Annotated in this window: 108 protein-coding genes and 1 riboswitch (2 of these 109 only partly in view); of the genes, 48 read left to right on the top strand and 60 right to left on the bottom strand. The window is 65.1% G+C overall.

From position 1 onward, the window contains the following. Positions 1-620: the 5' portion of a transcriptional regulator GcvA gene (gcvA, locus tag AC6H0N_RS04005; RefSeq protein WP_497572765.1), read on the bottom strand. 295 nt of this gene lie to the left of the window's left edge; the window shows 620 of its 915 coding nt (coding positions 1-620); its start codon is at positions 618-620; its stop codon lies beyond the left edge, outside the window. A gap of 484 nt (positions 621-1,104) precedes the next feature. On the opposite strand from gcvA, the gene AC6H0N_RS04000 reads away from it, so the two are divergent. Continuing rightward, a complete protein-coding gene (locus AC6H0N_RS04000; protein WP_497572764.1) occupies positions 1,105-1,878 on the top strand; it encodes an SDR family NAD(P)-dependent oxidoreductase in 774 nt (257 codons plus the stop codon). 46 nt (positions 1,879-1,924) lie between these two features. On the opposite strand, the gene AC6H0N_RS03995 is transcribed toward AC6H0N_RS04000, so the two are convergent. Both AC6H0N_RS03995 and AC6H0N_RS03990 read right to left on the bottom strand, forming a co-directional pair. Next, positions 1,925-2,827, bottom strand: a complete 903-nt coding sequence (locus tag AC6H0N_RS03995; protein ID WP_497572763.1) for a VOC family protein — start codon at positions 2,825-2,827, stop codon at positions 1,925-1,927. Between the two features lie 263 nt (positions 2,828-3,090). Then, positions 3,091-3,453 carry a DUF1428 domain-containing protein gene (locus tag AC6H0N_RS03990; protein ID WP_497572762.1) on the bottom strand — a complete coding sequence of 121 codons (363 nt, stop codon included), beginning with the start codon at positions 3,451-3,453 and terminating at the stop codon, positions 3,091-3,093. 199 nt (positions 3,454-3,652) lie between these two features. On the opposite strand from AC6H0N_RS03990, the gene phnN reads away from it, so the two are divergent. Further along, entirely contained in the window at positions 3,653-4,219 is a 567-nt protein-coding gene (phnN, locus tag AC6H0N_RS03985; RefSeq protein ID WP_497572761.1) for a phosphonate metabolism protein/1,5-bisphosphokinase (PRPP-forming) PhnN, read from the top strand. Between the two features lie 20 nt (positions 4,220-4,239). Further along, entirely contained in the window at positions 4,240-5,088 is an 849-nt protein-coding gene (locus AC6H0N_RS03980; RefSeq protein ID WP_497572760.1) for an EamA family transporter, read from the top strand. Between the two features lie 7 nt (positions 5,089-5,095). On the opposite strand, the gene AC6H0N_RS03975 is transcribed toward AC6H0N_RS03980, so the two are convergent. Beyond that, on the bottom strand, positions 5,096-6,019 hold the full coding sequence (locus AC6H0N_RS03975) for a LysR family transcriptional regulator (RefSeq protein ID WP_497572759.1): 924 nt from the start codon (positions 6,017-6,019) through the stop codon (positions 5,096-5,098). A 140-nt stretch (positions 6,020-6,159) separates the two neighbouring features. Between AC6H0N_RS03975 and AC6H0N_RS03970 the strand changes: the two genes are divergently transcribed. After that, positions 6,160-6,939 carry a 3-oxoacyl-ACP reductase family protein gene (locus AC6H0N_RS03970; RefSeq protein ID WP_497572758.1) on the top strand — a complete coding sequence of 260 codons (780 nt, stop codon included), beginning with the start codon at positions 6,160-6,162 and terminating at the stop codon, positions 6,937-6,939. A 24-nt stretch (positions 6,940-6,963) separates the two neighbouring features. After that, a complete protein-coding gene (locus AC6H0N_RS03965) occupies positions 6,964-7,566 on the top strand; it encodes an NADPH-dependent F420 reductase (protein ID WP_497572757.1) in 603 nt (200 codons plus the stop codon). A gap of 11 nt (positions 7,567-7,577) precedes the next feature. Here AC6H0N_RS03965 and AC6H0N_RS03960 read toward each other — a convergent pair whose 3' ends face one another. From AC6H0N_RS03960 to AC6H0N_RS03945, 4 genes are all read right to left on the bottom strand, one after another. Continuing rightward, a complete protein-coding gene (locus tag AC6H0N_RS03960) occupies positions 7,578-8,258 on the bottom strand; it encodes a gamma-glutamyl-gamma-aminobutyrate hydrolase family protein (protein WP_497572756.1) in 681 nt (226 codons plus the stop codon). After that, the gene (locus tag AC6H0N_RS03955; RefSeq protein WP_497572755.1) at positions 8,243-9,220 is read right to left on the bottom strand and encodes an amidoligase family protein; all 978 of its coding nucleotides are present in this window, start codon (positions 9,218-9,220) and stop codon (positions 8,243-8,245) included. Before AC6H0N_RS03955 ends, AC6H0N_RS03960 begins: the two co-directional genes overlap by 16 nt. Positions 9,221-9,257: 37 nt before the next feature. Further along, positions 9,258-10,139, bottom strand: coding sequence for a protease HtpX (htpX, locus tag AC6H0N_RS03950; protein WP_497572754.1), 882 nt, complete (start codon positions 10,137-10,139; stop codon positions 9,258-9,260). A gap of 117 nt (positions 10,140-10,256) precedes the next feature. Next, a complete protein-coding gene (locus AC6H0N_RS03945; protein WP_497572753.1) occupies positions 10,257-11,831 on the bottom strand; it encodes an EAL domain-containing protein in 1,575 nt (524 codons plus the stop codon). Positions 11,832-11,925: 94 nt separating this feature from the next. On the opposite strand from AC6H0N_RS03945, the gene AC6H0N_RS03940 reads away from it, so the two are divergent. Beyond that, positions 11,926-12,756, top strand: a complete 831-nt coding sequence (locus AC6H0N_RS03940; protein ID WP_497572752.1) for an amidohydrolase family protein — start codon at positions 11,926-11,928, stop codon at positions 12,754-12,756. Here the strand turns inward: AC6H0N_RS03940 and AC6H0N_RS03935 are convergent. From AC6H0N_RS03935 to pgaA, 5 genes are all read right to left on the bottom strand, one after another. Next, complete coding sequence (locus AC6H0N_RS03935) at positions 12,740-13,210, bottom strand: FixH family protein (protein WP_497572751.1); 471 nt, start codon at positions 13,208-13,210, stop codon at positions 12,740-12,742. The genes AC6H0N_RS03940 and AC6H0N_RS03935 overlap by 17 nt on opposite strands. Before the next feature lie 92 nt (positions 13,211-13,302). After that, positions 13,303-13,779, bottom strand: coding sequence for a poly-beta-1,6-N-acetyl-D-glucosamine biosynthesis protein PgaD (pgaD, locus tag AC6H0N_RS03930; protein WP_497572750.1), 477 nt, complete (start codon positions 13,777-13,779; stop codon positions 13,303-13,305). After that, entirely contained in the window at positions 13,776-15,119 is a 1,344-nt protein-coding gene (gene pgaC, locus AC6H0N_RS03925) for a poly-beta-1,6-N-acetyl-D-glucosamine synthase (RefSeq protein ID WP_497572749.1), read from the bottom strand. Before pgaC ends, pgaD begins: the two co-directional genes overlap by 4 nt. Next, a complete protein-coding gene (gene pgaB / locus AC6H0N_RS03920) occupies positions 15,116-17,122 on the bottom strand; it encodes a poly-beta-1,6-N-acetyl-D-glucosamine N-deacetylase PgaB (RefSeq protein WP_497572748.1) in 2,007 nt (668 codons plus the stop codon). Before pgaB ends, pgaC begins: the two co-directional genes overlap by 4 nt. A gap of 8 nt (positions 17,123-17,130) precedes the next feature. Continuing rightward, positions 17,131-19,545, bottom strand: a complete 2,415-nt coding sequence (gene pgaA, locus AC6H0N_RS03915; protein ID WP_497572747.1) for a poly-beta-1,6 N-acetyl-D-glucosamine export porin PgaA — start codon at positions 19,543-19,545, stop codon at positions 17,131-17,133. Between the two features lie 233 nt (positions 19,546-19,778). On the opposite strand from pgaA, the gene AC6H0N_RS03910 reads away from it, so the two are divergent. Continuing rightward, entirely contained in the window at positions 19,779-21,332 is a 1,554-nt protein-coding gene (locus AC6H0N_RS03910; protein ID WP_497572746.1) for a bifunctional aminoglycoside phosphotransferase/ATP-binding protein, read from the top strand. Here the strand turns inward: AC6H0N_RS03910 and AC6H0N_RS03905 are convergent. From AC6H0N_RS03905 to AC6H0N_RS03895, 3 genes are read right to left on the bottom strand one after another with little or no spacing between them, the layout of a single operon-like run. Next, the gene (locus tag AC6H0N_RS03905) at positions 21,329-21,769 is read right to left on the bottom strand and encodes a PaaI family thioesterase (protein ID WP_497572745.1); all 441 of its coding nucleotides are present in this window, start codon (positions 21,767-21,769) and stop codon (positions 21,329-21,331) included. The genes AC6H0N_RS03910 and AC6H0N_RS03905 overlap by 4 nt on opposite strands. A gap of 34 nt (positions 21,770-21,803) precedes the next feature. Further along, positions 21,804-22,760: a hypothetical protein gene (locus AC6H0N_RS03900; protein ID WP_497572744.1), complete on the bottom strand. Its 957-nt coding sequence runs from the start codon at positions 22,758-22,760 to the stop codon at positions 21,804-21,806. 50 nt (positions 22,761-22,810) lie between these two features. Further along, complete coding sequence (locus AC6H0N_RS03895) at positions 22,811-23,392, bottom strand: LOG family protein (protein ID WP_497572743.1); 582 nt, start codon at positions 23,390-23,392, stop codon at positions 22,811-22,813. Between the two features lie 221 nt (positions 23,393-23,613). Between AC6H0N_RS03895 and AC6H0N_RS03890 the strand changes: the two genes are divergently transcribed. The 3 genes from AC6H0N_RS03890 (at position 23,614) to AC6H0N_RS03880 (ending at position 27,876) form a co-directional block, all read left to right on the top strand. Beyond that, the gene (locus AC6H0N_RS03890; protein ID WP_497572742.1) at positions 23,614-25,455 is read left to right on the top strand and encodes a putative bifunctional diguanylate cyclase/phosphodiesterase; all 1,842 of its coding nucleotides are present in this window, start codon (positions 23,614-23,616) and stop codon (positions 25,453-25,455) included. Between the two features lie 85 nt (positions 25,456-25,540). Beyond that, positions 25,541-26,581, top strand: coding sequence for a selenide, water dikinase SelD (selD, locus tag AC6H0N_RS03885; RefSeq protein ID WP_497572741.1), 1,041 nt, complete (start codon positions 25,541-25,543; stop codon positions 26,579-26,581). A gap of 83 nt (positions 26,582-26,664) precedes the next feature. After that, positions 26,665-27,876, top strand: a complete 1,212-nt coding sequence (locus tag AC6H0N_RS03880; protein ID WP_497572740.1) for an MFS transporter — start codon at positions 26,665-26,667, stop codon at positions 27,874-27,876. A 7-nt stretch (positions 27,877-27,883) separates the two neighbouring features. Here AC6H0N_RS03880 and AC6H0N_RS03875 read toward each other — a convergent pair whose 3' ends face one another. The 4 genes from AC6H0N_RS03875 to trxA all read right to left on the bottom strand — a co-directional run bounded on the left by AC6H0N_RS03875 (position 27,884) and on the right by trxA (position 29,826). Next, positions 27,884-28,465, bottom strand: coding sequence for a putative pterin-binding protein (locus AC6H0N_RS03875; RefSeq protein WP_497572739.1), 582 nt, complete (start codon positions 28,463-28,465; stop codon positions 27,884-27,886). Between the two features lie 70 nt (positions 28,466-28,535). Then, the gene (locus tag AC6H0N_RS03870) at positions 28,536-28,964 is read right to left on the bottom strand and encodes a cupin domain-containing protein (RefSeq protein WP_497572738.1); all 429 of its coding nucleotides are present in this window, start codon (positions 28,962-28,964) and stop codon (positions 28,536-28,538) included. 176 nt (positions 28,965-29,140) lie between these two features. Next, entirely contained in the window at positions 29,141-29,368 is a 228-nt protein-coding gene (locus AC6H0N_RS03865; RefSeq protein ID WP_497572737.1) for a hypothetical protein, read from the bottom strand. A 92-nt stretch (positions 29,369-29,460) separates the two neighbouring features. Next, a complete protein-coding gene (trxA, locus tag AC6H0N_RS03860) occupies positions 29,461-29,826 on the bottom strand; it encodes a thioredoxin (RefSeq protein ID WP_497572736.1) in 366 nt (121 codons plus the stop codon). Between the two features lie 133 nt (positions 29,827-29,959). Between trxA and AC6H0N_RS03855 the strand changes: the two genes are divergently transcribed. The 3 genes from AC6H0N_RS03855 (at position 29,960) to AC6H0N_RS03845 (ending at position 31,757) form a co-directional block, all read left to right on the top strand. Further along, entirely contained in the window at positions 29,960-30,499 is a 540-nt protein-coding gene (locus AC6H0N_RS03855; RefSeq protein WP_497572735.1) for a DUF924 family protein, read from the top strand. Further along, entirely contained in the window at positions 30,499-30,882 is a 384-nt protein-coding gene (locus AC6H0N_RS03850) for a cupin domain-containing protein (protein WP_497572734.1), read from the top strand. The genes AC6H0N_RS03855 and AC6H0N_RS03850 overlap by 1 nt, the downstream gene beginning before the upstream one ends. A gap of 95 nt (positions 30,883-30,977) precedes the next feature. Further along, on the top strand, positions 30,978-31,757 hold the full coding sequence (locus AC6H0N_RS03845) for an oxygen-binding di-iron domain-containing protein (RefSeq protein WP_497572733.1): 780 nt from the start codon (positions 30,978-30,980) through the stop codon (positions 31,755-31,757). Between the two features lies 1 nt (position 31,758). On the opposite strand, the gene AC6H0N_RS03840 is transcribed toward AC6H0N_RS03845, so the two are convergent. After that, complete coding sequence (locus AC6H0N_RS03840; RefSeq protein ID WP_497572732.1) at positions 31,759-32,211, bottom strand: methyltransferase family protein; 453 nt, start codon at positions 32,209-32,211, stop codon at positions 31,759-31,761. 68 nt (positions 32,212-32,279) lie between these two features. After that, on the bottom strand, positions 32,280-33,482 hold the full coding sequence (locus AC6H0N_RS03835; protein ID WP_497572731.1) for an ammonium transporter: 1,203 nt from the start codon (positions 33,480-33,482) through the stop codon (positions 32,280-32,282). Positions 33,483-33,768: 286 nt separating this feature from the next. Here AC6H0N_RS03835 and AC6H0N_RS03830 point away from each other — a divergent pair, with 286 nt between their 5' ends. From AC6H0N_RS03830 to AC6H0N_RS03815, 4 genes are all read left to right on the top strand, one after another. Beyond that, positions 33,769-35,175 (top strand): TonB-dependent receptor, encoded by a 1,407-nt coding sequence (locus AC6H0N_RS03830; protein ID WP_497572730.1) that lies wholly within the window; start codon positions 33,769-33,771, stop codon positions 35,173-35,175. A gap of 611 nt (positions 35,176-35,786) precedes the next feature. Then, positions 35,787-37,850 (top strand): DUF1631 family protein, encoded by a 2,064-nt coding sequence (locus AC6H0N_RS03825; RefSeq protein ID WP_497572729.1) that lies wholly within the window; start codon positions 35,787-35,789, stop codon positions 37,848-37,850. After that, positions 37,847-38,782 (top strand): HDOD domain-containing protein, encoded by a 936-nt coding sequence (locus AC6H0N_RS03820; RefSeq protein ID WP_497572728.1) that lies wholly within the window; start codon positions 37,847-37,849, stop codon positions 38,780-38,782. The genes AC6H0N_RS03825 and AC6H0N_RS03820 overlap by 4 nt, the downstream gene beginning before the upstream one ends. Positions 38,783-38,815: 33 nt before the next feature. Next, positions 38,816-39,547 carry a DUF4197 domain-containing protein gene (locus AC6H0N_RS03815; RefSeq protein WP_497572727.1) on the top strand — a complete coding sequence of 244 codons (732 nt, stop codon included), beginning with the start codon at positions 38,816-38,818 and terminating at the stop codon, positions 39,545-39,547. A gap of 55 nt (positions 39,548-39,602) precedes the next feature. Here AC6H0N_RS03815 and blaOXA read toward each other — a convergent pair whose 3' ends face one another. After that, on the bottom strand, positions 39,603-40,382 hold the full coding sequence (gene blaOXA / locus AC6H0N_RS03810; protein ID WP_497573242.1) for a class D beta-lactamase: 780 nt from the start codon (positions 40,380-40,382) through the stop codon (positions 39,603-39,605). Between the two features lie 233 nt (positions 40,383-40,615). Between blaOXA and AC6H0N_RS03805 the strand changes: the two genes are divergently transcribed. Next, positions 40,616-41,758, top strand: a complete 1,143-nt coding sequence (locus AC6H0N_RS03805) for a formyltransferase family protein (RefSeq protein WP_497572726.1) — start codon at positions 40,616-40,618, stop codon at positions 41,756-41,758. 72 nt (positions 41,759-41,830) lie between these two features. Here AC6H0N_RS03805 and AC6H0N_RS03800 read toward each other — a convergent pair whose 3' ends face one another. Continuing rightward, positions 41,831-42,790 carry an MBL fold metallo-hydrolase gene (locus AC6H0N_RS03800; RefSeq protein ID WP_497573241.1) on the bottom strand — a complete coding sequence of 320 codons (960 nt, stop codon included), beginning with the start codon at positions 42,788-42,790 and terminating at the stop codon, positions 41,831-41,833. Between the two features lie 360 nt (positions 42,791-43,150). Here AC6H0N_RS03800 and AC6H0N_RS03795 point away from each other — a divergent pair, with 360 nt between their 5' ends. Next, positions 43,151-44,287, top strand: coding sequence for a glycosyl hydrolase (locus AC6H0N_RS03795; RefSeq protein WP_497572725.1), 1,137 nt, complete (start codon positions 43,151-43,153; stop codon positions 44,285-44,287). 10 nt (positions 44,288-44,297) lie between these two features. Continuing rightward, positions 44,298-44,555 (top strand): MoaD/ThiS family protein, encoded by a 258-nt coding sequence (locus tag AC6H0N_RS03790; protein ID WP_497572724.1) that lies wholly within the window; start codon positions 44,298-44,300, stop codon positions 44,553-44,555. Between the two features lie 85 nt (positions 44,556-44,640). Here the strand turns inward: AC6H0N_RS03790 and AC6H0N_RS03785 are convergent, their stop codons facing one another. Together AC6H0N_RS03785 and AC6H0N_RS03780 are read right to left on the bottom strand one after the other, a co-directional pair. Next, a complete protein-coding gene (locus AC6H0N_RS03785) occupies positions 44,641-45,033 on the bottom strand; it encodes a hypothetical protein (protein WP_497572723.1) in 393 nt (130 codons plus the stop codon). A gap of 117 nt (positions 45,034-45,150) precedes the next feature. Next, positions 45,151-45,624: a hypothetical protein gene (locus tag AC6H0N_RS03780; protein WP_497572722.1), complete on the bottom strand. Its 474-nt coding sequence runs from the start codon at positions 45,622-45,624 to the stop codon at positions 45,151-45,153. A 295-nt stretch (positions 45,625-45,919) separates the two neighbouring features. Here AC6H0N_RS03780 and AC6H0N_RS03775 point away from each other — a divergent pair, with 295 nt between their 5' ends. Beyond that, positions 45,920-46,099: a DUF6435 family protein gene (locus tag AC6H0N_RS03775; RefSeq protein WP_497572721.1), complete on the top strand. Its 180-nt coding sequence runs from the start codon at positions 45,920-45,922 to the stop codon at positions 46,097-46,099. A 37-nt stretch (positions 46,100-46,136) separates the two neighbouring features. Beyond that, a complete protein-coding gene (locus AC6H0N_RS03770) occupies positions 46,137-47,504 on the top strand; it encodes an HTH domain-containing protein (protein ID WP_497572720.1) in 1,368 nt (455 codons plus the stop codon). 146 nt (positions 47,505-47,650) lie between these two features. On the opposite strand, the gene AC6H0N_RS03765 is transcribed toward AC6H0N_RS03770, so the two are convergent. The 13 genes from AC6H0N_RS03765 to pdxH form a co-directional block, all read right to left on the bottom strand. Further along, positions 47,651-47,833: a hypothetical protein gene (locus AC6H0N_RS03765; protein WP_497572719.1), complete on the bottom strand. Its 183-nt coding sequence runs from the start codon at positions 47,831-47,833 to the stop codon at positions 47,651-47,653. A gap of 84 nt (positions 47,834-47,917) precedes the next feature. Continuing rightward, positions 47,918-48,898 (bottom strand): extracellular catalytic domain type 1 short-chain-length polyhydroxyalkanoate depolymerase, encoded by a 981-nt coding sequence (locus AC6H0N_RS03760; protein ID WP_497572718.1) that lies wholly within the window; start codon positions 48,896-48,898, stop codon positions 47,918-47,920. A 154-nt stretch (positions 48,899-49,052) separates the two neighbouring features. Next, a complete protein-coding gene (locus tag AC6H0N_RS03755; protein ID WP_497572717.1) occupies positions 49,053-49,661 on the bottom strand; it encodes an HD domain-containing protein in 609 nt (202 codons plus the stop codon). 28 nt (positions 49,662-49,689) lie between these two features. Continuing rightward, complete coding sequence (locus AC6H0N_RS03750) at positions 49,690-50,544, bottom strand: diguanylate cyclase domain-containing protein (RefSeq protein WP_497572716.1); 855 nt, start codon at positions 50,542-50,544, stop codon at positions 49,690-49,692. A gap of 213 nt (positions 50,545-50,757) precedes the next feature. Then, positions 50,758-51,456, bottom strand: coding sequence for a class I SAM-dependent methyltransferase (locus AC6H0N_RS03745; RefSeq protein ID WP_497572715.1), 699 nt, complete (start codon positions 51,454-51,456; stop codon positions 50,758-50,760). Positions 51,457-51,490: 34 nt separating this feature from the next. Beyond that, entirely contained in the window at positions 51,491-52,057 is a 567-nt protein-coding gene (locus tag AC6H0N_RS03740) for a DUF1905 domain-containing protein (protein WP_497572714.1), read from the bottom strand. A 149-nt stretch (positions 52,058-52,206) separates the two neighbouring features. Beyond that, complete coding sequence (locus tag AC6H0N_RS03735) at positions 52,207-52,773, bottom strand: dihydrofolate reductase family protein (protein ID WP_497572713.1); 567 nt, start codon at positions 52,771-52,773, stop codon at positions 52,207-52,209. A gap of 99 nt (positions 52,774-52,872) precedes the next feature. Next, positions 52,873-53,766: a sensor domain-containing diguanylate cyclase gene (locus AC6H0N_RS03730; protein WP_497572712.1), complete on the bottom strand. Its 894-nt coding sequence runs from the start codon at positions 53,764-53,766 to the stop codon at positions 52,873-52,875. A gap of 446 nt (positions 53,767-54,212) precedes the next feature. Continuing rightward, complete coding sequence (locus tag AC6H0N_RS03725; RefSeq protein ID WP_497572711.1) at positions 54,213-54,641, bottom strand: hypothetical protein; 429 nt, start codon at positions 54,639-54,641, stop codon at positions 54,213-54,215. Positions 54,642-54,772: 131 nt separating this feature from the next. Beyond that, a complete protein-coding gene (locus AC6H0N_RS03720) occupies positions 54,773-55,111 on the bottom strand; it encodes a hypothetical protein (protein ID WP_497572710.1) in 339 nt (112 codons plus the stop codon). A gap of 369 nt (positions 55,112-55,480) precedes the next feature. Continuing rightward, positions 55,481-59,182, bottom strand: coding sequence for a methionine synthase (metH, locus tag AC6H0N_RS03715; RefSeq protein ID WP_497572709.1), 3,702 nt, complete (start codon positions 59,180-59,182; stop codon positions 55,481-55,483). 70 nt (positions 59,183-59,252) lie between these two features. Beyond that, a riboswitch (S-adenosyl-L-homocysteine riboswitch) is annotated at positions 59,253-59,335 on the bottom strand. A 44-nt stretch (positions 59,336-59,379) separates the two neighbouring features. Further along, positions 59,380-59,994, bottom strand: coding sequence for a hypothetical protein (locus AC6H0N_RS03710; protein ID WP_497572708.1), 615 nt, complete (start codon positions 59,992-59,994; stop codon positions 59,380-59,382). A 52-nt stretch (positions 59,995-60,046) separates the two neighbouring features. After that, positions 60,047-60,691 (bottom strand): pyridoxamine 5'-phosphate oxidase, encoded by a 645-nt coding sequence (gene pdxH / locus AC6H0N_RS03705; RefSeq protein ID WP_497572707.1) that lies wholly within the window; start codon positions 60,689-60,691, stop codon positions 60,047-60,049. 299 nt (positions 60,692-60,990) lie between these two features. On the opposite strand from pdxH, the gene phnD reads away from it, so the two are divergent. The 4 genes from phnD (at position 60,991) to AC6H0N_RS03685 (ending at position 65,092) form a co-directional block, all read left to right on the top strand. After that, positions 60,991-61,905, top strand: a complete 915-nt coding sequence (gene phnD / locus AC6H0N_RS03700) for a phosphate/phosphite/phosphonate ABC transporter substrate-binding protein (RefSeq protein ID WP_497572706.1) — start codon at positions 60,991-60,993, stop codon at positions 61,903-61,905. A gap of 135 nt (positions 61,906-62,040) precedes the next feature. Beyond that, complete coding sequence (locus AC6H0N_RS03695) at positions 62,041-62,829, top strand: phosphonate ABC transporter ATP-binding protein (protein WP_497572705.1); 789 nt, start codon at positions 62,041-62,043, stop codon at positions 62,827-62,829. Beyond that, the gene (locus AC6H0N_RS03690; protein WP_497572704.1) at positions 62,826-64,622 is read left to right on the top strand and encodes a PhnE/PtxC family ABC transporter permease; all 1,797 of its coding nucleotides are present in this window, start codon (positions 62,826-62,828) and stop codon (positions 64,620-64,622) included. The genes AC6H0N_RS03695 and AC6H0N_RS03690 overlap by 4 nt, the downstream gene beginning before the upstream one ends. A 77-nt stretch (positions 64,623-64,699) precedes the next feature. Next, complete coding sequence (locus AC6H0N_RS03685; protein WP_497572703.1) at positions 64,700-65,092, top strand: rhodanese-like domain-containing protein; 393 nt, start codon at positions 64,700-64,702, stop codon at positions 65,090-65,092. A gap of 18 nt (positions 65,093-65,110) precedes the next feature. Here AC6H0N_RS03685 and AC6H0N_RS03680 read toward each other — a convergent pair whose 3' ends face one another. Continuing rightward, positions 65,111-66,292, bottom strand: coding sequence for a multidrug effflux MFS transporter (locus AC6H0N_RS03680; RefSeq protein WP_497572702.1), 1,182 nt, complete (start codon positions 66,290-66,292; stop codon positions 65,111-65,113). 90 nt (positions 66,293-66,382) lie between these two features. Then, entirely contained in the window at positions 66,383-67,882 is a 1,500-nt protein-coding gene (locus AC6H0N_RS03675) for a YifB family Mg chelatase-like AAA ATPase (protein WP_497572701.1), read from the bottom strand. A gap of 164 nt (positions 67,883-68,046) precedes the next feature. Here AC6H0N_RS03675 and AC6H0N_RS03670 point away from each other — a divergent pair, with 164 nt between their 5' ends. The 7 genes from AC6H0N_RS03670 to AC6H0N_RS03640 all read left to right on the top strand — a co-directional run bounded on the left by AC6H0N_RS03670 (position 68,047) and on the right by AC6H0N_RS03640 (position 75,756). Then, positions 68,047-69,390 (top strand): YjgN family protein, encoded by a 1,344-nt coding sequence (locus AC6H0N_RS03670; RefSeq protein ID WP_497572700.1) that lies wholly within the window; start codon positions 68,047-68,049, stop codon positions 69,388-69,390. Next, complete coding sequence (locus AC6H0N_RS03665; protein WP_497572699.1) at positions 69,390-70,409, top strand: M48 family metallopeptidase; 1,020 nt, start codon at positions 69,390-69,392, stop codon at positions 70,407-70,409. Before AC6H0N_RS03670 ends, AC6H0N_RS03665 begins: the two co-directional genes overlap by 1 nt. A 135-nt stretch (positions 70,410-70,544) precedes the next feature. After that, on the top strand, positions 70,545-71,555 hold the full coding sequence (locus AC6H0N_RS03660) for a TRAP transporter substrate-binding protein (protein ID WP_497572698.1): 1,011 nt from the start codon (positions 70,545-70,547) through the stop codon (positions 71,553-71,555). A 64-nt stretch (positions 71,556-71,619) separates the two neighbouring features. Next, positions 71,620-72,123: a TRAP transporter small permease gene (locus tag AC6H0N_RS03655; protein ID WP_497572697.1), complete on the top strand. Its 504-nt coding sequence runs from the start codon at positions 71,620-71,622 to the stop codon at positions 72,121-72,123. A 4-nt stretch (positions 72,124-72,127) separates the two neighbouring features. Continuing rightward, positions 72,128-73,408: a TRAP transporter large permease gene (locus AC6H0N_RS03650; protein ID WP_497572696.1), complete on the top strand. Its 1,281-nt coding sequence runs from the start codon at positions 72,128-72,130 to the stop codon at positions 73,406-73,408. A 43-nt stretch (positions 73,409-73,451) separates the two neighbouring features. Then, entirely contained in the window at positions 73,452-75,047 is a 1,596-nt protein-coding gene (locus tag AC6H0N_RS03645) for a gamma-glutamyltransferase family protein (protein WP_497572695.1), read from the top strand. Between the two features lie 34 nt (positions 75,048-75,081). Continuing rightward, a complete protein-coding gene (locus AC6H0N_RS03640) occupies positions 75,082-75,756 on the top strand; it encodes a TetR/AcrR family transcriptional regulator (protein WP_497572694.1) in 675 nt (224 codons plus the stop codon). Positions 75,757-75,776: 20 nt separating this feature from the next. Here AC6H0N_RS03640 and AC6H0N_RS03635 read toward each other — a convergent pair whose 3' ends face one another. Then, positions 75,777-76,235, bottom strand: a complete 459-nt coding sequence (locus tag AC6H0N_RS03635; protein WP_497572693.1) for a DsrE family protein — start codon at positions 76,233-76,235, stop codon at positions 75,777-75,779. 111 nt (positions 76,236-76,346) lie between these two features. Then, entirely contained in the window at positions 76,347-76,604 is a 258-nt protein-coding gene (locus tag AC6H0N_RS03630) for an accessory factor UbiK family protein (RefSeq protein WP_497572692.1), read from the bottom strand. Positions 76,605-76,906: 302 nt separating this feature from the next. Here AC6H0N_RS03630 and glnK point away from each other — a divergent pair, with 302 nt between their 5' ends. From glnK to AC6H0N_RS03615, 3 genes are all read left to right on the top strand, one after another. After that, positions 76,907-77,245: a P-II family nitrogen regulator gene (gene glnK / locus AC6H0N_RS03625; RefSeq protein ID WP_497573240.1), complete on the top strand. Its 339-nt coding sequence runs from the start codon at positions 76,907-76,909 to the stop codon at positions 77,243-77,245. A gap of 16 nt (positions 77,246-77,261) precedes the next feature. After that, entirely contained in the window at positions 77,262-78,620 is a 1,359-nt protein-coding gene (locus AC6H0N_RS03620; protein WP_497572691.1) for an ammonium transporter, read from the top strand. A gap of 279 nt (positions 78,621-78,899) precedes the next feature. Beyond that, positions 78,900-79,622: a TorF family putative porin gene (locus AC6H0N_RS03615; RefSeq protein WP_497572690.1), complete on the top strand. Its 723-nt coding sequence runs from the start codon at positions 78,900-78,902 to the stop codon at positions 79,620-79,622. A gap of 139 nt (positions 79,623-79,761) precedes the next feature. On the opposite strand, the gene thrH is transcribed toward AC6H0N_RS03615, so the two are convergent. The 3 genes from thrH to AC6H0N_RS03600 form a co-directional block, all read right to left on the bottom strand. Next, positions 79,762-80,373, bottom strand: a complete 612-nt coding sequence (gene thrH, locus AC6H0N_RS03610) for a bifunctional phosphoserine phosphatase/homoserine phosphotransferase ThrH (protein WP_497572689.1) — start codon at positions 80,371-80,373, stop codon at positions 79,762-79,764. Positions 80,374-80,433: 60 nt separating this feature from the next. Then, entirely contained in the window at positions 80,434-81,714 is a 1,281-nt protein-coding gene (locus AC6H0N_RS03605) for a DUF2254 domain-containing protein (protein ID WP_497572688.1), read from the bottom strand. A gap of 66 nt (positions 81,715-81,780) precedes the next feature. Beyond that, the gene (locus tag AC6H0N_RS03600) at positions 81,781-83,712 is read right to left on the bottom strand and encodes an ATP-binding cassette domain-containing protein (protein WP_497572687.1); all 1,932 of its coding nucleotides are present in this window, start codon (positions 83,710-83,712) and stop codon (positions 81,781-81,783) included. Between the two features lie 107 nt (positions 83,713-83,819). Between AC6H0N_RS03600 and AC6H0N_RS03595 the strand changes: the two genes are divergently transcribed. Continuing rightward, on the top strand, positions 83,820-85,133 hold the full coding sequence (locus AC6H0N_RS03595) for a hypothetical protein (protein ID WP_497572686.1): 1,314 nt from the start codon (positions 83,820-83,822) through the stop codon (positions 85,131-85,133). A gap of 39 nt (positions 85,134-85,172) precedes the next feature. Here the strand turns inward: AC6H0N_RS03595 and AC6H0N_RS03590 are convergent, their stop codons facing one another. From AC6H0N_RS03590 to gshA, 3 genes are read right to left on the bottom strand one after another with little or no spacing between them, the layout of a single operon-like run. After that, positions 85,173-86,237, bottom strand: a complete 1,065-nt coding sequence (locus tag AC6H0N_RS03590) for an FAD:protein FMN transferase (protein ID WP_497572685.1) — start codon at positions 86,235-86,237, stop codon at positions 85,173-85,175. Beyond that, positions 86,234-87,181 carry a glutathione synthase gene (gene gshB, locus AC6H0N_RS03585; RefSeq protein WP_497572684.1) on the bottom strand — a complete coding sequence of 316 codons (948 nt, stop codon included), beginning with the start codon at positions 87,179-87,181 and terminating at the stop codon, positions 86,234-86,236. Before gshB ends, AC6H0N_RS03590 begins: the two co-directional genes overlap by 4 nt. 1 nt (position 87,182) lies before the next feature. Further along, positions 87,183-88,478 (bottom strand): glutamate--cysteine ligase, encoded by a 1,296-nt coding sequence (gene gshA / locus AC6H0N_RS03580; RefSeq protein ID WP_497572683.1) that lies wholly within the window; start codon positions 88,476-88,478, stop codon positions 87,183-87,185. 143 nt (positions 88,479-88,621) lie between these two features. Here gshA and AC6H0N_RS03575 point away from each other — a divergent pair, with 143 nt between their 5' ends. Further along, the gene (locus tag AC6H0N_RS03575; RefSeq protein WP_497572682.1) at positions 88,622-89,371 is read left to right on the top strand and encodes an SDR family NAD(P)-dependent oxidoreductase; all 750 of its coding nucleotides are present in this window, start codon (positions 88,622-88,624) and stop codon (positions 89,369-89,371) included. 3 nt (positions 89,372-89,374) lie between these two features. Here AC6H0N_RS03575 and AC6H0N_RS03570 read toward each other — a convergent pair whose 3' ends face one another. Beyond that, on the bottom strand, positions 89,375-90,586 hold the full coding sequence (locus tag AC6H0N_RS03570) for an exo-beta-N-acetylmuramidase NamZ family protein (RefSeq protein ID WP_497572681.1): 1,212 nt from the start codon (positions 90,584-90,586) through the stop codon (positions 89,375-89,377). A gap of 164 nt (positions 90,587-90,750) precedes the next feature. Here AC6H0N_RS03570 and AC6H0N_RS03565 point away from each other — a divergent pair, with 164 nt between their 5' ends. Continuing rightward, positions 90,751-90,966 carry a YMGG-like glycine zipper-containing protein gene (locus AC6H0N_RS03565; RefSeq protein ID WP_497572680.1) on the top strand — a complete coding sequence of 72 codons (216 nt, stop codon included), beginning with the start codon at positions 90,751-90,753 and terminating at the stop codon, positions 90,964-90,966. 73 nt (positions 90,967-91,039) lie between these two features. Here the strand turns inward: AC6H0N_RS03565 and AC6H0N_RS03560 are convergent, their stop codons facing one another. The 4 genes from AC6H0N_RS03560 to AC6H0N_RS03545 all read right to left on the bottom strand — a co-directional run bounded on the left by AC6H0N_RS03560 (position 91,040) and on the right by AC6H0N_RS03545 (position 94,533). Continuing rightward, a complete protein-coding gene (locus AC6H0N_RS03560) occupies positions 91,040-91,813 on the bottom strand; it encodes a LamB/YcsF family protein (protein ID WP_497572679.1) in 774 nt (257 codons plus the stop codon). 22 nt (positions 91,814-91,835) lie between these two features. Beyond that, entirely contained in the window at positions 91,836-92,825 is a 990-nt protein-coding gene (locus tag AC6H0N_RS03555; RefSeq protein ID WP_497572678.1) for a 5-oxoprolinase subunit C family protein, read from the bottom strand. Then, complete coding sequence (pxpB, locus tag AC6H0N_RS03550; RefSeq protein ID WP_497572677.1) at positions 92,822-93,553, bottom strand: 5-oxoprolinase subunit PxpB; 732 nt, start codon at positions 93,551-93,553, stop codon at positions 92,822-92,824. The genes AC6H0N_RS03555 and pxpB overlap by 4 nt, the downstream gene beginning before the upstream one ends. An 83-nt stretch (positions 93,554-93,636) precedes the next feature. Further along, on the bottom strand, positions 93,637-94,533 hold the full coding sequence (locus tag AC6H0N_RS03545; RefSeq protein WP_497572676.1) for a LysR family transcriptional regulator: 897 nt from the start codon (positions 94,531-94,533) through the stop codon (positions 93,637-93,639). 532 nt (positions 94,534-95,065) lie between these two features. Between AC6H0N_RS03545 and AC6H0N_RS03540 the strand changes: the two genes are divergently transcribed. The 6 genes from AC6H0N_RS03540 (at position 95,066) to AC6H0N_RS03515 (ending at position 100,809) form a co-directional block, all read left to right on the top strand. After that, positions 95,066-96,685, top strand: a complete 1,620-nt coding sequence (locus AC6H0N_RS03540; protein WP_497573239.1) for a peptide chain release factor 3 — start codon at positions 95,066-95,068, stop codon at positions 96,683-96,685. Positions 96,686-96,740: 55 nt separating this feature from the next. Further along, positions 96,741-97,256 (top strand): retropepsin-like aspartic protease family protein, encoded by a 516-nt coding sequence (locus tag AC6H0N_RS03535; protein WP_497572675.1) that lies wholly within the window; start codon positions 96,741-96,743, stop codon positions 97,254-97,256. Positions 97,257-97,295: 39 nt separating this feature from the next. Beyond that, positions 97,296-98,555, top strand: coding sequence for a cyclic di-GMP phosphodiesterase (locus AC6H0N_RS03530; protein ID WP_497572674.1), 1,260 nt, complete (start codon positions 97,296-97,298; stop codon positions 98,553-98,555). 171 nt (positions 98,556-98,726) lie between these two features. Further along, a complete protein-coding gene (locus AC6H0N_RS03525) occupies positions 98,727-99,905 on the top strand; it encodes a PAS domain-containing sensor histidine kinase (protein WP_497572673.1) in 1,179 nt (392 codons plus the stop codon). After that, on the top strand, positions 99,902-100,537 hold the full coding sequence (locus AC6H0N_RS03520) for a response regulator (RefSeq protein ID WP_497572672.1): 636 nt from the start codon (positions 99,902-99,904) through the stop codon (positions 100,535-100,537). Before AC6H0N_RS03525 ends, AC6H0N_RS03520 begins: the two co-directional genes overlap by 4 nt. 53 nt (positions 100,538-100,590) lie before the next feature. Then, positions 100,591-100,809 carry a hypothetical protein gene (locus tag AC6H0N_RS03515; RefSeq protein WP_497572671.1) on the top strand — a complete coding sequence of 73 codons (219 nt, stop codon included), beginning with the start codon at positions 100,591-100,593 and terminating at the stop codon, positions 100,807-100,809. 7 nt (positions 100,810-100,816) lie between these two features. Here the strand turns inward: AC6H0N_RS03515 and AC6H0N_RS03510 are convergent, their stop codons facing one another. After that, positions 100,817-101,518 (bottom strand): alpha/beta hydrolase, encoded by a 702-nt coding sequence (locus AC6H0N_RS03510; protein ID WP_497572670.1) that lies wholly within the window; start codon positions 101,516-101,518, stop codon positions 100,817-100,819. Between the two features lie 557 nt (positions 101,519-102,075). On the opposite strand from AC6H0N_RS03510, the gene AC6H0N_RS03505 reads away from it, so the two are divergent. The 3 genes from AC6H0N_RS03505 to AC6H0N_RS03495 are packed head-to-tail and all read left to right on the top strand — an operon-like array spanning position 102,076 to position 105,946. Then, positions 102,076-103,353 carry an aspartate aminotransferase family protein gene (locus AC6H0N_RS03505; RefSeq protein ID WP_497572669.1) on the top strand — a complete coding sequence of 426 codons (1,278 nt, stop codon included), beginning with the start codon at positions 102,076-102,078 and terminating at the stop codon, positions 103,351-103,353. Beyond that, positions 103,350-104,573 carry an ectoine hydrolase gene (doeA, locus tag AC6H0N_RS03500; RefSeq protein ID WP_497572668.1) on the top strand — a complete coding sequence of 408 codons (1,224 nt, stop codon included), beginning with the start codon at positions 103,350-103,352 and terminating at the stop codon, positions 104,571-104,573. The genes AC6H0N_RS03505 and doeA overlap by 4 nt, the downstream gene beginning before the upstream one ends. A 2-nt stretch (positions 104,574-104,575) precedes the next feature. Beyond that, positions 104,576-105,946: an NAD-dependent succinate-semialdehyde dehydrogenase gene (locus tag AC6H0N_RS03495; protein WP_497572667.1), complete on the top strand. Its 1,371-nt coding sequence runs from the start codon at positions 104,576-104,578 to the stop codon at positions 105,944-105,946. Between the two features lie 9 nt (positions 105,947-105,955). On the opposite strand, the gene AC6H0N_RS03490 is transcribed toward AC6H0N_RS03495, so the two are convergent. The 5 genes from AC6H0N_RS03490 to AC6H0N_RS03470 form a co-directional block, all read right to left on the bottom strand. After that, the gene (locus tag AC6H0N_RS03490) at positions 105,956-106,426 is read right to left on the bottom strand and encodes a PH domain-containing protein (protein WP_497572666.1); all 471 of its coding nucleotides are present in this window, start codon (positions 106,424-106,426) and stop codon (positions 105,956-105,958) included. 11 nt (positions 106,427-106,437) lie between these two features. Next, positions 106,438-107,769, bottom strand: coding sequence for an NAD(P)H-dependent oxidoreductase (locus AC6H0N_RS03485; RefSeq protein WP_497572665.1), 1,332 nt, complete (start codon positions 107,767-107,769; stop codon positions 106,438-106,440). A 153-nt stretch (positions 107,770-107,922) separates the two neighbouring features. Further along, a complete protein-coding gene (locus AC6H0N_RS03480) occupies positions 107,923-109,536 on the bottom strand; it encodes an AAA family ATPase (protein WP_497572664.1) in 1,614 nt (537 codons plus the stop codon). A 67-nt stretch (positions 109,537-109,603) separates the two neighbouring features. Further along, positions 109,604-110,482, bottom strand: a complete 879-nt coding sequence (locus AC6H0N_RS03475; RefSeq protein ID WP_497572663.1) for a DUF6999 family protein — start codon at positions 110,480-110,482, stop codon at positions 109,604-109,606. Next, a protein-coding gene (locus AC6H0N_RS03470; RefSeq protein WP_497572662.1) for an iron-containing redox enzyme family protein crosses the window boundary here: on the bottom strand, positions 110,479-111,245 show its 3' end. It continues 1,117 nt past the right edge of the window; the window shows 767 of its 1,884 coding nt (coding positions 1,118-1,884); its start codon lies off the right edge, out of view — the gene reads right to left on this strand; the stop codon is at positions 110,479-110,481. Before AC6H0N_RS03470 ends, AC6H0N_RS03475 begins: the two co-directional genes overlap by 4 nt.

Here is a 111,245-nt window from a genome sequence, read left to right as displayed (position 1 = left end):
GAGGGGAAGCCCGCGTGCCCATCCATCGACAAGTCGTGAAGCAAGGTCACGCGGGCGAGGTCGTTCGGTTCCCGGATGTCCCCCCGTTCGCTTAGCAATCTGGGCGAACACACGGGGTAGACCTCCTCCTCCATCAGCTTGTGCGTTGTCAGCCCGGGCCAGCTTCCGGTGCCATAGCGCACACCGATATCAATCCGCTGAGCGACAAAATCCACCGTCTTGAGGCTGGTTTCCAGGCGCACGTCCGTATCGGGCCAAGCGGTCTGGAAGCTGTCGATGCGTGGCAGTAACCACTTCGCGGCGAACGCGGGACTGACTGTCACGGTGAGTACGCCGTTGACCGATCCTTCCTTGAGTCGCTCCAGGCCGAGCATCAGCTTGTCGAAGCCAGCCCGAATTTCCGGTAACGCGCGTTCGGCCGCCTCGGTGGCGACGAGTCGGACCCGTCCGCTGGGAGCGCGGTGAAACAGAGGCGTGCCCAGCAATTCTTCCAGTGATCGCACAAGCTGGCCCACTGCAGCGGGGGTCACGTGGAGTTCGGCCGCAGCAGCAGAGAAGCTCTGGTGGCGGGCGCTGGCTTCGAATGCGCGTAAGGCGTTCAGATGAACAGGCGATTTCATTTCAGTAAAGTTTTTCTTTTAGTTTCGGACACTTTATATGGTTTGTGGGCCGAATGACATGAGCGAAGAATATCAGTCACGTTGGATGTCAGTGAGGCACGGAAGACGACCTGAGTCGGCAACCAGGTGATGGGTCTGGCCAGATACTTTTTCTTCTGTTCAGCGCTGAATTCGATGGAGATGCAGAAACGAACGACGCCGCAGTTCGCAGGGGCGCAGGAGTGGGTGTATGGCGTAGTTGTCCCTCCCCTTCAAGGGGGCGGGGCGGGGCGGGGTTTCGCGAAGCACTGCTTCGTGCCGCCCCGAGCGGGTCGGCTGTGCAAAGCCGGCACTGGACGGGCTGGGGTGGGGATGGGTTTGAGCTGGTCCGACGGTAACCCATCCCCCTCCTAGCCTCCCCCTTGAAGGGGGAGGGACAAGGCGCCAAAGCCGACCTCACGGGGTTTTTGCTGGATTAATCGCAGGTGTGACGGAGAGATCAAACATGAACAACCAATTCAAAGGCAAGAAACTGCTGGTCGTCGGTGGCACCAGCGGAATGGGGCTGCACACGGCCCGGATGGTGCTCGCAGAAGGCGGCAGCATCGTGATCGTGGGCAATCGTCCGGGGAAGACCGAAGAGGCGCGCAAGGAACTGGCCAAGTTGGGCCAGGTGTCGGCTGTGACGGCGGACCTCGCAAGTGACGAAGGGCTGGCCGCGCTGCTCAAGACCATCGACGAGCAGCATTCCGACATCGACCTGCTGGTCAACGCGGCTGGCGTGTTTTTCCCCAAGCCTTTCCTTGAGCATCAGGACGCGGATTACGACCAGTACATGAGGCTGAACAAGGCGTTCTTCTTCATCACGCAAAAAGTCGCCGCAGCCCTGGTCGCCAAGGGGCGCCCGGGTGCAATCGTCAATATCGGTTCGATGTGGGCCAGACAAGCCATCGCGGCTACGCCATCTTCGGCGTACTCCATGGCCAAGGCCGGTCTGCATTCGCTGACGCAGCATCTGGCGATGGAGCTGGCACCCAAGCAGATCCGCGTCAACGCGGTGTCACCGGCGGTGGTGCACACCCCGATCTACGAGGGCTTCATCCCTAAGTCCGATGTGGACAGCGTCCTGCAAGGCTTCAACAGCTTCCACCCGATCGGCCGTGTGGGCACGCCGCAGGACGTGGCCGAAGTCATTACCTTCCTGCTTTCGGACAAGGCGGGCTGGGTCACGGGCGCGATCTGGGATGTGGATGGTGGCGTGATGGCTGGCCGCAACTGATTGATGACGCCGCGGCGGCCTCCTTACGCAAGCGCCGTCGCAGCGATCATCGTCCCGCATGCGCCCGCTGCAGCGCCGCGATATCCAGCTTCTTCATCCCGAGCATCGCCTTCATTGCGCGGCCAGATCTCTCCGGGTCTGGGTCGCTCATCAGGGCCGGAAGGAAGCTCGGCACGATCTGCCATGACACCCCGAACTTGTCCTTTAGCCAGCCGCATTGCTCGGCTTGGGGCACGGCCGAGAGCGCGTTCCAGTAGTGGTCGATTTCGTCCTGGGTGTCGCAGTTCACGATGAATGACGTTGCTTCGGTGAAGCCGAAGTCGTGCGGGTGGGCGCTGTCCATGAGCATGAAGGTTTCGCCGCCGAGATAGCACTGGGCGTGCATGACGGTGCCGGCAGCGTCGGGGCCGGAGCCGTCGTGACGCAGGACGCCTTCGATGCGGGAGTCGGGGAAGACGGCGGTGTAGTGCTCAAGCGCTTCTTCGGCGCGACCGGCCTGCGGGCCGACGAACATCAATGCCGGGGCGATGGCCTGGCCGATGTCGCTGCGCTTGCCGAGCGCGATTTGCCACGAGACGCCGTGGCGGTCGTTGAGCCAGCCGTAGCGTGGGCTCCAGGGGTAGGCGTCGAGCGGCATCAGCACGCTGCCGTCTTCGCTGAGTGCGGCCCAAGCGGCCTCGACTTCGGCCTCGGTCTCGAACATGGCAAACAGCGAGATTGCGGGCGTGAAGCGGAACATCGGACTGCCGTTGAGTCCGAGCAGGTTATAGCCGTCGAGCGCGAATTCGACGGTCATCACCGAGCCAGGGGGCTTGCCGTGGATTTCGTGGCCTTCTTCGCCGTATTGGGCGATGCGCCCGCGGGACGAGTTGGGGAAGACGGAGGTGTAGAGGCGCGCCGCCTCTTCGGCTGCGGTGTCGAACCACAGGCAGGGCACGATACGGTTCATGGTGGTCTCCTGGGGGCTCGTTATCCGGGATGACGGGTATCGGAACGGCAATTGAATAGAAAATGCAATGGCACGGCGCAACTCCCTCCCTTTCAAGGGGAGGGCTGGGGTGGGGATGGGGCAAATGCCATAGGCGGAGAACCCATCCCCCTCCTGACCGGTAGTCTCGGCTGCGCCTCGCCGCTCTGCAGGCGGCGAGCGGTGCTCGCCGAAACCCCTGCTTCGCCCCCCTTGAAGGGGAGGGGGCGCACGGGGAGCGAGACTCAGGCCTCGACGATGGTCGTGAAGCCGCCCCACATCATGCGCATGCCGTCGAAGGGCAGGTTCTTCGGGTCGCACATGTTGGCGATGCGCGGGTCTTTCATGACGGCTTCGTTGATGCGGTCGCGCTCTTCGCGCGAGGGGTAGGTGATCCACGCGAAGACCACGGTCTCGTCTTCCTTGAGCAGCACGCTTTGCGGGAATGAGGTGACCTTGCCGGGCTCGACGTCATCGGCAACGCATTCCACATACTCAAGCGCACCGTGCTCGCGCCAGACTTCGGCGGCGGTTTGCGCCATGCGGCGGTAGGCCTCGATGTTGGCTTTGGGGACGGGCAGCAGGAATCCATCTACATAGCGGGGCATCTTCGTTCTCCTTCGGTGGGTGCCCGGCGCATCAGGCACCGGTTCACTCCCTTGTCGTTCGGCGGCGGGTGATTTCGACATTCTGGATCAGAGCAAATCGAAGCGATCCGCATATTTTGTTAAAGCTTGCGAGTGCGCCCGCGACTGTGGTTCCGATCGGCCCGTTGCTGTGAGGCATCTGAGGCGTAGACTTTGGCCGATGAACGCTGAAACACGCTTTTCTGGCCGGTTGTTCTATCTGATCGGCCCTTCCGGCTCAGGCAAGGACAGCCTGATTCAGTACGTCCATGCCCGCGTCGGGGATGCGCCGGTGCGCTTCGCCCGGCGCTACATCACCCGTCCGGCCGACGCGGGTGGAGAGCCGCACATCGCGGTTTCGCCGGCCGAGCTTGCGCGGCTGCGCGAGGATGGCGCCTTGGCGCTGCACTGGCGTGCCAATGGCCTGGAGTACGGTGTCGGCATTGAGGTGGAGGACTGGCTGCGGGCCGGGCTGGACGTGGTGGTGAACGGTTCGCGGGCGTACATGGACGAGGCCGCACGACGTTACCCCGAGTTGTGCCCGGTGCTGATCGACGTGGCCGAAGAGGTGCTGGCCGAGCGTCTCGCTGAGCGAGGGCGCGAAACGCCGGCCGAGATTCGTGCACGTATCGAGCGCGCGCGTGCCCTGCCGCCACCCGAGCACCCGGCACTGGTGGTGATCCGCAACAATGGCGAGTTGATCGACGCCGGTGATGCCTTGCTCGACCTACTCAAACGCCGCGCCTGACGCGAGGGCCCCGAATGCACATGGCGCTGCTCGCCATCGCTCTGGCCGTACTGATGCATGTCACATGGAATCTGCTGGCGCGGCAGGCTGACCCGCGCAGCGATTTTCTGTGGTGGGGGCTGGCCGGCCACCTGGTGCTGATCGGCCCGTGGTCGGTGTGGGTGCTGGTGCAGGACGCGGCGTGGTCACCGATGCTGGTCGTGGCGCTGGTGGTGACCATGTGTGCCAACAGTGCGTACTTCCTCGGCCTGCGGGCGGCGTACCGGCGTGCGCCCGTGGCGCTGGTATATCCACTTGCGCGTAGTTCGCCGCTGCTGATTGCAGTGTGGTCGGTGCTGTTTTTCGGTGAATCGATCTCACCGCTGGGCTGGACGGGGATTCTGGTTTCGGTGGCGGGCCTGGTGTGGCTGGCCAGCACCGCACGCAGTGGTGAGCCGCGCGCGGCTTTGCCTTGGGCGCTGTTGGCGGCAGTGGCCACGAGTGTGTACTCGCTGTCCAACAAAGCGGCTGTACCGGCCCTTCCGGGCTTTGCCAGCCTGCTTGGCTGGGTGTCGCTGGCGTTCGCGGCAAGCTGGTGCGCGCTGAGCGTGGCGAACCTGCGCGCCACTGGACACATCGTGCCACGCAGGCGGCCGCCCTGGCGGCCGGTGTTGGCCGCGAGCGTTTGCATTGGGCTGGGCTATGCGCCAGTGATCCACGCCCTCAAGTTTCTGCCGGCCGCCTATGTGCTGGCCTTCCTCAACATGGGGCTGGTGCTTGCAACGCTGCTCAGCATCTTCGCCTTCGGCGAGCGCGCGCACTGGCAGACCCGACTGGCCGCGGTGACGCTGATTGCGGCAGGAATCGTGTGCGTGGGGCTGGCGCGCTAGCCCACGGTCAGCGTGCCGAGAATCGCTTCGCCCACGCGTCATCCCGGCTGCGGGAGAGCACGAAATCCACAAACGCCCGCGTCTTGCCGGGCATCAGCCGCTGGCTCGTGAAATAGAGCGAGATCAGGCCGACATCCACATGCCATTCGGGCAGAAGTCGGATGAGTTCGCCGCGTTCCAAGTGGGGCAGCACATCGGGCATGGCGAGCAGCGCAACGCCCATGTCGAGCAGGGCGCAGCGGGTGATGGCTAGCGGGTCGGACAGCACCACCTGTGGTCGCAGTTCGACGTTCTCAGTGCGGCCGGAGCTGTGTCGCAGGGCCCATTGGTGGATGCGGCCCGTGCGGCGTGAGCGCATCGCGATGCCATTGAGTCCGGCGAGGTCGGCCGGGCATCTGGGCGCCCGTTTTCCGCGCAGGTACGCCGGGCTGGCAACGGCGACGAGATGAGCCGGCCCCAGCTCACGCGCGACGATGCCGGGAGTCAGTTCGATGCCGCCGCCAATGGCGGCGTCAAAGCCTTCGGCGATGAGGTCGACCTGCCGGTTGTCGATATCCCAGTCCAGCGTGATGGCGGGATGCAACGCGAGAAAGTCGGGCATCAGCGGCAGCAGCCAATCGAGCGCAAAGCCGGGCGCGGCCGATACGCGCAGGGTGCCAGCAGGCTGGCCGGCAGTGGTAGTGACGTCGGCAATGGCGGCCTGAAGATGGTCAAGGCTGTCGCGCACGCTGGCCAGAAAACGCTCACCCGATTCGGTCAGCGAGATGCCACGCGTGCTGCGCTGGAACAGGCGCACGCCCAGATTGCGTTCGAGCTGGGCGACGTTACGGCTGACGGCGGCGGGGGTGAGTGCCAGCTGGCGCGCCGCAGCGGAAAAGCTGCCGGATTCCGCGCTCCGTGCGAATGACTCCAGATTTGCAAGGGTTTCCATCCGTTCTTCGCGCCCCCAGCTTCAATGAACCGTTGAAACTGATTCTACCCAGTACCGGCTAACCAAGCATAAGTGATCAGCGCACAGTTCGTTCCACGCAACACCCCGAACGAACCGACCTCACTTCAAGGAGCAACACCATGGCCGTAATCAACACCCCTGCAGCACACGCCACCCGAGTCCAGCCGCTGGCCGGCAAGGTGGCGTTGGTCACTGGCGGATCGCGCAGCATCGGTGCCGCCATCGCCCGCCGCCTGGCGGCAGACGGCGCGGACGTAGCGATCACCTACAACGCCTCTCAGGCGCCCGCCGAAGAACTGGCGGCCGAAATTGTGGCCGCCGGCGGTCGCGCGATTGCGATCCAAGCCGACGCCGGCGATCCGCTGGCGGTGCGTGCAGCCGTTGGTGAAGTGGTGGCGCGCCTTAACCGTCTCGACATCCTCGTGAACAACGCGGGCATCAGCGTGCTGGGGCAGCCGGAGGAAATCGACTTCGAGGACTACCAACGCATGATCGCGGTGAACGTCACGGGCGTATTCGTGGCGACGCAGGAAGCACTGCACCACCTCGGCGAAGGCGGTCGCATCATCCACATCGGCAGTTCGATGGTGCGCTACGCGGCCTTCGGTACGGCGTCGCTGTACACGCTCACGAAGGGCGCGGTCACCGGCTTCACGCGTGGCCTGGTGCGCGACCTTGGGCCGCGCGGCATCACCATAAACACGGTACACCCCGGCCCGACCGACAGCGACATGAACCCGGCCGATGGCCCGGTGGCCGACTTCGTCAAGCCTGGTATTGCAGTGGGCCGCTACGGTCGTGGTGAAGACATCGCCGCAGCCGTGGCGTGGCTGGCCGGCCCGGATGCGTCGTTCGTGACCGGTGCCGAGTTGCTGGTCGATGGCGGTTTCACGGCCTGAACGCACGCCTTAAAGGAGAACGTGATGAAATCCATCGGGATCATCGGCGCTGGCCAGATCGGACAGGCCTTTGCCAAGGCGCTGGTCCGCGCTGGCTACCCAGCCACCATCGCCAACAGCCGCGGCCCTGCGTCCCTGGCGGAAATCGTGCGCGGCCTTGGGCCGGGTATGACCGCCGGCACGCGCGAGGATGCGGCGGCCAAGGACATCGTGCTGGTGGCGGTGAACTGGTCGCGGCTGCCGGCCGCGCTGGCCGATCTGCCGGACTTCGGCGGGCGCATCGTGATCGACGCCAACAACCCGATCGAGGCGCCTTCGTTCAGGCCCGTCGACCTTCACGGGCGAGCGTCGAGTGAAGTGTTTGCTGATCTGGTGCCGGGCGCCCACGTGGTGAAGGCCTTCAACCATTTGCAGCCACACCTGTTGGCGGATGACCCGCACGCTGAGGGCGGCCGGCGCGTGTTGTTCCTTTCCGGTGATGACACGGCGGCCCGGGCCGAGATTGCAGGCTTAATCGACGGGTTGGGCTTCCTTCCCATCGATTTGGGCGCGTTTAGCGTTGGCGCGCGCCTTACTCAGTTCCCTGGAGGTCCGCTGCCGGCACTGAATCTAGTCAGGTTCGGATGAACTCGCGCCCGCTAGCCGCTGCGGGATTTCCGGGCGCTCTCGACCAGCGCCCGGAACAGCGCGCGCTGGCGCTTCATGAAGATCAGGAATTCCGGGTGCCATTGCACGCCCAGCAGCAGCGGGCCGTGGTCGGGGGCTTCGATGGCCTGGGGGATGTCGTCCAGGTCGAAGCCGGATACGGCCAGTGTCTTGCCGCAGCGGTCGATGCCCTGGTTATGCAGGCTGTTGATGCGTGCCGTGCCTTCGCCCATGAGCTGTGCGAGCAGGGTGCCGGGGCGGATGCACAGTGTTTTGAGCGGCAACACGGTCCAGCGGTTGGAGGTCTTGCGGCGGCGTGATTTGAGTTCCTGGAACAGCGTGCCGCCAAGGCGTGCATTGAGCAGTTGTGCGCCGCGGCAGATGCCGAGCAGGGGCAGGCGACGTTCCAGGGCTTCGTCGATGATGGCGACTTCGAGCGCGTCGCGGGCTTCGTCGTAGCGTGGTTCGACTTCGGGCGCGGCGGCGTAGAGCACCGGGTTTACGTCGTGGCCGCCGGTGATCACGACGCCGTCGAAGCGGTGGTCGCGCCCGGCGTCGCCGGGGCGTAGTTGCAACGGCGTGCCGCCATACAGGCGCACCGCCAGCGACACCAGCAGACGCGGGCCGAAGGCGCCGCGCTGCGGGCCGGTGATGGCGATTACGGGGCGAGCCAACGGCCTGCAACCTCGTCTGCCCAGTCGCCGAGCCAGCGTTCGAGCGCCGGTGCGGCCATGAAATCGTGATAGTCGGCGCAGCAACCGGCCAGCCGTGCGGGGTCGGCGGCCAGCTGTTCGACCTGCAGCCAGTCGTTCCACGCTCCGGCCAGGCCCCAGCCGGGGCGGTCGATCTCGCAGTCGGGCAGGCGGTAGTGAAAGGTCGGGCGTGCCTTGATCAGCGGGTCGTCGGTGATGGCGGCGACGCGCCTGGGGTCGAGGTGTGCGAACAGCGGCAGCAGATCGAGCGCGCGATTGCGTGTGGGGTTGTAGTGCAGATAGTCGTCCATCAGGCCGGCGATATCGGGAGCGTAGCCGGGCGCGGTGACGAGGCGGATGTAGGCCACCGGGAACGGGTCGACGTACGACGTGAGGCGGCGCGTGAAGTTGATGTCGGCGCGCGCAAACAGCCAGTCATACAGGCACAGGAAGGCGCGCACGTAGGCGGTGAGGGTGGCGGCGTCGGCGCGCGGGATTTCGGGGTTGAACTGCATGCCGAAGGCGTTGAAGGGGTGGTCGCCAGTGCCTTTGGCGCCGGCGTCGCGCAGGCGCGCGATCAGCGCTTCAACCTCGCCCAGGCGCTGCATTGGCAACGGCGGGCTGACGATCTCGACGGGTACCAGCGTCTGCGCCACGGCGTGCAAGGCATCTTCGGCCGAGCGCAACAGGCCGTCGCGCTCGGTCTGGCCGAGTTGCTTGAGCAGGCGAAAATCAAGTTCGACACCCCAGTCGCCGGCCGCGTCACCGCGCAGGGTGCGTTCGTAGCGGCTGGTCTCGACCACCTCGCAGCCGAGCACCTCAGCCGCGACGCGTGCCAGCTCGTCGAGCGAGGGGCCGCTCATCTCCAGCTCGACGCCGATACGGCGCGGCTGGCCTTCGGGGTTGTTGCGCCACGGCGGCAGCGCGAGTGGGTTTGAATCCATACGCGTCAGTGTACCCGACGCGCATGGAGTGCTTGTTTCAGCGCTTTTCGCGCAGCGCGGCAATGCGCTCTTCCAGCGGCGGATGGGTCATGAACAGGCGCTTGATGCCGGTGCTCTTCATGCCGGCAATACCGAAGGCGGCCATCTTGTCGGGCAGCGGTTCGGTGCGTGAGCTGGCCAGGCGCTGCAGTGCGGCGATCATTTTCTGGCGGCCGGCGAGGTCGGCGGCGCCGGCGTCGGCGCGGAACTCGCGGCGGCGCGAGAACCACATCACGATGATGCTGGCGAGGATGCCGAGCAGCAGTTCAGCAATGATGGTGGTGATCCAGAAGGCTGGCCCATGGCCGCGCTCGGTCTTGAAGATGACGCGATCGACCAGATGCCCGACCACGCGCGACAGGAAGATCACGAAGGTGTTCACGACGCCCTGGATGAGCGCAAGCGTGACCATGTCGCCGTTGGCCACGTGCGAAACCTCGTGCGCCAGCACGGCTTCGACTTCGTCGGGCTGCATGCTGCGCAGCAGGCCGGTGCTGACCGCCACCAGCGCGTTGTTGCGGTTCGCGCCAGTGGCGAAGGCGTTAGGCTCGGGGGCCTCGTACACCGCCACTTCGGGCATGCCGATGCCGGCGCGCTCGGCCTGCCGGCGCACGGTGTCGACCAGCCAGCGCTCGACTTCGTTGCGCGGCTCGGTAATGACATGGGCGCCGGTCATGCGCTTGGCGGTCCACTTGGAAATCGCCAGCGAGATGAAGGAGCCACCGAAGCCGAACACCGCTGCGAATACCAGCAGCGAGTTGAGATCGAGATTGACGCCCTGCTCGTCGAGAATGCGCTCGAACCCGAGCAGGCGCAGCGTGATGCTGAGCACCACGATGATGGCGAGGTTGGTGGCAAGGAAAAGGGCGATGCGTTTCATGTTCTTGTTCCACTTCCGAAGGTGCGCAGTGCTGCGCGACGGCGCAATGATGCCGCGTTGTGAGCGGCTTGTGCGCTGTCTTTGTCCGCTCGGGTGACGCTTTCGTTCCGCAGGGATTCAGTCGCCAACGCCGCGCTGCAGGCGCGCCCGAAGAGTTTCGATATCCACCGGGCGGCTGAACAGCCAGCCCTGTGCAAACTGCACGCCCTGCGCACCCAGATAATCGGCCTGCTCGGCGGTCTCGACGCCCTCGGCGATCATGCGCAGCCCCAGACTCTTGCCCATGTCGATGATGTGCGGGACGACCTGGCTGATGACCGCCTCGGTGGTCACCGTTTCGACGAAGCTGCGGTCGATCTTGAGGTAGTCCACCTGCAGCGACTGCAGCACCGAAAGGCTGGAATAGCCCGTGCCGAAATCGTCGATGGCGACCGGCACACCGGTGTCCCGCATATGCGCGATGGCCTGCTGCGCCTGCTGCGTTTCGAGCAAGCTGTGTTCCGTCACCTCGACCACGATGTTGCCAGGGCGGGCCCCGGTCTTGCGCTGCAGCTCGGCGAGGCGCGGCAGCGTGTCGGGATTGCAGACATCTTCGGCGGCGAGGTTCAGCGAAACCCGGAAGTCGGGATGGCGGGCGAACATGCCTTCGAGATCACGCTCGAGCAACTCGATCACGCGGCGCGTCAGATGCGTGATCTGGCCGGATTCGACCGCGACCGGAATGAACACATCGGGCGGCACGAGGTGGCCCTCGCGGTTGCGCCAGCGCATCAGGGCCTCGGCACCGATGATGACGCCGCTGTCGAGCGCGACGATGGGCTGATAGACCATGAAGAACTCGTCTCGGCGCAAGGCCCCGCGGATGACCGACGGCAGTTGTTGCTGCAGGCGCAGGAGCTGGTACACGGCGGCGGCCAGCAGCAGGCCTGCGAGCAGCCCGATCGGCACCAGCCATGTCGCTGCCGAGCGCGTGTACTGAGTGATCTCGCTGGTTGGAATGGCCGAGATCGCCGCGATCAGATAGCGCTGGGAACGCACGATGGCGACGAGATGCCCGGAATCGACAAAGGTGACCTCCGGAAGGTTGGGGATGGCGTCCAGCCAGTGAGGTTCAAGATGGCCGCGGGAGGTGATCAACGTGCGATTACCGAGGGTGGCCACACCCACTGCGGTGCTGCGGTTGGCGCCGCTGATGTCGAGGGACTGCTTCCTGTGAAGGATCGCGGCGAAACCGTCGCGCTCGACGGCGATGAAGGTTTCCCCGAGCGCGAACGGCAGGCTGACGGCATTGCGGATACGCACGCCACGCGCAGTGACGTGGTCGACCGGACCGAGATTGAGGCCATCGCCGCTCTCCGAACCGGAAATCGATGAACAGACCAGATGCTCGTCGCGGATATGGCCGATGGCCTGGATATAGGTGAAGGACAGATCGATCTGGCGCATTGCCTCAAGGTGCGCCGGCGAACAGGGGTGCTCGGTTCCGAGCGCCGCGAGCTGCGCGATGCCGGCCTCCATCTGATCACTGGTTTCTTCGGCACGCCGCAAGGCATCCCGGGCGAGATCGAGCGCGCGTTGCGTGGTGGTTTCCAGCGCCTGCTGGTGGCTGAGCACGAGACCGAGCGTGGTCGGCGCGGCTAACGCGACGACAGCCGCCAGTATGGTCAGGAGGTGGGTGACTCGGCGCTGCATGACGTCTCCGTTTTGCGCGATCGCAGTGTGCCATGCAGCGTGGGTTTTCGGTGTGGTGGCGGGAACCTCGCCTTGGCTGGAGGCTCGATAAGGCATGCGCGCCGTGAATTGCTTCCTCGTAATGCTCTGTCTGAGCACCGCGGCTTTTGCCGACACTGCGCTGCTCGACGCGCATTCCCATTACACCGCCGAGGACGCCGTGGCGCTGGCGCCGGAGGACGTCATTGCGCGCCTGGATTCGGCGGGTGTGTCGAGGGTGGTGGTTTCCGGCGCGCCGTGGCAGCACGCACGCGACCTGCACGCGCATGCGCCCGAACGCGTCATCCCGCTGCTTGGCGTGTATGCATCGCATGCCGGCAAGGCGCTGTGGATGCACGATCGCGACCTGCCGACGCGCGTTGCCGCCCGTGCGGCCGAAGGCGGTTGGGCCGGCATCGGCGAGCTGCATCTGTTTGCGCGCGATGTCGATAGCCCGGTGTTCGCCGAGCTGGTGCGCATTGCTGCCGCTCATGATCTGATGCTGTTGATCCATGGCGACCCGCTAGTGGTCGAGCGCGCCTTCGAGATCGCGCCCGACCTTCGTGTGTTGTGGGCGCATCTGGGCACCGTGCCGGCGCCCGGCATCGTCACGCAGATGCTGGAACGTAATGCCGGGCGGGCGTTGTGGATAGACACTTCGGTGCGCGACGAGCGCATTGCGCCCGACGGGCGGCTGCTGCCCGAATGGCGCGAGGTGTTCGAGGCGTATCCGGAGCGTTTCGTGGTCGCGGCGGACACCTTCAGCACCAATCGCTGGCGCAACTACGGCGAGGTCGTGGGCGACATCCGGCAGTGGGTTGGCCAGCTTGCTCCCGCGGTGCAGGAGCGTCTGCTGTGGCGCAATGCCGAGGCACTGTTCGCGCCGTGGCTCAGGGATCGACCGTGAAGGCCAGCACGCCGGTGATGTCGGGCACGCTCAGCCGCAGCAGCCAGGGGCCGTTACCGCTGAGCGCAGCGCTGCCGCTATAGACGCCTCGCCCGGTGCGCTGCAGCCTGACGGGAATGGCCGTCGCACCCTCTTCGGGGCGCACGAAGCTGGCCGCCAGTTGCAGCCCGGCATCGGGTGGCTGCCCATTGGGGCCGCGCAGATTCAGTTCCAGCCGGGCGTTGCCAGCGTGATCGGTGCCGACACTGCCGACCACTTCCCACACATGCACCGTGCCGGAAAAGCGCACGCCGCCACGTTCGATGCCCGGCGCCTTGCCGAGCGGGCCGACGGCGTTGATGCGCACCTCGTCGCGCGAGATCATCGCCATCGCCACGAAGGCGCCGATCAGCGCGAAGAAGACCAGTCCGAGAATCGCCGCGACGATGCGCGGGGTGTTGTTGCTGCCAGCCAAGAGGGGCTCCGGGTGTCCTGTTAGGGCAAGCCTAGCGCGTTCGGGCGGGATTGTCCTTGCACGCCCGACGCGGAATGGGGCACAGCGGCGATTTAGGTGGGTGACGACGTCGGGGCGCCGCTGGAGCGCCGGACTTCGACCATGTGTTCGAGCCGGTGGACGAAGGCGTGGTCAAGGTCGCCGTGCTCGTTGTGGTAGAGCGTCAATCGGCTTTCGCTCTGCAGCAGGGGCAGCAAGGCGTGGTCGATGCGAAAGCTGTCCGCCAGGCGCTCTTCGCTCATGTCGGGAATCCGCTTTCGGCGCTGATAGCGCCCGGCGCGCACCTGATTGTATTTGGCCCACGCCAGCAGAGCGATGCACACCCCGACCGCCACCAGCAGGTAATGCGCCAGGCTTTGCACCGAGAGCCACAACTGCGAAGACAGGTCGGTCAGCGGGTGCAGCTCGTCGTGCGACGATGCGTGGTGGATGCCATCGGATACCAGCCAGATGAAGGCCCCCCACGCCACGAGGGTGAGGATGAGGTCGATGGCTCGGGCGAACCAGTGTTGCTGCGTGCGTATGATCATCGAGTATCTCTGCGGATTCCCCGGTCCGGGCTGACCCAGCGAGCGCGCTTGCGACGCTGCCGGAGCATGACCCTGGGCAGGGCGACGAGGGTGGTGAACAGCGTGATCGTCCAGTACACGGTGGGGTACCAGATGATCCAGACCAGCCAGTGCAGCAGGTCCGGCTCGTAACGCCGTTCGATGAGCAGGGCGAGGGCAAATTGAACCAGGCAGACGCTCGCCAGCAACAAACCGGTGAACGCGGGCGGCACGATCTGTTCGACCCGCATGCTCTCGGGCAGCTCCACGAACTGACCCGAGAACCACAGCAGGATGGTCATGGCGAAGGTGAAAGCCCAGATCGCCGAAAGGCTGAACTCGAGCAACAGCGGCCACATGTAGCGCAGGCGCCATTTCCAGATGCTGAGCACGTTCTTCATCAGCACCTCGGCGCCGCCCTGGGCCCAGCGCAGCCGCTGCTTCCACAGGCCGCGCAGGGTTTCAGGCATCAGGATCCAGCACAGTGCGCGTGGCTCGTAAAAGATCGACCAGTGGTCGAGCTGGAGCTTCCAGCTGATGTCGATGTCCTCGGTGATCATGTCCGGGCTCCAGTAGCCCGTCCGGTCGAGCGCGCTGCGCCGGAACGCGGCCACGACGCCCGAGACGGTGAACACGCGGCCATAGACACGCTGTGTGCGCTTGATCAGCCCGATGATCGATGAGAACTCGCCGATCTGGATGCGCCCGATCAGTGTCGAACGTGTGCGGATGCGAGGGTTGCCGGTGACGGCTCCGACGCGCGGATTGTTGATCAACGGGGCCACGAGATAGGGCACGGCGTCGCGGTCGAGCACGGCGTCGCCGTCGATGCACACCAGGTACTCGCTGCGCGCCGCCAGGGCGCCCATGCGCAGTGCGATGGCCTTGCCCTGGTTCTGCGCAAGATGAATCACACGCAGGCGCGGGTTCGTGGCCTCGAGCGCGTCCAGCCGGGCGCCCGTATCGTCCTGTGATCCGTCGTTGACGGCGATGACTTCGATGTTCGGGTAACGCTGGCCCAAAGCGGCTTCCAGCGTCTCGGCAACGTTCTCGCCCTCGTTGAAGCACGGGATGATGATCGATACGAGAGGCTGGCCGTTTAGCTCGGGCGGCGCGACATCGTGCTCCGGCGTGCGCCACGGCCAGCGGCGTTCCCAGTGCAGCCAGAAATAGAGGCCGCCCGCGATCCACAGGGCGGACATCAGCAACGGGTACAGGAATACGAAGTTCAGCAGCAATTGGCCAGTGAGCACCGTCGCGACGGCGAGGGGGCCGACGGTGACCGTCAGCAGGATCAGGTATGCGAGGAATCGGTCCTTCATTGCGCGGGGACCCAGGCGTTGGACAGCATCGGACGCACTGCATCCAGCGGCGGCTGATCGTTGTGGAAGTCATCGGGGTAGTAGCCGAAATGGCGCGCGCCGTGCCATTGCAGCGCGCGCATCCAGCGCTGCAGGAGCTCGGCGGGAACGGGGCGGCCCGGCGTCGTGGCCCAGTCGCGTGCCTGCAGTTCGAAGAGCGTTCTCTCCAGTGCGCCGGGGCGCTGGGCTACGGTGCGCACGAGGCTTGCGAGCCAGGCTTCCGATTCCGCAACCGGCACGCTTTCCATCAGTGGCATGGCCATTGGCGCGGTCCAGTCGTAGGCGGCGAGGAAGTCGTCGAGGTTCTGCGCGAACCACGTCTCGCTGTATGGATCCAGGATGGGCAGCGCGAACAGATTGCGCGCCGTCTTGACCTGCGGGCCGCGAATGGCACGCACCCGAGCGGCAAGTTCCAGCGTGAAGTCGGTCAGGGCGCGGCTCTTGAAGCGCGTCCAGCGCCACAGTTGCGCGTCGTCCGCACGCAACTGCGCAATGTCGTCCCCCAGCCCTGCTGCCGCGTAGGCGGCCAGCGCAGCCGGGCTGGCGTCTTCGTAGTCGGACAGCAGCGCGTCGTCGTGGAACAGCACGCCCGCGAAGCTTGCGTGGGCGGCGAGGTCTTCGTAGATCTCGCCAATGGCCTGACGCACGCGCGGATCGAACGGTGAGAGCCGTCGATACTGCTCGGGGCTCACGACGGTCGTGCCGGTGGCCGGGTCGTACTTCTCGACGCGCGGCAGGGCCGGATCGAGATCGAAACTCAGAACCGGCATCCAGGCGTACACCTCGACACCGGCGCGGGTACGCAGCTGCCAGGCGCTGCGGTTGAACAGATCGGCTCGCATCGGCAGATGGCGGTTCGGGAAATACAGCTCCCGCACCGTGCCGTCACCCGTGGGGTCGGCGTAGGCCTGCAGGAACACCGTGCTGACGCGCAGGTCGGCGATGCGCTGTACCAGCCGGCCGAGGTTTGCTTCCTGCTGTGCGGGGTCCGGGTCGTACACGTAGTCCAGGTCGACATGCACCACGCGATGCGGGCCCTTTTCCTCGATGCGCGTGACTTGCTGCGCGAAGCGGTCGATCTGAGGGTCTCCATCGATCAGCCACCGTCCGCCGCTGTCGAGTGTGGTCATGTCGCTGAGCGTGGACTGCAGCGTCAGCGCAATCTGGTAGCCATGCTCGCCAATAATCGACAGGGCCATGCCGCTGGCCTCCCCGTAAGGCCAGACCCAGACGCGGGGTGCGCGGCCCGAGATGGCACGGATGGTGTCGCTGATGCGCTGGACATCGTTGTCGATGCGCCTGCGGTACTCCGTCAGGGTTTCATAACGGCCTTCGGCCGGCCGGTAGGCCAGCGTGGCAGCGGCGGGCTGGACATTGCCCTGGGGGTTGGCCTGGTGGCCGAAGTGCAGGTCGTCGGTGTGTACGGCCAGCTCGACCAAACCGGAGGCCACGATTTCGCGCAGTTGCTCGGCGTTGAGGAAGTGCTCACGCGGTACCGGCAGCCCACCGAAGTCGACGGGCTGGTCGGCGGGTGTACGCAACCAGGCACCCACCGGCGCCAGCACGGCTGGCCAGCCGTAGGCCCGCAGCACAGGCAGCACGCGCTCGGCAAAGTCGCTGAAACCGTCGTCAAAGCTCAGCAGTACGGCCTTTTCGGGCAGGGCGGCGCCACCGCTGCGCGCCGCGAGAATCTGCTCAACCGAGACGGCGCGGTAGCCGTTCTCGCGCAGCCAGGCCAGCTGCAGGATCAGGTTGGCGGTGCGCACCGTCATGAAGTTGTTGTCCGGATCCCGGTCGGCCACGGAATGGTAGGCGAGGCCCAGCACCTTTCCGGCTGGCCACGGGGCTTCGGGGGTGGCTTGGCGGCGTTCGTCCGGCGGGGTGTATGGTGGAGCTGCATGACGGGCGCAGCCGGCCAGCAAGACCAGGCAGATGAGCAGCAAAAAGGGTCGGAACAAGCGCATGGTCGGCCTCAGAATCGGTAGCTCAGGTCGAAGGTCAGGCGCAGATCCCGTTCGCGCTCGCCGTCGTAGGGGCGGCTGTTCAGGCTCAGCGTGAAGCCGGTCGCGAGGCGGTCGTGCAGGTCCAGCCGTTGTCCGTAGGACACCATCCCGATGGCGGCGGAGCCAAATCCCTTCTGGTGATAGCGTCCCAGCCCGACCTGGACGAGTTGCCGCCAGACGTTTTCGTAACGGCGGTAGAGGATGCTTGTGTGTTGCAGTGTGGCCATCGCGCTGGCTTCGGATTCGGGGCTGAAGTAGGGGCCCTCGTCCGGCGCGCTGTTGCGGCTGGAGGCGAACGACATGGCGAGATCAAGTTGCGCCCGCGGCCACCTGGCCAGCCGTTCGCGGCCGTCAAGCTGGGCTGCGACGCGACGGTTCCCGTCGGAAAATCCCATGGTGGTGACGGTGGCGCGCCAGTCGCGTTGTTCGCTGCCATACCAGCGGACATAGGCCCGCCGCAGGTCGGCATCGACGCCGCTGTTGAGCGCGCGCAGCGGCGTTTCGAACGAACGTTCGGCCCATTCCCAGCCAATCTGCCAGTGGTCGTTGATGTCGTGTGCTGCCGCGATGCGCAGGCCGGCACGGACGCCGTCGCCGTAGTTCTGACGCGAAACGTCGGCCTCGACCCGATGGTCGCGGCCGGTCCATTCAACTCCGGCCCGTTGCCAGCGGTGATGGCCATCGCCTTCCTGAAAGCTGCCGCTTGCATAGCCGGCCCCGACCATCAGACGCCAATGCTCGGCCAGCGGGCGGCTGTAGAGGCGTGTTTCGACGGACAGATCGCTATCGCCCAGCGCGCCGCCACCGCGGCTGCGGCCGGTGGAAGCCTCGGCCTGAAACTCGTACATGTCGTGAATGCGCAGCGCCCGTTGAAGGCGCTGGGCCTGCAGCGACTCCGGAAAATGCTCGACGAGGTGTTCGGTGAGCTCGCGAAAACGCGCCCACTCGCGCAGCGTCTGCGCGTTGCCGGCTTGTGCGGCGAGGGTCGACAGGCTGAGCGGGGCGGAAACTTCGGCCAGCTTGAGCTCGCCTTCTGCGCGGCGCGGCCAGCCCCGATACTGTTCGATCAGGGCGCGGCTTACGCGGAAATTGCTGTTCGCCGGAGCCTGGTCCGAGAGCGCCTTGAAGGCCGCGTGTGCGGCGGGCAGGTCGTTGGCGAACAGCGCGGCGTCCGCGCGCATTGCGCGAGCTTCGACCCAGCCGTCGTTCACCCTGACCTGGTCTGTGCCGGGGACGCGAACCCGCTCGGCTTGGCCGGCCAGCAGCCGCTCGCTCAGGGCCAGGGCCTCATCAAGGCGTTCGGCCTCGACCAGCGAATAGAACAAGCCCTGGTGGTCGGCAAGCCAGTTGAAATCGCGGTCGTTGCTGCGCGAGATGAGCTCGGCGTAGATGTCGCCCGCCTGTTCGGGCTGGCGCGAATAGAGCAAAGCACCTGCGTACCAGCGGCTCGCGTAGTCGGGCAGGGCCACACCCTCGGCGATGAGCGCCTCGGCATCGACGCGCAGCTCGGCCAGACGCACCCGCGAGTAGAGCGCGCCAAGGCGGTCGATGCGCACGCGTTGGCGATCGGCCGCCGCAGCGTCGTCATCGGCCCATGCGCTCAGCAAGGTGTCGGCCTGTTGCAGGGCACGATCGGCAAGCTCGAAGCGCTCGCTCTCACGCCGGGACGCGGTGCTGGAGAGCATCACACGCTCGGCCAGCAGATCCGCCTGCAGGGTGCGCCGGTCGGCAGCACTCAGGCGGGAAGTGTCCCGTTCCAGTGCAGCCCGGGGCAGGCCGGCACGCTGGAGGGCGAGCAGGTACTCGTCCTCCAGCCAGGCGTCGGCGGGCGCCAGCCGGGTAGCCCGGTCGAATTCGCGCAGCGCGGCGTATTGCTCGCTGGCGCGCATCAGCGCGTAGCCACGGGCGTGGCGGGCCTCGGCATGTTGCGGCGAGGCCTTGACCCAGGCAGCACTGCGTTGCAGCGCTTCATCGGAGTCGCCACCGTCGGCCAGCGTCATGATCAGGGCGCGACGCAGGTCGATACGGTCAGGGTGCTGTGCCACCAGCTCGCGGTACATCGCGGCGGACGCGTTCCATTGCTGCAGGTTGCGCAGCGCAAGCGCAACGGCCTCGCGGGCACGTTGCTGACGGGCAAGAGTGGCCGTGTCTTGTTCGTAGAGCTGGACAACGGCTTCGTCGAGGCCGGCCCAGGAGCTGATCAGCAGTTGATCAAGTCGTTGGGCGGGGGTGAGCTCGGTCTGCTGTCGGAACCACTCCAGCGCGGGACGGTGGTCGCCGGCACGGGCGCCTCGGATGAGGGCGTCGTAACTTGCGTCAGCTGCCAGGCTTGGTCCTGAGAGCACAGTGATGCTCAATGCCAGGATCAGGCGAAATCTCGACATCCGGTGTAACCCATTCTATGAACTGTCGCCGAGCGTGTAGTTGCGCTCGAGACTCCGGTCGCGCCGGGGAAACTGCAGGGTGCTCGTCGGAGATTCTCTATGCGACGACCATGCGCTTGTGTAGGGTTGGCATGCTGCCATAGAAACATGCGCTTACAGTCACCCCGGGCACGTCCTTCGGTCCTCGATGGTGATTAAAATCGCATTCCTGCAACGTTTTCCGGGCCGCACTCATGATCAGCTCCGTCGCCATCGACAACCTCGCGCGTAACGGCCGCTTTCCGCACCCGGCCGGTGACATCGAGTGCATCGAAACCCATGCCTCGTGGGTGATCCTCGCCGGCGACTTTGCCTACAAGATCAAGAAGCCGCTCGATCTGGGCTTTCTCGACTTCTCCACGGCGGAGCGCCGCCGCGCGATGTGCGCGGAGGAAGTGCGCCTGAATCGTCGCACTGCACCGGAGATTTACGAGGACGTGGTCGGCGTGTATGGCGGCGCGGACGCGCGCATCGGGCCCGTCGACGGCGCGCCGGAATTCGCTGTGCGTATGCGCCGCTTTGATCAGGGCGGGCTGTTCGCGCACATGCTGGCGGATGGCGGGCTGACAGCGGCGCACATGGACGCGCTTGCCGGCCACGTGGCCGATTTCCATTCCGGCGTTGCCGTGGCCCGGCCCGGCGAAGGCTTCGGCACGGCCGAGGCGGTGGTCTTTCCGGTACAGCAGAACTTCGACCAGATGCGCGAGCTGGTGTCGGACGCTGTCTTGCTCGAACGCATTGGCCGGCTGGAGGCCTGGAGCGCGGAACAGTCGCGCCGGCTCGCGGCGACCTTCGATGCGCGGCTGGCCGATGGCTTTGTGCGCGAGTGTCATGGCGATCTGCATCTGGCCAACATCGTGTGGCTGGACGGCCGCGCGCGGCTGTTCGACGGCATCGAATTCAACCCGCAACTGCGCTGGAACGACGTGATGGCCGACGTCGCCTTCCTCGTCATGGACTGCGAGGCACGCGGCCGCGCCGACCTCGCCAACGTCTTCCTCGACGCCTGGCTGGAAGCCGGCGGCGACTACGATGGTCTGCCGCTGCTGGCCTACTACGTGGTGTACCGCGCCATGGTGCGCGCCAAGGTCGCCGCCATCCGCATGCGACAGGCGCAGGGCGACGAAGCCGTCGCCTGCCGTGAGGAACTGGTGCTGTACCTTGACTACGCGCTGGCACGCATCGACGCCGGGCAAGCGGCGCTGTGGATCGCCAGCGGCCCGTCGGGCGCCGGCAAGAGTGTTGGCGGACGCACGCTGGTCGAGCGGCGCGGTGCGATCCGTATCCGCTCGGATGTCGAGCGCAAGCGGCTGGCGGGTCTCAAGGCTGGCGAACGCGCCACGGCGGCTGTTGGTGAAGGCCTGTACTCGGCGGACATGACGCAGCGCACCTATGCGCGGCTGCAGGACATCGTGCGTGCCGTGGTGGCGGCCGGACGCCCGGCGCTGGTCGACGCGACCTTTCTCAAGCGCGCCCAGCGCGATCAGTTCCGCGCCTTGGCCGGCGAACTGGGCGTGCCGTTTGCGATTCTGGCTTTCGATGCGCCGCCCGAGGTGCTGCGTGAGCGCGTTGCCAAACGCGCTGCTGAAGGGCTGGACGCTGCCGACGCGGACGTACAGGTGCTCGAACACCAACTCGCCACGCGCGAGTCCTTGGGCGCCGACGAGCCCGCGGTGCCGGTCGACACCTCACGCGAAATCGACTGGGACGCCGCGCTGGCCCGGCTCGACGCGATCCAGCAGGTTTAGCCCTTCGGGTACAGGATCATCTCGGTGCAGCGGAACAGCGCGATGCGCCGCTCGGTGGTTTCGTCGAACACCTCCGCGTCCCACACCTGCGTGGTGCGCCCGGCGTGCACCGGGCGGGCCTCGCTGCGGATCGCGCCTTCGCGCACGGTGCCGAGGAAGTTGCTTTTGAGTTCGATGGTGGTGAAGCCGGAGGCGCCGTCGGGCAGGTGCGCGACGGTGCCGAAACCGCAGGACGTGTCGGCCAGCGCGATCACCGTGGCGGCGTGCAGATAGCCGTTGCTGGCCATCAGCTCGGGGCGCACGGCCAGGCGTGCGCGCACCAGGCCGGGCTCCAAATGCGTAAATTCGATGCCGAAGTGGCCCGGCAGGTGGATGCCCTTTGCGCGCTGCTGCAGCACTTCGAGGCTCATGTCGGGGACGAGGCGGGGGCTGCTCATCGGTGCTTTCCGTGAAGTGGGCGACTCCCCGAGGCTACCCCTGCGCCGGGGCCTCGCGCAATCGTCGGTCCAGCATCGGCAAGCGTGCCAGCACGGCGATCACCAGCAGCGCGAAGACCACGCGCGCCCACAAGATGCCGGACAGGTCGGCGCCGAGCAGCACGATCAGCAGGGTGTCTTCGATGACGCTGTGGCACAGGCCGAGAAAGCCCATGGTCAGGAACATGTCGCGGCGGTTGAGCACGCCCGAGCGGGCCTCGCGGATCAGCAGCCCGGCGCCGAAGCTGATGCCCAGCGTGAAGCCGATCACCGTGATGTGGCCGGCCTCACGGCTGATGCCGATGAAGCGCAGCATGGGGGCGAGCAGGGCGTGGATGAAGCGCTCGACGCGCAGTGCGCGCAGCGCCTTGAGCGACAGCATCAGGGCGGCGATGACGACGAAGATCAGCGCCAGCATCTGCAACTGGGCGAGGCCCCAGGCGAGCAGACTGCTATCGGCGGGGCCGGCCGGTTGCCACAGCAAACGCGCGGGTTGCTGCAGCGTGGCGCTGGCCGAGTAGCCGAGGTTGAGCAGCGCGCCGAGCGCCAGTGCGCCGCCCAGGCGGATGGCCAGGGTGGCGCGCCAGGACACGCCGGCGGCCTTGGCCACGGCGCCCTCAACGGGCAGTGAGTGGGCGACCAGGATCATGGTGCCGAGCACCGTCACCTCCGCCACCGACAAGCCGATCTGCGGCGCGACGTCGAAGAACACCACCATGGCGGTGTAGATGTTCACCAGCAGCGCAGCGGCCCACACGATGGCGATTTCGTCGGGCAGGCCGACCAGCGACATCACCGGTGAAAGCGCGACGGCCAGCCAGCGGGTGCCGCCCAGCAGATCGAGCGCCTTGACCACGATGAGCGCCGGCACCATGACCTTGAGCAGCGTGAAGTACACGCTGAACAGGTCGGCGCAGAAGCCCTTCACGCCGGTGCTGTGCCTGCTCGCCATGATCGATTCGTCCCTGAAAAGGCGCGGATTCTACGCCTATGTGATGGGTGTTACACCTCGCCGCGGCCGAGCCAGCGGTCTACGTTGGGCGGCTGCCAGTCGGCGAAGCGCTCCAGCAGCGCAGCCGGCGTGTCGGCGACCTGCAGCACCTCGCGCACGCTGGGCGCCAGCAGGCCCTCGTCGCGCGCATGGTCGAGAAAGGCCAGCAGCTTTTCGTAGTAGCCGGCGACGTTGAGCACGCCGCAGGGCTTGCGGTGGAAGCCGAGTTGCGCCCAGGTCCAGATCTCGAACAGTTCCTCGAAGGTGCCGATGCCGCCGGGCAGCGCGATGAAGCCGTCGGAGCGGTCGGCCATCACGGTCTTGCGTTCGTGCATGGAGCGTGTCACGACCAGTTCGGTCAGGCCGGGGTGGGCCAGTTCTTTCTGCATCAGCGATTCGGGGATCACGCCGACGACTTCCCCGCCGGCCTCCAGCACCGCATCGGCAACGACGCCCATCAGCCCGACCGAGGCGCCGCCATACACCAGCCGCAGGCCGCGCTGGGCCAATTCGGCCCCCAGGCTGCGCGCGCCTTCCGCGTACACCTCTCCGCGCCCGCGTGCCGCACCGCAGTACACACAAATGCTTTGCATCCATCCTCCTCCTGGGCAAACGGCTTCGTCGATAGCGGTGCTATTGCACGCCCCAAACCCGAAAATGCCGGCAATGCCTCTTGGATGTTAGGAAAAACTACGTAAAATCCGCCAATCGCAGCACGTCCTGGAAACCCTTGTCCCCGTAATGAGGATCGCATGACCCGGACCCGAGGCTGTTTCACCTCTCGCTTTGCCGCCTACCAGCGGCTCCTCGTCGCATGACGCTCGGCATCCCGCGTGCCAGTCAGCGGCTGCAAATGTTCGCCGCCGGCCTCGCGCTGATCGTGGCCGCCTCGCTGCTGGTGGCCTTCGAGTATGTCGACAGCCGTGGGCACATCGTTTCGTCGCTTGAAGCGGAAGCCCGCATTGCGTCGGCGCGCGCTGCCGCCGCGCTTGAGTTCGATGACGCGAGTTCGGCCCGTAGTCTGCTCAACGACCTGGCTTCGCATCCGCTGATCGGTCAAGCGGCGCTGCTGCGTTCCGATCCGGCCGGCACCTTCACCGTTCTGGCTGCGGAATCGATGCAGGGCGCGGTGCCGCCGGATTTCGCTCAACCGGACGGTGGCGCCCTGAGCCCCGGCGTCAGCCTGTCCCTTCCCGCCACCGGCCCGAAGCTGGGTGAGCTGCGCATTCTCGCCGATCAGCAGGTGCTGGTCATCCGCATGATGCGCTACATGAGCCTCATCGTCGTGGTTGCCGGCATTGCCTTCGGCGCCGCCTGCCTGCTCACGCTCGGGCTGCGCCGGCGCATTCTGCATGCCGAGCGCCAGCTCACCACGCGCGCCCACTTCGACGAGCTGACCGGCTTGCCAAACCGCAGCCTGTTCAACGATTGCATGGCAAAAGCTATCGAAAGCTCACGCAGCACGCAGCAGTCATTTGCGGTGCTGTTCTGCGATCTCGACCACTTCAAGACCGTCAACGACAGCCTCGGTCACGAAATCGGCGACCGGCTGTTGCGGATCGTCGGCTCGCGTTTGCGCGCCGCAGTGCGTGACCGCGACACGGTGTGCCGCATGGGCGGAGACGAGTTCGTCGCGCTGATCGCGCACTGTGATGCAGAGGCGGCGGTCGGTGCAGCCAACCACATCATCCGTCGCCTCTCGGAGCCCTACGGCATCGATGCCCACACGCTCAACGTCGGGGTCAGCGTGGGCATCGCGCTGTATCCCAGGGATGGTGCCGACGGCGGCGCGCTGCTGCGTGCGGCGGATACCGCCGTATATGCTGCCAAGGCCGCCGGCCGTGGCAGCTGGCGTTTTTTCTCGCCCGAGCTGGAAGTGCAGGCGCGCGAGCGGCTCGACATCGAGACCGGCTTGCGGCGCGCCCTGGCCGGCGGCGAACTGTATGTGCACTACCAGCCCAAGGTCGATTCGGCCACGCGCCGCGTATCCGGCGCCGAGGCCTTGCTGCGCTGGAAGAGCGCCGATCTCGGCGATGTTCCGCCCGGCCGTTTCATCCCGGTTGCCGAGCAGAGCGAGTTGATGGGCGAGATCGGGGCCTGGGTGCTTGATGTGGCCTGCCGTGATGCCGCAGCCTGGATAGTGCAGGATGACGACTTCTCGCTGTCGGTAAACCTTTCGGCGCGTCAGTTGCAGGACCCTCACTTCACGGCCTCGGTCGCGTGCTGCCTGGAGCGCCACGGCATCGCGCCCGAGCGGCTGGAGCTTGAGATCACCGAGAGCGCGCTGCTGGTGCACTCGCCCGAGGTGGCGGCCAACCTGCGCGGGCTGGGTGCGCTGGGGGTGCGTCTGGCGCTGGATGATTTCGGCACCGGTTGTTCATCGCTTGGACACTTGCGTGATCTGCCGCTGTCGCGGCTGAAGATTGACGGTGGCTTCGTGCGCGACCATCCGGGCCATGCGCGTGATGCCGCCATCGTGCAGGCCATCGTGTCGCTGGCGGCGGCCTTCGGCCTGAAGGTGGTGGCAGAAGGGGTCGAGACAGAAGCGCAGCTCGACGAGATCACCGCCGCGGGCTGCGGTGAGGCGCAGGGCTGGCTGTTCGGTCAGGCCCTGCCGGCGGACGAATTTGCCTGCCGCCACCTTTCGATTCACTGAATTGCCCGACCGATTTGCCGCGCTGCAGCGCGCACGCTAGCATCCCCGCTCTGCCCCATCCTGCGGGCCTCGAAGCGGACCTCCGATGAACGACATCCGACTTACCCAGTTCTCCCACGGCGGTGGCTGCGGCTGCAAGATCGCACCTGCGTTGCTGTCGCGCATGCTCTCGGCAATGCCGCCCGGCCTCGTGCCGGCCGATCTGCTGATCGGTACCGAGCACTCGGACGACGCGGCGGTCTATCGCCTCAACGACCGCCAGGCCATTGTTGCCACGACCGACTTCTTCACGCCGATCGTCGATGACCCCTTCGACTTCGGCCGCATTGCCGCCACCAACGCGTTGTCGGACGTCTACGCCATGGGCGCGCAGCCGATCATGGCGCTGGCGATTGTCGGCATGCCCATCGACAAGCTGTCGCCGGAAGTCATCGGCCGCATTCTCGAAGGCGGCGCCTCGGTGTGTCGCGACGCGGGGATCCCGATTGCCGGCGGGCACTCCATTGACGTGCTCGAGCCGATTTACGGGCTGGTCGGGCTCGGCGTGGTCGATCCGGCGGAGGTCAAGAGCAATGCCGGCGCGCAGGCCGGCGACACGCTGATTCTGACCAAGCCGCTGGGCATCGGCGTGCTCTCGGCCGGGCTCAAGAAAGGCCAGCTCTCGCCGGACGATTACGCCGAGATGCTGCGTTGGACGACCACGCTCAACCGCGTCGGCACCACGCTGGCCAAGATGCCCGGCGTGCGTGCGCTGACCGACGTCACCGGCTTCGGGCTGGCCGGCCATCTGCTGGAGATCTGCCGCGCTTCGGGCTTGGCGGCGCAGCTTGACGCCGCGCGCCTGCCTTTCATCGACGCCGCGCTGGCACTGGCCAAGGCCGGCGTTGCAACCGGCGCTTCGACGCGCAACTGGGCCAGTTACGGCGACGCGGTGACGCTGCCGGGCGATGCGCCGGAATGGCTGCAAAAACTCGTCACCGACCCGCAGACCAGCGGCGGTCTGCTGATTGCCTGCGACCCGGCTGCGGAAGGCGAAGTGCTGGCCGCGATTCGCGCGGCGCAAGGTAACGACGGCTGGGTGATCGGCCGGCTCGGTGCCGGTGAGGCGCGCGTGACGCTGGGCTGAATTCGCCAAGGCCTGAACGCACGAGATCTCAGTCATGGCTCGTGAGGGCGGGCGACGATGTCGCTCTCGCCCGGAGGTTCACGATGTTCCGCTCGATCGCCCGCCCCGACCTCCTCGTCGTCACCCTCGCTGCCGCCGGCATCCTGATGGTGACGATGGGCACGCGCCAGTCGCTGGGGCTTTACGTCGGCCCGCTCAACACCGCGACCGGCCTGGGCATCGCCAGCATCAGCCTGGCGCTGGCAGTGGGGCAGTTCGCATGGGGCGCGATCCAGCCGCTGGCTGGTGCGGCGGCGGATCGCTGGGGGCCGGCGCCGGTGCTGGTGGTGTCCTTGCTGCTGCTGGCGCTCGGTGCCGCGCTCACACCCTTCATGGATTCGACCTGGGGTCTGATCCTTTCGCTGGGCCTGATCACCGCCATCGGCTCTGGCGCGGGCAGCTTCTCGGTGCTGATCGGCGCGGCTGCGCAACGTCTGCCGGCGAGCGCGCGTGGCACGGCCTCGGGCGTCATCAACGCCGGAGGTTCGTTCGGTCAGTTCGTCTTCGCGCCCTTGCTGCAAAAGCTCATCCAGACTGTTGGCTGGATGGGCTCGCTGTGGGCGATGGCGGTGATGACGCTGGCGGCGCTGCCGCTGGTGCGCAAGCTCACCGGCGCGCCGGCCCCGCGCGCGGCCGAGGCCGGTGACGAGCGTGGCGTGCGCGAGACGCTGCGTGCGGCGCTAGGCGACCGCAGCTATCTGCTGCTGCATCTGGGTTTCTTCACCTGCGGCTTCCACATTGCCTTTCTGGTCACGCACCTGCCGACCGAAGTGGCGCTGTGCGGGCTGCCGCCAACAGTGGCGAGCTGGTCGCTGGCGATTATCGGGCTGGCCAACATTTTCGGCAGCCTGTACGCCGGCGCGTGCATTTCGCGCTACCGCAGCAAGCACGTTCTGGCGGCGATGTATGCCTCGCGGGCCTTGCTGATTGCGGTGTATCTGATGTCGCCGCAGACGCCGCTGACCTTCTATCTGTTCGCCGCCGGCCTGGGCTTCACCTGGCTGGCGACGGTGCCGCCGACGGCTGCCATTGTCGGCAAATTGTTCGGCGTGCGGCACATGGGTACGCTGTTCGGGCTGACGGTGTTCTCGCACCAGATCGGCGGCTTTCTCGGTGCCTGGCTGGGTGGGCTGGCGGTAACCACCTTGGGCGACTTCACGTGGATGTGGTACGCCGACATGGCGCTGGCCGCCGCCGCCGCGGTGATCAATCTGCCGATCCGCGAGGCGCCGGTGCTGCGCCCGGCCCACGCCTGAGCCGGCTTCAGGCCAGCATCACCTCAATGTGATAAAGCCCCCACGGGCAGCGCGCGAAACGCTCGGCCAGCGGTTTGTCCATCATGCCCGGCGCGCGTGCCGGATCGTACATGGCCCACAGCGGGCCGACGCCCCCCATCGACAGCGCCGCGCCATCCATGTGCGTGGCGACGATGAATTGCAGTTCGCGCGCCTCGTCGATCGTGAGTTGCGCACCGTAGCCGTCGACGGCCCGCAGAACCAGCAAGCCGTCGTGCACGCGCACACCGGCGGCGGTCAGCACCGTGGTCAGCAGCGGACCGCTGATGCCATGCGTCGCGCCGTCGTACTCGACAACGGTCTGGATGGAATGTGTCGGCAGTGCAGACAGCGCAGCGAAGTCAAAGGCATGGGCACGCTCGAACTCGACACCATGCTTTTCCATCAGTTGGTCGAGCTTGCCGCTCGGGCCGCGGTTGCCGCCCGGAAAAGCGCCGCTGATGGTCAGCAGGACCGGACCTGAGCGGGGCGAAGCCGAGGCTTTTGGGGTGATGAACGGCGCCGCTGCGATGCCGGCGGCAGCCGTTGCGATGAAGGTGCGTCTTTTCATTTGTCCACTTCCGGATTGATCTGATTATTGTTGCGGCCGTGCATCGAGGCGCGGCCTGCAGGACTGCGTGCTACTTTTTCTCGGTGACGGGCAAGCCGCCGATACCGGCATAGAACACCACGATTTCGGCGGTCGTATCGCCGTCGTTGCGACCGTAGTGCCATTTGTTGACGAGCTCGATGATGGCGTCGCCCGCCCTCATTTCCAGCGTGTCGCCCGCTTCCGAGACCACCGTGAGCTGCCCCGTCAGCAACACGCCGGCGTTGATCACCGGGTGTTTGTGCAGCGGTAGCGCGGTGCCCGGCGGGATGCGGATACGAAGAATACTGATTTCCGGGGATGCGCGTGGATAGTTCGGCAGCGCGCTGCCGTCCCAGCTTTGCGTGCTGCGTGCCAGCACCTCCACTTCGATGGCGGGCGTGGCGTCGGACTGAGCCTGGACGCCTCCCGGGCCAGCGGCCAGCAGGGCAAACACGCCCGCGATGGCGATCGATCTCATGCTTCTCCTCCCCCTCGGCTCGCACCTTTTCGGTGGATTTCTCGAGTACTGCGACGTCCGCGTGTGGCAGCACCAGACGCGCCTTCCAGCGGCGGGTAAGCCACGCAAAACTGGAGTCCGAGAAGAATACGACATGAGTGGGGTCGCAGCGGTAGTTTCAGGCACGGAAACGTGTGTCATTGAGCACGCGTCGGATCTGAATGATCAGCACTCCACCGTGCTTCAGCATGCTCCACAGGCGGCCAAACTCCTCGCGCGGGCGGCACGACGCGCTGCGCCACGGTTGCCAGCGTGCGCGCCAGAAAGGCGCGATAGCGCGCAGCCGTTGGTTCGTTGTCGTGGAGCTTGGAGTGGCCGAACTCGGCCTCTTGTTCGAGCGATAAGGCGGGGTCGAGGAACAGCATCGCGCAAGTGCCGCAGCCAAAACAAAGCCGCCCGTCGCAATCGATCGGGCGGCTTTCCGGTGCCGCATTTAAAGGGCAATCGGGGACATGTCTCAGCCCGGAGGGTCTTCCTCCGCCTCGGCGCGGACCTTGTCCATGTCGAGTTCGCGCACGCCTGCAATCACGCGCTCAAGCGCATTGGCCGGCAGGGCGCCGGACTGGCGGAATACCATCACGCCCTCGCGGATGGCCGCGATGGTGGGGATGGAGCGAATCTGGAAGGCAGACGCCAGTTCGCGCTGGGCTTCGGTGTCGACCTTGCCGAAGACAACGTCGGGATGGCTCTCGGATGCGGCTTCGAAGGTTGGCGCGAAACCGCGGCACGGGCCGCACCACTCGGCCCAGAAGTCGAGCAACACGATGCCGCCGGCGTCGACGATCTCGTTGAAGTTTTCAGCGGTGATCTCGCGTGTGGCCATGGTGACCTCCATTCGTGATTTCTGGTGCCAAACATAGTGCCCCTCGCGTGGGGGGCGCGTCATGCGGAACAGTGTATCGGACCATGTTGTCGATTAGGCTCACCCTTCCTGTCACGCCGAAGCGAGCCCGCCGATGAACGCTGAAGACATCCTGCACTATTGGTTCAACGAACTCCAGCCACGCGACTGGTGGCGCAAGGACGAGGGGATCGATCTGGCCATCGCGCAGCGCTTCGGCGCGACGCTTGTCGCCGGCTCGCGCGGCGAGCTGTCTGACTGGCGCGACACACCGCGTGGGCGGCTCGCCGAGATCATCGTGCTCGATCAGTTTCCGCGCCAGATCCACCGCGACGCACCCGGAGCCTTCGCGACAGACGGCATGGCGCTGGTGCTGGCTCAGGAGGCCGTCCGTGCCGGCGCCGACAAGGTGCTGTCGGGCGCTGAGCGTGCATTCCTGTACATGCCGTACATGCACAGCGAATCGGCCGCCATGCAGGTCATTGCCGTGCGCCTGTTTGACCAGCCCGGGCTTGAGGGCAACCTGAAATTCGCCCTTGCCCACAAGGACATCATCGACCGCTTCGGACGCTACCCGCATCGCAACCGCATCCTCGGGCGCAGCAGCACGCCGGAGGAGGAGACCTTCCTGCAACAGCCGGGGTCGAGTTTCTGATGCGCGCGAGCATCCGGCACGACGAGGGCGGCGAATACTACTTCCGCGAAGGCTGCTACATCAGCGAATGGTCAAACACGGCCGACGACCCGGCGCTGTCGGTGGCGCGTGCGCGGGTGATGCCCGGCGTGGTCACGCGCTGGCACCGGCTGGCAGGCGTGACCGAGCGCTACGTCGTGCTGTCCGGCGAGGGGCGGGTGGAGCTGGGCGCGCCCGATTCACGCATCGTCGAGGCAGTAGGGCCGGGCAGCGTGGTGATCATTCCGCCCGATACGCCGCAGCGCATTGCCAACGTCGGTCGGGAAGAGCTCATCTTCCTCGCGCTGTGCACGCCACGTTTCGTGCCTGAGGCCTACGTTGAGTGCGCGCCGGACGAGGTTTGACCTCGATCAAAGGTCATGCGTTTGGCAACAACGGCGCCAGTGCCCTCGCGTACATTCCGGGCTCCACCGCAACCGCGGTTTGAAGCGGAGTCCAGATGGCAGTCGAGCTTTTCAACAATGGCAAACATGCCTGCCTCGCGTTCTACGACCTCGTCGACGAGGAGGGCGACCACGCGGTGCAGTCCAACCAATTCCTGATCGTCGACAACGGGCACGGCGCGCTCCTCGACCCTGGCGGCAACATGACTCACGCCGGCCTGCTGATGGGCATGCAGCGCTACTTCCCGTCGCGCAATCTGGATTACATCCTGGCATCGCACGCCGATCCGGACATCATCGCTTCGCTCAACAAGTGGATGATCGCCACGCCGTGCAGGGTGCTGATCTCGAAGCTGTGGGTGCGCTTCCTGCCGCACTTCACCTCCGGCAAGGACTACTCAGCGCGCATCGAAGGCATCCCGGACAGCGGCATGATCATCCGCCTCGGCCAGTGCGGCCTGCAGGCCGTGCCGGCGCACTTCATGCATTCCGAGGGCAACTTCCAGTTCTACGATCCGGTGTCGAAAATCCTGTTCTCGGGTGACATGGGCGCTTCAATGGTCGACCACGACGAGGCCGCCGAGCCAGTACGCGATTTCGACGCCCATGTACGGCACATGCACGGCTTTCACAGCCGCTACATGGTGTCGAACAAGATCTGCCGCTTCTGGGCCAACATGGTGCGGACGCTCGATGTGGAGATGATCGTGCCGCAGCACGGTGCCCGTTTCGAAGGCAAGGAGATGGTCGAACGTTTCCTGAAGTGGATCGAGAATCTGCCCTGCGGCGTGGACCTGATGACGCAGGACCACTACCGCGCGCCTCAGGCGAGCTGACTTACAGCCAGCGCCCCACGCTTCTGGAGTATTCCTCGAACGCCGCGCCGAAGCGTGCGCGCAGTGCGGCCTCTTCGGCGCGGATCTGGACCAGCGTGATCCACACGAAGAACAGCACCGCCAGCGGCAGTGCGGCGGCGTTGCCCAGCCACAGCCCCCACGCCACCAGCCAAAGCAGGTCGCCGAGATAGATCGGATTGCGCGAATGCGCGAACACGCCTGTGGTGATCAGGCTGGAAGCCCGCTCAGGACGGAGCGGATTGACGGTAGTGCGCGCGCGCAGAAACGCCCATACAGCCAGCAGCATCAAGGCCAGTCCGAGTGCCGCCAGCCCTCCGACAAGCCACTCGCGCAGCGGCAGTTCGAAGCGCGCGCGCGGCAGGGCGATATCGGTCAGCCACATCAGCGCGGCCACCAGCGCGGCAATCAGCGGGGGCGGAATCAGGGTCTGCATGCGCACCTCAAAAAACAAAACGGCCGCGGGCATGATACCCGCGGCCGTGGTGCCGAATTTCGATCTGGTCAGAAACTGGCGTCGCGTTCCGGCGTGGCCGAGATCTTGTGGATGGACAGGTCGGCGCCGCGGAATTCCTGTTCCTGATCCAGCCGCAGCCCGACCAGCAGCTTGATCACGCCGTACACCAGCAGCCCGCCAGCGAACGCGAAAGCAATCCCGGCGAGCGAGCCGATGAGCTGCGACATGAAGCTCACACCGCCCAGTCCGCCCAGCGCCGTGCTGCCGAAAATGCCAGCGGCGATGCCGCCCCAGGCGCCGCACAGGCCATGCAGCGGCCACACGCCGAGCACGTCGTCGATCTTCCAGCGGTTCTGCGTGAGGGTGAACAGCTGCACGAACAGGAAGCCGGCGACCAGGCCGATGGCCAGCGCGCCGATCGGATGCACGATGTCGGAGCCGGCGCAAATCGCCACCAGGCCGGCCAGCGGGCCGTTGTGCACGAAGCCCGGGTCGTTGCGTCCGGTCACCAGTGCGGCCAGCGTGCCGCCGACCATGGCCATCACCGAGTTCAGCGCCACCAGCCCGCTGATGCCTTCGACGGTCTGCGCGCTCATCACGTTGAAGCCAAACCAGCCGACCGTCAGAATCCAGGCGCCCAGCGCCAGGAACGGGATGCTGGACGGCGGATGCGCGGCAATGCCGCCATTGGTGTGGTAACGGCCGCTGCGTGCGCCGAGCAGCAGCACCGCGGCAAGCGCGATCCAGCCCCCCACGGCGTGCACCACGATGCTGCCGGCAAAGTCGTGGAAGGTCGCGCCGAAACTGGCTTCAAGCCAGTCCTGGAGGCCGAAGTTGCCGTTCCACACGATGCCTTCGAAGAACGGATAGACCAGACCGACCAGCAGCGCGGTGGCGGCCAGTTGCGGATAGAAGCGCGCGCGCTCGGCGATGCCGCCCGAAACAATAGCCGGGATGGCCGCAGCGAAGGTCATCAGGAAGAAGAATTTGACGAGGTCGTAGCCGCTCTTGTCGGTCAGCGCCTCGGCGCTGGCGAAGAAGTTGATGCCGTAGGCCACGGCGTAGCCGACGAAGAAGTAGGCGATGGCCGAGACGCAGAAATCCACGAGGATCTTGACCAGCGCATTGACCTGGTTCTTCTTGCGCACGGTGCCGACTTCGAGGAAGGCAAAGCCGGCGTGCATCGCGAGCACCATGATGGCGCCCAACAGCACGAACAGCACGTCGGCCGAGGTCTGGAACTGTTCCATGACGAAAACCCCTTTGAAATCTGGATGTGGCGTGCATTTAGCACGTCGCGTGCCAGAGTGCCGCACGCTTATGGATCAATGGCTTGCGCGCAATAACGGTGCGAATGTCTGCGCGCATGCATCATAAAGGTGCGTCGTTTTGCATGCACGCATCATGTTGGTGCGTTGCGCCCTGTTCATGGGCGCCGCCGCGCCGCTACGGTGCATGGGTGGTCGTGGGAGGCTGTGACGCCCTCGCGTATCATTGCGCGCTGCAGCATGCGACGACACGACCGGGAGTTACGCCATGCAGGAACGCGACACCACGCTCTCCACCGAACAGAAGGCGCTTGCCGTCAATCTGGATGAACGCAGCTATGGCTCGATCGTCGAGATCGGCGCGGGTCAGGAGGTGGCGCGGCGCTTCTTCCAGGTCGGCGCCGCCGCCGGCACCGTGGCCAAGACCATGTCGGCTTACGACATGGCGGTGTCGGACGATATTTACGGCTCGGTCGACCGTTACGTCAGTCGCGCACGCCTCGCTCAGATGCTGCAGCACGAGTTTCAGCAGGTCACCAACCGGCTGTCCACCAAACGCTCTGCTGGCACGCAGTTCTTTGCCTACGCGGCGACGGTCACGGCGCGCAGCTTCCGTCAGCAGAACGAATGTCACGGCTGGATCGGCTTGCGCCTGCAACATGCACCCGGTGCCGAGCCGAGCGACATCGTGTTGCACGTGCGCATGCTCGATCACGACAACGCGCAGCAGTCGGAAGCGCTCGGCATTCTCGGCGTGAATCTGGTGCACGGCGCCTTCTTTCACACCGAGCGACCCGAATGGATCGTCGAGGGCCTGGCCGACAACCTCGGCTCCGAGCGCATCGAGGTCGATCTCATCCATTTCTCCGGCCCGGGCTTCGCGGGCGTGGAGAATCGGCTGATGAATTTGCACCTGATTCGCAGCTGGCTCACCCGCGCGGTGATCTTCGCGCCGGATGGTGAGGTGGTCGTGCCGAGCGAGCTGTTCTACCGCAAACCGGTGATGGTGATGCGCGGCAGCTTCAAGCCCGTGACCAAAGTGAACGTCGACATGATGGGCGCCGGTCTGGCGCAGTTCGCGCAGGTGTCGGAAGTGGACGAAACCCGCACCGTGGCGCTCGCCGAAGTGACGATGAACTCGCTGGTGGCCGGAGGCGATGTTGATGCTGCCGACTTCCTCGCCCGCGTCGATCTGCTCAGCGAGTGTGGCTACACGGTCATGATCTCGGACTACGTGCGCTTCTTCCGCCTGCGCGCTTACCTGCGACGCTACACGCGCGAGCCCATCGGCATCGTGCTGTCGGTGCGAGACTTTGCGCGGCTGTTCGACGAGAACTACTACGAGGGGCTGGAGGGCGGCATGCTCGAAGCCTTCGGCAAGCTTTTTCCCGATCACACCCACGTATACGTTTACCCGTCGCGTCCCGACGGCAATGCGCCTCTGGTGACGCTCGACACCGTCGAGGTGCCGGCCCATCTGCGCCACCTGCTGGCCCATCTGGTCGAGAACGGCAAACTGGTGGGCGTGAAACGTTGCAACGAATCCCTGCTGCACATCGACGCCGGTGAGGTGTTCAACGCCATCGCGCGCGGCCGCGGCGGCTGGGAAGCGGAGGTGCCGGAAGCCGTCGCCGCACGCATCATCAGCCAGCGCCTGCTTGGCTTTGCAGACTAGGCTTCCTTCGCTGAAGCAGTGCGACCCCATCCGCGATGCCGTGAGCCGCTCAGCCGGCGGGACCAAGTGCGGCCAGTGGGTCGAATGGTGCGGCATCTGTTGGAACTGATCCCTTGATCACGTCTTCCGTAAGCGCCCAAACGGGGCGCGGAGCGGGGCTTTCGTAACGAATCTGTGCAAAATCGCACAACGTGGATTCGATAAATGCGTCGTCGTGCCCCGGCTGCCCATCAACGGATAGCCGCCGTCCAGGCCCTTGCAAAGACGCTCAACCATGGCTGTGAGCGCGAACGTTGGGATTACTCGCAAACCCTTGCTGCAGGGCTTTCGCCGCGCATGCGCCGCTCGGTCCGGCGAGTCGAAGCCGATTCATGCTGGCTGCGCAGATACATCCGGAAACGCTTGCCTCAAGGCTTCCTGAGCCCAAATCCCGGATGATCCATCTTCGGGTCGATCCCCCATCCTGACCCGTTTCCCGTCTATCGGTCCGACGGGAGGCACGTCATCCGGATGTGATGGGGCTTGTACCATTTCCGCACGGACGCCTCTCGCGCCTGCGCCGTGCGACGATTCCGCGGAGCCCCACCGTGAATAATGCTATCTGTGCCCCAATGCCCGACCGACAGGCCGTCCGCAGCACCCCCTATGCTGGCGTGATGGCCGAGTGCGGTCGCATTCTGCGCCGGCATGCCAACGCCGCCATGGCGATGCAGCATCAGACGCTGACGATCGAAATCGACACGCTGTGCCGGCAAACCTACGAAGCGTCGGAGTCCGACAAATTCGCCGAGTTGCGACGGGTGTTGCTCCAGTCGGGCGATGCGCTGCCGCAGGAGTTTGCAACTGCGCTCGAACGCTTGATGAGCCAGAACGCAAGCCGCCCGCGCAGCGAGGAGCGCAACTACCGTGCTCAACACTTCACCGATGTCGTGCTGTCGCTGGTCGACGACGTAGTGTTTTCTGAATCGCTCGTCATCGGCACCCGCGCCCGCCAGCTGCACAACGCCTGCGAGAACGAGCTGCGCGAGTTGATGCCGCGCATCGCGGTTCTGCTGGGTGTCGAAGGCGAAATCGAGGAAGGGCGCAATCCGCTTGGCCCCGAACTGATCGCTGAGGCACTGAAGGAAGCCTGCTGGTCGCTCGATTGCGGGCTTCAGGCACGCCAGACCTTGCTTGAAATGGTGACCACGCGCATGGCCGGGGAACTGCCTGCCGCCTATCGTGCAATCCAGAAGCATCTGGTGGATCGCAAGGTGTTGCCGCGTGTGCGTCCGAGCGTGCGCCGCGGCGGCCGCCCGGAGCAGACGCGCTCGCAGCGCTCCCCCGAAGCGGCCGGCATGTTGCGCCGCCTTGTGGGTCAGGAGGGTTCTTCGGTTGGTGCATCTTTCCGGCACGAGGCCGCCAACGACGCTGTCATTGACGCGCTGTCGCGCTTGCAGAAAGGCCAGGGCGGCTTTCAGCTGGGCGGGCAGCAATTCAGCATTGATCCGTCTGCGACCGATTCGGTCAACGTCGTTCGCGTACTGCTCGACGCCGGTCTCAACCGTCAGGTCGGGACGCTCGACGGCATCATCATCGACATCGTTGCGACTTTGTTCGATTTCATCTTCGACGACGACCGCGTACCGACCCTGATGAAGGCCTTGATCGGGCGCCTGCAGTTGCCGGTTCTGAAGCTCGCGCTGTCCGACCACGAGTTCTTCTCGGATCGCCAACATCCGGCTCGCCGTTTGATCAACACCATGGCGCAGTCGGCTTCCACCTGGGACGGAGAGTTCACCAACGACTCCAGTCTCTACCTGATCGCCGAGCCGCTGGTGCAGCGCATCCAGGACAGTGGTGGTAACGACGCCGCGGCATTTGTTACCGGCCTGGCGGCTCTCGAAGCCTTTCTGGATGAGCAGGAGCGCCTGGCCGACGAGCGTGCGGTCACCCTCACCGACAAACTGACCGAGCGCGAGGTTGCCGAAATTGCTCGCAGTGTCGCTATCGGTACGGTGGCTCATCACCTTTCAGATCAGACGGTTCCTGAAGTCATCCGCGTACTGCTCGACGTGCGCTGGACGGCCGTGCTGGCCGATGCTGCGCGCGAAGGCGGAGAGAGCGGCGACCGCTGGGTCGAAGCCGTATCGACCATGGACGATCTGGTGTGGAGCATCCGGCCCAAGACCTCGGCGGAAGAGCGGCAGCGGCTGGTCGGGCTGTTGCCGGGGCTGATCTCGCGGCTCAAGCAGGGGCTGGATAGCTGTGGCATGCCGGAGACCGAGCGTAGCGATTTCTTCTCGGACCTGGTCAAGCTTCATGCAAATGCGGTAAAGAATGGCATGCAGATTGCCGTTAGCAGTTCTTGGCAGCCGGCTTCCTTGCCGACGGCGCAAGAGGAATTCCTGGCCGATGACGGGCTGGACGAACTCAAGCGCGGTGACTGGGTGGAATTGCTGTTGGAGGCCGGGCTCCGGCGCGCCGTCAGGCTGACCTGGGTCAGCCCGGCGCGTACCATGTTCCTGTTCGCCAACCGACAAGGTGTGCGGGCCGTTGCGCTGACGCGCAGCGAACTGGCGCGCAAGTTCGAACGGAACGAAGCACTGATGATCGACGACGAGCCGTTGATGGACCGCCTGGTTGCCAACGTGCTCGACGATTACCAACCGCTGGCTGAGGGTATGTCCCCATGAACCAGGTTGCCAAGTCCCGCCCGCAACATGAGGTCGTCCGCGACATCCGGAGCTTTCTCGTTTCGGCCGACGCACTACCCAGCCCCCAGGGCACCGCGTTGCGGATCGTGGAAATGGCTCGTGATCCCGACTCCTCGCTCGAGGACATCGTCAACGTTGTAAAGACAGACCCTGCACTCACCGGCTTCGTGCTGCGCGCCGCTTCCGCCGCGCGTTTTCACGCCATGCGTGGCACGGCCAACGTCCAGACCGCGGTCCAGCGGCTGGGCCTGAATGCCATCCGCAGTCATGCGCTCGTGCTGTCGTTGATCTCCCAGTCGGCCAAGCTGCGCTGCGAAGGTTTCAACTACCATCATTTTTGGGTGGCTTCGCTGCACACCGGCATCCTTACCGATGCGTTTGCGCTGGCCGCACACAACCAGTCCGCCGACGACACCTTCTCGCTGGGCCTGCTGTCGAACATCGGCATGCTCGCCTTTGCCACCGCCGAGCCTGAGGAATACGCGCGTTTGCTGTCGTTCGCGCGCACCTCGCGGTCGGAGCTTGAGCCGCTGGAGCGCGAGGTGTTCGGTTTCGACCATCACGAGCTGTCCGCCGTGCTGCTGGTCGATTGGCAGTTGCCGACCTCCACGGCCGACATCATCTACTGGCAACGCGACCCCGAAGGCGGCGGCTTTGCACCCGGCTCGACGCCGTACCTGCTGACCTGCGCCCTGCGTCTTGCACGCAGTCTGAGTGCCCACGTGCTGGATCTTGGCGGCAGTAGCGATCACCTTGCAATGGCCCGCCTGCGGGCGGCCATTCTGGAACTGGAAGCCGGCCAGATGCAGGAAATCCTCTCCGACTCACTGGTGTCCCTGCGCGAGTGGACACACCTGGTCAGCTTGCCGATGCCGCTCATCGACGCCAGTCGGCTCAACGTGCTGGAGTAGTATCTCCGCTACGACCACCCGCGGAGAACCACATTGAAACGCCGCCGCTTCTGTACTGCCATCGCCCTCTCTACCGTGGTGGGTAGCGCCCACGCCACCGACTGGGGCGGCATGCTCCAGAAGATCATCAACTCGTCCGGCACTGGAAGCGCAGCAGCGCTGACGGAGGCGGAGATGACGGGGGGCCTCAAGGAGGCGCTGGCGGTTGGCGTCGAGCGCGCCATCAAGGGGCTGGCCCGGCCCGGCGGTTATCTCGACGATCCGGCCGTGCGCATTCCACTGCCTTCCACGCTCGAGCGCGCTGAAAAGACCTTGCGCACGCTTGGTCAGGGCAAGGCGGTGGATGACTTCATCGCTACCGTTAATGGTGCAGCCGAGTCTGCCGTGCCGAAAGGCGCCGGCATCGTCGGCGATGCGATCCGCGCCATGAGCATTGCCGACGCGCAGAAGCTCATCAACGGTCCGGATGACGCGGCCACGCAGTACTTCCGTGAGAAAACCTGGGACAACCTTGCTGCCGCCATGTTGCCGATCGTGCAACAGGCGACTGCGCGCGCCGGCGTGACCAACGCCTGGAAGAACGTCGTCAGCCGTGCCGGTCCAGCCGCCAGCCTGTTGGGCGACTCCGCCGATCTGGACGGTTATGTGACGAACGAAACGCTGGATGGCCTGTTCGTGAAACTGGCCGACGAAGAGCGCGCGATCCGCCAGAATCCGATGGCACGCAGCACCGAACTGTTGAAGAAGGTTTTCGGCGCCCGCTAGAGCGCGTGCCCGGTGGGGTGCTCGGGAAGCGCCGATACAACGGACGCCCCTCCAATCAACGGCATGGCAGTACGCCCGCCAGTGCCAGGCTTTCTCGCCCCAACAGCAGACGCAACGCGGCGTCGTCCGCTGAGCGCATGTCGATATTGAGCGCGAAGGCGTGAATGCGCTGACCGCACTCGACCCAGCCGACCCACCAGCCAACCCCCGGATCCGGCGCGTTCTGCCAGCCGGTCTTGCCATACAAGCCCCAGCCCGGCCCCGAGTCCATGCGCGCGATTACCCGCACGCTGCGTTGCGCACCGGGCGCGTAGGGCAGCCCGCCGGCGGCCAGGCGGGAGAGGAAATCCACCTGCTCGACCGCGCTGATGGCCAGCGGCCCATCCAGCCAGAAGCGGTCTACGCGCTGTCCGACTTCAGCGTTGCCGTAGCCCAGCCGTGCCAGATCCTTGCGATAGGTCTCCAGGCCGGTGCGGCGGGCGAGTTCCTGGAACACCGGCACGTTCGACATCGGAAAGGCCTCTCGCAAGCCCATGTCGCGCTCCCATTGCGGGAAGGGTTGCGGCCTGCCACCCCACGGCAGGACTTCGTCAACATCGCGTACCGTGTTGCGCGCGAGCCCGATCAGGGCGTTGGCGATCTTGAAGCTCGATGCCGGCACAAAGCGCGTGTTTGCTCGCGCCTCGTCGTGTCCAAGCAGCGTGCCGTCGGGCATTGCCACAACGAACGTTCCCTTTACGTCGGCCTGCGCGAACAACGCGGCGATCCCTGAGTGCTGCTGCCACTGGCTTGCGCTCGCAAGCGTCGGGGCGAGCGTGATGAGCAGCGAACACATCCAATTGCGGAACATCCTCTTCTCCCTGGGTCGAGCTTTCACTGACGCGGCTGGCGCAGCTGCGCCGGCCGGACGGACCGTCATGTTAAATGCGAACCAGCTCAGAAAGCCGGAGATAAACGGCAGCGACGAACGCGGTAACATCGCCCCTCGAAGCGACGCGTTCGTCGTGTCGCGCGCAAGGTGAATGTCCCGCAGCTTGCTTCGGGGCGCAATCGGAACAGGAGATCTGCATGAAGTGTACCGTCATCGGTTCGCGCTATTTTGGCGCCGCCGTTCTCGCCAACCTGCTTGAAGACGGCATGCAAGTGGTGCGCGTGGTCGCCCCCGCCGCTGACGACCGACTGGCCGTGGCGGCTACCAATGCGGGCATCCCCCTGTCGATTCTGGCGAGCCCGCGAACGGTCCCCGGCAGCGATCTGCAGGAAGACTGCGATCTCATCGTCGCCGCTCACACTCACGCCTTCGTCACCAAGGAAGCGCTGGCACGCGCGAAGATCGGCGCCATCGGCTATCACCCTTCTCTGCTGCCGCGGCATCGCGGCATCGCGGCGGTGGAATGGACGCTGCTCGAAGGGGATCCGATCGCCGGCGGTTCGATCTACCACCTCGACGACGGCTGGGACGCGGGCGCCATCGCCGCGCAGGACTGGTGCTTCGTCGAGAAGGGTGAAGGCCCGCGTGAGCTGTGGGAGCGCGCGCTCGCCCCGCTTGGCCTCAAGCTCATCCGGCAGGTCGTCAAACACGCTGCCGAGCACGGCACGCTGCCGGCGGAGCAGCAGGACGAGCGCTTTGCCACGCGCGCGCCGCTGATCAAGCGTACGGTCAAGCTGATCGAACAGGATCACCCGCTGACGACGTCGCTGGTGGTTAGTGTGGTCGGGCCGGACAAGCCGGGCATCGTGCGCAAGGTGTCGGACTGCGCACAGGCGGCAGCCGTGAACTGGGCCGACAGTCACATGACCAGCGTGGCCGGGCAGTTTGCCGGCATGGTGCACCTGCAGGTTGCGCCGGATGACGCCGAAACCGTAATGGCTGCGCTGCGCAAGCTGGAAGACGACGGCTTGCAGATCACCATCGCGCGCAGCGACGCGCGCGCGGTTCCGGCCGGGCGACGGGTGGTGCGCCTTGAACTCGCGGGGCCTGATCGTCCCGGCATCGTTCGTCGCCTGTCCACGGCCTTGGCCGAGCGTGGCGTGAGCATCGAGAACCTCGACACAGAGATCGTCGGCAAGGACAACGAGCCTCATGTCTTCAAGGTGCACGCGCAACTGGTTGTGCCGACCGCGCTGGCGGACGAGGCGCTGCGCAGCACGCTGGAGAGCGTTGGCAACGAGCTGATGGTCGACATCGCCCTGGACGCACACGCGGCCTGACCTGCGGCGTTCGGCGCAAAAGCAACGGGGGGCGGAAATCCGCCCCCCGTTGTCACGCCTGGATGGGCAATTTCAGCAGCCGTTGACGCATTTTGCTGCGCCGTCGAAAGCCATGCTGCGGCCGGAAAGTGGCAAATGCACCGGCACGTTCACCGCCTTGATGAAGGCTTCGGTTTTGGTGTTCGGCAGCAGCTTGCCGCCTTCGGTGGCGACCTCGTTGGCATGCGAGGCAAGAACAGCCGCCGGTTTGACCAGCTCGTTGATGACGTAAGCAGCCTCGCGCGGGCCGGTCGTGAAGGTGCCGCCGATGTTGAGCACCGCCAGCTTCGCGCCGTAATGCCCGCGCACCACCAGGTCCTGCTCGGCGGTGATGCCGGTGTCCCCAGACAGATACACGACCAGCCCGTTGCTGAAGGTCAGCACGTAGCCGCCCGGCGGGCCGACGTAGGCGGTCAAGCCGACCTCGGAGAGCATCTTGGCGTACTCGGTGCCCATGAACATCGGCGCGAGTCCGTTGCTATGCACCGCCGGCACGCTGGCGATGTCCACCCCGCCAACCTTGGTCGAGCCGCCGAATCGCACCAGCTGCACCTGAGAGCGCTCGCCGCCGGCTGCGGCAATCTTGTTCTGGAAAAAGGCCGGCATTTCGCCGCCGACGATGAAGCGCGCCTTCGTGCCGACGACGATATTCACGCTGTTGGAGTTCGGCGTGACCTTCACCGAAACGTCCGGCTTGCCGCAGGTGCCGGCATTGGCTTCCGGCTGGATGCTGTCGCCGAGGTGGTCGCCATGCACGTGGCTGAGCAGGACGACATCGATGCGCCCCAGACGCGGATCATCCGGCCCGCGCACCGTGCGGCCGGCATCATAGAGAATGCGCGTACCGTCCGGGTCCTCGAACACGAGGGCGCGGTCCATGGCGCAGAACTCGCCGTCATGACTGCCCAGCGGCGTCACCGTGACCGTGCTCGCGTTTGCGGCAGCGGCGCTCGCCATGATTGCCAGTCCGATACTCCATGCTGACCATTTCATCTTCTGCACGTCTGTCTCCTTCCAGTTTGCCGGCACGCCGGAACAGTCCAAAGGAAGAGTAGGCGTGACCTGCCCCCGCCGCCAGCGGGAAAACCTCAAGCTTCCCGCGTGTGTACTTGTGGTGTGAAGGGCTCCCCGCGTCCGCCAGTCCACCAGAGGGGCTCCGGGCTATCGCCGTTCTCCTCAAGCTTCTCTTCGATGTCTTTGTAGTTTTGCATCACCAGCCCTCCGTTCTGGGGGCGGCCTCACGATGACCGGCCGCAATCTTGTTGTGGGCAGATGTCGAAATCGGTCATCCCAAATCGACTACAAAGCATGGACAGGCCATTCCGGCCGCGCCTTTGCCGAAGGGAGTACATCGTGACGACACGCCGACCCACCACCATCGTGCTGCTAGCCACCCGCAAGGGCGCCTGGATCTTTCACGGCAACCACACGCGTACGCGCTGGCGCATCGACGGGCCGCATTTTCTCGGCCACATCATCAACCATCTCGTGCTCGATCCGCGCGACGGACGTACCTTGCTGGCCGCCGCCAGTACCGGCCACCTCGGCCCAACCATTTTCCGCTCGACGGATCTCGGCGCGACCTGGACCGAGGCAAAACGTCCGCCCGCATTCGCAAAGGCCTCGGACGGCTCAGGGCGCGCCGTCGGCCAGACCTTCTGGCTTACCCCCTGTCACGCCAACGAGCCTGACGTGTGGTACGCCGGCACGTCACCGCAGGGGCTGTTCCGCTCGGAAGACGGCGGCGACACCTGGCATCCGTTCTCGTGCATCAATGACGACCCGGAATACCGCAAATGGATGGGCACGGCGCAGGACGGCACACCGGACGGCCCCAAGCTGCACTCGGTGATCGTCGATCCGCGTGACCCGAAGCACCTGTACTTCGCGATGTCCGGTGGCGGTGTGCATGAATCGACCGACGGCGGCGAGACGTTCGCGCCGCTACTCGACGGCCTCGAAGTGGTGGAAGGTTTCGACAAGTCCGATCCCACCTTTCACGACCCGCACTGCGTGCGCATGTGCCCCACCAACCCCGATCGGCTTTACCAGCAGAACCACTGTGGCATCTACCGGCTCGACCGGCCGTCCTCACGCTGGGAGCGCATTGGTCGCAGCATGCCGGCCAGCGTGGGCGACATCGGCTTTCCGATGGTGCTGCATCCGCGCGACCAGGACACCGCCTGGGTGCTGCCGATGGATGGCCAGACGGTGTGGCCGCGCACCAGCCCTGACGGCAAACCGGCCGTGTACCGCACCCGCAACGGAGGCAAAAACTGGCAGCGGCAGGATCGCGGCATGCCGCGCAAGCAGGCGTGGTGGACGGTCAAACGGCAGGCGATGTGCGCTGACGCCTGCGATCCGGTCGGGCTGTATTTCGGCACCACCGGTGGAGAGCTGTGGGTGAGCACGGACGAAGGCTCGGAGTGGCAGTGCATCGCGCGCAACCTGCCCGAGATCTATGCGGTCGAAACGGCCGAAGTGGCCTGAGGGTGGCACGATGAAGGTGCTCATTCCCACCCCGCTGCATTCCTACACCGGCGCCGCGATGGTCGAAGCCGAGGGTGACACGCTTGATGCCGTGCTCGACGACCTCGACCGCCGCTACCCCGGCATCCGCTTTCGCGTGGTGAATGAGCAAGGCCGTGCGCGTCCGCACATGCGGATATTCGTCAACGGCATGTCGGAGTTCGATCTGTCTCGTTGCCTGGCCGAAAGTGACGAGGTAGTGATCGTGCAGGCGCTCAGCGGCGGTTGATGGAGGGCGAAGAATCGCCGCTGCCGGGCCGCCTACAGGCCGACCTAGGGGCCGACGCGGCTGCGCGTGTCGGCCCTTCCGCGCGTCAGTTGCGCAGCAGGTTCAGGTCACTCTGGATACCGCTGCGCAGGTTTGCGATCCAACGGTTGTAGCTGCGGTGGATCCTGCCGTCCCGGTAGTCGAGATTCTGGCTGCTGTGATACTCGAGGCTGTAGGCCGTGGCCGAATAGGGGATCTCGATGACGGCGTGGTGTGAGCGCAGCGACAGACTGGCCTCGATCAGCCCCGGCCGGACCACCCGCGTGCTCCAACCGAGTCGCTTCGACGCGTTCAGAATGGCCTTCTCGACGTCGCCTTGGGTGAGCCGCTTGCCGCTGGCCGAGGTCGGCACACTGTCGTTGCTCACGTTCACCAGCGGCTTGCCGGTGCACCCGCCCAACACAAAAAATGCCACCACAATCAGGATGATTCTGCTCACGTTCTGTCTCCGTCGGTCAGATGAATCTGGTTGAAAGCGCCATACATGGTGGCATTCGCATGCTACGAAAAACCGCACGATACCTGAGATCGTCAGACTGCAGGCATACGGCACAATTCATCTGACATCCCGTTGATCACCGCGACGCAGCCAGCGCAGCAGATGCGCCAGGGCGGCGCCGGGCAGGGCGGTCAGATAGCCCATCACCACAGTAATCACGAGCACCAGGGGCCAAAGATTGTGCTTCGTCGGGTCCATCAGCCCTTCCACGATGACTCGCAGCATCAGGGCGGCTGGCAGCGTCATCGCCATCACGTTCAGGCTTCTGGCAAACGAGGCGGTGCCACTGAAGCGAAGCAGGAACGAGAGAACAAAGACCACAACCACGCCGACGCCGAGCAGGCTGTCGGGTACGGTCACCTTGCTGTAGGGGGTGAGCCAGAACGGGATGCCTACAGAAAGCAGGCCCAGCATGTAAGCGCCTGCGAGCAGGCCGGTGCGTGATCGCAACACGGTTGAGCCTCCGTTCAGTGGCTTGCCAAGGTCATATTTGAGGCGAGTGATGCAGCTCACGCGCAGCAGGGTCAGCACGGGCGTAACGTCCGTCGAGGTCGCCTGTCAGGCGCTCGAAACGTGCAGGGCGGTAGTGGTATGCGCATGTGCTGGATTCATTGTGTGTTGATTTCATGCGCTGCGCCAGATGCTCATCATGCCAACCAACTCACAGGGCTCCTGACATCAGGATCTGTCCCGCTGCCTGCAACCGTGGCCGGCATTGCTCCGTGCTCAGGCGGGCGAACCAAGCGCCGGCTTGCCAGTCCTAACTGCGCCTGCCCGGAGCCGCCCCGGAAGGCCAACCCCGTCAGGCGGCTGCTTCGGAGCACACATGTTCGGACTGTTCAGGAAAGACCCCCGCAAAGCCCTGCAGCAGCAATATCAGCAGAAGCTTGAGCAGGCCATGCAGTACCAGCGCAACGGCGACATCATGAATTACTCGCTGCTCAGCGCCGAAGCTGCGGCGCTTGAAAAACAGCTGGACGCGCTGGATACGCCTGCCGGCGGGTAATTTCGCCGGAGCGGCGCGCGCTTGCTATGCTGCCGCGATGTCCCGATCGACCCGCCTCCTCGACCTGCTCCAGCTGCTGCGCCAGCACCGCGCGCCGGTAAGCGGCAAGCGCCTGGCCGAGGAACTTGGCGTGTCGCTGCGCACCCTGTACCGCGACATCAGCGCGTTGCAGGCCATCGGCGCCGACATCGAGGGTGAGCCCGGTTTTGGCTATGTGATGCGGCCCGGCTTCACGCTGCCGCCGTTGATGTTCTCGGATGACGAGATCGAAGCACTGGCGCTTGGCCTGAAATGGGTTGGTCGCCGCGCCGACGATGAACTCGGCCGGGCCGCAACCGACGCTCTCGCAAAGCTGGCTGCCGTATTGCCGGCGGAATTGCGGCATCGGCTCGACCAGTCCCCGCTGATGGTCGGCCCCGGCTGGAGCAGACCACAGGCCGTGGAGCTTTCGGTGCTGCGCTACGCCATCCGCGACGAGCAACGCCTGAGCATCCGCTACCGCGACGAGCGTGGTCGTCACTCCGAACGCACGATCTGGCCGCTCGCCATCGGGTTTTTCGAGTCGACGCGCGTCGTGGTGGCCTGGTGCGAACTGCGCGAAACCTTCCGTCACTTCCGTGCTGACCGGATTCAGGCGGCTGAGCGCCTCAACGAGCGCTATCCGCGCCGTCGCCATGCGCTGCTCAAAGACTGGCGCGCAAGCCTGCTGACAGAAACTGTCAGTGGGGCTCCCTATACTCCGGTCACCCTGTCAAACACCGAGGACAAAGGCATGAACCCGGAAATCGTTTTCTACACCAACCCTTTCTCGCGCGGCGGCATCGTGCACTGGATGCTGGAGGAAGTCGGCGCGCCGTACCGCATCGAGAAGGTCGAATTCGGCCCGGCCATGAAGAGCGCCGATTACCTCGCCATCAATCCGATGGGCAAGGTCCCCGCCATCCGCCACGGCGACACCGTCGTCACCGAATGCGCGGCGATCTGCGCCTACCTCGCTGACGCCTTCCCGCAAGCCGGGCTGGCGCCGCCCGTGGCGGAGCGCGGCGACTACTATCGCTGGCTGTTCTTCGCCGCCGGCCCGCTTGAAGCGGCAATCTCGTTCCAGGATGTCGGCTTTCAGCCGACCCCCGAGCAGCAGGCGCGCTATGGCCATGGCAGCTACCCGCTAGTCATGGATACGCTCGCCGCCGCGCTGCGCGGACGCCGCTACATTGCGGGTGATCGCTTCAGCGCTGCCGACGTATACGTCGGCTCGCACATCGGCTGGGGCATGCAGTTCGGAACCATCGAGCGACGCCCCGAATTCGAGGCCTACTGGAAAGGGCTGGACGAGCGCCCGGCCCACCGGCGATCCGCGGAGTACATCGAACAGGCCTCGGCAGCGCAGGCCTGGAAAGAGGCCTGAACCCGGCGCCCCGGTCGGGGCGCCGCTCTACACGGGGCGGTGACACGTGCCTTCCCCCGCGGTGATGAACAGCATCGTGGTCGGGCCGCTGGTACGGGCCGTGTGCCATGTGCCGCGCGGCACCAGCACGAACGCACCGCTCTCGTTCAACTCGACCAGTCTTCGCTGAAGGTGTGACGGGATACCAGATACTCGTTGCGGAACGACCCCAGCGCGCCGCCCGCAAGCCGCCCCCAGAAGCCATCATCCACCGGCAGGGGCTCGATCGACACGTCCGGGCGCAGACGCAGAAAGGTGGATTCCAGATGGTGTTTGGCCGATTCAGTCATTGAAACCTCCACAAGTGTCGTGCGGCATTCAGAGCGCCCGGTGTACCGCTGCCTTCAGGGGATAGAGACTCCGACGCGCCGGGCTCAGCGAGCAGAAACCGACTCGAAGAACGCCCACATCACGTCGTTCGCATCGAGTGCTTGTGAGGCCGCTTCCTTGCCGCGCCGTACCTCCTGCGCGCCGGGCCAGGAATGCCCGCCCTGTTCCGTCACACACAGCTGCACCGCCGCGTTGTCGCGGCAGCCGCTGTAGCGCTCGCAATAGGCGCCGGGCGTTTCGAACACGCGCACCGGGCGAGCCTCGCAGCGGTTGCGCCCGACCCAGCGCGCCACGGTGTCCGGCACGGAAACGAAGTCCATCACCTTCGATTCGTCGCGAAACGCGTCCTGCCCGGCGCCGCCGTTGAACAACACGTGCGTGTCGTTGCGTGCGTGGATGTGCAGTACCGGAACGGCGCGCGATGGCTGGCATTCCTGCATGGCTTCGGTGCCGGCCACCGACGCCACCGCCCGGAACAGGTCGGCAGCCTCGCACGCCAGCCGATAGGCCATCATCCCGCCGTTGGACATGCCCGTTGCGAAGATGCGCGCCGGGTCGATGTTCAGTTGCGACTGCACTTCGGCCACCACGGCCCGCACAAAAGCCACGTCGTCACTGTTGCGATCGCGCGCATCTCCGCAGCAGCCACCGGCATTCCACGTCGCCAGCCGGCCGCGCCGGAACTTGCTGTAGCCGTTGGGAAACACCACCACAAAGCCTTCGCGCTCGGCCGCGCCGATCAGGCCGTAGCGTTCGTCATCGGCCATATAGGCCGCGTGTCCGCCGCCTCCATGCATGGCCACTACCAGCGGCGCCGGCCGGGTCGGGTCCAGGCGGGCCGGCACATGCAGCACGTAGTTGCGCGCATCGCCCGCGAAAGGCAGCGTGCGTTCGTGCGTGCCAGCCGCCGGAGTGCCTTCCTTGGGCGCCTGTCGGCGCTCGCGCCAGCTGGAGCCATCGCTGGCGCAGGCCGCTGCGGAGCAGAGCAACGCAGCGCAGAACAGTGCAGACAGGGAAGGTTTCATGGCGGACGTGGGTGTCTAAGGAGTGAATGCCATACACATTAAATCAGCAAACTCGGCCCCGCATATACGGGACTTGTGAAACTGATTGCTCGCACTTGCCGCCGTCGTCGCACGCTCTTCCACTCCTACCCAAACGGTAGTGAGGCGCGACGGATCACGGCATGCATTGGGCCAGATTGGCTCGCGCCTGGGCTTCGTATCGCGACCTGAAGCGGTCTGTGCTGTAGATACTTTCACGCGCCAGAAAGCTGGCGAGCACCTTCTTGCGCTTCACGCGGTACAGCACGCCGGGCACCCAACGGTATTCGGCGCGAACCTGCTGATCGAATTCTGCAAAACGCTCGGGCGATGCGCCCAGAATGGCCAGGTCGATGTCCGCCAGCAACTGCTGGTCGAGGCCTTCCGGCCCCGCCTCGTGACAGGTGGCCATGATCAGATCCACCACGCGCTGCCTGATGCGCTCGTCGGCGCCGGCTTGCGCCAGTGCCTGCGCGGCCCATGCCGCGCTGCGGCGCTCATTGTCCTTGCTGCGCGTGACGTAAACCGCGTCGTGAAACCACAGTGCAAGCTCGACCTCGCCCGGATGCACGGCCAGATCGGCGGCGTCGGAAAAGTGCGCGATGCACTCTCGCAGGTGCTGCAGCGTGTGATAGCGCCGATGCGGTTCGGAATAGGCCGCCATCAGCGCGTCGAACAGCGCGGGGGGAGCGCTCAGTTGCAGCGCGCTCCACGCTCGTTCCCACGATCGTTCGAGTGATGTCATGCGCAGGCCTCCGCTTGTTGGGTGCGGGCTACGAATCTCGCCGCTTCATCCGGTACATGGCGTCGTCGGCATGGGCCATCAGCGTTGCCGAATCCGGCCCGTCCGCCGGATAGCAGGCCATGCCGATGCTGCAGGAAGGCATCCCGACATCACTGAATTCGGCGTCCAGCGGCTCGGCCATGACCTCCCGGATCTGATCCGCCTTGGCGGACACCGCTTCAGGCGAATCGATATCCGCCAACAGCACGACAAACTCGTCGCCGCCCAGGCGTGCCACCGTATCGGATTCGCGCACGCAGCGCTCCAGACGGCGTGCCACGGTGCACAGCAAACGGTCACCCACCGCATGGCCATGAACATCGTTGATGCGCTTGAAGCCGTCAATGTCGACGAACAACAAGGCCAGGCTGCCCTTGCGGCGACGCGCCGAGCGCAAGGCCGTGTCGAGGCGGTCGTAGAACAGTGATCGATTGGTCAGCTTCGTCAGCGGATCGTGGTGTGCCATGAACCGCAATTCGGCCTCGGCCTGCACCAGCGACGTCACGTTCCGGGCGACGCCGATGCGCACGCGCTCCTCTTCGGACCAGCGTGCCGCCCACAGGATGTTTACGACGCTGCCGTCCTTGCGCACATAGCGGTTCCGGAAATCGATGTGAGGCTCGCCATCCATGACGCGGCGTGCCGCGGCGAGCGTCTTTGCGCGGTCTTCCGGGTGCATGTAGCTGGTCATCAGGGTGCCGGTCATCTCGTCGGCGTCGTAGCCAAGCAAGGTCGTGCAGGTGTCGCTGACGAACACGATCCGGTTGTCCGCATCGACGACGAACACTGTATCCAGCAGCAAATTGATCAGTTTCGGGTAGAGCGCGGTCAGGTCAGCAGGCATGGGCAGAGGGGGGTCGCTTTGCGGATCGCGAAGAGTACATGCGACAGATTAACGCGGATCACGCCTTTGACACCGAACGGCCATACCAGAGCGGCAATACCGCACGCGGCCCCGACGGAGGGGTGAGCGATGCTGACTGCGATCGGTGTTGTTGCGAATGGCTCTGGGGGCCGATCCAGGAGAAACCGGCTTCAATCCGGGCCAACCAGTCCGTCAGTTTTGACGTGTGGCGAACCACGCGTGGATCAGCCCGGCCTGATAGAACGGCACCGGCGCATCAAAGCCGCCCGCCGCAATCAGCGCCGCCGTTTCGGAAGGTGGCAGCACGGCTACATCCTTCTGATAAGCAGCGCGCATCTGCGCCACCGCTTCGGGTGAAATCCCAGCGCCCGACATCATGCGGCACCACATCATTAGCTGCGCCTCGTACTCCGGCGAGCGCACATCCGCGGACAGGTCAGAGCTGGCAAGTACGCCTCCCGGCTTCAAGCGCGCCGCAATTCCGCTGAAGAGTCCGATGCGCGCATTCCGATCCAGAATGAACTGTGAGACCAGAAAGCAGGTTGCCGCATCGAAGGGCTCGGCATCGCCAAGCGAGTCCAGATACCCCTCATGAAACGCACAGCGGTGCGTAATCCCCGCCTCTTCGGCCTTGGCCCGACATACTGCCAACATCGCGCCCGACGGCTCCACTGCGGTGAAGGTCCAGCCCGGAAAACAGCGGGCCAGATACAACAATTCCGCCCCGGTGCCGGCCCCTACGCACAGCACCCGTGTATCGGCCGGCAAGTCGGCAAACACCGATTCCAGCAGGAAATGCAGCCCCTCACGAATCGGTGCGGTGCGCTCCCATCGCTGGTCGTAGACGGCGGCTTGCTGGTCGAAGATCGCTTTTATTTCATTGGATTGCATCGGGCTTTCCTGAGCAGTGCGGTGGTCAGACGAATCAGTCAGCAGCCTCCGGCGCACTGAAGGCCTTGCTGTAGAAGCCCGATGGGTCGAAGCAGCACACCCGCTTCTTTCCCGCCGCAAGCATGTCGCACGCGTCGTGAATGCGTTTTGCGCGCGTCTTGGCCTGCTTCGCAGTCGTGATCCAGTGAATCCAGTCCAGCCGTGCGATGGTCGTCGTGTCGTTCCAGGCCTGGCTGGCTTCTGGCGCTGCCGCCAGGGCGTGCTGAAGGTCGAACGGAAGCTCCGGCTCAGGCTCCTGCGCAACCGGAAGAATATCCAGCGTTACGACGTCACCGGCCTCAACGCCTGCGGCGTCGCTCAGCTCCTTGCTCACCCGCAGCCAATGGCTCAACTGGCCATCCGGCTCAAGGGTCTGTTGAAACGGGTGCCCGTTGATTGTTCCGCTCACGGTCGTTCGGCCCCTTCTCGGGAGGCATTCGCTCGCGGCCTTAGGCAGAACCACGAACATCCACTCGGGGCCGTCGCCGGGTTTCAGCGGGCGAAGTAATCTGGCTTCGAAGGGCGAACACTCTGCGGTTTGAGACATTTCCAATTCACTCACCAATACATGCAAAGCCGGTTGAGTCGCTCACGCTGTAGGCTCTTGCGCACTTCACATTGAAGGCGCGGAGGCGTCATCCGTGAGCCACATTCCGAGTCCGGCGGCTTGCTGGAAGATGGCTTTGATTTCGTCGTCGTTCATCTGCCGCCTCAGGGCTGGGAGTGGTCGCGCTGAATCTCGTAGCGCAATTCGGCCATGCCCGAGCCCATCTGCTGAACCGACATCAGACGCAAGGCCGGGTTCAAGAGCTGGCGGGGGAACAAGGGCTTGCCGCGCCCCAGCGTTGCCGAGCCGATCTGGATGATCATCTCGTCCAGCAGCCCTGCATCATGGAACTGCGCAGCCAGATCGCCGCCGCCGACAATCCAGATGTTCCGCCCGGCAGCAGCGGTCCGCATTTCTTCATGAATTCCGGCCACGTTCCCGCGCGCGAAACGGACGTCTGCGCCCTCGATCCGTTGCAGCTTACGCGTTGAAAACACCCAAGTCGGCTGCGTGTAGGGCCACGCCGAGCCGGTCTCTTCCGCAACTTTCTCCCCATTGCGCAGCAACCACTCGTAGGTTGCCGACCCCATGGCCAGGGCGCCCACGCCTTCGATGAATTCCGGATAGCTGGAGTTGTTCAGATCGCCGAGCGGGAAGAGCCACTCCAGCGAATCGTCTTCGGTCGCGATGAAACCGTCCAGACTGGTGGCGGCGTAGTACTGAGTTTTCATTGCTTAACTCTTGATGTTGAATTCAATGCGGCAGATCCCGGATCAATTGCGCCTGGCTTGGTAGAGGTGTCCCAGGCGGTCCATACAGCGCAATGCCCGCTATTTGAACTCAACCCGGTTGCGCCCTGAGCGCTTTGCCGAATACAGCGCGTCGTCGACCCGTTTGAGCAAGGCATCTGGCCGGTCGCCGGCGAGGAGGGTGGTTACGCCAAAACTCGCGGTCACCGGCTGCCCGTGTTTGAAGGGGTGGTTGGCGATGGCTGCCCGCACCCGTTCCGCGCTGCCCACCGCAGCATCGTGTCCTGCCTCGGGCAACAGCACCATGAACTCCTCGCCGCCCCAGCGGGCGTGGATGTCGACCTGGCGGATGGCCTGGTTCACCAGTTCCACGGTGGCCTGCAACACCTCATCACCCACGTCGTGGCCAAAGCTGTCGTTGACGCGCTTGAAGTGGTCCAGGTCGTACATCATCAGCGCCAGCGGCCGACCGAACCGCAGCGCGCGGTCCATCTCTTCGGTCAGACGGCGCATGAACTCCGCGCGATTACAGATGCCCGTCAGAGAGTCGGTGGTGGCCAGTTGCCGGATACGTTCGTGATCGCGCTTGCGCTCGGTGATGTCGCGGTGGTTGCAGAAAATGAGCTTGGCGCCCTTGTACAAGGCAGCGTTGGTTGTGACTTCGACATCGACTTCGTGGCCATTCTTGTGCCGGTGGCGGGTCTCGAAGAAGTCACCTGCCGGCCCGACCGATTGCAGCATGCCTTCGATCTGGCTGCGATCGAACTGGCTGTCCCACTCCCACACGTGGAGCTTCTCCACCTCGGCGCGCGTATAGCCCAGCATCGCGGCAAATCGCTCGTTCGCACGGAACACGCTGCCGTCGTCACGCAGCACCACGATGCCGTCCCGGTTCTCTTCAAAGAAGATGCGCCAAAGCGCCGCCTCGTCATCCAAGCGGTCCGATTGCTGTTCCGCATCTCGCAAACCCGGCATCTGGGCGCTCCTGGCGTGGGTGCATTGCGTCGCAAGCTTCGCCAGATGGCGCAGGAGTGACGCTGCTGCCAACATTTTAAGCGGGTGCGCTTGAAAGTGGGCAAGCACTCGTTAGGCACACAAGAGCTTGCCCGAAGGCCCGATCAAGAACGAAGAAGCCCCAAGCCTTGCAGCGTGGGGCCTCATGTCTTCGGATGCAGCCGAGACGTCCGCAGATGGGTCGGCAAGTGGGGCCGGCTTCGCTATCCGACCGCCTGGGAATGCGCCAAGACCACGTAGGGCGCAATGAGCAACGCGCATTGCGCCGCATGTTCATAACAACGTTCGCGCGGATACTTCGTCCGGCGCAATGCCTTTCAGTTATTGCGCTCTACGCGGGCTCTTGATTCGACTCATTCTGGATATGAAGTTTGTAATGCAAGAGCGGACTACGATTCCTCCTCCTCTTACTCAAAGGCCCGATGGATTTGGTCATTCCAATAGAAACTGTTCAGCACCCAGCCGCCGGGTGATTTGTAGAAAATGAACGTCCAAGGGAGAGCATGCTTCGCAGTTTTTTCAATGTAGACGAACCGAAGCAGCGACTCCCCCCGCTTGCTCTCGTCGATTAGCTCGAAACCTACCGCCGGCCCGAATCGCGCTTTGAAAATCTCGCGCTGCGATCGCGTTTGCAGTGCCAGAGCCTCGACTTCGTCTTCAGGTATGACGATATAGGCTCGCATGAGATTGAACGCAGCGACCAGGTCATTTTTTGCAACATGGTTCATCACCTTGTCAGCGATCTGCCTCGCCTCCGTCTCCGACGTTAGCGCGGCGGACGACGCACTGGCGTAAAAGCCAATCGCAATCAGGAAAACAATAACATTACGAAGCATGGGTACTCCCATCGGTAAGTAGTGCTGGAGCAGCCGTTATAGGAACTACGATTAGACAATTCCTAGAAGTCGATCCGCGTATAAAGGAGATTAAGCCGTACAGGTATAGACCTGCCCCATGCGCGAATGCGTTAGGATGCATTGGCGCCAGCTGTGAATAGGCCTGCAAGCAATAAAATCGCCACAACAGCAATGACTGTTGCAATGATGCTGATCAAAAAACCTTTGAGTAGCGTGGTGCCTAGCGTGAATGCGTAAATTGCTGATCCACCGATGAGCGCGATTGCCACGGCTATTAGCGGGTCTAAAGCAGTTTGTTCGACAAGTCCAGATAGAATTATCTGGAGAATGACGGCTAATAGTGCGACACCGAATCCCGACTTTTCGGCTCCAACCATACGGGCAGCGAACATGACTGGAAGCACCAACAAAGCTACCAGAGCTGCGGACATCAAAAGTAGTTGCGACATGGGGTTCCTATTGATGATTCACGTGCTGTGAACGTCAAATTGACTGAAATTCAGGACGCCGCTTCTCATTTTCGGCCCTGAGAATGCAGGGGCCTTAAGTTATATTCTCAGCTTGAGGGTCGCCGAAGAGCATCTTCAGACTTTGCATCGTCGTGAAGGTCGGAAATTCACCAAAGTTACATGAATGAGTCGTCTGCTCTACAGATGTGCGTGAGCATACGAAGCGATGTCGCATATGTCTATTGGATTGTGAGGTGCTGGCCGCTTAGACGTGGCTGCACCGTGACTCCGAGCTCAACGCGACAATCCGGACGGCTCCGGTTGCTGCACCTTGTAACCCCGCAACGACCGTTCAGTCACGCACCCGCGTCAAACTAACGGCGCTAACCACCGCTGCGCTTCCTGCCCACTCATGCCAGTGCGCTCTGCCCAGTCATCCAGCTGATCGCCAGCAATCTTCGGCACGGCGAAGTAGTGGCTCTCAGGGTGGGCGAAGTAGAAGCCCGACACCGCCGCTGTGGGCAGCATGGCGAAGCTCTCTGTCAGCTCCATGCCGGCGTTGTGCGGGGCGTCCAGCAGCTTGAAGAGGTCGCCCTTCACGGTGTGGTCCGGGCAGGCGGGGTAGCCGGGGGCGGGGCGGATGCCGCGGTAGGCTTCCTTGATGAGTTCTTCGTTGCTGAGTGACTCGTCGGGCACGTAGGCCCAGTGCTCCTTTCGCACCTGGGCGTGCAGCCATTCGGCGCAGGCTTCGGCGAGCCGATCTGCGATGCTCTTGAGCATGATGGCGTGGTAGTCGTCGTGGTCGGCTTCGAAGCGTTCGAGATGCGGCTCGATGCCGATGCCGGCGGTGCAGGCGAAGGCGCCGATGTAGTCGGGCACGCCGGAATCCTTGTCGGCGATGAAGTCGGCGAGGCACCAGTGCGGTTTGCCTTCCGGGCGCTCGTGCTGCTGGCGTAGGCCGTGCCAGGTCATCAGCGGTTTGTCGCGCGCTTCGGTCTCGTAGATTTCGATGTCATCAAAGCCGACGGTGTTGGCCGGGAACAGGCCGAACACGGCGCGTGCCTGCAGCCATTTGCCCTGCACGACCTGGTCGAGCATGGCCTTGCCATCGTTGAAGACGTTGCGTGCGGTCTCGCCGACGACTTCGTCGTCGAGAATTTTCGGGTAGCTGCCGGCGAGATCCCAGGTCTGGAAGAACGGCGCCCAGTCGATGTAATCGACCAGCGCTTCGAGCGGCACGTCGATCGATTGCAGGCCGAGCTTTGCGGGCTTGGGCGGCACGTAGCCTGCGACGCTGTTCCAGCGATAGCGGTTGTCGCGGGCGGCCTGCAGCTTGACCAGCGTGAGGCCTTTCTTGTTGGCGTGCTGTTCGCGGATCTTGGCGTAGTCGGCGGCCAGGTTGGTGGCGTAGTCGTCACGCTGGCCTTCGGAGAGCAGTGAGGTCACGACGCCAACGGCGCGCGAGGCGTCGGGCACATAGACCACCGGCTTGTCGTAGTGCGGCGCGATCTTGATGGCGGTGTGGGCGCGGCTGGTGGTGGCGCCGCCGATGAGCAAGGGCAGGTCGAAGCCCTGACGCTGCATCTCGGCTGCGACGTGGCTCATTTCTTCGAGCGACGGCGTGATCAGGCCGGACAGGCCGATGGCCTGCGCGCCGTGTTCCTTGGCGGCGGCGAGAATCTTCTCGCACGGCACCATCACGCCCAGGTCGATGACCTCGTAGCCGTTGCAGCCCAGCACCACGCCGACGATGTTCTTGCCGATGTCGTGCACGTCGCCTTTCACGGTGGCCATGACGATGCGGCCCTTGTTGGTCGCGCCGGTGCGCAGCTTCTCGGCCTCGATGTAGGGAATGAGGTGGGCCACCGCGGTCTTCATGACGCGGGCCGATTTGACGACCTGCGGCAGGAACATCTTGCCGGCGCCGAAGAGGTCGCCGACCACGCTCATGCCGTCCATCAACGGGCCTTCGATGACGGACAGGGGCGGCTTGCCTTCGGCTTCGAGGCGGGCGCGCACTTCTTCGGTGTCTTCGACGACGAAATCGGTGATGCCCTTGACCAGCGCGTGGGACAGACGCTTTTCGACCGGCATCTCGCGCCAGCTGAGGTCCGGGCCGCTTTCGCGCGCTTTGCCCTTCACCGACTGGGCGATGTCGACCAGCGCGTCGCCGGCGCCGGCGCGGCGGTTGAGCACCACGTCTTCAACGGTTTCGCGCAGCGCCGGATCGAGTTCGTCATACACGCCGAGCTGGCCGGCGTTGACGATGCCCATGCTCATGCCGGCCTTGACCGCGTGGTACAGGAACACGGTGTGGATGGCCTCGCGCACCGGGTCGTTGCCGCGGAAGCTGAAGCTCACGTTCGACACGCCGCCGCTGATCTTGGCGTAGGGCAGGTTCTTGCGAATCCACGCCACCGCCTCGATGAAGTCGACGGCGTAGTTGTCGTGCTCCTCGATGCCGGTGGCGATAGCGAAGATGTTGGGGTCGAAGATGATGTCTTCGGGCGGAAAGCCGTGGCTGGTGAGCAGATCGTAGGCGCGCTTGCAGATCTCGGTCTTGCGCGCAAAGGTGTCGGCCTGACCCTTCTCGTCGAAGGCCATCACGATCACGGCGGCGCCGTAGTGGCGGCACAGGCGGGCCTGGCGCAGGAATTCGGCCTCGCCCTCTTTCATCGAGATGGAGTTGACGATGCCCTTGCCCTGGATGCACTTGAGGCCGGCCTCGATCACGCTCCACTTGGACGAGTCGATCATGATCGGCACGCGCGAGATATCCGGCTCGGACGCGACGAGCTTGAGGAAGCGTTCCATCGCGGCCAGCGAATCGAGCATGGCCTCGTCCATGTTGATGTCGATGACCTGTGCGCCGTTCTCGACCTGCTGGCGGGCCACGGCCAGCGCGTCGTCGAAACGGCCTTCGAGGATCATGCGTGCGAAGGCGCGTGAGCCGGTGACGTTGGTGCGCTCGCCGACGTTGACGAACATGGTGTCGCCGCCGACGTTGAACGGCTCCAGGCCCGACAGGCGCAGCTTCTTCTCGATCTGCGGAATGCGGCGCGGCGCGAGCCCGGCGACCGCCTCGGCAATCGCCGCGATGTGCTCCGGTGTGGTGCCACAGCAGCCGCCGACGATGTTGAGCAGGCCGGATTCGGCCCATTCGCGGATCGCGGTCGAGAGCTCTTCGGGCGTTTCGTCGTAGCCGGTGGGCGACAGCGGATTGGGCAGGCCGGCGTTGGGGTGGGCCGAAACATGGGTATCGCAGATGCGCGACAGCTCATCGACGTACTGGCGCAGTTCCTTGGCGCCCAGCGCACAGTTCAGGCCGAACGAGATCGGACGCGCGTGTGACAGCGAATTCCAGAACGCCTCGGCGGTCTGGCCCGACAGCGTGCGGCCGGAGGCGTCGGTGATGGTGCCGGAGATCATCACCGGCAGGCGCTGGCCCAGGTCGCCGAACAGCTTCTCGACGGCGAACACCGCAACCTTGGCGTTGAGCGTGTCGAACACCGTCTCGATCAGGATCAGGTCGGCGCCGCCTTCCATCAGCGCCTTGGCCGAGTCGTAGTAATCGTCGAGCAGGGCGTCGAAGCTGACGTTGCGGAAACCGGGGTCATTGACGTCGGGCGAGATCGACAGCGTGCGCGAGGTCGGCCCGATCACGCCGGCGACAAAGCGCGGCTTGGCCGGGTTCTTCGCCGTGTACTCATCGGCGATCTCGCGGGCGATGCGGGTGCCCTCGACGTTGATTTCCCAGGCGAGGTCTTCCAGCCCGTACTCGGCCTGCGACACGCGCGTGGCGTTGAAGGTGTTGGTCTCGATGATGTCAGCGCCGGCATCGAGGTAGCCGCGATGGATCTCGGCGATGACCTCGGGCCGTGTGATCACGAGCAGGTCGTTGTTGCCCTTGAGGTCGCGCGGATGCGCCATGAAGCGCTCGGTCACGCCTTCGCCCCGGTACTCGCGCTCGGACAGCTTGTACTGCTGGATCATCGTGCCCGTGCCACCGTCGAGCACGAGAATGCGCTCGGCGAGCAGGGACAGGAGTTCTTCGGTGCGATCGGCTTGCATGCGTTACCTCGGGCGTTGCGTCGGCCGGATGGCGCGCTGCAAATGAAAACGGCGCCACAAATCCGGCAGGGATTTGCGAGCGCCGTTGTTCGGTTGCTGAGCCTGGCCCGGCGACGTGATCGTCAGCGTCGGGTCGCAGCGCTCCTCAGCAAGCCGGGGATTTTACCGGGACGCGGGCAGGCATGCAAAACGCTGATTTACCAGCCGTAGTGGCTGAACCAGCCGAAGCGGCCCGAGCCGACACCAATGCTGCCGTAGGGCGATACGCGCCCGCCCGACCCGAAACCCATGCCGATGCCGTAACCGAAGCGCGGTCCGAACCAGCTGTGATCACCGTCGTAGCTTGGATAGACGTAGCTGTAGCTGGTGCGGTCGACCTTGCCGTCGATGAAATGCACGTTGAAGTAGGTCGCCAGCACGCCGGCCCAATGGTTGGGCACATTCCAGTCCCACACCTCTTCGTTCAGGCGCGGAAAGCGCTCGATGCTGCGATGCGCGCCCAGCGTGCGGCGCACTTCGTCCACGGTCATGCCGGGCTTCACGCGGCCGTGGTTACGCTGCTCAAGCGCGTCGTACTGTTCGACGATGCGGCCGCTGGCATCCACCGTGTACATCCAGCTGGTTTCGCCCATGGGCTGGGTCGAATACTCCAGCGTGCGGGTGCCGTCGGGGTTGTTCCATACCTGCTTGGGTTCGCCGCGCGTGGAGATCAAAGCGGCTTCGGTGTCGAAACGGGTCTGGAAGCTTGCGCAGCCGCCCAGTCCGACCAGAGCCACCAGCACCAGCAGCCAAAGCGATAGTCTTGATTTCATGGTGTGCCTCATTTGGCCCGCAGGGCCTTGAATTGATATGGCGTCGCGCTGCTCAAGGCGACAGTCGCGCGCGCGACCATTCGCCCTTTTCGTCCAGCGTCCACGCAAAACGGTCGTGCAGCCGCGACGAGCGCCCCTGCCAGAACTCCCAGTAGTCCGGCACCAGCCGGTAGCCGCCCCAGTGCGGCGGGCGCGGCGGCTTGAGGCCGAACTTCAGCCCATATTCGGCGGCCCGCGCGACGATCACGCCGCGATCGGTAATCGCCTCGCTCTGGTGTGACGCCCAGGCGCCGATACGGTGAGTCAGCGGGCGGCTCTCGAAATAGGCGTCGGATTCTTCTGCCGACACTTTCTCTACCTTGCCTTCGATGCGCACGACGCGTTCGAGTTCAACCCAGTGGAACTGCAGCGCGGCAATCGGGTTGGCTGTCAGTTCGCGGCCCTTGCGGCTGTTGTAGTTGGTGTACCAGACGATGCCGCGATGATCGAAACCCTTGATCAGCACAATGCGCGTAGACGGCCGGCCGTTCTCGCCAACGGTGGCCACCGTCATGGCGTTGGGCTCGGGCACGTTGCGTTTCATGGCTTCGGCAAACCAGTCCTCGAACTGCACGAACGGATCTGCCAGCGCTTCATGGTCTTCGAGGCTGCCCTGCTCGTAGCTCTTGCGCAGGTCGGAAAGCGGTGGGGTACTCATGGTGGGCTCCAGATGCGATGACCCTTCGACCAGGCATCGCTTACAGCGTTTCAGCACACCGAATGATACGGCAGCGCATCAATCGCAGCTTGCTCCGGGGGCCGCGAACAGGAAGAATCGCGCCCTTGGAGTCTTTACCGACTCGTCCCGGGCAATTCCGGTCGATCTGCGTATCGGCCCGCCCGGCGGCGGAGAAATCCGCCCGCATACGGCCCGCTTCGGCGGGAATTAAACCCCGGCGCATCCCGCACCGGAGTGGCTGGAACGGACCCTGTCCGATCCAACAACGGGAGAATTCCATGTACCAAAAATCTGCCTCGCGCAGAGGCTTCATGCTGTCCGCCATCGCGCTTGCCGCGTTCGCCACCTTTGGCTCCGCCTCGGCTACGGCGGCCGCTCCCAAGAAGCTCATCATCACCGCCATTCCGGACGACGGCGACGCCGACCGCATGCGCGAGAACTTCGGCGCGCTCGCGAAGTACCTGGGCGAGAAGGCCGGCATCGAAGTCGAATACATGCACGTCGAGAACTACGCCGCCAGCGTCACGGCGCTGGCCACCGGCCGCGCGCACGTCGCCTGGCTGGGTGCGGTCACCACCGCCCAGGCGCGCATGCAGATGGGCGACGGCATCACCATTCTGGGTTGCCGTGACATCGACAAGGGCTTTGTCAGCTACTTTATCGCCAACCCGTCGATCGGTCTCGCGCCGGTGAAGGATCTCGGCGAGCTTGCCGCAGCGGCCGAGGGCAAGAGCTGGAGCTTCACCTTCGGCAGCAAGAGCAGCACCTCGGGCCACATGATGCCGCGCAAGTACTTCCTCGATCAGGCCGAAGTGGCGCCCGAGAAGGTGTTCCGCACGGTGGCCTATTCGGGCAGCCACGACGTGGTGATGCAGATGGTGGCCGACGACACGCATCAGGTTGGCGCGCTCAACTACGCCTCGTGGGACAAGGCCAGCGATGCGCTGAAGGCCAAGGCCCCGATCGTCTACAAGACGCCGCCCTACACCAACTACGCACTGACCGCCCGCGCCGATCTCGGCCCGGAACTGCTCGGCAAACTGCGCAGCGCGCTGCTCGAGCTCGACGCCAAGGACCCGAATGGCGCCAAAGTGCTGAAGTACCTGAAGGCCGGCAAGTTCATCGAAGCCGACATCTCCGAGTGGCAGGGCTACGTTGATCTGCTGCAGTCGGGCATCGACATCGGCGGCTGAGAGCAGCTGCAGGGTCTCCCGTAGGGCGGATTAGCGAAGCGTAATCCGCCGGATGAATAGCCAATGCGGCGCAATGCGCTGCGCTTATTGCGCCCTACGAGACCTGCGCGACACAACCCTTCGGGATACGTCGTCATGACCTCCGATTTTCCCGTCCGCCTCACGGACGCTTCCGTCGCCTACGCTGGCAAAACCGTGCTCGACGGCGTCACGCTGGATATCTCGGCGGGTGAGCGCGTGGCCGTCATCGGGCCGTCGGGGGCGGGCAAGACCACGCTGTTTCGACTTGTCGCCGGGCTGGTGAAGCCGGTGCAAGGCGAGGCGCTCACGCTCGGGCGCGACACGCGCGTACTCACCGGCCGCAGCCTGGATGCGCTGCGCCGCGAGCTGGGCTTTCTGCAGCAACAGGACAACCTGATCCCGCAACTGCGCGTGGTGCACAACGTGCTGATGGGCCGGCTTGGCCATTGGTGGCTGCCACGCGCTTTGCTGTCGCTGCTGTGGCCTCAGCAGATCGACCGCGCCGTGGCCGCATTGCAGCGCGTGGAACTGGCTGACCGTCTGTGGTCACTGCCGGACGAACTCTCCGGCGGGCAGCAGCAGCGCGTCGCCGTGGCGCGCCTGATCGTGCAGCGGCCCAAGCTGGTGCTGGCCGACGAGCCGGTCAGCGCGCTCGACCTGCGCCTGGGCCGCGAGATCATCGGCCTGCTCACGGAGCTGGCCACGCGCGACGGCGTGACACTGCTGGTGAACCTGCACACGCTGGACCTGCTGCAGGGCAACTTCGACCGCGTCATCGCGTTGCGCGAGGGCAAGCTTTTCTGGCAGGGCCGGCCGGATGAACTGACCCAGCAGTTGCTGCGCGAGCTGTATGGCGCCGAGTATCGCGCGCTGCATCTGGACGAGATCGCGCTGCCGGCATGAACGCTGCCGCCCTTCCTGTGCAGCACGGCAAGCGGCCGTGGGGCCACTTTGTCGCCATCGTCGCGTTGCTGCTTGCCGTGGTGGCCGCCTTCGCGGCTGCCGACTGGGACTTGGCCGCGCTGACCGATGCCGAGCGTCGTGCCGCTGCCGCCGGGCGCATGGGCGCCTGGCTGGCGGCCTTTCTGTCGCCCGATCTGTCGGCGGAGTTTCTCGCCCACAGTTGGGAGCTGACGCTGCAGACCTTGTCGGCTGCCATTCTCGGCACCGCGCTGGCAGTGGTGCTGGCCTGGCCGCTGGCCATGGGGGCGAGCCGCGCCGTATGCGTGGGTGAAGAGCGCGCCCACGGCCGCTTCATGCGCCACTTTCCGCTGCGCTCACCGGTCGCCCTGCTGTGCTCGCTGTGCCGGCTGATCCAGGACGTGTTGCGCGCGGTGCCGGACTTCGTGTGGGCCATCATTCTGGTCGCCATGATCGGGCTCGGGCCGCTCACCGGCGCGCTGGCGCTGGCGCTGAACATCACCGGCATCCTCGCCAAGGTCTACAGCGAACTGTGGGACAGCGTGCCCGAAGACCGCTACGCGCAGGTGCGCGGGCTGGGCGGCGGGCGCATTGCGACCTTCCTCTACGGCATCCGCCCGCTGGCTTCGCGCAACGTGCTGTCGTTTACGCTGATGCGCGCTGAGTGCGCGATCCGCAATGCAGCGGTAATCGGCGCGGTTGGCGGCGGCGGACTGGGCGCCGAGATCTGGTACCAGATCCGCTTCGGCGCATGGGACAAGGTCGGCACGCTGATCCTGTTCACGCTGCTGCTCACGCTCACCGCAGACCTTGCCAGCAACTACATTCGCCGCCAGTTGCGCGGCGACCCGAATCGCGCTGCTGCGCCGGTATCGTGCGCAGTGGCTGGGCCGGTGGACGACGGCATGGCCATCCGTGCGCCGCGCGCGGCCTGGTGGGCGGCCGGCTTTGCCGCGCTGGTCGCAGCCTGGTCCCTATGGTTCATGGGCTGGGGCAACCGCGGCGGACAGGACGGCGCGCCGCGCAATCACCTCGAACCCGCGCTGGAGCTGTTCACCGGGCAGGCCTGGGAGAATCTGCGCTTCTTCGAGCGTCTGCTCTCGCCGGTGCTGCAGCTGGAGTTCGTGTGGCGGGTGGTGCAGTCGGCTGCGATTCCGCTCGCGATTGCGGTGGTCGGCACACTGCTTGGTGTGGCCGGCGCCATTGTGCTGACGCGCTGGCATTCGGCGAGCTTCCAGTTGCACTCCGCCCGTTTCACCGGCGAGACGCCAGCCGCGTGGTTGCGCGCAATCCGGGCGCTGCAGCTTGCCGCAGCCCGCGCGCTGGCAATGGTTGCGCGTGGCGTGCCGGAAGTGATGTGGGCCTTTCTGCTGATCGCCTTCTTCGGGCCGGGCCTGGTGGCCGGCACGCTGGCGATTGCGCTGCACACCCTGGGTGTACTCGGGCGGGTGTTTGGCGAGGCGGTGGACAACCTGCCGCTGTCCCGCTTTGAGCCGGTGAGCGGCGCATCGCGCTCGGTTACCTACGGCGCGTTGGCGGTGCCGCTGGCCTGGCGTGACTGGATGACCTACGCCTTTTTCCAGTTCGAGAGCAATGTGCGCGCCGCCGTGGTGCTGGGGCTGATCGGGGTCGGCGGGCTGGGCTTCCAGTTTGCGTTCAACTTCGAGTGGTTCCGCTTCGAGCGCGCCGGCACCTATCTGATTGCGATGATTCTGCTGACGGTGCTGATCGACCGCGCATCGCGCCTGCTGAAGCTCGGGCGCGCCACCGGCTGAAGCCGAGGTATACGAGACGTTGAAAGGCGTATCCACAAAATACGCTAATATGCCGATCCTGCGATGGAGACTCCGGCATGAATCACCTCACGCCCAAAGAGGCGTTCGCCTTCCTCAACGACAACCCCGAAGCGCTGCTGATCGATGTGCGCAGCGAGATCGAGTATCTCTTCGTCGGCCATCCGAAAGGCGCAACTCACATCTCGTGGAATGACGGCCCGGACTGGGAGGTGAACCCGCATTTCGTCGGCGAGGTGAAGAAGCTTGCCGGTCACGGCACCGAACGCCCGGTGGTGCTGATCTGCCGCAGCGGCAACCGTTCGGTGAGCGCTGGCGATGCGTTGGTCGAAGCGGGTTTTCACAACGTCTACAACGTGGTGCACGGTTTCGAGGGCGAACTCGACGAAAACCATCACCGCGGCACCGTCAACGGCTGGCGGTTTGACGGCTTGCCTTGGGAGCAGTGCTGAGGTTTTGCCTGCCGCCGCTCAGCGCTGGCGGTTTGCCCACCCCACGAAACACAGCAGACCGAGCGCCACGAACACGCTCGCACCCGTCCCCAGCGACAGCGGCGAGGCCCACAGCAGCGGGGCCGCAACGCCGGCTGTCACCGCATTGACCCCGACCTGCGTGAAGCTCTGGCAACTCGACGCCAGGCCGCGTCGCGTCGGGAACAGGTCGAGTACCAGCAGCGTCAGGCTGGGCATGGCCAGCGCCATGCCGAAGGTGTAGACCCCGACCGGCAGCACCGACCACGGCAGTGACGGCGCAAACATGGCCGCGTGGGCCAGGTTGAACAACACGGCGGCGATCATCACGACGAAGCCGGTGCCGATGGTGCGCTGCCAGTTCCAGCGCCCGGCCACCCGGCCGGACAGCCACGCGCCCCCGATCATGCCGACCACCCCCGGCACGAACAGCCAGCCGAAAGCGCCCGGGCCGAGGCCGAGGTGTTCCATCACGAACACTGGCGCCGACAGCACGAACACGAAAAAACCGTTGAAATTGAAGGCCAGCGTAAACGCCAGCAGCAGGAAGGCGCCGCTGCCAAGCACGGTGCCGTAGGCGCGCGCGAGACGGCCCGGATGCATGGACTGGCGCGCTTCGAGCGGCAAAGTCTCGGGCAGGTAGCGCCAACTCAGCCAGGTCAGCAAGCCGGCAAAGGCCGCCAGAAAGAGAAAGATCGAGCGCCAGCCGGCGAGCATCAACAGCACGCCGCCGACCATTGGCGCCACCGCTGGCGCGATGCCGAAAATCATCATCACGCGCGACATCAGGCGCTGCGCGCGAGCCCCGTCGAAGAGATCGCGTATCACCGCGCGCCCAACCACCATGCCGGCGCCGGCGCTCATGCCCTGCAGCGCACGCCCGACCCACAGGCCTTCGATCGAGGTCGCGGCGGCGCACAGCAGCGAGGCGGCGCCGAACAGCGAGGTGGCCACGATGATCACGCGTCGCCGGCCGAAGGCGTCGGACAGCGCGCCATGCCACAGCGCCATCAAGGCAAACGTCAGCATGTAGGCGGTCAGCGTCTGCTGCACTTCGATTTGCGTCGCGCCCAGCTCGGCACCCATCGCGGGGAAGGCCGGCAGATAGGTGTCGATCGAGAACGGGCCGATGGCAGCCAGCGCAGCGAGCAGCGCGGCCAGACCGGCAGGAGAGAGCGTCATGCGGATTCCGGGTGATGCGCGGCACGCAGCCTGGCGCAGGGAGACAGCATAACGACCCCGCACAGGCCGCGATAGTTTCCTGCCTTGCGCTCAGGAGCGCGTATCCAGCGTCCTGCGGTAGTGCACGGCCTCGGCGATATGGGCGGAACTTACCTCTGCCGCGCCGGCCAGGTCGGCGATGCTGCGCGCGACCTTGAGCACGCGGTGGTAGCCGCGCGCCGACAGCCCAAGGCGTTCCACCGCCTGCGCGAGCAGGGCACGCCCGGCCGCGTCCGGCGTGCAGTGGGCGTCGATTCCGGCCGGCGGCAGTTCGGCGTTGATGCAGCCCTGTCGCGCAATTTGGCGCTCGCGCGCAGCCAGCACGCGGGCCGCCACGGTGGCGCTGTTCTCACCCGGTGTCGCGCTTTCGAGTTCGGCGACGTCGAGTGCTGGCACCTCGATCAGCACGTCCATGCGATCGAGCAGCGGGCCGGACAGCTTGCCGATGTAGCGCGCGACCTGCTCGGGCGTACACCGGCAGCGGGTTTTGGGGCTGCCGCGCTGGCCGCAAGGGCAGGGGTTCATGGCAGCCACGAGCTGAAAACGTGCGGGGAATTCCGCCCGCCGCAGGGCGCGCGACACGGTGATGGAGCCGGTTTCCAGCGGCTCGCGCAGGGCTTCGAGCACGCGCCGATCAAACTCGGGCAGCTCGTCGAGAAACAGCACGCCGTGATGCGCCAGGCTGATCTCACCCGGCCGAGGCACGGTGCCGCCGCCAACCAGCGCTGGCACCGATGCAGAGTGATGCGGAGCGCGAAACGGGCGCTGGCGCCAGCGCGCCGGGTCGAAGCTGCCCTCGATCGACTGCACCGCGGCAGTGGCAACCGCCTGCGCTTCATCCAATGGTGGCAGCAAGCCAGGCAGGCGCTGCGCGAGCATCGACTTGCCGGTGCCGGGCGGCCCGAAGAGCAGCATTGAGTGTCCGCCGGCGGCGACTACTTCAAGCGCACGACGAGCGCGCAATTGCCCTTTGACGTCGGCCAGATCGGGGGCGGACGGCGGTGTGCTGACGAGGGTGCGCGGGTGCGGGGCGATCGGCGTGTGACCGTTCAGATGTGCACACACCGCCAACAGGTCGGCGGCCGGCAGCACTTGCACGCCATTGGCCAGCGCGGCTTCGTCGGCATTGGTTATCGGCACGACCAATGCTCGCCCGCCTGCGGAGGTGGCCAGGGCGATGGCGAGCGCGCCGCGCACCGGTTGCAGGGCGCCGTTGAGTGACAGCTCGCCAACAAACTCGTGGTGCTCCAGCGCCGCCGCGTCGAGCTGGCCGGATGCGGCCAGAATGCCGATTGCGATCGGCAGGTCGAACAAGCCGCCTTCCTTGGGAAGGTCGGCCGGGGCGAGGTTCACCGTGATGCGACGTTGCGGAAACTCGAACTGCGATACGGTCAGCGCGGCGCGCACACGATCACGCGCCTCGCGCACTTCGGCGTCGGGCAGCCCGACCAGATTGAACGCTGGCAGGCCGTTTGCCAGATGCACTTCCACGGTTACCGCAGGCGCTTCCAGGCCGGACAGCGCGCGCGTCTTCACCAATGCCAGCGACATGCGAATCTCCCGTCCGTTGACCGGCGCATTGTAGCGGCCGTGATAGCGATGACATGGTGATTTATTTGGCGCTCGCATGGCATGCCGTGCTGCTATGATCCAGGGCAGCTGCCGCTTTCAGCGCTAAAACCCCACTTCGCATCGCACTACACCTGGAGAAGCCGATGTCGCAATCGACTTTCAGCCTGACCTACGACGGAGGCATTCGTGAAGGCTTCGATGCGGAGGCCGTCAAGGCCCGCGTCATCGAATTGCTCGGGCTCAACGACAAGCAGGGCGCGCGGGTTTTCAGCGGCCAAGCCGTTGTCTTGCGCCATGGCCTGACCGAAGACGATGCCGTGCGCTACTGCGCCCGACTCAACGCCATTGGCATGGCGGTGGCTCTGCGCATCGAAGACGCCCTGGCTCCGCCGCGTGCCACGCCGCCGGCTGCCCCGACTGCACCCGCGGCGAGCGGCGCGGACGACGACGCAGGTGGCATCGTGCCCTTCGAGTTCCGCGGCGAGGGGGGCGAGTTCTTCCGCATCTGGATCGTCAACATCGTGTTGAGCATCCTCACGCTGGGTATCTATTCGGCATGGGCCAAGGTGCGTACGCAGCGCTATTTCTATGGCAACACGCGATTGGCGGGGTCGAGCTTCGAGTATCTGGCCGACCCGATCCGCATTCTCAAGGGGCGGCTCATCGCCTTTGCGCTATTTGTGCTGTACATGCTGTCGGACCAGTTTTCGCCCGTGTTCGGCGTTGTGGCTTTCGTTGCGCTGATGGCGCTGATGCCCTGGATCATTCATAGCAGCCTGCGCTTCCGCAACCACAACAGCGCCTGGCGCGGTGTGCGTTTCGGCTTCGACGGCAGCCTCGGCGACGCTTATCGGAACTGGCTTTTGTGGCCTGTTGCCGGCGCGCTGTCGCTTGGCCTGTTGATGCCTTACGTGGTGCGCAAACAGGTGGCCTATTCCATCAACGGGAGCCGTTTCGGCGATACCCGTTTCGGCTTCGATGGCAGCGTGAAAGGCATCTACGTGGTTTTCGGTGCGTGTCTCGGCGTGTTGCTGTTGGGCGCTTTTGTCGCAGGGCTTTTCCTTGGTGTGGTGACGCCGGCGCTGGTCGGAACGAGCGCTGGCAGCGACCCCGGCATGCTGGGGCTGGCGCTGGCCGCTTTCGGCATGGTGCCGCCGCTGCTGGGTTACTTTTTGGCCTTTGTCTTGTTTATCGCGTGGATGACCAACTACCGGTTCAACAACAGCCGGCTGGGCATGCACCGTTTCGAGGCGGACTACCGATTTGGCTCCTACGCGCGGCTCGTCCTGGTCAACACGCTGTGCATGGTGCTGACCTTGGGCCTGTTCTACCCGTGGGCCAAGGTGCGCAGTGCGCGCTATGCGGCCGAGCACACGCGGGTCATCGCCGATGGCAGCCTGGACGATTTCGCGGCCAGTCAGGACCCCGACGTAAATGCCACGGGTGGTGAGATGGGCGAGCTGTTCGACATCGGAGTCGGCTTCTGATGCAGGTTGCAGGGCAGTTCGGCGATGGTCGGCGCGCGCGCGCGGAGGCGGCGCAGTTGCGCCGCGAAGGCGGCCGGCTGCACGTCGTGGCCGCCGACGGGCGCGCGCTGGTCGAGCCTGCGCTGGTCGACACGGTGAGCGTCAGCGCGCGCCTCGGGCGGACGCCGCGCCACATCGTTTTCCCATGCGGTGGCAGCTTCACCACTGATGAAAATGATGGCGTGGACGCCCTGCTGAGCGCGCACACGCGTTCCGGACAGGGCCTGGTGAATCGGCTGGAATCACATTGGCGCTTTGTCTTTGTGGCGCTTGTCGTAACGGTTGCGACGGTGTTCGTGGGGGTCGTGTGGGGCGTGCCGGCGGCCGCCCGGCACGTGGCCTTCCAGTTGCCGGCGTCGGTCGGCCAGGAGGCGCAACGCCTGGCCCTGGAAGTGCTCGACCGCGCTGCGTTCGAGCCAAGCCGTCTCGACGCGGCGGAGCAGGACCGCCTGCAGGCCGTCTTCGCCCCGCTGATCGAGCGCCATGCGCCACATCTGGGCATTCAGGTGAGCTTCCGCGACGCCGAGAACAGCTTCGGCGCCAACGCGTTGGCGCTGCCGGGCGGCGCGGTCATCATGACCGATCAACTGGTGGCGTTGGCGGAGCACGATGATGAACTCGTGGCCATCCTCGCCCACGAGATCGGGCACGTTGCAGAACGCCACGCGCTGCGCCGCACGGTGCAGGCTTCGGCGCTGTCCCTGGTGACCTTGCTGGTGTTCGGCGATGTCTCTTCAGTGCCCGCGCTGGCTGCGTCGATTCCGGTCGTGCTGACCGAAATGGGCTATTCGCGGGACTTCGAGCGCGAGGCAGATCTGTATGCCGTGCGCGTGCTGAACGACAGCGGTATTGCGCCTCAACGCCTCGGCGACATCCTGTCGCGGCTTGCTCCCGAACACGGCGGCAGCAGCGGTTACCTGTCGACTCATCCGCCTACTCCGGAGCGGGTGGAGATGATCCGGCTCCACGCGAATCACTGAAGTCATTGTGAGAGCAGCACACCCTTGTGCATGCCGTCCTTGACTTCTGCAAGTTGGTAAGTAATCTATTACTTGCAAACATTGCAAGATCCGCAGCAGGCATCCTGATCCCAACTACCCGTCCAGGAGATGAAGATGAGCAAGCAGTTCGAACACAGCAAACTGAAGGCACTTGTCGGCGGTCTTGCGATCGCCGCGCTGGTGCACGCCGGTGGCGCCATCGCGCAGGTATCAATGAAGTTTCACCACGATCTTCCGGAGGACAGCGCCCAACACCTGGCCGCCGAGAAGTTCAAGGCCGCGGTCGAGGAGCGCAGTGGTGGCGCGATCAAGGTCCAGTTGTTCCCCAACAATGCGCTGGGTGACGACGTCGAGGCGACCCAGCAGATGCAGTTCGGCGCGCTTGAGTCGGCCATCATCCCGACGGCCAAGCTGTCGAACTTCGTGCCGGCAATGCAGATCGTCGATCTGCCCTTCCTGTTTCCGTCCCCGGCCATCGCGCACAAGGTGCTCGACGGCGCGGCGGGCGACCGCTTGCTGGCCACGGTCGAGAAGGTCGGCCTCAAAGGCGTGACTTTCTGGGAGAGCGGCTTCAAGCAGTTCACGTGTGACCGCGCGGTCACCGGGCCGGCCGATTTCGCGGGGCGCAAGGTGCGCGTGATGCAAAGCCCGATCATCATGGAGCAGTTCCGCGCGATGGGCGCCAACCCGGTGCCGATCGCCTTTGGCGAGACCTACAACGCGCTGCAGCAGGGTGTTGTCGACTGCCAGGAGAACCCGCTGGTGTCGATCACCAAGATGAAGTTCTACGAAGTGCAGTCGGACGTCGTGATCAGCAACCACGCTTATCTGGCCTACGCCTTCCTGTTCAGCAAGCGGTGGTTCGACGCGCAGAAGCCCGAGCACCAGAAACTTCTGATGGACGCCGCACGCGAGATGACGGCCTTCCAGCGCGAAGAGACTGCCCGTCGCGAGGCCGGCTACGTCGACACCATCAAGACCAGCGGCACGCGCGTCAGCACACTCGACGACAAGCAACTGTCGGCCTTTCGCGAGGCCACCGCGCCGGTGCACGACAAGTTTGCCGCCCAGATCGGCACGGATCTGATGGACGCCTTCAAGCAGTCCATCGCCGCCGCGCGCTGACTCTTGCACGGGGCCGGCCGCCAGCCGGCTCCGACCTTTCCCGCTTCCCTTCCGGAGTCTTCCAATGCGGAAACTCGACCTTCTCGTGTCGCGTTCCGAGGAAGTGCTCATCGGCGTGCTCATCCTGAGCGCCTCGGTGATCCTCTTCGCGAACGTCGTCGCTCGATACGCCTTCAATGCCGGCTTCGCCTGGGCCGAAGAACTGGTGCGCTACCAGATCGTGTGGATGGTCTTCCTCGGTGCCAGTGTTGCGGCGCGGCAGGGCATCCACATTGGTGTGGATCTGCTGATCAAGTTCAGCCCGCCGGGCATCGCCAAAGCCATCGATCTGCTGGTGCACGTGATTGCCGTGGCCTTCTGCGGTTTCCTGGTGTTCTACGGCGTGGAACTGGTCGCACAGACGCGCGCCTTCGGTCAGGTCAGCCCGGCGCTGCAGATGCCGATGTGGCTGGTGCAGCTCGCGATCCCGGTCGGCGCCGCGCTGATGGGCGTGCGCTTCACGCAGCAGTTCTTCCGCAGTCTGCTCGGTCGCGAGCAGCAAGCGGCCCACCTCGAACAGATCGGGTGATGCCATGGTCACGACTTTCCTGATTCTTCTTGCGGTGCTGCTGATCATCGGCGCGCCGATCTTCATCGCGCTGTCCGGCTCAGTCATGACGGCCATGGGCACCGGCAGCCATGTGCCGCTGGCCATCGTCATCGAGCGGCTGTTTGCGGGGCTCGACAAGTTCTCGCTGATGGCGATTCCGTTCTTCATCCTCACCGGCAGCCTGATGGGCGTCGGCGGGCTGTCGCAGCGCATCGTGCATTTCGCCAACCTGCTGGTCGGGCGTTTTACCGGCGGTCTGAGCATCACGGCGGTGAGCTCAAGCATGTTCTTCGGCGCCATCTCGGGCTCCAGCCCGGCGACGGTGGTGGCGGTCGGTGGCTTGCTGTATCCGGCGATGCGGCGCGACGGCTATTCCGGCCCGTTCTCCATCGGCGTGATCATTGCCTCGGGCTCGCTCGGCATCATCATTCCGCCGTCGATCGTGATGATTGTCTATGCCGCGGTCACCGGCGTGTCGGTCGGCGCGCTGTTCATGGCCGGTATCGGCGCGGGTGTGCTCTACGCCGCGTGCTTCATTCCCTACTGCGTGTGGCGCGCCAAGCGCGACGGTGTCAAGCCGATGACGCCGCCGACCTTGCGCGAGCTGTGGCAGGGCCTGAAGGATGCCGCCTGGGGCCTGGGCGTGCCGGTGGTGGTGCTTGGCGGCATCTACGGTGGCGTGTTCACGCCGACCGAGGCCGCGGCCGTGTCGGTGGTGTATGCGCTGCTAGTGTCGGCCCTGATCTATCGCGAGAAGACCCTCGGCGAGCTGTTCCGCACCATGATCGACGCGGCCACGACCACCGCGCAGGTGATGATCATCCTCGCCGCGGCATCCGTGCTGGCCTGGTTCCTGACCAGCAACGGCCTGGCCGTCGCGGTCGCCAACGCGGTGCTGTCGCTGTCCGAGAACCCGTATCACATCTTCCTGCTGATCAACGTCACGGTACTGATCGTCGGCATGTTCCTCGACGCCGCTTCGATCATGGTGATCCTCGCGCCGCTGTTCTACACCATCGGCATGAAGGTCGGCATCGACCCGGTGCATCTGGGCGCAGTGCTCACCGTCAATGGCGCGATCGGCATGTTCACGCCGCCCTTCGGCCTGAACCTGTTCGTTGCCAGCTCACTCGGCGGGGTGACTTACCTGCAGGCAGTACGCGGCTCGCTGCCCTTCATCGGGATTGCGATCGTCGCGCTGATCCTGCTCACCTATCTGCCTGCCGTAAGCATGTGGCTGCCCAACGCCGTGTATGGCGGTTGAGCGGCACAAGCGTAAAGAGGAGAAGCCCTTGGAACCAGTGACCATGACCCAGGCCCCCCCACGCGGAGCGCTGGCGCGCTCGCACGAAGGCATCGTCACCAGCCCGCATACGCTAGCTACCGAGGCCGGGCTCGCCGTATTGCGTGACGGCGGCAATGCCATCGAGGCGGCCATCGCCATGGGCGCCTGCCTGGCAGTGACCTATCCGCACTTCACCGGGCTTGGCGGCGATGCCTTCATGATCATCGCCGACGCCTCGGGGCGCGTGCGCAGCCTGTCCGGCATCGGTCAGGCTGCGCGCCAGCTGCCGGCCTATGAGGGGGCGATTCCTGTGCGTGGTCCGGGCTCGATGCTGACCAGTGCCGCGACGGTCGATACCTGGGGCAAGGCGCATGCCCTGTCGCGTGACGACTGCGGCGGCAGCATGGACTGGGGCGCCTTGCTGGAGCCGGCCATCCGGCTTGCGCGGGACGGCTTTCCGATCACGCCGTCGCAGCGCTTCTGGCTCGACTTCCGCGCGGCTGAGATGAACGTGCTGAGCGGTGTCGCCACGCGCTTCCTGCGCGCTGGCGCAGTGCCGGATGCGGGCTTCCGCGTGTCTCAGCCACAACTGGCCGGGTCGCTGGAGCTGATCGCAGAGCATGGTCACCGCGACTTCTACGAAGGGCGCCTCGCCGAGCGCATCGCGGCGGGCCTGGCTGCCGCCGGCGCGCCCTTGGATGCAGAGGATCTCGCCGCCACCGCGGCGCGGCTTGAGACTCCGCTACGCGTGCCCTACCGCGACGGCGAGCTGATCGCCCATCAGCCGCCCACGCAAGGCATGACCACGCTCGGCATCATGGGCATTCTTGATCGCTTTGACCTCGCGGCGGTGGCCGAGGGCAGCGCCGATCACTACCACCTGCTGGTCGAGGCAGTGAAGCTGGCCTTCATGGACCGCAACCGGCACCTTGCCGATCCGGATTTTCATGACGTGCCGGTCGAGCGCTTGTTGTCGTCGGATCACCTCGCGGCCTCCGCGGTGTCTATCGATCCCCGTCGCGCACGCGCCTGGCCACATGCATTCCGCCACGGAGACACGGTTTTCCTCGCCGCGGCAGACCGCTTCGGCAACGCCGTGTCGATGCTGCAGACGGTGTACTACGACTGGGGCAGCGGGGTTGCGGTGGGCGACACCGGCATGCTGTGGCACAACCGAGGTGCGGCCTTCAGTCTCGACCCGGCGCACCCCAACGTGCTGGCGCCCGGCAAGCGGCCGTTCCACACGCTCAACCCCGGCATGTATCTGGAGAACGGGCGCCCGCGCCTGCTCTACGGCACCCAGGGCGCGGACGGGCAACCCCAGACGCTGGCGGCAATCCTGACCCGCCTGATCGACTATGGCCTGGACCCGCTCAGCGCGCTCGCCCGACCACGCTTCCTGCTCGGGCGCACCTTCTCGGACAGCCGCGACACCCTCAAGCTGGAAGAGGATGCCGGCCCGGCAGTGTTTGACGAACTGGCCCGCCGCGGCCACGAAATCAGCCCCATCCCCGCGCAAAGTCCGCTGGCCGGCCACCCCGGTGCCATCAGGATCGGGCCGGACGGTTTTGCCGGGGCGCATGACCCGCGCAGCGATGGCGTCGCGCTGGGACTGTGAGCAGCTAGAATCCGGGCACCGACAGGAAGCGCAGATGACCGAAACCTCCACCAAGACCCGCGCGCCGAGCGCCCGGCGCAATGCCGGCGAGACACGTGAGCGCCTGCTGCAGGCGGCCACCGAGGAGTTTTGCGAGCGCGGTTACGACGGCGCGCGCATGGAGCGCATCGTGCGCAGCGCCGGCTGCAACATCCGCATGGCCTACCACTACTTTGGCGACAAGGAAGGGCTGTACCTGACGGTGCTGGAGCACATCTACGAGGATCTGCGCTCGAAGGAGCGCGAGCTCAACTTCACGCATCTGGAGCCGGTGGCCGGCATGCGGGCGCTGGTTGAATTCACCTTCGACCATATGGCCGACCACCCCGAGTTCATTGCGCTGGTGCGCAACGAGAACCTGCTCGGCGGGCGCATGCTGAAGAAGTCGGGAAAAGTCGCGCAGCAGAGCACGCCGCTGGTCGGCATGATCCGCGAGACGCTGCAGCGCGGCGAGCAGGCCGGGCTGTTCCATTCAGGCGTAGACCCGCTGCAGCTGTATGTATCGATCCTGTCGCTGGCGCTGACCCACATCTCGAACCGCCACACTCTGTCGGCGATCTTCGAGAAGGATCTGGCGGATCCGGTCTGGCTGGCCGAACGGCGCAAGCATGCGGTCGAGGTGATTCTTGCCTACCTGCAAAGCAAACCGGCCTCGCAAGAGGCCGGCTGAAGCGAGCACTGCGGTCGGTGTCAGGGCTTGATGTAGGTGAAGCCCTGCGTTTGCAGAATGCTTAGCTGCGCCACGCCGGACGGCACGACATCTGCCTGACTCACGTCGTACAGGTTGTCGAGTTTGACTTCGCGACCCTGCAGCGTGTTGGCGCAGACCTGGAACTGCACGCCCTTCTGCTTGAGACCGGCAATGCGCGCCTGCATCTTCTCGTCGGCATTGGCGCTTTTCATCCTGGTCAGCTCGCGATCCTCCGGATACAGGAGCAGTGACAGACCATCGCCATGCATGACCACCTTGACTTCAATGTTGCCGTCTCCGACCGCATTGATGTGGTTCTGCACGTTGCCTAGCGCAGCATATTGCTGAGCCGCTTCGCCACCGTTGATGTGGTACACGACCTTGTGTTTGTCGGCTGCGCTGGCAAGGCTTGCGAGTGCGACGCAGGCGACGGCCAATCCTGATTTGATCCAGTTCATGAAGCGCTCCTGTGGGGAAGTGTGCGCCGCGCTGCGCTCTGACGGCGAGCCGGCTCATCGCCAATACCTTAGGGACTGATTACTTTCTTTCCAGAGGTGCCAGGCCGCAGCTCAGGCACCCGGATCGACGGTCTTTCGCGCCGCTTCCAGTTCAGCAACCCGATGTTCCAGATCGGCCAGGCGCTGACGCGTCTGCGCCAGCACGTCGCGCTGGATGTCGAATTCCTCGCGTGTCACCAGATCAAGCCTGTTGAAAGCGCTGCCGAGCAGGGCGCGCGCGTTCTTCTCGATGTCGCCGACCGGGCTGCTGGCGGCCAGCTCGGCCAGCTTTGCACCGATTTCGTCCAGGAAGCGTGGGGGCTGGTTCATGTCGTACTCCGCGTGATTGCAAGTCAGGTAGCCAGTTTAGCACCGCCCCCGGCACGCCGTCGGGCGCCGGAACAGGGCGAATGCACCAAAGTAGTGCGATTCACTGCTTTTGTGCATCGCTAATGCACAGGGAATTTCCGGGTGGGACGGTTGGCGTGGTTCAAGCCGCTGAAAAATATCATGTTTCAAAATCTGGCATGGAACGTGCAAATGGCCTTCTGCCAGCTAACGACTGCGTGAGGAAGTGACATGCAAGCCCCGACAACATTCGCAGCACCCGATGACAGGAGATTCCCATGACCATGAAGTTCATCACAGCAATCATCAAGCCCTTCAAGCTCGACGAAGTGCGCGAAGCGCTCTCCGCCATCGGCGTACAGGGCATTACCGTGACCGAAGTCAAAGGCTTCGGCCGCCAGAAGGGTCACACCGAGCTCTACCGCGGCGCTGAGTACGTGGTGGATTTCCTCCCGAAAGTGAAGATCGATGTCGCCATCCGTGCCGACATGGCCGAGCAGGTCATCGAGACCATCGAGAAATCCGCCGCCACCGGCAAGATCGGCGACGGAAAGATCTTCGTGTTCGACGTCGAACAAGTCATTCGTATCCGGACCGGCGAAACCGGCACCGACGCACTGTAAGCAAGGGAGCCTACACATGAAAACATCGTTCAAAACCCTTCTCGCGCTTGGCGCGGCCGGCGTCGCCGCCCCCGCGCTGGCCCAGGAGCCGACCATGGCGGACGTGATGACCAACGTCTTCCATCTGCAGTACGCAATGGACACCTTCTACTTCCTGGTGTGCGGCGCGCTGGTGATGTGGATGGCCGCCGGCTTCTCGATGCTCGAAGCCGGTCTGGTGCGCGGCAAGAACACCGCCGAGATCCTGACCAAGAACGTTGCGCTGTTCTCGATCAGCTGCGTCATGTACCTCGTCTGCGGCTACGCCATCATGTACGGCGGCGGCATCTTCCTGTCCGGCATCGAAGGCGGTGAAACGCTGGTCGAGGACGCACTGGGCGCGATGGTCGAGCAGGCCGACTTCACCGGCGACTCGGTCTATTCCGGCGCTTCGGACTTCTTCTTCCAGGTCGTGTTCGTTGCGACCGCCATGTCGATCGTTTCCGGCGCGGTGGCCGAGCGCATGAAGCTGTGGGCCTTCCTGGCTTTCGCAGTGGTCATGACCGGCTTCATCTACCCGATGGAAGGCGCCTGGACGTGGAACGGCGACGACGTGTTCGGCATGTACAACCTGGGTGACCTCGGCTTCTCCGACTTCGCTGGCTCCGGCATCGTCCACATGGCTGGCGCAGCTGCCGCCCTGGCTGGCGTGATCCTGCTCGGCGCACGTAAGGGCAAGTACGGCCCGAACGGCGAACCGCGCGCGATTCCCGGTGCCAACCTGCCGCTCGCCACGCTCGGCACGCTGATCCTGTGGATGGGCTGGTTCGGCTTCAACGGTGGTTCGGTGCTCAAGCTTGGCGACATCAGCAGTGCCAACGCTGTTGCGATGGTGTTCCTGAACACCAACACGGCCGCTGCCGGTGGCGCAATCGCCGCGATCATCGTGTCCAAGATGATGTTCGGCAAGGCTGACTTGACCATGCTGCTCAACGGCGCACTGGCCGGTCTGGTCACCATCACGGCTGAACCCTCCACCCCGACCCCGCTGCTCGCCACGCTGTTCGGCGCTGCCGGTGGTGTGCTGGTGGTGCTGTCGATCACCACGCTGGATCGCGTCTTCAAGATCGATGATCCGGTCGGCGCGATCTCGGTGCACGGTGTGTGCGGTCTGCTCGGCCTGCTGCTGGTGCCGGTCACCAACGGCGACGTGACCTTCTTCGGTCAGATCGTCGGCGCCCTGACCATCTTCGTGTGGGTCTTCGGTTGCAGCCTGATCGTGTGGGGCGTACTCAAGGCAGTGATGGGCATCCGTGTCACCGAAGAGGAAGAGTACGAAGGGGTCGACCTGGCCGAGTGCGGTCAGGAAGCCTACCCGGAGTTCGTCAGCAAGTAAGCGCGTAATCCGCGCAAAAACGGAGGCGCCTGCGGGCGCCTCTTTTCTTGCATGCGGATACCTGAGTACGACGCGTCAGACGTCAAAGCACCATCTTGGTGCATCAGGCCCAGCCTGGGCACCGGAAACGTTAGCGCCTTGTGATGGTCGCGTCCTTGCGAATCTTTATGGCCTCGCAAATTGCTGTTTTTAAATCATTTATTACGATTTTTTGAATCTGGCACGCTACCTGCTAGTTAGTCATTGCAGAACACCCCACCTTTAACAGGAGAAGTACACATGAAGAAAACTCTCATCGCTGCCGCTGTTCTGGCCGCAACCCCGTTCGTTGGTGCCAACGTCGCCATGGCGGAAGGCGAACTGCCGATCTCCGCCAACATCAGCATCGTTTCCGACTATGTGTTCCGCGGCGTCAGCCAGACCGACAACGATCCGGCCCTGCAGGGCGGTCTTGACTGGTCGCACGACAGCGGCTTCTACCTGGGCTTCTGGGCGTCCAACGTGTCTTGGCTGAATGACCTCGAGCTGGGCACCAACAACAGCCTCGAAACCAACTTCTACGGCGGCTACGCCACCGAAGTCGGTCCGATCGGCATCGACGTCGGCCTGCTGCAGTACTACTACCCGGGTGACTACGGCGGCGAGTACAAGGCAGACGGTGGCGAAAAGCCGCATACGCTCGAAGGCTACATCGGTCTGTCGTGGGAATTCCTGTCCTTCAAGTACTCGCACTCCTTTACCGACCTGTTCGGCGTGCCGGACTCGAAGAGCTCCAAGTACTACGACCTGTCTGCCTCCTATGAAGTCATGGACGGCCTGACGCTCGACGCGCACTACGGCTATTCGAGCATCCATGGCTCCGACAACTACAAGGACTGGAAGCTGGGCGCGACCAAGTCCTACGGTGGTTTCGATTTCGGCCTGCACTACACCGACACCGACATCAAGGACAACAAGTGGGCCGACGAACGCCTCGTCCTGTCGGTCAGCAAGAGCTTCTGATTCACGCACTACAAAGCGCTGTCGGACTGGTCCCCTCCTCGCCAGTCGGACTCTACGGGCACCTTCGGGTGCCCGTTTTTTTGGCGCAAAAAAAAACGGCGGGCATGGCCCGCCGTCCTTGCAAGCATTGCAGCCGCAATCAAGCGACCCGGGCGAACGCCTTGTCGATCTCCGCACGCAGTTCGGCGTAGGTGTTGGTCACCGGATACTGCGGAAACTCGCGGATGACGTTTTCCGGCGGATGGAACAGGATGCCGCCGTGGGCCTCGCCCAGCATCGCCGTGTCGTTGTACGAGTCGCCCGCCGCGACGACGGTGAACTTCAGTTCCTTGAAGCGGCGCACGGCCTCGCGTTTCTGGTCCGGCATGCGCAGGTGGTAGTTCACCAGACGGCCGGCAGCGTCGGCCTCAAGGCTGTGGCAGAACAGCGTCGGCCAGCCGAGCTGACGCATCAGCGGGTGAGCGAACTCGTAGAAGGTATCGGACAGGATCACCACCTGATAGTCCTCGCGCAGTTCGTCGAGGAAGGCGCGAGCGCCGTCCATCGGGCCCATCGAAGCGATCACTTCCTGGATCTGCGGCAGGCCCAGCTTGTGCTCGGCGAGGATGTCCAGACGGTACTTCATCAGCGTGTCGTAGTTCGGCTCGTCGCGCGTGGTGCGGCGCAGCGCCGGGATGCCGGTGCGCTCGGCGAATTCGATCCAGATTTCGGGGACCAGCACGCCTTCGAGGTCGAGACAGACGATTTTCACGGCAAAGCCTTTTGTGGTGGGCAAAAACAGCGCGCGATTGTAGCACCGCGCCGCCGTCGTTCAGGCCCGTGTGCCGCTTCGCGTGTCGGTGTCCGCGGCCCCCACTGCGCTGGCGAGTTGCCGCAGCACGTCCTTGTCCTGCTCCAGCGCCAGCGCCGCTTCGGCGTGAGCCAGTGCCTGGGCTGCGTGCAGGCGCGCCGGCTCGCGCAGCACGTCTCCCATGCGTGCCAGCATCGCCAGGGCCTTCTGCAGGCGCATGTGCACTTCGACCAGCGCCGCTCCGTCGCGGGCGACGGGGCTGAATACGTCGTTGAAGAAGTCGACTATTTCGAGTGTCGGCAAATACACCCGCGGGCACTGTGCTTCGCCCTGTGGCCGGCCGTCGGTTTCAGCGCAGTGCGACAGTACGCGTACGGCACGGCCGATCACGTCGATGGCCGTGGCGGGATCATTGACGGCCGGCGACAGCGCCCGCGAGGCAATCTCGGCCAGCACGGAGAGGCCGAAGCGCGGGTCCTGGTAGAAAGAGCGATCGTTGCCGACGATGAAGGCGGCTTCGGTCAGTCCGGCCGGCGCTGCGTCGCCAAGCACCCAGGCGATGGGCTTTGTGGGCTCGATGTAGCTGCCGGGCAGTGCTGCCACGAACACCTGGCCGTCGTGCTCCTGCGCCCAGGACTGCAGCACGCCGACGTCGATGTGCTGCACATAGCCGATGCGCTCGTCGTGAACCGGGCGGGCCGCGGCGGGAACATCCTCCGGGCGTTCGAGCAGACACGCGCCATGGCAAGGCGTGCGGACCCAGTTCGCGAGTGCTTCGGTGGTCGCCATCTCTACGCGCAGCGTCGTGTCGTCGACGCGGCCGAAAGCCGACAGATGCTCGATCCAGCGCAGCAGGGTGACGACGATGAGCACGATCACACCCAGCGTGAAGATGAACAGCGTCACGCGCCCCTGCTCACCGTAGAGCCCGGTTGCCAATGCGACGATGCCCAGCAGCGAGAACAGGAAGCTGCCGATGAAGGTCGCCAGCACGTTCTGCGTGGTGGTGTCCTCGCGCAGCAGCCGGGTCGCACGCGGCGTGACCTGGCTGGTTGCGGCGGCGTAGGCGGACACCATGGTGGTGAGCGAGAAGGTAGTCACCGCCAGCATGCTGCTGGCGAGAATGGTCAGGATGCTGTCGACCGAATCAGCGCCGATGCGGGTCGCCAGGTCCTCTGGAATGTGGTCACGCAGCAGGCCGGCCGACGCGACGGCCGCCACGGCCAGCAACGAAATCAGCGCTGCGCGCACCCACAGGCGGCGCGAGAACTGCATCCACAACCATTCCCAGCGGGAAGTCATCGCATCACTCCAGGCAGCTCAAACACTGATTCTTCGCGATCCCGGGCTGCGACACAATGCTTGGCGTCAATCGGCCGGAATGGCGTCCAGCCTCTCTTCGAGCTCAAGCCAGCGCTGCTCGGCGCCCTCGATGCGTGTCGCCAGCTCGGTCTGGCGCCGCTGCAGGTTCTGCAGCGCGGCGGCGTCGGCTTCGGCGTAGAGCGCCGGATCGGCCAGTTGTTCGTCGATCTGCGACTTCTCGCGCTGCCAGGCTTCGAGTTTGCGATCGAGCTGGTCGCGCTCCTTCACCAGCGGGCGGCGCTCGACCAGCCGGGCCTGACGCTCGGCCGCAGCCTGACCGCGGTCAGCCTTGCGGGTGGCCTTGTCGGCGGTCTGATCGGGGCACTTCTCGGAGGCGGCAGCCTGGGCGCGGCGGCCTGCCAGCCATTCGCGATAGTCGTCCAGATCGCCGTCGAATTCCTGCGCCACGCCGTCATCGACCAGCACGAAACGATCGCAGGTCGCCCGTAGCAACGCTCGATCGTGCGACACCAGCACCATGGCGCCGTCGAAGTCCTGCAGCGCCAGCGTCAGGGCGTGGCGCATTTCGAGGTCGAGGTGGTTGGTCGGCTCGTCGAGCAGCAGCAGGTTGGGTCGGCCCCAAATCAGGATGGCCAGCGCCAGCCGGGTTTTTTCGCCGCCCGAAAACGGTGCGCAAGGCGTTGTCGCCGGCGTGGACGTGCCGCCCACGCCATCCCCGCGGAAGTCGAAACCGCCGAGGTAGTCGCGCAGCTCCTGCTCGCGCACCCGCGGGTCGAGCCGCAGCATGTGCTGCAGCGGCGATTCGTCCGGCCGCAGGGTTTCGAGCTGATGCTGGGCAAAGTAGCCAGTGACCAGCCCCTTGCCTTCGCTGCGCTCGCCGGCAGTGAGTTTGAGTTGGTTGGCGAGCAGCTTGATCAGTGTCGATTTGCCCGCGCCGTTGCGCCCGAGCAGGCCGACGCGCTCGCCCGGGCGCAATTGCAGCTTGAGCCCGGACAGCACCGTCTTGTCGCCATACCCGGCCGCGCCGTCGTCGATCTGCAGCAGCGGGTCGGGTGCGGGCGGGGCGTCGCGGAAGGAAAACGTGAACGGCGAATCGACGTGCGCCGCGGCGATGCGCTCCATGCGTTCCAGCGCCTTGATGCGGCTCTGCGCCTGGCGCGCCTTGGTGGCCTTGGCGCGGAAGCGGCGTACGTAATCTTCCATGTGCGCGATCTCGCGTTGCTGGCGCTCGAACATCGACTGCTGCTGGGACAGCCGCTCGGCGCGCTGGCGCTCGAAGTCGGAGTAGCCGCCGGAGTACAGCGTGACGCGCTGCTGCTCGATGTGCAGCACATGGCTGACGCAGGCGTCGAGAAAATCGCGATCGTGCGAAATCAGCACCAGCGTGCCGGGGTAGGCCGACAGCCACTGTTCCAGCCAGATCACCGCATCGAGGTCGAGGTGGTTGGTTGGCTCGTCGAGCAGCAGCAGATCGGAACGGCACATCAGCGCCTGCGCGAGGTTGAGGCGCATGCGCCAGCCACCCGAGAAATCCGACACCGGCCGTGCCAGATCGCCCTGCGTGAAGCCCAGGCCGTCGAGCAGCGCAGCCGCTCGCGCCGGCGCAGCGTAGCCGTCGATCTCGCCGAGCCGCGCGTGCAGCTCGCCGATGCGTATGCCCTCATGTGCGTCTTCGGCCTCGATGAGCGCAGCTTCGATGGCGCGCAGCTCGGCGTCGCCGTCGAGCGCGTAGTCCAGCGCGGAGCGGGCCAGCGCCGGGGTTTCCTGAGCAACGTGGGCGACGACCCAGGCCGCCGGAATTTCCAGGTCGCCCTCATCCTGATGCAGCTCGCCGCGCAGCATTGCGAAGAGGCTTGATTTCCCGCTGCCGTTGGCGCCGGTGAGGCCGACATGCCAGCCCGGATGGAGCTGCAGCGAGGCACTTTGGAACAGGACTCTGGCACCTCGGGCGAGGCGTAAGTTACGTAACTGGATCACTTGGCGGCATTCATTTCGTTACAAAGGCGGTATTCTATCGGCTTGGACGCTCGTAACCCCGTCCCGGGTGCCTTTTGCGCACCTTGGCCCCACTGCATGACGGATCCATGATGCCCAAACGCCTTATTTTTGCCGTACTTCTGTCCCAGACCCTGTTCGCCCACGCCAGCGAATCGGACGATGTTCTCGATCGCGCGCGCGCCATGATCGAACAGGGGGAGAGCATGCGCGAAGCAGCAGAAGAACGCTTCCGCGCAGCCGAAGCCGACTGTTACAACACGTTTTTCGTGAACCGTTGCCTCGATCGCGCGCGTCGTGCCCGCATGACCGATATCGAAGCCGCGCGCGAACTCGAGCAGGGCGGCAAGCGCATGGAGTTGGCTGAGCGCATGCGCCTGGCCACCGAGCGCAAATCGCCGATCGACATGCGTGCCGGCCGTCTGGCGCCCAAGCCCAGCGCCGTCACCGAATCCGAGCAAAAGGCTCGCGAGGCCGAACTGGCAAAGCTGCCCGCCGCCGAGCGTGAAGCGATCTATGCCCGCGAACTGACCGAGCGTCTTGAGCGCCGTGTGCGCGAGATTCAGGAGCAGGGCGCCGCCGCAACGCGTGCCGTGGTCCAGCCCGTGCAGCGGACGCCGCCGGCCAAGCCTGCAGCGCAGCCGCTGAGCGAGGAAGAAGCCGCGCGCATTCGCGAAGAGCGTGAGCAGGCGGCGCGTGAAGCCGCCGCGCAGGACGCTCTGCCCGCGCCGGGCATTCCGGTCGAGGAAGCCGAGCGCGTGCGCGCCGAACGTGAGGCCGCTGCGCGTGAAGCCGAAGAACGTGCTGCCGAGGAGCGCGCAGCCAAAGAGCGCGCTCTGGAGGAGGCCGAGCTCGAGCGTCAGCGGCGCGAGAAAGCGCCTCCGCCGCCGGTGGTTGAAGAGCCGGTAGCCCCGGGTGCCGTCAGCGACGAGGAGGCCACGCGCATTCGTTCCGAACGCGAAGCTGCAGCCCGTGAAGCCGAACAACGCGCAGCGGAAGAGCGTGCTCGGCGCGACGCCGAACGGGCCAGACTGCGTGGAACGGAGGTTCCTGCTCCGGCGCCCGCAGCCGAGCCTGTTCCCGAGCCGGTGCTTGCCCCAGAGCCGGTCCCTGAGCCAATTCCCGCTCCGGCACCTGTCCCTGAGACAGTCGCGGAGCCGGCCCCCGCGAGTGAACCGGCGCCGGCACCTGAGGTCGCACCGGCGGCCGAACCTGAGATTCCGGTGATACTCGACCCCCCGCCCAACCTCACTGGCAGCTACCAGTTGCTGCCCGAGACCCGCAATCCGCCGATCTTGCCGGGCGCACCGGCCGAGCGGCGCTTGCTGCCCGAGGTGATTCCACTGATCGATCTGTCGGAGATTCCGGCGGAGGAGTTGCAGCCGCTTGAGCCGCTGAAGTAACCGCAAGATGACGGGGCGCGAAAGCGCCCCGTTTCACATTCAGTCGACGACCTTCACCGGCCCGACGCCTGACGGAATCTGCAGACGTGCGCGCAGTTCGCGCGTGACCTCGATACGGCCGTCATCGGCCACGCGCAAGGCGTGGTCGATTCCATATGCACGGGTGTACTTGAGCCAGTCGTCGCCGGCGATGAAGGGCGACTTGCTGGCCGCGTCGGACCATGTTCCGGCGTGCTCGCCCGGCATCGCCAGCACCGAAAGCGACTGCGTGCCTTCGGCCGGGTAGCCGGTGCGCGGGTCGAGCAGGTGGGAGTAACGCTTGCCGTCGATCTCGAAGAAACGCTGATAGTCGCCCGAGGTACCGATGGCCTCGCCGTCGTAAAGCGGCAGGGTGGCCAGCGGGCGTGGTTCGCGCGGGTGCTGGATGCCCAGTCGCCAGGGCGTCTTGCCCTTGGAGCCGAGGGCCATGACGTTGCCGCCGATGTTGATCAGTGCGTTGTCGACGCCCATGTCGCGCAGAGTCGCTGCAGCGCGGTCGAGGGCATAGCCCTTGGCGTAGCCGCCCAGATCGATCTGCACCATGGGGTTGGAGGACGATACGCGATTGCCGTCGATCGTCAGATCGGCCATGCGCGGGCGCGCTGCGAGAATTCTCGCCAGTTCGTCAGCATCCGGCAGCTTCGGTTCGAACTCGTCGTCGTGGAAGCCCCACAGCGCGATCAGCCGGCCCAGCGCCGGGTCGAACAGCTCATCGCCGGCTTCGGCAATCTTTTGCGCGTCGCGCAGCAATTCAGCCAGTTCGTCGGACACCTCGACCGTCTCGCCGCGCGCCAGACCTTCGTTCAGGCGCGTGACTTCGGACGGTTTCCAGGCGTGCAGCGCACCGTGCAGGCGGTCGAACTCGCGCAGCACGGCGGCCATGGCGTTGCTGGCCTGCTCGCGTGAGTCGCCGTACACGGTCAGATCGACGCGCGTGCCGAACACGTAGGCTTCCTGGTGATGCAGCTCGGGGCGACTGCAGGCCGTCAGCGTGGCGGCCAGCAGCACACACAGTGCCGCCTTGCGGGCGGCGGCCCGCGCATCGAAACGCTGACGCAGCTTCATGCGCAGACCTGTTCGAGACGGTCCATGAATAGCCCGGCTACCGAAAAACCGGCCTGCTCGGTGATCTCGACGAAGCAGGTCGGGCTGGTGACGTTGATCTCGGTGAGGTGCCCGCCGATGACGTCCAGCCCGACCACCAGCAGACCGCGCTGCCACAGGATGGGCGCAAGGTATTCGGCGATCTCGCGCTCGCGCGTGGTCAGCGGCATGGCCACGCCGCGTCCGCCGGCGGCGAGGTTGCCGCGCGTTTCGCCAGCCATGGGAATGCGTGCCAGCGAGAACGGTACGACTTCGCCGCCGATGATCAGCACGCGCTTGTCGCCGTCGGCGATCTGCGGCAGGTAGCGCTGCGCCATGATGGTGCGCGTGCCTTCGTGCGTCAGCGTTTCGAGGATCACGTTGCGGTTGGGATCGTCGGCGCGCACGCGGAAGATCTGGCTGCCGCCCATGCCGTCGAGCGGTTTGAGGATGACGTCGCCCAGTTCGTCGATGAAGGCCTGCACGTCGCGCGGGTCGCGCGCCACCAGCGTGGTGGCGACGAACTGCGGGAATTCGGTGATGGCGATCTTCTCGGAATGGTCACGGATCGCACGCGGGTCGTTGAAGATGCGCGCGCCGGCGGCCTGGGCGCGTTCGAGCAGCCAGGTGGCGGTGACGTATTCGAAGTCGAAGGGCGGGTCCTGCCGCATGATCACGGCGTCGAAGTCGGTCAGCGGCTGAACGCCTTCGGCGCCGGGCATGTACCACTGGGCGTTGCCGTCGCTGACCTTCAACGCCGTGGCGCGCGCTACCACCGCGCCGTCACACCACATCAGTGCCTCGCGCTGGATGGCGTACACCGCGTGGCCGCGCCTTGCGGCCTCGCGCATCATCGCGACGCTCGAATCCTTGTATGGCTTGAGCAGCTCCAGCGGGTCGAGAATGAAGGCGATCTTCAGCGCCATGTCAGGCCGCCTCCGCCTCGTCGGCCGGCTCGGTTTCCTCGATTTCGACCGAGGCGGCCAAGAGCGCCAGGCGCGCCACCACGCCGTAGGCGTAGAAGCGGTTGGGCGCGGCGTCCGGCGCCTGTTCGGCGTCCGGCACGGTGCAGCTGGTTTCGAAGGCCAGCGGCTCGAAATGCATGCCCGGCGCGTTGAGGTTTTCGTCGCGGCCACGTTCGGTGTGCACGCGGTAGAAACCGCCCACGACGTAGTGATCCATCATGTACACCACCGGCTCGGCGACGGCGTTGTCGAGCGTCTCGAAGGTGTGCACGCCTTCCTGGATGATGACCTCGTGCACCTGCATGCCTTCCTTGATGACCGACATCTTGTTGCGTTGACGGCGGTTCAGGCCTTTTACCTCGGAAGCGTCCTTGACCGTCATCACGCCCATGCCGTAGGTGCCAGCGTCGGCCTTGACCACCACGAAGGGCGTCTCGTCCACGCCGTATTCCTTGTACTTGGCGCGAATGCGGGTGAGCAGTTCGTCGACCTGCGTGGCGAGGCATTCCTCGCCGGTGCGTTCCTGGAAGTTGATCTGGCCGCAGGTGCGGAATTCGGGGTTGATGCGCCACGGGTCGAGGCCGATGACGTCGGCGAACTCGCGCGCCACGCGATCGTAGGCCGCCGCATGCACCGACTTGCGACGCGAATGCCAACCGGCGTGCAGCGGCGGAATCAGCCACTGCTCGTCGATGCCCTTGAGCACTTCCGGCACGCCGGCCGAAAGGTCGTTGTTGAGCAGGATCGCGCAGGGGTCGAAGCCGGCCAGACCGAGGCGGCTGCCGCGTCGCTCCAGCGGTTCGAGCGTGAGCTTGGCGCCGTTGGCGAGCTCGATCACGGTCGGTTCGGTGATCTCGGGCAGCAGCGTACCCAGGCGCACGTTCAGCCCGGCCAGCGCGAGGATGGACACCAGCCGCGCGACGTTCTGCAGGTAGAACTGGTTGCGCGTGTGGTTCTCGGGGATCAGCAGCAGGTTCTTCGCGTCGCAGCAGATGCGCTCGACCGCCGACTGGGTGGCCTGCACGCACAGCGGCAGAAAGGCTTCGTTGAGGTTGTTGAAGCCGCCCGGAAACAGGTTCAGGTCGACCGGCGCGAGCTTGAAACCGGAGTTGCGCAGGTCGGTCGAGGCATAGAACGGTGGAGCATGGTCCCGCCACTGCACGCGCATCCATTGCTCGATTTCGGTGGCGTGATCGAGGAAGCGCGACTCCAACTCCAGCAAGGGGCCGGACAGGGCGGTGGTGAGGTGAGGAACCATGGGGAAGCTCTCTGCTAAGGGGTCGCGGGCGGGCCGAAGGGTTCGCCACGGGGGGTGGGCGGATTGTACATCACGCGCCCTGACAGGCAGTCCGGGGGAACCCGCACGGTTACCATGTGCGTCCCGACCTCGTGAGGACGTCCATGAACCCGCTTGCCCTCATCACCGGCGCCGGCAGCGGCATCGGTCGCGCTCTGGCGCTGAACCTGATCGAGCGCGGCTGCGACGTGCTGGCCATCGGCCGCCGCGCCGCGCTGCTCGAATCGCTTGCTGTCGAACACCCCGGCCGCGTCACGGCGCTGCCGCTCGACGTTGCCGCGCCCGATGCGCCGCCGCGTGTACTCAATACCCTTGGCGAGCGTGCGCCGGCTTTCGTGGTGCACAACGCTGCCACGCTGGACCCGGCCGGGCCGCTGGTGGAGTTGGACCGCGCGGCCTTCCGCGAGCATCTTGAAATCAACCTCACAGCCCCGCTGTTTCTCACGCAGGCCTTGCTGCCGCGTCTGGCGGCGGGCGCGCGGGTGCTACATATTTCGTCCGGGGCCGCTCACCACGCGCTCAATGGCTGGGGGCCGTACTGCATGTCGAAAGCGGCGCTGCACATGCTCACGCAGTGCTGGAACGCCGAATTGACAGAGCGAGGTGTGCTGGTCGGCAGTGCCCGGCCCGGCGTGGTCGACACGCCGATGCAGGCCGGCATCCGCGAGCTGGCCCCCGATCAATTCCCCGACGTCGAATCCTTCCGCCGGCTCAAGGCTGACGGTGCGCTTTTGCCGCCCGAGACCGTGGCGCGCTTTCTGACGTGGATGCTGCTCGACGCCGATGCCGAGCAGTTTTCGGGCGCCGAACGTGATGTTCGCGACGCGGATCTCGCGCGCTTGTGGCAGCGCTGAAGCTCAGTACAGCAGGAACGGGCGCCGCGTCTCCAGCCAGGCCTGCTCGTCGCGAGCGCTGATCACGTCCAGATCCTCCGCGCACGACGCAGGGTCGTCCACCCACTCGCGCAGCAGCGGGCTGCCGTTGATGAGGTCGATGGCAAGCCGGTCGTGCTCGTACTCGTAGGGAAAGTCGCGCCACAGCGGATAGTCCGGTGCAAGGTGGTGCACCGCCTTGAAAGCCAGCGCCTGAATGCGCCACGGGCGGAACGCCGCGTGGTCGTAGGCCGGCAGGTCCACGTGCATCTGCACGCCGCTGCACAGCTTGCCAGCGTGCTTGTGGAAGGTCGGTTCGAACCAGCACGGGCGCAGCATGCAGCCGGTCAGCCAGTCAGGGGCCAGTTCGTGCATGGTGGCGATGACCGCCTCGGCGTCGATGTCCGGAGCCCCGAATAGCTCCAGCGGGCGCGTGGTGCCGCGGCCTTCGGACAGCGTCGTGCCCTCCAGCATGACGGTGCCGGCATAGCAGCGCGCCATCGAAACGTTGGGCGCGTTGGGGCTGGGGTTGATCCAGCTGCGCTCCTGCGACCAGCCGAAGCCCGGTGCGGCTTCGGGCTGCCAGCCCTGCATGGTCACCACCTGCAGATCAACCTCGAGCCGCAACTCGGCGACGAACCAGCGCGCCAGCTCGCCCATGGTCAGGCCGTGGCGCATCGGCATCGGGCCGGCACCCACAAAGCTCTCCCAGCCTGTGCGTAGGGTCAGGCCTTCGACCGGCCGGCCAGCCGGGTTGGGGCGGTCCAGCACCCACACGCTTTTGCCGAGTTTCGCCGCTTCTTCCAGCACGTAGCGTAGCGTGGTGATGAAGGTGTAGATGCGGCAGCCCAGGTCCTGCAGGTCCACCAGCAGCACGTCGAAGCTGTCCATCATGCGCGCGGTCGGGCGGCGCACCTCGCCGTACAGGCTGAACACCGGAATGCCCAGGCGCGGGTCGATGAAATCGGCCGACTCGACCATGTTGTCCTGTTTGTCGCCGCGCAGTCCGTGTTGCGGCCCGAAGGCGGCCGTGAGGCGGATCTCGGGCAGTGCCGCGAGGGCGTCCAGCGCGTGGGTCAGATCGGGCGTGACCGAGGCCGGGTGGGCGAGCAGGGCGACGCGACGGCCGGCCAGCGGGCGGCGCAGTTCGGGGCTGATGAGAAGGCGGTCGAGGCCGGTCTGGAAGCTGTGTTTCATGGGGTTCGCGTAGCGGCGGACGAAAGCCGGCATCTTAGCCTGAGCGAAGCTCGAGCAAATGCCGGGCGCGCGGCCACGGCTTGAAACACATTCATACCGGGGTGTTGCAATTCGAGCTACTTCGGCGCCTAGGATGAAGCTGTGTTCGCACGAAGGAAACCACCATGAAAGCAAAAGCCCTGATTCCCCTGTTCGCGGTAGCCGTGTTTGCTACCGGCTGTTCAACCTGGGATGGCATGTCCAAGCGTGAAAGGAGCGCTGCGGTCGGTGCCGGTGTCGGTGGCGTGGCTGGCTCGGTGCTGACCAACGGCGGTGTGCTTGGCACCATCGGTGGCGCTGCGGTTGGCGGCGTCGTGGGTGACCAGGTCGGCAAGGACTGATTCCTCTCCAGTAGTCTCCTCCCTTGCACCTACGGGTGTTTGTCGGAACGCGGCCTTCGGGCCGCGTTTTTTTTTAGCTGAGCGATTTCAGTTCGGGCAGCGAAACCAATGTGCAGCCGGCTTGTTCCAGTGCATCGTGCACGGCATGCGCCACCTCGACGCCGTGCACGTTGTCGCCGTGCACGCAGATGCTGTGAAACGGTACTTCCAGCTTGCGGCCATTGATTGACACCACGCCGCCGGCATCGAGCATGCGCAGTACGTGGGCCACGCAGGCGGCCTTGTCGGTCAGCACCGCGCCGGTCTGGCTGCGCGGCATCAGATGGCCCTGGTCCGTATATGCGCGGTCGGCAAAAATCTCGCCCGCCACGCGCAGGCCCACGTTGCGACCGGCGATGTCGAGCTGCGAGCCGGCCGGCGCGAGCAGGATCAGCGCCGGGTCGAAGGCTTTCACTGCCTTGACCACGTTCAACGCCATCCCCGCGTCCTCGCTGGCCATGTTGCTCATGGCGCCGTGCGGCTTGACGTGCGTCATCGCCAGCCCTTCGACGCGCGCCATGCCGGCCAGCGCGCCGAGCTGATACAGGATGATGGCCTGCAGCTCGTCCGGCGGGATATTCATGCGCCGTCGCCCGAAGCCCTGCAGATCGGGGAAGGACGGATGGGCGCCGATGCTCACGTTGTTGCGTCGCGCCGCGTGCAGCGTGCGCCGCATGATCTGCGCGTCGCCGGCATGAAAGCCGCAGGCGATGCTGGCGCTGTTGACGATGGTGAGCATGGTTGCGTCGTCGCCCATCTTCCAGGCGCCGAAGGATTCACCGAGGTCTGCGTTGAGGTTCAGTTGCATGGGGGCGTCCAGGCGGTTCGTTTCACTCATTGTCCGGGTACAGCGCGGCGAGGTCGATGCCCTCGGCCGTCAGGCGGCGCAAGTTTGCCAGCCGCGCGGCCAGGCTGGCCGCCGCCGCGCGTGCGGCCTGTTCACCGGTGGTGGCGTCGACCTGGGTGAAGCGCACTGGGTCGCCCGGCTTGCGCGTGGCGAGCCGCGGCAGATCGGCCGAGATTACGCAGGCGATTTTCGGGTAGCCGCCGGCGGTCTGCGCGTCGGCCAGCAGCACGATGGGCTGGCCGTGGCCCGGCACCTGGATCGCACCGGGGATCACCGCGTCCGACACGATGTCGCGGCTGGCCGTGTCACGGTGTGCCAGTGCCGGGCCGTCGAGGCGCATGCCCATGCGGTCGGCGGCCTGGCCGATGCGGTATTCGTCACTCAGCAGGGTCTGCAATGCGACGGCGGTGAAGTGGTCCAGCTGTGGGCCGGCGACGACACGAATCGGCGCATCGCTGGCCGCCGGCACATCCTCGAGTTGCCACTCCGGCTGCACTGTCGCCGTCGCGCACTCGATGCGCGTACCGGCCGTGAGCCAGCCACCGCCCAGCCCCGAGCGCGTGTGGGCAGACGCGCTGCCGAGCACGCCCGGCTGGGTCATGCCGGCCACGCCGACAAGCGCCACGCGCCCGTCGCGAATGCCGCAGATACGCAACGTCTCGCCTGCCAGCAGGCGGTGGCTCTGCCATGCCGGGACGTGACGCACCACGCCGTTGGCCTCAATCTCCAGCTCGGTATCGCCGGCCACCGCGACGCGCACGGCCGCGTCGGCCGCCGTGAAGGCCTGGCCTCCCGAGAAGCATTCGATGGCCGGCGCATCGTCGGCATTGCCGACCAGCCGGTTAGCGATCGCCAGCAGCTCCGGCGCCAGCGTGCCCGACCACGGCACGCCGATGCGCCGATGCCCGAAACGACCAAAATCCTGGATGGACGCTGCCGTGCCGGGGGCGGTAACAATCAGCGCGGCGCTCATGGAGTCGCTTCCATGAAGGCGACCGGGTCGAGCTCCCCCGTTTCAAACGCCCGCGCGAACCGCGCATGCTCGGCCGCATCCACCACCTCGAAGCACACCCGGTCGCCTGCCGCGAGCAGGGCCGGCGACTCGCGCCCCGCGTCGAACAACGGCACCGGGCAATGCCCCAGCAGGTGCCAGCCGCCGGGGCTCTGCCATGGGTAAATCGCCGTCAGGCCATTGGCAATCGCCACACTCCCGGCCGGCACCGTCACGCGCGGCTCGGCCCGGCGCGGCAGGCGCAGGGCTTCGGCCACGTCGCCCATGAACGGAAATCCGGGCAGGAAACCCAGCATGTACACCACGTACTCACGCCCCGCGTGCGTCTCGATCACCGCGTCGGCGCTGAGACCGCAGCGCTGCGCGACGTCTTGCAGATCGGGTGCGAAGTCACCCTCGTAGCAGGCTGGCAGTCGCCAGCGGCGGGTCGGCGTCGCGTTGCTTGCAATGCCCTGTGCCAGCAGCGTCTCAAGCGCTGGCAGCAGCTCGGCTCGCGAAGTCGCTAGAGGGTCGAAGATGATGGTCAGCGAACGAAAGCTCGGCACCGTCTCGATCACGCCGGGCAGATCCGCCACCACGCAGGCGTGGTCCAGCGCCGCGACGCGCGCGAGCAGGGCCGGGTCGATGGTGTCGCCGAATTCGACCGTGATCGCGCGGTCGCCGAGGTTGAGGATGCGGGCGGCGTTCATGGGGAGGTTACGCGGGCATGAGAGGCATCACGGGAATGCTAACCCGCGGCGAAGCGCGTTCGGGCGCCTTGCAGAACGCCATGTCATCGTTGCGGCCGGCCGAGCGCCTCGATCGCGTAGCGAGCAAGCGCTTCGGCGGCTTCGGTGAGTTGTGGCCTGCGCAGCAGAAGCACCTGATAGCGACCGATGCTCGGCAGACCGGCTTCATCGCCCAAGCGTCGCAGTGGTGGGCGAAGCAGTCCCGCCGGAAACGGAGCCACGGCCAGATCGGCAAGCATCGATGCCTCCTGACCGGCGCTGCTGTCGCTGGTGAAGACCACGCGGTAGGGGCGGCCGACGCGGTCCAGGGCTGACAGCGCCATTCGCCGCCAGGCGCAGCCGTGGCAGGCGAGCGACAGCGGCAGCGGTGTGCGCGACGCCGCGCTGCCGCCCTCGACTGCAGCCCACACCAGTTCCTCGGTGTGCACGACTTCGCCGTGGCGCGCGTCCTGACCGTCGTTGCCGGCGGTGACCAGCGCCACATCCAGCGTGCCCGTGTCGATTCTCGCGGCCATTTCGGTGCTGCGACCCACCACCACGTCGACCTGAACGGCCGGGTGCGCGCGCGCGAACTGCGCGAGTACCCGCGGCAGGATGCGCGTGCCAATGTCATCCGACGTGCCGAAGGCAACCGGCCCGGCCAGCGGCGGGGCGAGAAACTGCGACACCGCCTCGTCGTTGAGTTGGAGCAGGCGTCGGGCGTAGCCGAGCAGCAGTTCTCCCTCTGGTGTCAGCGTCACCTTGCGCGGAGCACGCACGAACAGCGCATGCCCCAGGGTTTCCTCCAGTTTGCGAATCTGCATGCTCAGCGCGGACGGCGTGCGGAACACGTGCCGCGCGGCATCCGTGAAGCTGCCCAGGTCGGCGATGGCAACGAAGCTGCGGATCACGTCCGCGTCGAGTAACGGGAAGCGGCTGGCGGTCGGTGAGTGAGTGTCCATCCCTTAACGTTAAGAAAAACTTAACCGGAAGTGAAGACCTTTTCGTTTGAGTGAGCAGTGCGGCCAGCCCATCATCGTCTCCAGGTCGAGCCCTTCGGTGGCCGATCACAGAACGGGAGGATGTGCGATGAGTGACCGAAGGATCGTGAAGCGGACGCCACGGACGAATACACAACAGCGCCCGCCCAACGTGTATATGCCGGCAATGCCGCCGCTGGGGCTCATCAACGCTGTCGCCGACGCACTGCGGACGGTGCTGCGAAGCGTTGTGCGGCGCGGCCGGCGCGGTTCGGCCGGCTCCGGTGCGAAACCGTCCGGCTAGCGCGCCGGCGCACCTTGCTCCAGTTTGTGTCGTCTGTTCTTCAATAGGCCGTCCGACGCTCCAAGAGCGCCCTTTGAGAGCACGCTCAAGCGGAACCGGTGTCCATCTCGACCTTGACCGAGTCGGCTGCGTGAGCCGAGCGCAATTGCTTGATAGAATTGCGCCTTCGCCGCCCGAGGCCAACCCTCCGGCGGCTCACTTTTTGTGCACATCATGGCCACTCCGTTTCCGCCCGAGCTCGTCGAAGACGTCAAGAAGCGTCGCACCTTCGGCATCATTTCCCACCCCGATGCGGGCAAGACCACGCTGACCGAGAAGCTGCTGCTGTTCGGCGGTGCGATCCAGCTGGCCGGCACGGTCAAGGCGCGCAAGAGCGCGCGCCACGCCACTTCGGACTGGATGGAGGTGGAGAAGCAGCGCGGCATCTCGGTGACCAGCTCGGTGATGCAGTTCGAGTACGCCGGCCACACCATCAACCTGCTCGATACGCCGGGCCACCAGGATTTCTCGGAAGACACCTACCGCGTGCTCACCGCGGTGGACGCGGCGGTGATGGTGATCGACGCCGGCAACGGCGTGGAGGCGCAGACCATCAAGCTGCTGGAGGTGTGCCGGCTGCGCAATACGCCGATCATCACCTTCATCAACAAGCTCGACCGTGAGGTCAAGGAGCCCTTTGATCTGCTGTCCGAGATCGAGGAAGTGCTCAACATCGAGTGCGCGCCGATCACCTGGCCGCTGGGCATGGGCAAGCGCTTCGGCGGGGTCTACCACCTGCTGACCAACAAGCTGCTGCGCTTCGTGCCGGGTGAGGAGAAGCGTAGCGAGGCGGAAGTGATCGAAGGGCTCGACAACCCGCGTCTGGATGCTGAGTTTCCGATGGAGGTCGCCCAGTTGCGCGACGACGTCGACCTGCTGCAGGGCGCGTCGAGCCCGTTCTCGCTCGAAGCCTTCCTCGCCGGCAAGCAGACGCCGGTGTTCTTCGGCTCGGGTATCAACAACTTCGGCGTGCAGGAAATCCTGCAGGCGCTGCTCGACTGGGCGCCGCCGCCGCAGCCGCGCGTTGCTGGCCTGCCTGACGGAGGCACGCGCATGGTGCAGCCGGCCGAGGCGCCGTTCTCGGGCTTCGTGTTCAAGATCCAGGCCAACATGGACCCGCGCCACCGCGACCGCATCGCCTTCTTCCGCATCTGCTCGGGGCGCTACACCTCGGGCATGAAGGTCAAGCATGTGCGCGCCGGGCGCGAGATGAAGCTCGCCAACGCGCTGACCTTCATGGCCAACGAGCGCGTGCTCAAGGAAGACGGTGTGGCCGGCGACATCATCGGCATCCACAACCACGGGCAACTGCAGATCGGCGATACGCTGACCGAGGGCGAGAACATCGGCTTCCGCGGCATTCCCTACTTCTCGCCCGAGATGTTCCGCGTGGCGCGCCTGCGCGATCCGCTCAAGTCCAAGCAGCTCGAGAAGGGCCTCAAGGAGCTGGGCGAAGAGGGCGCCATCCAGGTCTTCGAGCTTGAAGGCGGCAATCTGCTGCTCGGCGCGGTCGGTCAGCTGCAGTTCGAGGTGGTCGAGCAGCGCCTGAAGGACGAATACAAGGTCGACGCAATCTTCGAGTCGGCCGAAATCTACACCGCACGCTGGCTGACCTTCCCGGACGAGGTCACGCGCCGCAACTTCGAGCGCGAACAGATCATGCGTCTGGCCAAGGACATCGACGGCAACCCGGTGTACATGGCGTCGACGCGCTACAACCTCGACGTGACGAGGGAGAAGTGGCCCAAAGTGAGTTTCCACGCCACGCGCGAGCACGGCGAGGTGCTTTGACGCCAAGCGTGGAACGGGTAATGAACGCCCTGCATAAGCCACCGGTCTGATCTGCATGGATGACCCTCGCACCACCCGTCGTCTCGGGCGCGGCATGATGTTGCTGGCAAGCCTCGCCTTGCTTGGCTTGCTGTGGCTTGGTTTTGACGGCTATCTGGAGCGCTCGTGGAACCCCAACCGCAACCTGTCGGTGCAGCCGGGTCAGAGCGAACTGGTGCTGCAGCGCAACCGCGCCGGGCATTACGTTGCGCCAGGAACCATCAACGGCAAGCGCGTCACCTTTCTGCTCGACACCGGCGCCACGCAGGTTTCGGTGCCGGCTCATCTCGGCCCTGAGCTAGGTCTGGCCGCAGGCGGCACGGCGCGCGTGATGACCGCCAACGGGTCGGTCACCGTGCGCACCACGCTCATCGACGAACTCGGCTTTGGCCCCTTTCTCATGCGCAATGTGGCCGGGCACCTCAATCCGGGTTACCGCGACGATGAAATCCTGCTCGGCATGAGCGCACTGAGGCACCTGGAATTCACGCAGCGCGGCGACACGCTGATTCTGAAACCTATTTCCAGGTAGTCTGGTCGAACTAATTCGTTCGTATTTCTTGGCACTGCCATGAGCGCTCGCCGCCCCCCTCACCTGAAGCGCATCCCGATCGAGCAGCTTGAGGTCGGGATGTATATCCACGAGATCTGCGCTCACTGGGCGGCTCACCCCTTCTGGCGAAAATCCTTTCTGCTCGATCAGAGTGCAGATCTCGGCAAGCTGCGCGAGCACGGCATTGCCGAGATCTGGATCGACACAACGCGTGGCAAGGACGTCGCCCCGCCTGTGCCCGAAGCCATTGTGCCGGACGTGTTCGACGACATTGAGCGGGGCCACGTGCCGGGTGTTCCGGTGCCGGTCGCGCCTGCGAGCGTTGAGCTTGGCGACGAAATGGCCAACGCCGCGCTGGTGTGTTCCCGCGCCAAGAAGGTCGTGTTGGCGATGTTTGCCGAAGCGCGCATGGGCAAGGCGGTGGATACCGAGGCCGTGGATGGTCTCGTGAATGACATTTCCGACTCTGTGCTGCGACACCGCGGAGCATTGATCACCCTGGTTCGTCTCAAGAAGCAGGATGAGTATTCCTACATGCATTCGGTGGCGGTATGTGCGCTGATGATCGGGCTGGGCCGGGAGTTGGGGCTGCCGGAAGAGGAGGTGACGCGCGCCGGACGAGCTGGTTTGCTGCACGATCTCGGCAAGGCCGTCATGCCGCTTGAGGTGCTCAACAAGCCCGGCAAGCTCAGCGACGCGGAGTACGCCGTCATGCGCGAACACCCCGAGCGTGGCTTCGAGCTGCTGCGTGAGGCAGGCGAAGTCGACGAGCTTGTGCTCGATGTGTGCCTACACCACCACGAACGTGTCGATGGCACCGGTTACCCGCACCGTCTCCGCGAGGGTGACATCAGCGAATACGCACGCATGGGCGCCATCTGCGATGTGTATGACGCGGTCACCTCCAACCGACCCTACAAGACAGGCTGGGACCCCGCGCAGTCGATCCAGCGCATGTTCGAGTGGAAAGGGCATTTCGACCATCGGTTGCTGCACGCTTTTGTGCGCTGCGTGGGCATTTATCCCCCTGGCTCGCTGGTGCGTCTGAGTTCGGGTCGCCTCGGTATCGTCCTTGAAACGAATGCCGCTTCCTTGCTGACGCCGCGGGTGCGGGTGTTCTACTCCACCCGTTCGAACAGCCGCATTGTTCCGGAAACAGTCGATCTGTCGAATCGTCACTGCAAGGAGAAGATTGTCGGCAGTGAAAACTCGGCAGATTGGCCGTTCGACGACCTGGACGATCTCTGGCTGGCCGCTACAAAAGAGCCTGCCAAGTAAGTGGTGTGCTTCTGCACCAATTCGGTGCGGCCGTGCCTGTCCGCACCCCACGGCTGACGCTCGCAGCGCGCCTCAGGTCAGGAGAACCATCGCAGACCGGGCCGCTCACGGTGGCCTTGCGATAGGTACCGTTCTTGCTAATACGTCTGCACCAAGACCATTCGCAGGCCGATGTTCGCAGACCTCCACCACCTCTCGCACCATGCCGCCTGGCGCCGTCAGCTTGAACTGCTGCTGGAGTCGGCCGGCGAGGGTATTTACGGCATTGATCTGAACGGCCGTTGCATCTTCATCAACGGTGCTGGCGCCGAGCTACTCGGCTACACGCCCGACGAGGTGCTGGGCCGCAACATGCACTATCTGATCCACCATTCGCACGCCGACAGCCAGCATATGCCGGTGCACGATTGCCGCATTTTCCGGGCCTTCCAGCAGGGTGAAGGCGTACGGGTGGAAGACGAGGTGCTGTGGCGGCGCGATGGAAGCTCCTTCCCGGCTGAGTACGCCTCGTACCCGATTCGTGATGGCGAGCGGGTGGTCGGTGCGGTGGTGACCTTCAATGACATCACCGCCCGCAAGCGCACCGAGGCCGCATTGCATGCGGCGCAGGCCGAGCTGGAGCGCCGCGTGGCCGAGCGCACGGCAGCGCTGTCGGCCGCCAACCGCGAGCTCAAGCAGACGCACGAGAACCTGCGTCGGCTTTCCGCCCACATGAACAGCGTGCGCGAGAGCGAACGCGCCCACATCGCGCGCGACATTCACGATGATCTGGGCGCCTCGCTGACCGCCATCCAGCTCGAACTCAACTTCCTGCGCTCGCGTCTGGACGGCAACGAAGCGTTGCGCGCCAACGTGGACGCCGCGCTCGACATCGGCAAGAACGCCATCGATTCGGTGCGTCGCATCCTCAACGACCTGCGCCCCGGCGTGCTTGACCACCTCGGCCTATGGGCCGCGCTCGAATGCCTGATGGACGAGATGCAGGCGCGCGCCGGCGTGAGCTGCAGCTTTGCCTGCCCGGAGGAGGTCGAGCGCGTGCGTCTGGGGCGCGACGCCGAAATCGCCATCTACCGCATCGTGCAGGAGGTGCTTACCAACGTGCAGCGCCACGCCGCAGCCCGCCGCGTGACGATGACGGTACGCGCCGAGGGGCGTGATCTGCTGATTGAAGTCACCGATGACGGCCGCGGCATGACGCTGCCGGCCGCACCCACCAGCTTTGGCCTGCTCGGAATGCGCGAGCGCGCACATTCGATTGGCGGCGAGCTGGCCATTGACAGCACGCCGGGGCGCGGCGCTACCGTGCGTCTGCGGCTGGCGGGCGCGTTGGCGCGAGGTCAGCCGCGATGATCGATCTGCTGATTGTCGACGACCACATGATCATCCGCCGCGGTCTGATCCAGATCCTTACCGGCGCAGAACGCATCGGTGACATCCGCGAGGCCGGTGACGGCCCGGCCGCGCTGCGGGCCTTGCGCCAGCGGGCGCCGCAAGTGGTGTTGCTGGACGTCGCGCTGGGCGACCGTGACGGGCTGGACGTGCTCAAGACCCTGCGCAGCGAATTTCCGCAGGTTGGCGTGGTGATGCTGTCGGTGTATCCCGAATCGCAGTTCGCCGTGCGTGCCATTCGCGGCGGCGCGGGCGCGTATCTGAACAAGGGGTGCTCGCCCGACGAGTTGCTCGCGGCGCTGCACAAGGTTGCTGACGGCGGGGTGTACATCACGGCTTCCATTGCCGAGCTGCTCGCCCGCAGCGTGCGTGAGGGTGAGGGCAAGCCGCCGCACGAACTGCTCTCCGACCGCGAATTCCAGGTGCTCACGCTGCTCGCGCAGGGACGCTCGGTGTCCGACATCGCGCAGCAGCTGTGCCTGTCCGGCAACACCATTTCGACGTATCGGGCGCGCATTTTCGAGAAGCTCGACGTGCACAACCTGGTGGAACTGCTTACCTATGCGGCGCGGCACGACATGTTGCCGAGGTAGCAAAGCGCCGTCGCGCGACTAAGCTGAAATCCTGCCTGTCGACGTGTGCGCTCATGACTTCGCGTGATCCCGACCAAAAGTTGCCGCTCGCCCCGCTGTGCTGGGCCATCGGCTATTCCGGCCTGCACATCACGGTGCTGTTGCGTGCGGTGATGGCATACCAGCAACCGGCGCTGCTTGGCTCGTTCTCGTTCTGGCTGGTCAGCCTGGCGGTCGCCACGGCTTGCGTGGCGCTGATGACGGCGGGCTGGGGGGACTGGATGCGCCGCTGACCGCGGCTTACGCCGTGGGGGCTGAAGCGTCCCGGTCGAGGAAGAAATCCACTGCCTGCTGCGCGATCTCCGGAATGAGCTTGTGCGTGCCCTCGAAAGGCACGAAGCGCACGTCGTAGCCGGCCTCGATGAGCTTGGCGGCCTTGGCTTCGCCGGCTCGCTCGAAGGGCAGCTGCTCGTCCTGGCGCCCGTGCGACAGGAAGATCTTTGGTGCGCCATGCTGCATGAACACCGTCAGGAAACCGCCCGACATGGCGATCACGTGGCTGACGAGGTCGCCGTTGGTGACGCCGGCAAACAGCGAGTAGCTGCAGCCGTCCGAGAAACCGCCGAAGGCGAAATGCTTGGGGTCGAGCTCGAAGTGGTCAGCGACGATGGCCAGTGCCTTGTCGAGACGTTCGATGTCCGGCCCGCTGCCACCGATCACGATGTCCCAGGTGATCAGCATCGAATGCGGCGCGAGGATCACGAAGCCCTCGCGCTCGGCGTGTTCGACAAAGAATTTCAGGATCTTCTCGGGGAAACCGCCGGCGCCGTGGAACAGCACCCACAGCTTGACCGGCTGCGTGAGATCCAGGCTCTCCGGCACGTAGAGCAGGTAGTCGCGCTCGTCAGAGAGGCCGAGGTTGTGCCTGCCGGGGCCGAACGGCGGCTGCGTGGGCTTGGTGTGCCTGAACTTGAGACGGCCAAAGAGGGATTCATCAAACATGCGGCGATTCTAGCGCGGGTGACACGCGGTGTGGTCAGCCGCGTGCCACGCCGGCGGCGTGTGAGATCGCGCCACTTGCGCCGCGCCGGCCCGAAAGCGCAGGATGGACGCGAGGCGTTTGAGAGCGTCTGTTCCGTGACGGGATGTTTCGTCGGTGGAACCAACCCGATCAGCGGGACTCGCATCTGACATGTTGTCAGAGCGGTGTCCTGATCGGGCTGCAGTTGATGCGTATTGATGAAGACGATCCGGAACGAAGCCATCGATGCCGGGACGTGGTGCCGCGTGAAGCGGTGCGGGCGTTACGGGCGAGGCGGTTCGACGCAAGCGGGTGCGGTGGGAATGGTTTCACGCACCTGGCTGTCGGGCTCACGGCCCCCTGCGGGCGTCCGCTTTTTGATTGCGCCGGTCACGGCGCAAAACCCCTTTTCTGATTTTCGACCCCGGCCGTTCTGGCGCGGGGCGGTTTGTTGCGTCCGTCACTTTCCGAAGGAGAGCGCATGCCAGCGTCCGGGGCGGTTGGCGCCTGGCTAAACGAAACACAAGGAGGAACCGACATGCAGGTATTCGAACAGTGGGAATCCGAAGTCCGTGGCTATTGCCGCCTTTATCCGACCGTATTCGCGTCGGCGTCGAACGCGCGGCAGGTGGACGAGTCGGGGCGCTCCTTCGTGGACTTCTTCGCCGGGGCCGGGGTGCTCAATTTCGGGCACAACAACCCGCACATGAAGAAGGCGCTGATCGAGTTCATCGAGCGCGACGGCGTGGCGCACAGCCTGGATATGTACACGGTGCCCAAGCGCGAGTACGTGCGCCGCTTCGCCGAAACCATACTGAAGCCGCGCGACATGGACTACCGCCTGCAGTTCACCGGCCCGACAGGCACCAACGCGGTTGAGGCAGCGCTGAAACTGGCGCGTCGGGTGACGGGCCGGTCCACCGTGGTGGCCTGCGCCCACGGCTTTCACGGCATGACGCTGGGCTCGCTTGCGTGCACGGCCAATAGCTACTTCCGCAACGCGGCCGGCGTGCCGCTGGAGCATGTGATCCGCATGCCTTTCGGTGCGGAGGAAGATGGTGATGCGGCGCTCGAAGGGGTCGCGGCGATGCGTCAGCTGTTCGAGGACGCGTCGGGCGGGCTGCCGAAACCGGCGGCCTTCCTAGTCGAGCCGATCCAGGCCGAAGGCGGCGTGAACGTGGCGAGCGTGGAATGGCTGCTGGCCGTGCAGGAGCTGGCACGCGACCTGGGCGCCTTGCTGATTTTCGATGACATTCAGGCCGCCTGCGGCCGCACCGGCAGCTACTTCAGCTTCGACGGCATGGGGCTGGACCCCGACATCATCTGTCTGGCCAAAGGCATCGGCGGATTCGGCACGCCGCTGGCGATGAATCTGGTCAAGCCCGAGCATGACAAGCACTGGTCGCCGGGTGAGCACACCGGCACGTTCCGCGGGCAGGGATTTTCGTTCGTGGCCGGCGCAGAGGCGCTGAAGTACTTCGACAACGAAGAGTTGATGAGCGAGGTGCGGCGCAAGGGCGAGGTGATGCGTGAGCATCTGCTCGAACTCGCCGACGAGTTCCCCGAGCGCGGCATGCAGGTGCGCGGCAAGGGGATGATGCAGGCCATCGATCTGGGCGACAGCGCGTTGTCCAAGGCGGTCGGCGCGCGCTGCTTCGAAAATGGTCTGCTGATTGGCGCCTGCGGCACTGGCGGTGTGGTGTTGAAGCTGATTCCGCCGTTGACCATTCCGGATCTGGATCTGGCCGAGGGGCTGGATCTGCTGTCGCAGTCGGTGCGCGAGGCCGTCGAGCAGCTCGAGCAGGTGCCGGCATGAGACAGCGCGATGACATGACCTTCCCGTTCGCGGAGTACATGCGCCGCATCGATGAACTGCGCAAGCGCATGGAGAAGCGTCTGCTCGACGCGGTGGTGATCTCCGACCCTGAAAACCTGATGTACCTGACGGACTACCAGACCACCGGCTATTCCTTCTTCCAGGCGCTGGTGGTGCCGTTGGAGCAGGAGCCGTTCATGATCACCCGGCGGCTGGAGGAATCCAATGTGCTGGCGCGCACCTGGGTGGAGATCACGCGGCCGTATCCGGACACCGGTGACGCCATCCAGATGCTCGTCGAGGCGCTGCGCGAGTTCGGCCTGTCGGGCAAGTGCGTGGGCTATGAGCGCAACAGCTACTTCTTTCCGGCCTATCACCAGGACACCATTCGTACCTCGTTCATCGGCGGCCAGTTGCTCGACTGCTTCGGCATCGTCGAGGAAGGGCGCATCTGCAAATCGCCGGTCGAGATCGACGTCATGCGCCGTGCGGCGGCCGCTACCGAGGCGGGCATGCAGGCGGGCATCGAGGCCTGCGCCGTGGGGGTGACCGAGAACGACATCGGCGCCGCCATCTCGTCGGCCATGTTCCGCGCCGGCGGCGAGCCGCCGGCGGTGATGCCGTATGTCACCTCGGGCCCGCGCAGCATGATCGGCCACGCCACCTGGGAGGGGCGCACGGTGCAGGCGGGCGAGCACGTCTTCATCGAGGTTGGTGGCTGCTACCGGCGCTATCACACGGCCATGATGCGTACCGTGGTGCTGGGCGAGCTGTCGAACTCGATGCTCAAGGCGCAGGAGCGCATGAAATACGCCCTGTGCGAGATCAAGGCACTGCTGCGCCCGGGCGTGACGGTGTCGGATGCCGACAACCTGGTGCGCAAGATCATCAGCGACAACGATGTCGGCGCGCAGCTGATCACGCGCTCGGGCTACTCCATCGGCATTGCCTTTCCGCCGAGTTGGGACGAGGGCTACATCGTCAGCCTCAAGCACGGCAACAACCGGGTGCTGGAAGAAGGCATGACCTTCCATGTCATTCCGTGGATGTGGGGCGTGGATGGCGACAAGACGGTGGGCATCAGCGACACCCTCTACATCACCGACCGTGGCTGCAAGAGCTTCTTCACCATGGACGAGGACTTCGTGGTCAAGGGCGACGACCGCGTGGTGGCCTTGATCACCGACGAATCGCGCGACGACAAGCGCAAGGGAGCCTGAGCATGCTGCAAGCCATTGATCCGACCACCGGTCACGTCCTGCGCTCGGTCACGCCAGCGACCCCGCAGGAGGTCGAAGCCGTTCTCGCCGCCGCCGATGCGGCGTGGCGTGACTGGCGTGATGCCGGCTTCGACGCCCGCGCCCGCGTGCTGCGCCGCGTCGCACAGCTCCTGCGCGAAGACGTGGACCGCCTCGCCCATCTGATGACCGAGGAAATGGGCAAGCCCAAGAAAGAGGCCATTGGCGAGGTCAACAAGTCGGCCTGGGCGGCCGAGCACTACGCCGAGCATGCGCAGAGCTATCTGGCCACGCAAAAGATCGCGTCCGATGCCTCCAGCAGTTGCGTGCGCTACGAGCCGCTGGGCGCCATTCTCGGCATCCTGCCGTGGAACGCGCCGTTCTGGCTGGCTTTCCGCTTCGCGGCGCCGACGCTGATGGCCGGCAACACCTGCGTGATGAAGCACGATTCGCACGTGCCCGGCTGCGCGCTGGCCATCGCCGAATTGTTCGAGCGCGCCGGCGCCCCGGCTGGCGTGTTCGCCAACCTGCTGCTGGAGACCCCGCGCGTCGAGGCCGTGATCCGCGATCCGCGCATCCAGGCGGTGTCCTTCACCGGCTCGGAGAGGGGCGGCGGCGCGGTGGCGTCCATCGCCGCCTCCGAGATCAAGCACTCGGTGCTCGAACTCGGTGGCTCCGACCCTGCCATCGTGCTGGCCGACGCCAATCTGGAAGAGGCTGCCGACGTGCTGACCCTGTCGCGCATCATCAACGCCGGCCAGAGCTGCATTGCCGCAAAACGCATCATCGTCGAGGAGGCCGTGTACGAACGCTTCATCGGGCTGCTGCACGAGCGCCTTGCGCGGCTCAAGCTCGGCGACCCGCGCGAAGACGGCACCGACGTCGGTCCCATCGCCCGCCCCGACCTGCGCGAGAACCTGCACCGGCAGGTGAGCGAAACCGTCGCGGCCGGCGCGCGCTGCCTGCTCGGCGGCGAGGTGCCCGACGGCCCCGGCTACTTTTACCCGGTCACGCTGCTGGCAGACGTCACCAACGACATGCCTGCCGCGCGCGAAGAAACCTTCGGCCCGGTCGCCGTGCTGCTGCGCGCCGCCGACGAAGAGGATGCCGTGCGCATCGCCAACGACACCCGCTACGGCCTCGCCGCCAGCGTGTGGACCTCCACCGCCCGCGGCGAAGCCCTCGCCGCCCGGCTGGAGACCGGCCAGGTCGCCGTCAACGGCATCGTCAAGACCGATCCGCGCCTGCCCAGCGGCGGCATCAAATGTTCTGGTTTCGGCCGCGAACTCGGCCCGCACGGCATCCGCGAATTCGTCAATGCCAAACAGGTGTGGGTGGGGCCGAAGGTGGAGTGAGGCTTCGTTTCATCGGTGGCCCGCTCCGCCCTCTGACGCCTCGTGGCGGGCCACCATCTGCGCCTGGATATCCTCCAGCGGCGCATCGAAGATATTCGGGACGAAGTAGTCGCGCTCCACCCAGTGCGCCTGCGAAGCCTTGAACGGCCGTCCGCCCTGCCAGCGGCCCGTGCAGTTCACGATGATCAGCTTGTTCTGCTGCACTCTGTGCAGGCGCAGCGCCTTGACGTGGCGCCAGCGGATGCGCGTGCTGCGAAACGGCGTTTCCACGGTCAGACCGTCGTCATCCAGCGTGAGGCGGCGCGGCGTCAGCGTGTACTTGGCGGCGCCCATCAGCAGCCCGATGATTCCGAGAAACACGCACAGCCAGCGCGCAAACGGATCGGGCAGGAACACGCCGATGAGCAGCACCACAGCCGAGCCGGCGAGGCCCAGCAGGTGGCGGGTAGAGGCTGCGCGGAAGACGGCATCGGTGTTCATGGCGCACCCGTTCAGCGATGTTCCATCTCCCGCCGCAGCGCATACGCCTTGGTCGTGTCGTCCACCTGCACGTCGTCCCAGCTCAGGCAGGCTCCCCGCTTCACCGGCCGGCTCACCTTGATGTCGTGCGCCAGCCCCAGCGGCAGGCCGCCGATGGCGCGGGATTTTTGGGCGGGCAACAGCTTGCCGACCACGGTGTAGCCGCCTTCTCCGTCGAGGATCTCGCCGGGGGCGAGATCCTTCTTGGCCTGGGCGATCACGTCGGCGTTCCAGCAGGTCGCGACGCCGGTGGCTTCGCCGCGCAGTGCGACGCTGGCGACCGACATGCCGACTTCCAGTCCGATCAGGTGCCAGCGCTTGTACAGCGTGAAGTAGCGGCCGGATGGGTCGGTGTGGGCGTTGTATTCCTCGAAGCAGTTGCGCACGTATTCGGTTTCGCCCTCCACGGTCACCCACACGCCCATGCGGATGTCGTAGGGGATGACGCGGCCGTCGGTCTCCAGGCTGGAGATGACCTCGACCATGCCCTTGCGTTCGAGGTGGCCGCCTTCCTCACGCGGGCGGGTCACGCGGGGAATATCGGCGACGCTGGCGGGCGGGTAAAGCAGGCCGTCGCTGGGCACGGTCAGGCCGGTGGCGTTGGAGACGGCGGTGGATTCGATGGCGGGTTTGGAGCCGTCGAGGAAGCTGTTGAACATCTTGGGGTTGAGGCCGCCGCGCGCGGCCTGCTCGGGCGTGAGGCCGTAGTAGCCCCACACCGTATCGGGGGTGGATTGCGCGAAGTGCGGCAGCCACTTGTGGCCGCGCCCGGCGGCGACCACGGGGAAACCGCAGGTGCGCGCCCAGTCCACCAGATCGCAGATCAGTGCCGGCTGGTCGCCGAAGGCCAGCGAATACACCACGCCGGCAGCGGCTGCGCGCTTGGCGAGTGCCGGCCCGCAGAAGGCATCGGCCTCGACCGTGACGTTGACCACGTGCTTGCCGTGGGCGAAGGCGGCCAGGCAGTGATCGACCGCAGAAATGGGGTGGCCGGTGCATTCGACGATGACATCGATGGCCGGGTGACGCACCAGCGTCTGCCAGTCTTCCGAGATGTGGGTGGTGCCGTGCTGCAGCGCGGCGTCGAGCGACGCGGCGGAATACTGCTCCTCCGGCCAGCCTACGCGCTGCAGGTTGTTGCGCGCGCCGGGCACGTTGAGGTCGGCGATGCCGGCCAGATGCACGCCGGGCGTGCGCGGAATCTGCGCAACGTACATGGCGCCGAACTTGCCGGCGCCGATCAGGCCGACGCGGATCGGGCGGCCTTCTGCCGCGCGTTGCTGGAGCTGGCGATGCAGGGACATGCAACCTCCGTGAGCAGATGCCGGCGCAGCGGCCGGTGCGCGAATGATTCTAGCGGCGGGGTGAAGCGCGGGCGTGCGGGATATCGTGGAGGATAGGGACGGCCTGCAAGCTGCGCTTGCAGGCCGTCCCTATCCTCCCTTGGGTTGGGCCAATCATGCATGGGCGACATCGGATGCAAGCGTTCCAAACAGTGACATCACAAAATCAAGTGACGCTATGTCATCCATTAGCAGCCTTCTCACAGCACTCTCGTACTGATCGCGGCTCTGGAAACCAAGTTTCCGCGTAATTTCGGTAAGCATTGGCGTCTCTCGTACCGGATATCGAACAATTATTCTTTCAAGATTTTTTTCGGCTATAGATTGATTGAAAAAGGAAATTTCATTGTTCACTGCGGCAGCTACGTCGATTTCGATGCGTATTGGAATGCCCGCAGATATCTCCGCTTGCTTTGGCCAGTGTTTATCAAGTTCGTCTCGTAACGTCTTCTCGACGGCGCGTTCGCTGAGGCGTCGCACGTGTGTCGCAACCGCTACAAGAGCAGCAGATCTCGCTGAATCAACGAGAGCGTTCGCATCTTCACCGGTCACGGATGCATGGCGTATAGCTAGCTTTCTTTGAATTTCAGGGTGATAGTAGATCGATTCAACAGAATACACGTCTACGGCATAGACGCCTTTCTCTTTGAGCCGTGAAATGTCGTCTGGCGTCCGGCGGTCGTTATCCACAATTCCAAAAGCGCGTAGCCAAGCAAACTCTGTTGCGCTTCGAATACCCGAGACAGCATGATCGACTTCACGGCAGCTTGCCTTCGAAATGATGGTTACATTTGGAAAAACAAGACTATAGAGTGGCTTATCCAGACTCCGCTCATCTCCCTCAATGAATAGTAATGTTCGCCGCGCCCCAAGAATGTCCTTCTTTATCTCCTCGTCGATGCTGGATTGCGCAGGAACTACGTCGGCATCCCATGAAGTGACTGTTGTTCCGTGGTAGGTGCAGCCGCGAATAAGCATGGTGCGCGCACTAGGATTATCAAGAGGGAGCATTACGTCGTGAGTAGAGACAACGAATGCGCAGTCCATACGCTTAGCAAACAGAAGCGTCAGCAAGGGAGAAATGATCGATCTGTGAAGATGGCGCTCTGGTTCGTCAATGAGTAGCAACGTTCCGGGGACAACTGTGAGAACACTTGCAGCAATTAATAGGGCATTCCGTTCTCCGTCAGAGAGTTCCGCAACGCTATACGGAGCACTGCCGGACTTGCTTGCAAGGACTTGCTCATTTTCCTTTACCGATATCTCAATTGGTATGTTTGACAGGCGAAGCAATTCGTTGATTATTTTTATAGGTGCATCTTTCTTTGATAACGTTTTTGCCAAATCAATGTTGCCGCTGTCTACGGCGCCAGCAATATTTCGAGCCCGAATGTTTTCGGCGTCAATTAGATCGTAGATCGCCATGTTGGCTCTATGCGAGGCATAGTCATCCTTCCAGCGCGACTGTACGCGCGTATCACTAGTAGAAATATTAGTTTCCATACTTCTCTTTTCTGCCGGCGACAACGATATCGAACTTGATGAAAACCAAGTTTGTCGATGTGCGGAAATCCGTTGGGACTTTCCGTGATGCGCACTATAGAGCTTTTGCATCAGACTCGACTTTCCAGTTCCGTTTGCTCCAAGGATGAAAAGGCATTGACCAATATCGAGCCCAACTTCTAAAGAAGAGCCATTCGGCTCAGGGATCGTGAATTCAAAAGACATAATCTGAATATCTCGTAGTGTTAGCGAAAAGTTTGAGAGCGTTGAAATACACCGGTCCAACCGTGGGTCAGGCGCTGGCAGCCTGTTCGGCTTTGGCTTGCGTCAGCAGCGCATGCAGCATTTCGGTCGACAGCCCGTGCAGTACCAGCCGGTAGCCCGCCCGCAGCGTGCTCATCGGCACCAGCGGGTGCTTGTTGTTGAGCAGGATCAGATGCTCGGGCGCGCCCAGGATGGTTGCGGCGTAAATGCCGATGGTCTCGTCGAGCTGCAGCGAATTGGTGGCGCGCCAGAAGTCGTTGTCGGTGAGGAAGAACTGATAGATCGGCGTGAAGCATTCGATGGCGGTCTGCAGGTCGATGAAGTTGAGGCGCCCGCGCGGCATGTCTTCGAGGCGCACGGCGGGTGGTTCGATCATGCCGAAGTCGGGGTGCTCAGCGAGCCCCAGCGTGAGGTTCTGGTCACGCAGGTCCTGGTTGAGGCGGATGACGAAATTGAACAGGTTGAGGTCGTGCTTGAGGAAGAGCTCGTCTTCCAGCTCGTCGATCGTGACGGGGGTGAGCGGCGAGGTTTCCACCGGCACCGGCGCGTTGCGGCCGATGAATTCGAGGATCTGCGAGCCGAGCGCGAAATGCCGCAGGATCAGCCAGTTGGCTTCGGGTGAGACGAATCGCTTGAGGCCGGCCGCGAGCAGGCGGTGCAGCAGGCGTGATGCCGCCCAGTTGCGCGGCATGACGATCTTGACGATCTGGATCAGCACGATGAAGGCGCGTGCCAGCGGCCGCACGAAGGGCAGCAGGTATTGGCGCGAGCGGGAGCTGGAATCCTTCAGCCAGGCGGCCTTCACGTCGTCGGGCAGCGGCGTGCTGCGGTCAAGATAAAGCGCGTGCCACGGGTTGGGGTCGAGCGGGTCGTGCTCGGCGGGCAGGAAGTCGGGCAGGGGGTTCATTCGTCTTCGTCCATGATGTGGCGGAACTGCATCAGGTACAGCCGCGTGGTATGCGTGGCGGTATCGAGAATGCTGCGGGCGGCGGCGGGGTCGACCAGCAGCGCCAGTTCGACGGCCTGCAGCCAGCGCTGCAAGTGGTGCAGATCGTTCTCGCCGTGATATTCGAGAAAGCGGAAGGCCGACGGCGGCAGCGCGACTTGTTTGCGCAGCATTGGCAGCAGGGCCGGCACGATGCGCTGCCCGGTGCCCTCGATGATGTAGATCGCGCCGAGCAGGCCGACGGGGTTGGGCGTGGCCGCCAGCGCGTGCAGATAGGCGTTGAGCGCTTCGCCGCCGGGGTTGCGGCGCAGCGCGTCGAGCTCTTCATTGCCGCCGGCGGCACGGTAGTCGTCGTAGAGGATGCGGAAGTCGAACTGCTCCTCTCCGGCGTGGGTTTCGACCAGCTCGCCGAGTGCGGCGAAGGCGCCGTCCATGGAGGCCACTGCTTCGCGCATCCACTTGCTGCCTTCTCGCACCTGCGGCACCCACTGGGCGGTCCAGTTGCGGTAATCGGCGACGTCGAAGCGGCCCGAAACCAGCTTGTGCACCACCGGCGTGCGCCACACGTCGGAGCGGTAGTCGTGCCAGATGCCGGCCAGGCGCGTCAGCAGGTGGCGCAGGTGCTCTGGGGCACCGGCCGGGTCGTGCGGTGGCGGGGGCAAGTCGTCGGCGATTTCCGCAGGTGCCGTGCGCGTGGCCGCTACCGCCGCGGGGGCATCGGCGG

Source organism: Pseudazoarcus sp. NS34 (assembly GCF_059703725.1).
The sequence above is the reverse complement of the archived record's forward strand: the minus strand, read 5'-3'. Positions and strand labels throughout refer to the sequence as shown.

Excerpts from the sequence above, each read along its gene's own strand:
- htpX (WP_497572754.1), bottom strand. The coding sequence starts at position 10,139 with ATGAAACGCATCGCCCTTTTCCTTGCCACCAACCTCGCCATCATCGTG.
- AC6H0N_RS03955 (WP_497572755.1), bottom strand. The coding sequence starts at position 9,220 with ATGGATTCAAACCCACTCGCGCTGCCGCCGTGGCGCAACAACCCCGAA.
- selD (WP_497572741.1), top strand. The coding sequence starts at position 25,541 with ATGAACGACATCCGACTTACCCAGTTCTCCCACGGCGGTGGCTGCGGC.
- AC6H0N_RS03680 (WP_497572702.1), bottom strand. The coding sequence starts at position 66,292 with ATGACGCTCTCTCCTGCCGGTCTGGCCGCGCTGCTCGCTGCGCTGGCT.
- AC6H0N_RS03760 (WP_497572718.1), bottom strand. The coding sequence starts at position 48,898 with ATGAAACCTTCCCTGTCTGCACTGTTCTGCGCTGCGTTGCTCTGCTCC.
- AC6H0N_RS03650 (WP_497572696.1), top strand. The coding sequence starts at position 72,128 with ATGGTCACGACTTTCCTGATTCTTCTTGCGGTGCTGCTGATCATCGGC.
- AC6H0N_RS03830 (WP_497572730.1), top strand. The coding sequence starts at position 33,769 with ATGCAGGAACGCGACACCACGCTCTCCACCGAACAGAAGGCGCTTGCC.
- AC6H0N_RS03475 (WP_497572663.1), bottom strand. The coding sequence starts at position 110,482 with ATGAACCCCCTGCCCGACTTCCTGCCCGCCGAGCACGACCCGCTCGAC.
- AC6H0N_RS03770 (WP_497572720.1), top strand. The coding sequence starts at position 46,137 with ATGTCCCGATCGACCCGCCTCCTCGACCTGCTCCAGCTGCTGCGCCAG.
- AC6H0N_RS03660 (WP_497572698.1), top strand. The coding sequence starts at position 70,545 with ATGAGCAAGCAGTTCGAACACAGCAAACTGAAGGCACTTGTCGGCGGT.
- AC6H0N_RS03520 (WP_497572672.1), top strand. The coding sequence starts at position 99,902 with ATGATCGATCTGCTGATTGTCGACGACCACATGATCATCCGCCGCGGT.
- AC6H0N_RS03535 (WP_497572675.1), top strand. The coding sequence starts at position 96,741 with ATGGATGACCCTCGCACCACCCGTCGTCTCGGGCGCGGCATGATGTTG.
- AC6H0N_RS03655 (WP_497572697.1), top strand. The coding sequence starts at position 71,620 with ATGCGGAAACTCGACCTTCTCGTGTCGCGTTCCGAGGAAGTGCTCATC.
- AC6H0N_RS03575 (WP_497572682.1), top strand. The coding sequence starts at position 88,622 with ATGAACCCGCTTGCCCTCATCACCGGCGCCGGCAGCGGCATCGGTCGC.
- AC6H0N_RS03555 (WP_497572678.1), bottom strand. The coding sequence starts at position 92,825 with ATGAGCGCCGCGCTGATTGTTACCGCCCCCGGCACGGCAGCGTCCATC.
- pgaC (WP_497572749.1), bottom strand. The coding sequence starts at position 15,119 with ATGAAGGACCGATTCCTCGCATACCTGATCCTGCTGACGGTCACCGTC.
- AC6H0N_RS03840 (WP_497572732.1), bottom strand. The coding sequence starts at position 32,211 with ATGCAGACCCTGATTCCGCCCCCGCTGATTGCCGCGCTGGTGGCCGCG.
- AC6H0N_RS03560 (WP_497572679.1), bottom strand. The coding sequence starts at position 91,813 with ATGCAACTGAACCTCAACGCAGACCTCGGTGAATCCTTCGGCGCCTGG.
- AC6H0N_RS03980 (WP_497572760.1), top strand. The coding sequence starts at position 4,240 with ATGGCGCTGCTCGCCATCGCTCTGGCCGTACTGATGCATGTCACATGG.
- AC6H0N_RS03645 (WP_497572695.1), top strand. The coding sequence starts at position 73,452 with ATGACCCAGGCCCCCCCACGCGGAGCGCTGGCGCGCTCGCACGAAGGC.
- AC6H0N_RS03865 (WP_497572737.1), bottom strand. The coding sequence starts at position 29,368 with ATGCTGTTCCTCGACCCCGCCTTATCGCTCGAACAAGAGGCCGAGTTC.
- AC6H0N_RS03735 (WP_497572713.1), bottom strand. The coding sequence starts at position 52,773 with ATGAAAACTCAGTACTACGCCGCCACCAGTCTGGACGGTTTCATCGCG.
- phnD (WP_497572706.1), top strand. The coding sequence starts at position 60,991 with ATGTACCAAAAATCTGCCTCGCGCAGAGGCTTCATGCTGTCCGCCATC.
- AC6H0N_RS03820 (WP_497572728.1), top strand. The coding sequence starts at position 37,847 with ATGAACCAGGTTGCCAAGTCCCGCCCGCAACATGAGGTCGTCCGCGAC.
- pgaD (WP_497572750.1), bottom strand. The coding sequence starts at position 13,779 with ATGATCATACGCACGCAGCAACACTGGTTCGCCCGAGCCATCGACCTC.
- AC6H0N_RS03940 (WP_497572752.1), top strand. The coding sequence starts at position 11,926 with ATGCGCGCCGTGAATTGCTTCCTCGTAATGCTCTGTCTGAGCACCGCG.
- AC6H0N_RS03945 (WP_497572753.1), bottom strand. The coding sequence starts at position 11,831 with ATGCAGCGCCGAGTCACCCACCTCCTGACCATACTGGCGGCTGTCGTC.
- AC6H0N_RS03670 (WP_497572700.1), top strand. The coding sequence starts at position 68,047 with ATGTCGCAATCGACTTTCAGCCTGACCTACGACGGAGGCATTCGTGAA.
- AC6H0N_RS03635 (WP_497572693.1), bottom strand. The coding sequence starts at position 76,235 with ATGAACTGGATCAAATCAGGATTGGCCGTCGCCTGCGTCGCACTCGCA.
- AC6H0N_RS03510 (WP_497572670.1), bottom strand. The coding sequence starts at position 101,518 with ATGTTTGATGAATCCCTCTTTGGCCGTCTCAAGTTCAGGCACACCAAG.
- AC6H0N_RS03710 (WP_497572708.1), bottom strand. The coding sequence starts at position 59,994 with ATGAAATCAAGACTATCGCTTTGGCTGCTGGTGCTGGTGGCTCTGGTC.
- AC6H0N_RS03570 (WP_497572681.1), bottom strand. The coding sequence starts at position 90,586 with ATGAAACACAGCTTCCAGACCGGCCTCGACCGCCTTCTCATCAGCCCC.
- AC6H0N_RS03775 (WP_497572721.1), top strand. The coding sequence starts at position 45,920 with ATGTTCGGACTGTTCAGGAAAGACCCCCGCAAAGCCCTGCAGCAGCAA.
- AC6H0N_RS03975 (WP_497572759.1), bottom strand. The coding sequence starts at position 6,019 with ATGGAAACCCTTGCAAATCTGGAGTCATTCGCACGGAGCGCGGAATCC.
- AC6H0N_RS03835 (WP_497572731.1), bottom strand. The coding sequence starts at position 33,482 with ATGGAACAGTTCCAGACCTCGGCCGACGTGCTGTTCGTGCTGTTGGGC.
- AC6H0N_RS03730 (WP_497572712.1), bottom strand. The coding sequence starts at position 53,766 with ATGCCGGGTTTGCGAGATGCGGAACAGCAATCGGACCGCTTGGATGAC.
- AC6H0N_RS03590 (WP_497572685.1), bottom strand. The coding sequence starts at position 86,237 with ATGAAGCTGCGTCAGCGTTTCGATGCGCGGGCCGCCGCCCGCAAGGCG.
- AC6H0N_RS03690 (WP_497572704.1), top strand. The coding sequence starts at position 62,826 with ATGAACGCTGCCGCCCTTCCTGTGCAGCACGGCAAGCGGCCGTGGGGC.
- AC6H0N_RS03880 (WP_497572740.1), top strand. The coding sequence starts at position 26,665 with ATGTTCCGCTCGATCGCCCGCCCCGACCTCCTCGTCGTCACCCTCGCT.
- AC6H0N_RS03970 (WP_497572758.1), top strand. The coding sequence starts at position 6,160 with ATGGCCGTAATCAACACCCCTGCAGCACACGCCACCCGAGTCCAGCCG.
- AC6H0N_RS03750 (WP_497572716.1), bottom strand. The coding sequence starts at position 50,544 with ATGCCTGCTGACCTGACCGCGCTCTACCCGAAACTGATCAATTTGCTG.
- AC6H0N_RS03845 (WP_497572733.1), top strand. The coding sequence starts at position 30,978 with ATGGCAGTCGAGCTTTTCAACAATGGCAAACATGCCTGCCTCGCGTTC.
- AC6H0N_RS03800 (WP_497573241.1), bottom strand. The coding sequence starts at position 42,790 with ATGAAATGGTCAGCATGGAGTATCGGACTGGCAATCATGGCGAGCGCC.
- AC6H0N_RS03905 (WP_497572745.1), bottom strand. The coding sequence starts at position 21,769 with ATGAGCAGCCCCCGCCTCGTCCCCGACATGAGCCTCGAAGTGCTGCAG.
- AC6H0N_RS03545 (WP_497572676.1), bottom strand. The coding sequence starts at position 94,533 with ATGGACACTCACTCACCGACCGCCAGCCGCTTCCCGTTACTCGACGCG.
- AC6H0N_RS03720 (WP_497572710.1), bottom strand. The coding sequence starts at position 55,111 with ATGTCGCAACTACTTTTGATGTCCGCAGCTCTGGTAGCTTTGTTGGTG.
- AC6H0N_RS03515 (WP_497572671.1), top strand. The coding sequence starts at position 100,591 with ATGACTTCGCGTGATCCCGACCAAAAGTTGCCGCTCGCCCCGCTGTGC.
- pdxH (WP_497572707.1), bottom strand. The coding sequence starts at position 60,691 with ATGAGTACCCCACCGCTTTCCGACCTGCGCAAGAGCTACGAGCAGGGC.
- AC6H0N_RS03485 (WP_497572665.1), bottom strand. The coding sequence starts at position 107,769 with ATGTCCCTGCATCGCCAGCTCCAGCAACGCGCGGCAGAAGGCCGCCCG.
- AC6H0N_RS03995 (WP_497572763.1), bottom strand. The coding sequence starts at position 2,827 with ATGAACCGTATCGTGCCCTGCCTGTGGTTCGACACCGCAGCCGAAGAG.
- blaOXA (WP_497573242.1), bottom strand. The coding sequence starts at position 40,382 with ATGTGTTCGCTGCTCATCACGCTCGCCCCGACGCTTGCGAGCGCAAGC.
- AC6H0N_RS03490 (WP_497572666.1), bottom strand. The coding sequence starts at position 106,426 with ATGAACACCGATGCCGTCTTCCGCGCAGCCTCTACCCGCCACCTGCTG.
- AC6H0N_RS03725 (WP_497572711.1), bottom strand. The coding sequence starts at position 54,641 with ATGCTTCGTAATGTTATTGTTTTCCTGATTGCGATTGGCTTTTACGCC.
- AC6H0N_RS03640 (WP_497572694.1), top strand. The coding sequence starts at position 75,082 with ATGACCGAAACCTCCACCAAGACCCGCGCGCCGAGCGCCCGGCGCAAT.
- AC6H0N_RS03675 (WP_497572701.1), bottom strand. The coding sequence starts at position 67,882 with ATGTCGCTGGCATTGGTGAAGACGCGCGCGCTGTCCGGCCTGGAAGCG.
- AC6H0N_RS03685 (WP_497572703.1), top strand. The coding sequence starts at position 64,700 with ATGAATCACCTCACGCCCAAAGAGGCGTTCGCCTTCCTCAACGACAAC.
- AC6H0N_RS03965 (WP_497572757.1), top strand. The coding sequence starts at position 6,964 with ATGAAATCCATCGGGATCATCGGCGCTGGCCAGATCGGACAGGCCTTT.
- gshB (WP_497572684.1), bottom strand. The coding sequence starts at position 87,181 with ATGGCGCTGAAGATCGCCTTCATTCTCGACCCGCTGGAGCTGCTCAAG.
- AC6H0N_RS03505 (WP_497572669.1), top strand. The coding sequence starts at position 102,076 with ATGCAGGTATTCGAACAGTGGGAATCCGAAGTCCGTGGCTATTGCCGC.
- AC6H0N_RS03620 (WP_497572691.1), top strand. The coding sequence starts at position 77,262 with ATGAAAACATCGTTCAAAACCCTTCTCGCGCTTGGCGCGGCCGGCGTC.
- gshA (WP_497572683.1), bottom strand. The coding sequence starts at position 88,478 with ATGGTTCCTCACCTCACCACCGCCCTGTCCGGCCCCTTGCTGGAGTTG.
- pxpB (WP_497572677.1), bottom strand. The coding sequence starts at position 93,553 with ATGAACGCCGCCCGCATCCTCAACCTCGGCGACCGCGCGATCACGGTC.
- pgaA (WP_497572747.1), bottom strand. The coding sequence starts at position 19,545 with ATGTCGAGATTTCGCCTGATCCTGGCATTGAGCATCACTGTGCTCTCA.
- AC6H0N_RS03665 (WP_497572699.1), top strand. The coding sequence starts at position 69,390 with ATGCAGGTTGCAGGGCAGTTCGGCGATGGTCGGCGCGCGCGCGCGGAG.
- glnK (WP_497573240.1), top strand. The coding sequence starts at position 76,907 with ATGAAGTTCATCACAGCAATCATCAAGCCCTTCAAGCTCGACGAAGTG.
- AC6H0N_RS03630 (WP_497572692.1), bottom strand. The coding sequence starts at position 76,604 with ATGAACCAGCCCCCACGCTTCCTGGACGAAATCGGTGCAAAGCTGGCC.
- AC6H0N_RS03805 (WP_497572726.1), top strand. The coding sequence starts at position 40,616 with ATGAAGTGTACCGTCATCGGTTCGCGCTATTTTGGCGCCGCCGTTCTC.
- AC6H0N_RS03825 (WP_497572729.1), top strand. The coding sequence starts at position 35,787 with ATGCCCGACCGACAGGCCGTCCGCAGCACCCCCTATGCTGGCGTGATG.
- AC6H0N_RS03900 (WP_497572744.1), bottom strand. The coding sequence starts at position 22,760 with ATGGCGAGCAGGCACAGCACCGGCGTGAAGGGCTTCTGCGCCGACCTG.
- metH (WP_497572709.1), bottom strand. The coding sequence starts at position 59,182 with ATGCAAGCCGATCGCACCGAAGAACTCCTGTCCCTGCTCGCCGAGCGC.
- AC6H0N_RS03605 (WP_497572688.1), bottom strand. The coding sequence starts at position 81,714 with ATGACTTCCCGCTGGGAATGGTTGTGGATGCAGTTCTCGCGCCGCCTG.
- AC6H0N_RS03525 (WP_497572673.1), top strand. The coding sequence starts at position 98,727 with ATGTTCGCAGACCTCCACCACCTCTCGCACCATGCCGCCTGGCGCCGT.
- AC6H0N_RS03495 (WP_497572667.1), top strand. The coding sequence starts at position 104,576 with ATGCTGCAAGCCATTGATCCGACCACCGGTCACGTCCTGCGCTCGGTC.
- pgaB (WP_497572748.1), bottom strand. The coding sequence starts at position 17,122 with ATGCGCTTGTTCCGACCCTTTTTGCTGCTCATCTGCCTGGTCTTGCTG.
- AC6H0N_RS03790 (WP_497572724.1), top strand. The coding sequence starts at position 44,298 with ATGAAGGTGCTCATTCCCACCCCGCTGCATTCCTACACCGGCGCCGCG.
- AC6H0N_RS03595 (WP_497572686.1), top strand. The coding sequence starts at position 83,820 with ATGATGCCCAAACGCCTTATTTTTGCCGTACTTCTGTCCCAGACCCTG.
- AC6H0N_RS03990 (WP_497572762.1), bottom strand. The coding sequence starts at position 3,453 with ATGCCCCGCTATGTAGATGGATTCCTGCTGCCCGTCCCCAAAGCCAAC.
- AC6H0N_RS03855 (WP_497572735.1), top strand. The coding sequence starts at position 29,960 with ATGAACGCTGAAGACATCCTGCACTATTGGTTCAACGAACTCCAGCCA.
- AC6H0N_RS03565 (WP_497572680.1), top strand. The coding sequence starts at position 90,751 with ATGAAAGCAAAAGCCCTGATTCCCCTGTTCGCGGTAGCCGTGTTTGCT.
- AC6H0N_RS03910 (WP_497572746.1), top strand. The coding sequence starts at position 19,779 with ATGATCAGCTCCGTCGCCATCGACAACCTCGCGCGTAACGGCCGCTTT.
- AC6H0N_RS03695 (WP_497572705.1), top strand. The coding sequence starts at position 62,041 with ATGACCTCCGATTTTCCCGTCCGCCTCACGGACGCTTCCGTCGCCTAC.
- trxA (WP_497572736.1), bottom strand. The coding sequence starts at position 29,826 with ATGGCCACACGCGAGATCACCGCTGAAAACTTCAACGAGATCGTCGAC.
- AC6H0N_RS03895 (WP_497572743.1), bottom strand. The coding sequence starts at position 23,392 with ATGCAAAGCATTTGTGTGTACTGCGGTGCGGCACGCGGGCGCGGAGAG.
- AC6H0N_RS03850 (WP_497572734.1), top strand. The coding sequence starts at position 30,499 with ATGCGCGCGAGCATCCGGCACGACGAGGGCGGCGAATACTACTTCCGC.
- AC6H0N_RS03480 (WP_497572664.1), bottom strand. The coding sequence starts at position 109,536 with ATGTCTTTTGAATTCACGATCCCTGAGCCGAATGGCTCTTCTTTAGAA.
- AC6H0N_RS03870 (WP_497572738.1), bottom strand. The coding sequence starts at position 28,964 with ATGAGATCGATCGCCATCGCGGGCGTGTTTGCCCTGCTGGCCGCTGGC.
- phnN (WP_497572761.1), top strand. The coding sequence starts at position 3,653 with ATGAACGCTGAAACACGCTTTTCTGGCCGGTTGTTCTATCTGATCGGC.
- doeA (WP_497572668.1), top strand. The coding sequence starts at position 103,350 with ATGAGACAGCGCGATGACATGACCTTCCCGTTCGCGGAGTACATGCGC.
- AC6H0N_RS03615 (WP_497572690.1), top strand. The coding sequence starts at position 78,900 with ATGAAGAAAACTCTCATCGCTGCCGCTGTTCTGGCCGCAACCCCGTTC.
- AC6H0N_RS04000 (WP_497572764.1), top strand. The coding sequence starts at position 1,105 with ATGAACAACCAATTCAAAGGCAAGAAACTGCTGGTCGTCGGTGGCACC.
- AC6H0N_RS03745 (WP_497572715.1), bottom strand. The coding sequence starts at position 51,456 with ATGCAATCCAATGAAATAAAAGCGATCTTCGACCAGCAAGCCGCCGTC.
- AC6H0N_RS03890 (WP_497572742.1), top strand. The coding sequence starts at position 23,614 with ATGACGCTCGGCATCCCGCGTGCCAGTCAGCGGCTGCAAATGTTCGCC.
- AC6H0N_RS03875 (WP_497572739.1), bottom strand. The coding sequence starts at position 28,465 with ATGAAAAGACGCACCTTCATCGCAACGGCTGCCGCCGGCATCGCAGCG.
- AC6H0N_RS03530 (WP_497572674.1), top strand. The coding sequence starts at position 97,296 with ATGAGCGCTCGCCGCCCCCCTCACCTGAAGCGCATCCCGATCGAGCAG.
- AC6H0N_RS03765 (WP_497572719.1), bottom strand. The coding sequence starts at position 47,833 with ATGACTGAATCGGCCAAACACCATCTGGAATCCACCTTTCTGCGTCTG.
- AC6H0N_RS03755 (WP_497572717.1), bottom strand. The coding sequence starts at position 49,661 with ATGACATCACTCGAACGATCGTGGGAACGAGCGTGGAGCGCGCTGCAA.